This is a genomic window from Caballeronia sp. HLA56 (assembly GCF_054655155.1).
Genome location: NZ_BAAHOB010000006.1, coordinates 115,344 through 230,686 on the forward strand (window position 1 = coordinate 115,344; position 115,343 = coordinate 230,686).

Consider the following 115,343-nt stretch of genomic DNA (forward strand, 5'->3'; position numbering starts at 1 on the left):
GCTTAAGCATCCTCGTTACCTTTGCAACGCCCTGTGCACGACCGTGGACGGCTTTGTCGCGGACAGAGCGAGATCGCGAATTGACTACAGTATCAGTAGGATTGCTTATGTTGCCAGTGAGTAAAACTGCTGGGCATGAGAGCATCCGACGCCCCGTGCTTGCATTTGACCTTTGGCGATCATGTGCATGAGCTCAGTGCCGCTCAGCAGTATCCAGGCACAACGGAACTTCTTGAAGCCAGGCATAGGCCGCGTGCGTCGCTTGACTGCCCGATGATCTTGCTCGATAACATTGTTCAGATACTTCTTCTGGCGAATCTTGACGGTCTCGTACCAAGGCCGGATTCCGAGCCGTCATCAAGCGTCCAATCGTTCGTAGTGCTGGGGTCACATGATAGCCGACGTGACGCTTATTGCGACAAGCCGTTTCTCGGCCACCACGTACGCGACAACCTGAAGGTCGCGCCGACACGCTGGATAAGTTTAGTTTGAGTCAGACGTCAAAAGATGTTACAGGTGAAAGGCAGTTTGTTCGATCTCAAGCCACACCGAAAACATGTCCGCCTCCATTGGCCGACCAGTAAAGTACCCTTGAACTTCGTCGCATCCCCACTCTCGGACCTTTCCAAGTATTTCGGCGGTTTCTACCCCTTCGGCGACAGCCGTGAAGCCTAACTCATGAACGAGACGGATCACCGTGCGAACAATGGTCGCGTCACGTGGGCTATCGGAGACCGCTCTGACAAGCGCCTGGTCTATCTTCACGGTAGCCACGTCGAGATGGCTGAGTTGCGCAAGGTTGCTGAATCCGGACCCGAAATCGTCGATCGCAAGCGTCACGCCGAGCTCTCGAAGCTGACTTACCGCCAAGGCGCTGCGATCGGAATGTCGCATGAGCGAGCCTTCCGTTACTTCGATCTCCAATAGATGAGGGTTCACCCGAAAGCTTTTAAGCGTGGATTCGACCAACGGAACGAATCCGTCACGCGTCAGGTCCGATCCCACAGCATTGAGCGATAATCGAATTGTTGGATGGCTCGATTGCCACATCGCAAGCTGTCTTACGGCAGTTGCGAGCACCCAATCAGTCAGTGTGTTGACGAGCGCTGTGTTCTCGACGAGTGGAATAAATTCGCCCGGAGAAATGTCGCCAAGTTGGGGATGCCGCCAACGAACCAATGCTTCTGCGCCCAGGCAGACTCCATCGCTCAACCGCATGCGGGGCTGATAGACGAGGCGCAGCTGATTTTTCGAAAGCGCATCCTTAAACGAGTTAATCAGGAGAAACGCACGGTTGCGATGACGGCCCATTTCCGAGTCGTAGTACACCGCTTGCTTTTGCTCATCACGCGCACGCTCTACAGCGAAAATCAACGCAGCGATCAAGTCGGAGGGGTTAGCGGCTTCAACAAGTCGAACGACCCCAATCGAAGGCGTGACATCGATGGGCAGATCCGCAGCAACGGTCAAAGGTCGTTCGAACGCGCGGGTGACGCGGTCAAGAAGTTTTTCAATCTCTTTGCAGGACGCCTTCGTAACGAGACCATATCGCGCATAGCCGATTCGATAGAGCGTCATGCCTGGGCCGAGCGCGGCCGTGAGCCTTTTTGTGGTATCGACCGCCACGGCATTAATGGACTCCAGCCCGATAGCAATGACCATGCGGTTGATATAGTCCAGCGTGCATACATCAATGAGCACTGCCCGCGTAGTTGTCTCTACATCGGCTTCGCACTGCTCATCGAAAAGTGCTAGATCATCTAAGAATCGTGTCAGATTTGGAAGTCCGGTCACCTTGTCTCGGCAAGCCGTCGAGCGCAATGCGTCTATGCGCTGCGCGATTAAGTTGGCCAACGCTGAAAGGTGGGACCTCTCCCGAACACTGAAAGACGCCCGGGGCCGTGTACCAATGATGCACAACGTTCCAACAGCGTGGCCGTTGTTTGTTGTGAGCGGCGCACCCGCGTAGAACCGAATGAACGGCGCGCCGGCTACTAGCGGATTGTCATGAAAACGATCGTCATGATGGGTGTCGAGCACCACCATCGGTTCCCGGGACAAGATCGCATGGGCACAAAATGATGTCTCCCTTGATGTCTCGGCCACTGGCATGCCGACACGCGATTTGAACCACTGGCGGTCCGCGTCCACCAAAGTCACCAGCGAGATCGGCACGTCGAAAATGTCGGAGGCAAGGCGAGTTATGTCGTCAAAAAACGAATCGGGCGGTGTATCTAGCACACACGCGGAATGTAGTGTTCTTAGTCGAGCATCTTCATCGAGAGGGTAGGGCGGTGCGATCATTGCTTATTCACGCCAACGGAGTATCGCCCTCTCGCCCGACATCGGAATTGCCTTACTTTCGATCGGTGATAGCGCCGGTGCTCCCTCGGATGCTCCTTAGTTTGGTTAGATGGCCCGGACGTGTTGTCATGGCCGAAAATTGAACATCCTTAAAAGATGACGGCAGGCCGGGATGGAACTTGAGGGTTAAACCGTGCGTCAGCCTGTCTTCTTCGGACGAGTGGCAAAAGCCAACCGAAGAGGTCTACGTGCAAGTCGGCGCGCCGAAACCGTTTAGGCCTCGCTGATGGAAAAGAAAGCAACCGCGCCGGTAAGGTGTATCCCTTGATCATGAAGCGCCTGAGCGGCCGCCGCCGCCTCCTCAACCAGAGCGGCGTTTTGCTGGGTGACCTGATCCATTTGCGCGATGGCCTGATTCACTTGTTCGATGCCGCGACTTTGTTCGCCTGACGCCGCAGCAATTTCCTGCATGATGTCAGTCACTTTGGTCACAGCAGCGGTCACCTCAGCCATCGTCCGCCCCGCATCGCTTGCAAGGAGCGCTCCGTCCTGAACTTTTTGGACCGAGTTCTCGATCAAGGTCTTGATGTCCTTGGCGGCGCTTGACGAGCGTTGAGCGAGTGTTCGAACCTCGCTGGCGACGACCGCAAAGCCGCGCCCTTGTTCGCCGGCACGCGCCGCTTCTACTGCCGCATTCAACGCCAGGATATTCGTCTGGAATGCGATGCCCTCAATGATTGCGGTGATGTTGGCGATCTCGGTCGAGCTGTCGCTGATGCCGTTCATCGTTTCAACCACGCGGCCAACCACTGCGTTTCCTCGTCGAGCGATGTCGAAAGCGTTGCCCGCGAGCGATGCCGCATGTGAGGCGCTTTCGGAGTTGCTTTTAACGGCCGAATTAAGTTGTTCCATGCTGGCAGCGGTTTCTTCCAGCGATGCAGCCTGCTCCTCGGTGCGTTGGCTGAGGTCAGTGTTGCCGGTGGCAATCTCCCTTGCAGCGCATTCGACAGCGGTGCTGCTTTCTCGTACTTGGCCGATTGTTGCGGTCAATCGATCATTCATCTGTTGGAGCGCCCGCAACAGCGACGCCGTCTCGTCGCGACCTGAAACATGCAAGGTCGTTCGTAAGTCGCCTTGCGCGACCGCGTTGGCCGTCTGAACCGCGCGCTTAAGAGGCTCGACAATCGAGCGGGTGATGGCCGCTGCTGCACCGATCGCCAGCAGAATGGCGGCGAGACAAACGCCGAGCTGGATATTGCGGGTCAGGACGTACTGCTGATCATAATCGGCTGCGATATCAGCTTCTTTTTGTCGCGTGAGCGCCGCATACTCGTCTGTGGCATGGGTCAGCTTGGCAAGCAAGGGGCGGCACTCTGCGTTCATTTTCGCAATCGCCGCGTCCCGACGACCTGCATTCTCAAGCTCCAAGATCGCAGTAGCGACAAGGGCATAAGCCTGCTCAATCTCATCAATACGGCCAACGAGTGCGCGGGCCTGATCCGATGCATCGGGTCTCGCAACCAGCCGCTTGAGTTCCGTCAGATGTGCCTGAACGTCGGAATGGGCCGCGACGACATCCGTCTTCTCCAGTGCAAGATCAGACGCGGTGGTGACTAACACAATATTGCGCGCGGCGATGGCGCGTCGGTCGACCGCCGCGCGTAGTTGTGCGGCAACGTTTGCGCGCGCATTAACACCTTCCAAATAAGACTCGAATGCTTGTCGTGACTGATTGAGCGCGTAAATGGAGTTGATCGAAATACAGACCACCATGACAGCCAGAACCGAGAACGCGTATGCCAGCTTACTTTTGACGCTTAGATTGTGGAGCATCTTTTCTCTCAGGGAAAATACTTAATCTAGGTGGTTATTTGCCACTTTCTCGCAATACGGCCCGCGGCTGTACCCGAATATGCTTAACGACCGATACTTTCTGAAGCTGATACTGAAAACGCGAAGTTTGCGTTAGTTGAGTGTTTTCTTGGCAGTATTTCTTTCCGACAGCATGTCCCATTTCCAATAATAAAAAGACGCCGTCACAGGATGGCGACGCCTCTCTCAAGAAACTTCGTTTATCGCCGTTAAGCCAGCAGATAGTGCAGGGTGCTTTTGTGCCGAATGACCCTTGTTCTCCACTCATGCATTTTGGAAAAAAATGAAAAAAGAAACTTGGACGGTCAAGGCAAAGCTGGCCGCGTCATTCGGAACTCTGAGTCTGATCGTTCTTGTGATCGCTGGTATGGCCCTAAGCTCGCTTAACGATGCGAACGCGCGATTCGAGGGATTTATCAACGGCATCAATGCTCGTGCGGAAATGGCCACGGCCATCCGCGCCGCAGTCGATGACCGCGCAGAGGCAGTACGCAATCTAGCGCTTGTCACGACACCTGCGGACATTGAGCTTGAGCACCAGGCTGTCCTGAAGGCAGAGCAGACAATCGAGGTTCGTCTCGCCGAATTCAATCGGATGGTTGCTGGCGCTACAGACATGCCTGCGCAAGCTCATGAGCTCGCCACTGAAATTCCTCGCATCGAGGGGCTCTACCGGCCCGTCGCTCTTGAGATTGTCCGACTTGCCATGGACGGTCAACGTGAGGCCGCCATTGCTGCCATCAACAACAAATGTCGTCCGCTCTTGGCAGATTTGAAACGCGCTACCAACGCCTACACCGACGCAACCCATGCGCGCGCGGTAGAGATGGTCAACGAGGCGCAGATTCGATTCGAGCATCAGCGTAATCTGCTGGTAGTACTCTCCATTGCGACTTTGTCGATCGCAATATTTGCGGGTGCGATCATCACCCTCAGTATTCTGCGCGCGCTGGGCGCCGAGCCTGGCGTGCTTGCTACTATCGCGCAACGGGTTGCGAAGGGCAACTTACACGCGATCGACGGCGCTCATAAAACAGTCGATGGCAGCGTGCTGTCTTCCATGCATACCATGCAGGGTAGCCTCGTCAAAATGATTGGTGAGGTCAGGTCAGCGGCGGACAACATCGCCTCCGGTTCGAGTGAAATCGCCACGGGTAACATCGACTTGTCCTCCCGCACTGAACAGCAAGCATCGGCGCTTCAGCAAACCGCGTCCAGCATGGATGAACTGACCACGACGGTGAAGCAAAACGCTGAAAATGCGCAGCAGGCCAGTTCGCTTGCCGCACACGCATCAGACATAGCGCATAAGGGCAATCAAGCCGTTGACCAAGTGGTTCAAACGATGAGTGCCATCAGCTCGAGCTCGTCGCAAATCTCTGCTATCACTAGCATCATCGAGGGCATTGCGTTTCAAACCAACATTTTGGCCCTCAACGCGGCCGTCGAAGCGGCTCGCGCAGGTGAGCAAGGCCGCGGCTTTGCAGTCGTAGCAGGTGAGGTAAGAACGCTCGCACAGCGTTCTTCGACCGCCGCGAAAGAGATCAAGGATCTCATTACGACGTCTGTCGCACAAATCGCTGATGGCGCAGACCATGCGAACGACGCCGGCGTGACCATGACCGAACTCACGCACGCCGTGAGACGCGTCACCGACATCATGGGGGAGATCGCCAGTGCTTCGTCCGAACAGAGTAAAGGTATCGAGCAAGTCAATCTTGCCATTACGCAGATGGATTTCGTGACGCAACAGAATGCAGCCCTCGTCGAAGAAGCCGCCGCTGCTGCGCAGTCGTTGGATGGGCAGGGTCGAAAACTTACGGATGCCGTATCGTTCTTTCACTAAGGAACGTCATACCAGAAAACATGCGCTGCCGGCCAAGGGCGATATCTATGCTGTTACGAAGGGCGTCGCTGACTGCGAAGTTGCGCCTACATCGCGAATACACGTGTTGAAGTGCTTTATTCTGCTACTGGGTGCACTAATTCTGCTAGTACACGGAGGTCGCGCGATTTGGAGGTTCTTCCCGATTCGCTCACCAGGATAAGCAACCGATCCATGTCTCGTGATAGTCGCGCGATTGCTGCTGAAAACTGCTCGAGTGTTGTTCGGTGTACCTCGCAAGGGGCGACATGTCGGCCTCAAGGTGTACCAGTACGCTGCCGGGCGAGCGTGTTCCGTCCCGCAGCAACTAGCCCATCCGCTTTGGTTAGGAAGGTAGGTTGTGAACACCTCGTCGATGATCTCAGCACGGATACCCAAGCGGTCATTTCTTGCCTTGGAACTCCGCTCGCGCGGCTGGACCGCGCTGGCGACAGGATCTCTTTGCGGCTGGTTCTCACCGCTCTTGGGCAAGATAAACCGAATTGCTCTTTAGCTTACGTTAGTAAGATTAATGGACCACTAAAGGGTATTAGCTGAATTAGCGAGCATTAATGTTACGCGGGTCGTATTGAGGTTGGTTCACCCGATGAGTCCGAGTTTGGCAGTCCAATCAGCGGTTTTGTCAAATCCACCCGTTAGCAGAATAGCGCACCTTGTTAGAAAAATTAATGAAGTTCAACAGTCGTCGTACACGGCGGCAAGGTTTGCAACAATCGCGTGCATTATGGCGCCAATTCTGTGGAACTCCCAAACTTGAGCCCAAAACACGCGCGTCCGCGGACAACCGGAATCCGTGGCATTCCGGATCACCCGCACTGACCGATTCATGTGCTGTAATTGTAACGTTCATGTCGTAGGCGCCTTTTGATATATTCGGCATTGACCGGGCCCGCCATCCAATTCAACTTATCGATTCAGATATAAATTTAATTAACTTCTAGCAAGAACTTTTGCAGCTAGCGCCTTTAAAGTCGACTGCATGATGTTAGCCGGACGCGTCATGGAGAATGGCGGACCGCTTCTGGGAGAAGTATCATGTGCTTACTTTAGACGTAACGACATCGCGGAAATCCTCGTTGAAACTCGAAAGTGAAAAATGGGAGGCACTTTCCTTGCTAAGAGTGGATGCCCGCATGTTGCCGGCGAAAAGGAGCGATGCCATGAATGAAGACCAAGTCAAGGGAGTGGGGGAGAAGGTGAAGGGCAAAATCAATGAGGGCATTGGAAAAATGACGAATGATCCAGCCCAGGAAGCGAAAGGCGACGCACAGCAAGCAGCAGGCGAAGTGCGCAAAGATGTAGGCGACGCCAAAGAAGATCTTAAGGACGCGGCCAACGATAGGTCGACGCCGTAATGGATGTCTGACGTAGGACGGATGTACGCCCGCCTCCATCTCGCGGGCGTCATTCATCGCGGCGCTCAACAATCACTGAGTGCGTGAGTAGCAATCTCCACGTGGATTGTTCGTCCTTGTCTAGAAAAAATCTTTACGATAGCTTAAGTTCCTTCGCGAAGCTTTTTTCAGTTCATAGCATAGCCGTCGCATCACATGTAGAGCTGCCGGCCGAACAGTTGCGTAGGCATCGCGATTGCGCTCTCGTCTGGAAAGTCAGCCTGTGCTGTTGCATTATTGGAGAAGTAATGACGAGCGAACGCGAAGACAGCGCATTGAAGTTTTACATCGCTGAGTTTCAACGGCTCGCCGCAAAAGGCGAGAATGGCGAAGATGTCTCCGAGCTAATCGCCATTCTTGCTGAAAACGCTATAAAGCACTTAGACCCGTGGAAAAGTGGAGGCCAAACCTACAACCGTCCAAAGCTAGTCGCGCAGCTTAAGATGAGGGCTAATTACGTTGCTCACTCGTCGCCTAGAGCCGCAAAGGTACTGGAGGAGGCGGCAAAAATATTAGCAAAATAGCGGGTTCTCTTCTGCTCCGACAGCATGTCTTGTCAGTCGGCTAAACTACCCTCGCCTGGATGTTCTACCATAACATTTCGGCTTATTAGCGTGGTCCACCGCCCTATAGTTGGCGCTGTGCATTGTCGAGCGCATGAAGCTCTGCTCGATTTTGACACATCAGTCCGCGAGTATGCGAGCGCATTGACTTCGGCGGTAGCGCAAACCGCTGCCGGTGCCCACGGGACCGAACCAGAGCTGGTCAATGGACATTGTCAGCGACGGGTTGGCCAATCGTCGGCGCTTTCGCTGTCTGAACGTGGCGTCTCGTTCAGGTTGAAGCCGATCCGTTGAAACTGTAAAACGAGCTGCTCAAGTTTGTAATGTTGGTGCCGTTGATAGGAGGATGCAGCGCCTCGGCTGCCGTCTCTCAGTGGTTTCGCCCGCCCTCGGTGGCGGGCTCTTTTTGGCACCGCTTTCGGCGTTTTGACTGCACGAGGGATTGCTACCTCGAACCGTCCATGTTCGGCAAAAATGAATGCCGTCTAAGAACGAATGCCTCTTACGCTTTCAAAATGTATAACTTAAAGAACACCGTCGGCAATGATCCTGCCTCGTTTCCACGTAAAGCAAATCATGCAGCGATCAACCTAGCCTCGTACTCGACTGGAGTGCAAAATCGATAGAGGTGTGCAGGCGTTCTCGATTGTAGTAGTCCTCGATCCAATTGTTGTAACCGCTAATACGAGCACACCTTTCTTCGAGGGGCGTTAAGAGCGACGATTGCGTCCGCAACCCACATTGCGGACGCAGACCATGAGCGACGATGAATTTGACTTTCCGCCACTCCGAGTCATCCGAGAATGCTCCAATGGCAAACGAAGGTACGACCCTGACGGCGAACACGACCATTGGCTTGTCGCATGTCGTGATGTGGACAGGCAAGAAGTGGTCCGAACTGCGCAATGGTCCGGAAGGCTGGCGTTACGATCCGGCGCATATCGGCGAGCCGGGTTCGCGCCTTGGCGGCGACCTCGCGTATATCCCGAAGAACGACGATGTGCAGGCCGCGCTGACCAGCCTCGATCCTTACATGAATATCGACAGCCACATGCGGGACCGGCTTATCGCCCGTTCTTCGGCTGGTATCGGTCGAGCGTGTCGAATGTGCGGCGGATCATCGGTGCGGAAGCGGCGCGGGTGAATCCGGAACTGGCTGATCTCGTCATCAGGCAGCGTCCGCCGGAGGCCACTAAGGCTACGTCGAAGGTGATGGGGCAGATCGTGCTGGGGTCGGACCATGCCCTGGCGAATGGCGGGTATCGGTTGAGGTGTACACAGGTGCCGAAGGGCGGGTTGCCGACGTGTGAGCGGGTGGGGGTGGCGGAGTGAGGGGGTAGGTCCCCTCGACCCCTCACCGCAAATGCCGCCCAATCGCCACAGCCACCGGCGCGGGCGGCGTATCGTTCTGATTGACCGCGATAAAAATCGCCGCGTCCTTGAACGGGTTCACGACGATCACTGAACTGAACCCGGCCGTCCCGCCGTTTTTCCAAATCTCCGGATGCAATCCCGGCGATCCGTTGCCATTGTTCGTCACCCACGCCATGCCTTGCTGCGCCACGCCATTGGGCAAGGTATATCGCGGCTTCTGTGCATCGCGCATGGCGGCGATCAACTCGGCGGAGACGGGATGCCCGTCGATCTCGCTATGCCCGAGATTCGCTTCACCGAAGCGCAGCATGTCGGCGGCGGTGGAGCGCATCGCGCCCGCCGCGTACCACGCGTAGAGCGGCCATTGCAGCGCGCGCTGGCCGTTGCGCAAATGGCCCTCGGCCGTGCGTCCCGGTACATCGACCGGGCCCACGAACGAACTCGTCATCCCGAGCGGCTGCAGAATGTCCGCCGATAGCTGTTCGTTCCACGCACGCCCCGTCGCATTCGCAAGCATCGCACCGAGCACGCCGATGCCCGCATTCGAGTATTCATAAGGGCGTGGCAGCGGTCCGTCCGGTGACCACGACGACACCCAGCGAAAGAAATCCGCCGACGTGTAATGGTCGATGCCGCGATAACGCAGATCACGCGGCGCGTCGGGCGGATTGTCGGGCATGCCCGAGCTGAAGTCGGCGAGTTGCAGCGGCGTGACGTTCTGCGCGGCGAGTTGCAGGGTGACGCCGTTGGGCATGTAGCGCTGCATCGGCGCATCCGGCTCGATCTGATGCCGAGCGGCGGCGAGCGCGAACAAGGTCGTCGTGAAGACCTTCGTGCACGAGCCTATCTCGACGATGGTATCGGCAGTAAACGGCGAGCCGTCGTCATTGGCCGTGCCGTATGCGTAGTAGTAGCGCTTGCCGCGCAGCGACACGCCGACTATCGCGCCCGCCGCCTGATGCGAAGTAAGCAGCGGCTGCAGGTAGGTATCGACGACTTGACGGATCGCGGCGCTATCGTCGGCGGGTTGTTGCGCGGTTGCGGGAAGCGTGGCGCAGGCGGTGAGAAGCAAGGCGAAAGTGCGTTTGAACATGATCTTGTTATGGTTGGCTAAAACAATGCCGATGCGGTCGATAAAAGAGAACGATAAGAAGCCGACGCCCTCTCAACTCATAATCATCACGACGGTCTGACTCGGCGCAAGCACGGCCCCCATCGCGTTGTTCTGGTTCTGCGAGGTGGGCGTGGTGAGGCGCACGGCAGGACTGCCGGCCATCATCACTTTCTCGCTTCCCTGGGTGAACTTCGCCGGTCCCATAATCATTCCGGAACTGACGCCGCCCGCCACGCCGCCCTGATCGCCATTGGTCATCGGGATCTCGGCGCTCAAGTTGAGCGCGGGCGAGCCGCCTATCAATACGGTCTCGGCAGGCGGGGTGCCCATCGTGGGCATCGCTATATTTGGGTATGGCGTGGGCACCGGGCCAGCCGGTGTCGGCGTCTGACAGACATCGGGTTCGGCCATCAACTGCCCGCCGCCTATGGTCACTGCAAACATGATGTTTTCTCCGCGTGATCCAGTGTTCGGTTCAGCCCAGCTCGATCTTCGAGCCGTCGATGCGCGTCATCTCGTCGGACTGCATCGTCGTATGGCGCGTGTGGAAGTGGGCGTGGCCTTCTACGCGCCAGCGCGCACTGCCCGTGCGCAGTTCATCGGTGCCTTCGACCCAGCGCGTGCTTTCCTGGGTGCGCTGCAAGAGCCTTCCAATCGTCGATACCAGCGACTTCGCCGCCATCGTCATGCGGCCGATGCCCGCATCCAGCACGCCGATGCGTGTCGTGGCCTGCTGCGTGACGAGTTCGGTTGTGACGCTTTCGAAGCTGAGTGCGCGCGTCCGTGCGCTCACGCATTCGCTACCATCCAGCGCGATTCGCGCCGCATGCACGCGCAGTTCGCCATCGGCGGTATTCAAGCGTGCGCCGCCGGGCAAGGTCAGCGTGGCCGTGGCCGTGGCCGATGGCGCGCGCGTCAGCACGGCAAGCACATACGGCACGCACATGGATGCGGCCTTGCCCGCCGCATCCGGCAGCGCAGCGAGTGCGGGAAGCGCGGGGCAGACGAGCACGAGATCGCCGGTTTCGGGTTCGAGCAGGCAGCTCTCGGCACGTAACGCGCGTTCGATAAAGCCATCGAGAAACAGCCACTTGTCAGCGCGGCCAGTGACGATGGCGGTGCAGAGGCCCGCGTTCGCTTGCACAGTGTTCGATGAAAGGGATGCGTGGTCCATGATGTTCGTCCGTGTATCGATCGAATGAGTATTCAGCCTTGCCATGTTTCGGCGCGCAGGCGTAGCAAGTCGGTCGGCCGCGTGCGTTCGCGCGCCGCGTTGCCCCAGTGAGTGCGCTCGTCGATCAGTGCGTGGAAATCGGCATTGCCGAAGTCGGCGCGTGCGCAATCGGCTTCGCTGAGATCGACGTGCGAGCAATCGCAATCGATGAATAGCGCGCCCGTCAACGTCGCGCGTTGCAGGCTCGCGCCGCTCAGGTTGGCCTGCACGAAGCGCGTGCCGTCGCAACGTGCGCCGGTCATGCGCGCCGCACTGAAATCGGCGATCACGAATTGCGCGCCCGTGAGGTCCGCGCCATCCATCTGTGCGCCGGAAAAGCGCACTTGTTCGCCGTGCGCGCCCGCGAAGCTCGCGCCGCCGAGCACGGCTTTGTCGAAGCGCGTCTGCGTGAGACGGCTACGCCCGAAGTCGGCCTTGACGAGTTGCGCGCCGGCAAACTGGCAAAGCGTGAGATCGCAGCCAGGAAAGCGTTGCCCGGTGAGATCGGCGTTGGTGAAAAACGCCTGCCGCAAGCTGGTGTCGGCGAAGACGGCCTGCGCGAGCTTGCCCGCAAGCGCGGTGAAGCGCGTGAGATCGGCGCGGCTGAAGTCGCATGCATCGAAGACGCAGCCGGTGGCATCGCAACGAAAAAGGCGCGCGCTCGCGAAGCTTGCCGCAGAGAGATCGCAGCGGTCGAACACGCTTTGTTCGAACTGCGCGCCTTGCAGGTTGGCGCCAGTCAGCACCGTCTGCATGAAGGTCGCGGTATGGCCGCGCGCCTCTGCGATGCTCCCGCCGGCAAGCGTGCTGCCGGACCACTGCGAGCCATCGAGGATGACGCCGTCGAGTTTCGCCATCGACAGATCGCAGCCGCGTACTGTGGCGCGCGCGAGATTCGCACCCGACAGATCGACGCCGCGCAGATCGATACGCTCGAAGATGACGTCTTGCAGATCGCGGCCGCGCAGATCACTACCCGCGAGGTCCAGATCGGCGAGGCGCGCGCCAGGCGTGAGGCTGGCGGCGTCGAGAGCGGATTGATCGGAGCCATCCGGGTTAACCGAGCGGCCGTACGGATCAAAGTTAAAGGAATCCGACATGATCGTCTCTCAATGCTCCGCTTCCGCGCGGCCCGGAATCGCGAGCAGCGTGCGGTCGATGTTCGCGCCTTCCAGATTCGCCCGGCCGATGTTCGAGCCATAGCACTGCGCGCCGTAGAGATTGCTGCGCACGCACTGAGCGCCTTCGAGTTGCGCGCGCCGCAGCGTCGCGTTCATAAGGTTCGCGCGGCTCAAATCGGCATGCGTGAGATCGGCCTTGGCGAATTGCGCCGACTTCGCCTGCACGCCGACAAAGCGCGCGCCCGCTGCCTTCGCGCCGCTGAAGTTGGCGCGCTCCATGAAACTGCCGTCGAAGATCGCGCGGCTCATGTCGATGCCGATCCACGATGCCGCCGCCAGATTCGCTCGCGCCAGACTTGCGCCGCTCAGATCGGCGGCGAGGCCGGAGCGCGAGCCAGCGAGATTCGCCTGGTCGAAGCGCGCGCCCGCCGCGCGGACAGCATAGAGACGCAATCCTTCGCCGTCGATATTGACGAACGATGCGCCGTCGAGCGCCGCGCCATCGAGGCTTGCGTGGGCGAGGCTGGCATCGGTGAAATCGGCACCGGACAGCGTGCAGCCTTCGAACGTCGCTTTGGGCGCGCCGCAGGCCACGGCGCGCAAGCCCGTCATGTTGGCCGCGTTGAATTGGGCATGGCCGCAGTTCGAACCTGCAAGCGATGCCGCGCTGAAATCGGCTGCCGAGAAATCGCCGGCTTCGAGTGAGGCGTCATCGAGACGCGCCGCCTTGAAGAGCGCGCCGCGCGCACTCGCACCGGCGAGCGATGCGCCACGCAAATCGGCATCGCTGAAATCGGCTTCGGCGAGCGTTGCTTTGCTAAAGTCCGCGCCCGCCAGACGGCTGCCGTAGAGACGCGCGCCGTCGAGCAGCGCGCCGCGAAAATCGGCGCGTTCGAGTGGCGCGTTCGAGAGATCGAGCTCGCTCAGATCGAGCCCTGCCAGCGATTCACCGGCGGCCACACGCGCGAGCACGTCCTCACGCGTGAGACGCGCTGCGATGGCGGGCGCGTCCGGCGGCGTCTGTGGCATTTGAGGCGCTTGCGGCGTCGTCGTGGCGGCTGAGGGCAAAACGGCCGTGAGCGCATCGAGGCTGGTGACGAAGGCATCGATGTCGAGGCTCGCCGCATCGCGGATGGCGGCGGCGGTTTGCGCGTCGTTCGACTGCGCCGCAAGCTGCTCGAAGCTCTTGCCGCTTTGCGCCAGCTTCGCCTGCATTTGCGCATACGCTGCACGTACTTCGTCGCCGAGTGCGCGGATATCGGTGGTCACGCTCGGCTCCGGAGTCTTGCGCGCGGCGGCGACGGCTTGCTCCACTTCTTGCGCCGTCAGTCCGTGCTGCTTCATGACATCGCTCGTCATGGTTTCGACTTCCTTCATGAGACTGTCAAAACCTCCCGTCGATGACTTCGCTTGCGCCGCGACCGGTTCGGGCGGCAAGTACGGTTCGATATCCTTCGCGCTCAAACCATGCTGTTTCATCAGCGCCTGAGACTGTGCTTCGAGTTCCGCACCGAGCTTTTCAAGTTCGGCGAGGCCGGGGATCTCGGCAGGCACGGCGGCCGGCGCGGCAACCAGCCCGCTCGCAGGCGTTTCTGCGGGCGCGGGCGACGGCGCTTGCTGCGCGGTATCGGCTTGTGGCGCGGCAACGTCCTGTGGCGCGCTTTCCGCCAGCATCCACGCGTGGTAGGTGGCGAGCGGCGCGGGCGCATCGCTCATCGCTTCCCATGCGGCCACTACGTGCGTGACATCGTCGGCGTCTTCATCGGCGATGGCGGCCACCGCGCGATACAGAATCACGCCCCGCTGACTCTCCGGAAAGAGCCACACGGTTTCCGCACGCGCCGCGCATTCCTCGAAATGCGCGCCGTCCGCCGAAAGCCGGTTGACGAAGCAGCGCGCGCGCAGCCCCGGCAACTGACCCTCCAGAAGCGCTTCGGAAGGATGCATGTTGCGCACGGCGATGCGCTCGTCGCCGATCCAGAAGCCGTCGATACGCTGGTCGGCGGGCGCGGTGCAGAAGTAGTCGGTCTGCGTGCCTGCCGGAAGATGCGGAAACGTGGCGGCGAGCCATTGATCGTCGAATGCGCCGAGAAACGCCGCCCGCCGTGGCGCGCTTGCGGTTTTCGCCCAGTATCCGGCGGGATCGCGGACATCGCCGGACTGCGCGATCAGCCGGCCCGGTGCTTCCACGTTTGGCAAGGGCTGGCGCGTCGCACCCGAGGGCAACGTCACTGGCGCCGCGCCGCGTCCCAGCGGATTGGCCGCAAAGGCGGGACCGCCGTAAGCGCGCGATGCGTCCATCGGCATGCGCAGAAATGGCTCGGGCTTCGAGATGCCCAATGCTTCGAAGTAGCGGTCACCCGAGACATACAACTCCTTTTGCGCGCCGCCAATCTGCACCGTAGTCGCCAGAAGCGTCGCGGGCTGTGGGCCGGGCGCGAAAGCCGCACCATATGCGAGCCATTCGCCGCGCGGCTTGGGAAAGCCTGCATCGAGCAAGGCGTCGTTGCCCAGTGCGAGGGCGCTCGACTGCCACAACGCGCTTTCGCTATCGAGATGAGCGACGCCGCGCCGATCCAGCGGGAACATCGCAAGCAGTCCAATCGCAAGCAGATCGCGCCGCTCGAAACGCAGGGTTCGATGCAACACCGCGAGGTTGTCCGGTTTGACGATTTTCATGGCGGGTTCCGGTTCAGCCGAGCTTGATGAGCGGGCCGGCAATGGCGATGCCGGTTTCGCTGGCGGAGAACTGCGTCGTCGCGGGACCGGTGATGTAGACGCCGCGATCGTCCGCGACGAGACCTTGCGTGCCCGCTGGCCCCTGGTACGACAAACCCGTGCCGGTGGCGGCGAGCGACAGCGAACTCTTGCCCGGGGCCGCGCCTACGCTGACGAGGAACGAGGCCTCCGACAGCTTGAAGCTATCGGTGGGACTGGACGTGCCGAGCGATCCGACGATGCTCGCCTGCGCGCCGTTGGAGATGACGAACGATGGCCCGCTCGTATCGAGGGTCGGCGCGCTGCCGTCCTGAATGACCGCGGGAATGCCGGTGGTCCCGAGCGTGACGCTGTTCTTGTCCACCTTCACCGTGGCGGACGAACTCGCCGTCAGCATGCCCGGACTCGCCACGCCGGACTGAAACGTCAGCGCGGTCGAACTATCCTGCAGATACACGGCGGAGAGTCCTGCGCTGAGTGCCGAACCCTTGGTGCGGCCGAGGCTCGCATAGCCCGTCGGCATGGAGAGCGAGGCCTTGTTGATGGCGGGCAAAGGCAGGTCCGAGAACGAACTGGACAGATTGCAGCCGTTGGCGTCGAGCTTGAGCGTGCTGATCTGCTTGACCTTGTCGAGCGCATCGGCCACGCGCTTCATCAACACGCCGATGAGCACGCCGAAGCCGACGTTCGCGCCGAACGCGATGGTCGACGTGGCCAGCGCGGAGTCCAGCATCATCTTGTTGTTGTCAAAGTCCTGCGGCGTGGTTGCGGCCGCCCCGCCCGTCGGGGCGGCAAGGCCCGCCGAGGTCGCGCCGATCGCCACGTTGGTGGCGAGTAGTCCGCCGAGCGCGAGCTTGACGTTGGTGAGCGCGGCTTCGGCTGCGCCCCATGCGAGCGTGGCGGCGGGGTCGCAGCCTCCGGTGAGCTGCACCGAGTCCTTCGCCTGCGTGGTGCTCGATTCGGTGAGCGAGATGGTCTTGCCGCCCGACATGCTGAGCGCGCCGGAATAGTTCCAGCTCACGTTGCCGCTTACCGATGCGGACACCGTGCCGCCCGCGAAAAGGCTCGTGGTGGTGCCGACCGAAACGGAATTGGTCGCGCCGATCGTGACGCTGTTCGACAGACCAGCGGTTACCTTGGAGGCGCTGCCGAAGGTGAGATTGTTATTGTTGCCGAGCGTGTAGGTCAGGATGCTCATGTTCTTCTACCTGTCAGTCTCAGATACTGCCGATAATCATGTGCGTGCTGCCGTCGGGGGAATACATCCACATCGACTGGCTGCCCTGTGTGTCGTTCATCAGCAGTTGATTGCCGCCGCTGGTGGCGATACGGTTCTGCGCCGGGTTGATCTGATTCACCACATTCGAATTCATCGAATTCGGCACCGTCCCGACGATCACCGGCTGGTCCGGATCGCCGTCGATGAACGCGAGCAGCACTTCCGCGCCCTTCAACAACGGGAAGTGCATGCCGTGGCCATCGCCGGAATAGGGCGTCGCCATGCGCACGCGCGCCGAGCCTTTCGCCGCCGCCTTGTCGGTGCGATCGAAGGGCAACTGCACGGTGTACTGGCCGTATGCGTCGAGTTCGGCGTAGTCGCCGCTGCCTTCGGCATCGACGGTGCCGGTCAGCGTGCCCGCGATATGCGGCCGCACCGTCGTGCGCGGGGCGCGATACTGCACATCGGCGCTGATCGCTGAAAACGAATTGCGATAGATGATCTCTTCGCGCGCTTCACTGCTCGCGCTGAAGGGCGTCTTGATGCCCGCGAGCAGCGCGCCCGCCTGCGATCCTTCATGCGTGATCTCGGTCACGAGATAGCGGCCGTTGAAGTCGTCGCGATAATGATGCGACATCTGCATGAAATAGCCGCTGCGCATTCCCACAGCCGTGCCCTGGCCATGAAAGCGCACGCCGCCGCACAGAATTTCCTCTGCGCGCAGATGGGCGTAGCGCGCGCCTTCGTCGGCGTCGCGGAAGTTGTCGCCGTAGAACATCGCTTCGCCGAAGCCTTGCGCGGATACGGCCGCCTCGACCACCAACGGCAACGATGCCTTGCGGTAGTTGTAGTCCTGCAGCACCACCTTCGCGGGCAGCGGCTTCGTGCGGCACATGAAGCTCTGCACCGAATCCGGCGCGACACCGGTATCGAGTTCGTCGGCGGGGCGATAGTTTACGGGCAGCGCATCGGCGGCGTGCATGGCGCGGTCATCGACGATCGTGAGCGTGTCCGCCTCGCCGCTCTGCGCGAAGTAGTAGTACATGCCTTCCTTCTCCAGCCAGCGCGACATGAATTCGAAGTGGCTCTCTTGGAACTGACAGACATAGCTGCGCGGACGGTAATCGCCTGTGAGTTTGAGATCGACGGCGCTGCCCGTAAGCTGCGCGTCGCGCAGCACGCCGCCCAGAATCTGCGGGATGGTCTGCTCGTTCAGATAAACCTCGCAAGTGCGCGTGAGCGTGAGCCGCCATGCACGCGGCACCAGCACCGCGCGATAAAACGTATAGCCGCCCGCGTGATGCAACTGATCGAACTCGGCGAGCATGCCGGAGTAAGGCGTCGTGCGCGAAGGATCGTCGGGCGGGCCTATCTCGAAGGTCGCGTTGTTCTGCAACATCTTCGTGAGGTCGATGGCGGCATCGTCCGAAACGAGCGTCATTTCGAAGCGGAACAACTGCGAGATGGCTTCACGTCCGTGCATGCGCACCACCGAGAACGTGTCGGCAGCGTAAGCGTCGGAAACGAAGCTGAAGCGCTGATTGTTGGCGAGTCGTGCGGAAAGCGAAGTCATGGCGGCAGTTGGCGGGATGGTTCACGAACGCGCGACGTGGGACATCCACGACGCGCAAGCTTCAAGGTCAGGCCTTCGGAGCAAGCCAGGAATCTTCGGCTTCGATGCCGTCCGGCTCGTACGTCCACGTGATCTTCTCGTAGGTGAACGCGAGGTCTTCCATGTGGCCCATCTGACGGTTGTTCGGGTCGAGGCAGTTCGGCGTCCACGACTGCATGTGCGTGAGGATCGCGTTTTCGAGCTTGGCGCTGTAGTACTTTTCTTCGGTGCCCTTCGGCGAGATGCGGTAGAACTCCAGCGTTACCGACTTCAGTTGCTCACCGGACGTCAGCGCCTGATACAGCTTCGGGCTGGACTTGTCGATTTCCTTCGTCACCGTCATTGCGCCATGCACGCGCTTGCCGGTGGGCAGACCCGTTTGCGGGCTCTTCGGAATTTCGATGGTGTGATCGACGGCCTGCACGAGGATCTTGCCTTCGTGACCTTGAACTTTGGTCGAGCCTTCGATCTTTCCTTGGTTCTGACCTTCGAGGGTCAGGTAGCATGGCATCGGCATGGTGGCCTCCAGTTGCCGTTATGGTTCGTTCGGGTGGTGTACTTCGACGCGATGCGCTCGTTGTTCTTGTCGAGCGCATGACTACAGTGTGAGCGCGGGCGGTTACCGCCTCGTTGCAAGTGACCGCCCGCGTGTTACGGATGAAACCTGGCCGAAGCGCCGCTTATGTTCGCGGCTGCCTCGAACCCGATGCGCGCATCAGGCAGTTTCCAGCTTGCCGACGAGCGACAGCGTGAACGACGCGCCCATGTACTTGAAATGCGGGCGCACCTTCATGTCGACCTTGTACCAGCCCGGTTCGCCTTCCACGTCGAGCACGTTGATTTCGGCCTGACGCAACGGGCGGCGGCTGCGCACGCCCGGACTCGGGTTGTCCATGTCGGCGACGTACTGGCGAATCCAGTTGTTGAGCTCCTTCTCCAGATCGCCGCGCTCCTTCCACGTGCCGATGTTCTCGCGCTGCATCACCTTGATGTAGTGCGCCATGCGGCTCATGACGAACATGTACGGCAATTGCGTGCTGAGCTTGTAATTGAGCTCGGCTTCCTTGCCTTCTTTCGACTGGCCGAAGAACTTCGGTTTCTGCGCCGAGTTGGCGGAGAAGAACGCGGCGTTGTCGCTGTCCTTGCGCATGGTGAGCGCCATGAAACCTTGCTCGGCCAGCTCGAACTCGCGTCGTTCGGAAATCAGGATTTCGGTCGGAATCTTGTTCTGGATCTCGCCCATGGATTCGAACGAATACACCGGCAAGTCCTGCACCGTGCCGCCGCCTTGCGGGCCGATCACGTTGGCGCACCAGCGGTAGTCCGCGAAGCTTTCGGTGAGACGCGTGGCAAACGCGAAGGCCGCGTTGCCCCACAGGAACTGGTCGTTACCGCTCGAGACGTCTTCCTTGTAATTGAATTTCTTCGAAGGCGCCGTTTCCGGGCCGTACGGCACGCGCAGGAGGAAATGCGGCGCGGTCAGGCCGACGTAGCGCGCATCTTCGCTTTCGCGGAAGGCGTTCCACTTGACGTACTTCGGACCTTCGAAGATGGACGACAGATCTTTCAGGTTCGGCAACTGATCGAACGAGTCGATGCCGAAGAAATCCGCGCCGGCGGCGGCGACGAAAGGCGTGTGACCCATCGCGGCGACGCTTGCCGAATATTGCAGCAGCTTGACATCGGGCGCGCTTGCATTGAACTCGTAGTTAGCGATGATCGCGCCGAACGGCTGGCCGCCGAACTGGCCGTATTCGGCCGTATAGACGTTCTTGTACAGCCCTGACTTGGTGATCTCGGGCGCGTCCTGGAAGTCGTCGAGCAGCTTCTGCTTGCTCACGCTCATCAACTGAATCTTGATGTTCTCGCGGAAGTTGGTGCGGTCCACCAGAAACTTGAGCGAGCGCCACGACGATTCCAGCTTCTGGAAGTCATCGTGATGCAGGATGGCATCGACCTGCGCGCACAGCTTGCGGTCGAGGCTCGCGATCATGTCGTCGACGGTCGCGGCGGTGACACGCTCCACCGAACGCTGCGGTTCGAGCAGTTGCGCGACGAACGCCTGAATACCCTGGCGCGTGATCGAGTACGCTTCGTCGCCCGGCTTGATGCGGGCCGACTCCATCAGTTGATCGAGCAGCGAGACTTCGCCCGCCGCGGCCTCTGCCGGCGCCGCTGCGCCGGATTGCTGTTGTTCGTCGCTCAATTCAATCTCCTTCATCTACGAAGTGCTGGTTCCGCGTTACTTGTCTTGTGCGCCGAGTTCGCCGAGCAGCCGCGCGCGCACGCCTTCGTCCTGGATCAGCTCTTGCAGACGCTTGCGGAAGTCGGGCAGATTGCCGATCGGGCTTTTCAGCGCCTTCAGCGCATCGCGCAGTTCGAGCATCTGACGCAGTTCGGGAATGCGTTCCGCGAGCGCATCGGGCGTGAAGTCGTTGATCGAGTCGAACTTCAGGTCGAGCGAGAGCACGTCGTCGGGACCGGCTTTCTCGTCGAGCTTGTTCGGCACCGAGAGTTGCAGGCCGAGCTTTTGGCCTTTGAGCACTTCGTTGAAGTTGTCCTTGTCGACGTTGATCGGCTTCATGTCTTCGATCGGTACGTCGTCCTGACGCAACGTGAAGTCGCCGAGCACGAGCAACTTGAGCGGCAGTTCCACTTCCGCCTGCGCATCGCCCGTGGCCGGACGATAGACGATATTGACGCGTTCCTTCGGAGCTACCGAACCATCATTTGCCATTTCCATCTCCAGATTCACGGCGCCGCGCTGGCAGTGCGGACATCGATGAAAACGCGTGTCAGGGATCGCACCGACTTGACGCGGGCCGCTGCCATTGCATGCTCGGGCCGGCAGCCATCGCCTGAGCGCGGGATAACTAAAGAAATTACGTGTCGCTGATTGCGGATAACGGCGCGGGCCGGATTTGCTTGAGCCAGACCGTCGGATGCTTCGCTCGCGATTGAGCGCAAGGATCGGCCAGTCCAGGTGGGAAACTTTTCCCGAAGCTCGCAAGCCTTGCCCGGATTTGAGTGCGGCTCATTATAAACAGACGTATCTCAAAAACCCAACGCATTTTTATCAGTTCATATGCACTAAAGAATGACCGGGCAAAGCCGTATCCCCCAATCGTCGAAATCTCTCGTTCGATGCCTCGAAACCCTTTCACGACAAGGGCTTCGAAGCTTTGTCCAGCGCTTTACGCCTTGGGCGCGAGTCACGAATCTTCGGCTTCGATGCCGTCCGGCTCGTAGGCCCAGGTAATCTTTTCATAGGTGAAAGCGAGGTCTTCCATGTGGCCGATCTGCCGGTTGTTCGGGTCGAGGCAGTTCGGTGTCCATGACTTCATGCTGGTCAGGATGGCGTTCTTAAGCTTCGCGGTGTAGTACTTCTCTTCCGTGCCCTTGGGCAAGATACGGTAGAACTCAAGCAGCACAGACTTGAGCTGCTCGCCGGAAGTCAGCGCCTGAAAAAGCTTCAGGCTGGATTTGTCGATTTCATTGGCAACGGTCATCGCGCCGTGAACACGCTTGCCGGTTGGCAACCCCGTTTGCGGGCTCTTGGGAATTTCGATCACATGATCCACGGCCTGCACTAGGATCATGCCTTCGTGGCCCTGAACTTTCGTTGCGCCTTCGATCTTTTCTTGATTTTGACCTTCGACGGTCAGATAGCACGGCATCGGCATGATTCACCTCTTCTTCGGTTGTGTGGTTGAAGCGCCTTTTTCTCCAGGTCCGGCGCATGGTTGTAGTGTCGGCGCGCGCGGTTGCGATAGGCGGCCGCGATCTCTTCGAGGTGTGGCGCACCATCATGGGCGGCAACGGTCTCGCGATGCTCGTGCTGGTGCCGAGCCTGCTCGCCTGGTGTTGAGGGGCTTTAATTCTGCTAATACACCGTAGGTCAGGCGATTTGGAGCTTCTGCCGGTACTTGCTTACCAGAATAAGCAGCCGATCCATGTTTCGTGCTCGCCGCGCAATTGCTGCTGGAAACTGCTCGAGTGTTATGCCGTGCACCTCGCAGGCGGCGACGTTGGTGTCGAGCCATATCCGCTTCCAACGGGGCGCGGCTATATCAACGGGATTGAGCACAAGACATCGAAAGCAGTAGAGCAGGTGCGGACGGTCTGACATCCACTTGGACGGGGTTTGGATCCGCGCAAGTCGGTGAGGGTCCAGACGGGCGAAACTTGATAGCGTGAGGAGCGCAACTTCCGATATCCTTTCGAGCTCCCTTAAGGTACGTCCCACTGTTGCTTGCGGGCCGCAAGGCGCCAACACTGCGGCGGATGCGACGGCGTGTCGCCCCCGTCGTGTCCAGCGCGCAGAGACGTCCAGTCATTCGGCGCCTCTTTCGACAACAAGCTGGACTCAATCGTCTGGCGCCGGTTCTTGTTGCACAACATCATCAACCATCGGATTCCCGCCCGCAACGCGTCCGACTCGGTGATCGTCCCGTGCGGTAGAGATCTTGCCCATCAGCGTCGTGGATATGCCACGTGCCGCGATCGCATCGTGGAGTTGAAACGGACGCGACCTCGGAATTGGGTTGCCGTGGTCGAGTGCGCCCACAAGTACAATCGGAAGACCCTGTCGAATGGCTGCTGTCAGTCGCGGATCGGTCGTCCAAGTGTCCGCATGACCGCATGGGTGAATGGCAACAACTGGCCGGTTGGGTAAGGTCGCCAACGTCCGCTTTATGGTGCTCCAGCTCGGAAGATGCCGGTTCGACTGAGTGACCGGTTTGGAGAGGGCCGTCCGACCGGATTGGGTCGGTTTGACTCGATCGCTTTTGGGGAGGCCGACGCACAATGCGCCGCATCGCGAACGAAGGCGAAGTGACGAAATGCAGCCGCACAGTGGATGAGCGGCGAGCGTCGGCAGCAGTCGAAGGGCGGAGGTTGGCCATCCGACAGGGCTTTAAGTTAGTCGATACGGTCCCTGGACATACGTCTACTCGGGCAATCTTGACGTTCTCAAAGGCCGACTAAAGAGATGTCGGCTGCAAAGCTTTCATGCGTGTGAGATGTTGCATCAGGTCTGCATATTTCCGATAGGAAGCTAGCAAAACAGCTCTTTTCTCGATGCGCAGATGTTCAATGCGCAACGACTAGGTATCGGTTTGCCGTCCTGACAAGCACGCCGTTAGATGGTTGCATGATTTTTCTAATGCGAGGTTATCGGGCATGAAGAACTAGCCGCCGAAGCGCGAACAGACCGGTGAGCGTCATCCCCGTTCCAAGCCCTCGCTCGATCTGTTCAAAGGCGCGCACAACTACGTCAAGACGCGTCTCTCTAAGCTGGCGGTCATGCTCGTTGACCACCGCTGTCGCAACTTCCATCTCATCCCTGCCCAATCTCCAGCCGCTCAAGTTTCCCGACGCGAGGACGCCAGTAAGCGCAGCCTCGGCTGAGGCAAGGCTGCACTCGTCGATCTCGCCGTGCCCGGCCGCTGCGATTAATCCCGTTAAGGCCACGGCTTGCGATAGGCAACGCAAAGTCGCTGCGTCGCCTTGCCCTGCACGAGCGACTTCAAGCGCCATGCGGACCTGGATGGAAATTTGTGCGACCGAATCCGGATCGAGCGGAAGATAAAGCACCTTCTTATGCCTTGCCGCTTTTGCGACGCTACGGATCGGTTTTCGCGACTTTGATTTAGACATCATTGGGCATTCGAGACAGGTTCGATGAGTTCGAATTTTTCAGGCGAATCAGCGGTTATCGCAATTCTATTAGCAGAATTTGTGCACCACATTAGCGGAATTAGTGGGCCTCAACAACAATTGCGTGCATCATGGCGTCACAAACCTGTGAGACTCGAAAACTCGAGCGCAATAACGCGCGCGGTGCGCAGCGTGAAGTGCGGGACGTTCGAAAAGATCGGGATAAGATTTCGGCGGTACTCGATGCGGGGACCAGCGAACGGCCAATCAAGCTAGAAATAGTGTTGGAGGGTCGTATTCCTCTTAGCGGTCAACGAATCATCGCCATGTACGCGCGCGGCATGAGTGTGCGCGAGATCCAGGCGTTTCTGGCCGAAGCCTATGGCACCGAGGTTTCGCCCGATTTCATCAGCTCGGTCACCGACGAAGTCATGGCTGAGGCGCTCGCCTGGCAAAGCCGTCCGCTTGAGCCGATGTACCCGGTGGTGTTCTTCGACGCGCTGCGTGTGAAGATCCGTGGCGACGGCGTGGTGAGCAACAAGGCGGTGTATCTGGCGCTGGGCATTCAGGCCGACGGCCAGCGCGATGTGCTCGGCCTGTGGATCGAACAGACCGAAGGTGCGAAGTTCTGGCTGAAAGTGTTCAACGAACTGAAGACCCGGGGCTGCCAGGACATCCTGATCGCGGTGGTCGACGGCCTGAAGGGACTGGCTGAGGCGATTGGCACGGCGTACACCACAAACGCCATTGAGAGTCTGAACATGCAACTACGCAAGATCATCAAGACACGCGGCCACTTCCCCAATGACGAGGCCGCCATCAAGCTGCTGTGGCTGGCATTGCGCAACGTGCTGGCAAAGTCAGTACGCGCGGCGTTCGACTGGTCGTCCGCGATGAACCAGTTTGCCATCCTGTTTGGAGAGCGTTTTACCAACGCACGCGGGTGACTCCGCTAACCGCCTCGCACACAAAAGTGCGGACAGGTTCCATTGCGGCTGCCAAATAAAAGCTTTCTCACTCGTCGACAAACCCATCCACAATGGCACATCACCTAAACCTCAAATTCCTCGATATGATTGCTGGCGCATTCCGGGAAGTACTAGCTTGGATGACGCCCACGCTGAGCTAAATCGCCCTGCCGTACTTCAATGCTGCTGCGCTTGAGCGCGGACGCATCAAATTCGGCCGCTGAGGCAGACTTTTTCAATAAAAACAAAGAGAGATAGATGAGCGATAACAATGACGCTGCAGTTGGTCCTGTGTTGGACCCCTTCGAGCAATGGTTATCCGAACGCCATAAGTGGCTTCAAACTGCCGCAGCTAGGTTGATTCGAACTCGTGCTTTTCCCGACGCGGACGCTATTTGTGAACTAGCAGACTTGTGTGTCATTGAAGCTTCAAAACAAGGTGTAGAAAAGTTTGAGGCTGTCGCGCCAGGAGTTCTCGCTCAGGCACAAGGCCAATCGCCTATTCGCCTTCGTCGAATCAGTGAAGTAACGGGTGTGAACGCAATAAAGAACGGCGCATCCATCGAGTTTGGGACGAGCAGCATTTCCCTCGTCTATGGTTCGAACGGTTCAGGAAAGAGCGGCTTCGCGCGACTCATTAAGCAACTCTGTGGCTCTCGTGCAAAAGAAGACCTTCTTGGAAACGTCTTCAGCAACGAACAGCAGGAGCCATCTGCGCGCGTGCTTCTCTCCGTTGGCGAGAAGGAGAAGGAAGGTATCTGGACGTTGGCCGATGGCGCTGTCCCGCAGCTACGACATCTCCATGTGTTCGATTCGACCGTGGCCGCCCTGTATTTTGGTCAAAAGAATGAGGCGACCTATGAGCCGTCACGCATGCGTTTCGTCTCCTCGCTCATTAGGGTGTGTGACCAAGTGTCCGACGAGCTTGATGCTCGAAAGCAAAAGCTCCAGACAAAGCTGCCGATTATGCCGGCCGAACTGGCAGCAACTAAGTCGGGAAGATTTGTCTCCAAGCTCAAAGCAGGCACCACTGAAGCTGCAATCGCTTCAGCGTGTGTCTAAACGGACGAGATGAACAATGAGCGTATTGCGGGAGAAGCGTCGCTTGCAGAGAAGGATGTTCCGGGCAGACTCAAAGTTATCGGTCGCGAGATTGCGGCGCTCGACATCGTAAAAGCGTTGGTTCAATCTTGGAAGACGGCCTTGAGCGACGAAAAGCTGACCGAGCTGGCTGGCGCGCGAGCAGCCGCGCTGCAAAAACGGAAAGCTGCTGGCGAAGACGCAGCCAAGGTATTCGCCGGTTCGCCGGTCGATGGGATTGGCCAGGAGTCTTGGCACGACCTGTGGGAGAAGGCGCGAGAATTCTCCGTTTCGTATGCTTACAAAGAGTCCGAATTCCCGAACACGGAACCAGGCGCGAGATGTGTCCTCTGTCAGCAAGAGCTAGGAGACGACGCCAAGGACCGCCTCTCCCATTTCGAGCGCTTTGTTAAGGGCGAGCTCGAAAGGACGCGCAGGAAGCAGAGCGTGCGTTGAAAAAGCTTGAGCAGTCTTTGCCAAACTTGCCCGAGGCGAAGACCTGGGTAGTTACCACGGCACCCATCAAGTTGGAGCACCAAGCAGCGACCGACTGGCTCACCCAACTATCAAAACGGCGAAGCGCGGCAGACATCGCATTGACAATTGACGCGGTCACTGCTGTGGATTGGTCGGTCGTCGAATTGCCAATGATAGTGGTGACCGATGCACTGCTCGCCGAGCAGAAGACACTGCAAGCGCTTCTGCAGGACGGAAATCGAAAGGAGCTCGCGGCCCGTGTGAGTGAACTCGTTGCCTGTCAATGGTTGAATAGGGAGCAGGAGGCCGTTAGAGTTGAGGTCAAGCGCTTGGACACGCTCGCGATACTCCAAAAGAGCATCTCGCTGACATCGACGACCGCGTTGACTAAGAAGAACACCGAGCTAGCGGAACAGGAGCTGCGAGGTGGGTACCAAGAACGCTTCGAGCGAGAGTTGAAGGCTCTCAACGGTTCACGAATTCCCATCGAACCAAGAAGTAAGCAGCAGGGCAAAGGCAAGGTGACGTTCTCGCTCACGCTAAAAGATACGGGCGACGGCGTTAGGGCGGAGTCGGTCTTGAGTGAGGGTGAACGACGAATCATCGCGATGGCGGCATTCTTAGCCGATATTTCCGGGTCGGGTCAACCTACACCATTCGTTTTCGACGACCCGATTTCTTCGCTCGACCAGGACTTCGAAGAGCATGTGGTTAAACGGCTTGTCGACCTATCCCATGAGCGTCAGGTCATTATGTTCACTCACCGATTGTCGTTGGTCGCTCAGGTCGAGTCGTTGGTGAAAAAAATTCAGGACAAGGCCTTCCTTGCAAAGCAGCCGACACCGATTGAACTAAATTCGCTATCGCTTCGCCGCTTAGGGAAGACAGTCGGACTGATTGCCGACATCAATATCAGGGATGCCAAACCAGACAAAGCACTGAACCGCATTCGCAACGAGTCATTGAAGCAACTTCGGAAGCTGCACGATGAAGCGGATGTTGCTGGGTATGATGAGAAGGTAAAGGGCATATGCAGCGACGTCCGAATCCTCGTCGAGAAGTGCGTTGAGACGATACTCCTCAACGATGTGTTGATTCGGTTTCGACGTAGTATCACAACGCAAAACAAAATCGGTAAGCTGGCGAAGATTAAAGCCGATGACTGCGCCTTGATTGACGACCTAATGACACGCTATTCGGTCTTCGAGCATTCGCAATCCACCGAGCTTCCCGCCGAATGTCCGGATGTTGATGTGTTAGAGAAGGATGTTGACGTGATGATTGCTTGGATTAAGGAGTTCACGGAACGGCCGGTCCAGTAAAGCTCAAATAGAAAAACTAGCGCGTTTTGCTGCCGTTGGCTCAAGCCGGCCACGAAGAGTCATTCGCTCGCTTCTTTGCTGGGACATCCAGGCGTCGGCTCTGTCCAGAGATCAGTCGTATATGAACCGATCAAAGAGGTGTCTGGTGGCGACGATGCGCGGCCCTGCAAGGCAGCTCCTGTCGGAAAATGCATTATCTGCCTACAACGGCCAAGGTAGCTTCCCTGGCGGCGGCTGACATTCGCCGGTTGCGCGGGCGGTCTCGAGATATTCCGTCAGTGATCGACTCCGCTCGCATCAGCGCGACGAGATCATTCGAATGATTCAGCGCCTCGCCCTGCACGCCGCCCGTCAACGTCGATGTGCGGACTACAACCCGCCCAGGCAAATACGCCGGAACGAAGCGGTCATGCCATGGGCGTCGGGCGCTTTGCCGGGCCGAAGACCGTCGAAGTTCGACTCAACGCCGCGGCACGAGCATGCTCGCGGGCAAACAGTTGGTGGTGAACGTCGGCACGCATGCCGCGATTCCGGCCGTGCCGGGTTTGCGGGCCTCCCAGCCGATGACGCACATCGGCGCGCTGGATCTCGACCGCGCGCCGGAGCATCTGATCGTGCTCGGCGGCGGCTATATCGGCGTGGAGATGGCGCGGGCGTACCGGCGTTTCGGGAGCCGCGTGACTACCGTCGAGCGCGGTGCGCGATTGATGGCGCGCGAGGACGCGGACGTCGGCGACGAGATGCTGCGCATCCTTCGGGCGGTAGATATCGACGTCGTACTCGACGCGCAGACGATCCGCGTCGAAGGTCGCTTGGGAACGCAGATGCGCGTCGTCGTGCGGACACCTTCGGGCGAGCAGATCGTTGCGGGCAGCGACATTCCGGTTGCCGCGGGACGTTCTCCAACACGGCCGATATCCGTTTTGAACGGGACGGCGTGCAACTTGACGAGCGCGGTATTATCCCGTGAACGATCGCTTGCCGACATCGGCGGACAATGTCTGGGCAATCGGCGAGGTCGCAGGGAGCCCGCAGTACACGCATGTCTCCGTCGACGATTTCCGCATCGTGCGCAACAACATGGCGGGCGGACATCGCAGCACGGGTGATCGGCTGATTGCGTACACGTTGTTCACCGATCCGCCACTCGCGCGCGTCGGCCTCAACGAAACGGATGCACTGCGCGCGGGGATCGCCGTGCGTGTTGCAATGCCACCGATGCGCAACGTCTTGCGCACGGAAGCGACCGACGAAACGCAGGATTTCATGAAGGTGCTCGTCGGCGCGGATGATGACCGCCTACTCGGCTTCACGATGATCGGCTCGGAAGCGGGCGAAGTACTGGCGGCGATGCAAACGGCGATGGTCGCAGGCATCCCGTATCCGCAACTTCGGGATCCCGTGTTTCCCATCTGACCGTGGCGGAGGGTCTGGGGCCGCTGCTGGAGAAGCTTCCCGAGCGTGCGGTGAAGTGAGGCTTGTGGCCGCGTAGGCGGACTCTGAGCGGTGAGCCACTGCTCGTGCCGCAGCGCTTGCCGATGGACTGCGAGCATGGCAGCGACAAGCGCGGCATTTCGTGCGGGCAGTACGAGGCCGCCATTCATGTTCGGCGTTAGTTCTCGATGTTCGATCGTTTTCGACTATTACAATGCTCTAACACCAAAGAAACGGCGAGCAAGATGACTGCGCATACGGCACGACAGAGTATTGGACCGCTGACCTTGGCGTATCGTCGGATAAGGAACGCTTTTCGCCCTCAGGTTCACTTATACGCGATACCCAGCGGTATTCACGCGGATTGGGATGTTCCGGTAAAGGTTCGTGACGGAACGACGCTGCGCGTCAATGTGTTTCGCCCGTCGAGCGGCGATCCTGCGCCGGTGATCATGTCGGCTCATCCGTACGGCAAGGACATGATTGCCGCGCATAGTCGAAGCGGCCGGGCCGTCGACCTGCAATATCGACTCTTTCCGCAGCCCCATTCTATTGCGATCTCCGAGTGGACGAGCTGGGAAGCGCCAGATCCCGGCTTCTGGGTGCCGCAAGGATACGCGGTGGTGAACGTCGACCTGCGCGGCGGAGGCACCGCCGAAGGTATCGGCGAACTGTTCTCCGATCAGGAAGCCCGCGACTATTACGACGTGATTGAGTGGGCCGGCACGCAAGCGTGGTGTTCCGGGCGCGTGGCGCTCAACGGCGTGTCTTACCTTGCGATCAGCGAATACAAAGTGGCAGCGCTGCGCCCGCCGCATCTTGCGGCCATTTGTCCGTGGGAGGGGTTTAGCGATCTGTATCGCGACTTTGCACGTCCCGGCGGCATTCGCGAGGACGGCTTCACGATCGTCTGGGACAAGGGGCTCAAACGAGGCGGAGTCGCGACTAGCACCCGATTTCGGGAAGAGATCGTCAATCGTCCAGAACGGGACGAATGGTACGAATCCACGGTTCCTGACCTTGAGCGCATCGAGGTTCCGATCCTGGTATGCGGCAGCTTCTCGGACCACTCGCTGCACACGCAAGGCTCGTTCGAGGTTTTCCGGCGCGGCGGCTCGGCTCTCAAATCGCTCTACACGCATCGTGACGGCAAGTGGTGCGCTTTCTATGGCAAGGAGGCTTCCGCGGCGCGGCTGCGTTTCTTCGATCACACGCTCAAGGGCATCGACAACGGGTGGGACAGCGAGCCCGCAGTTCGTCTGGCGATCCACGATAACGGGCCGGAACCGGTCGCCGTTGTCGGTGAGCATAACTGGCCGCCCGGCGATCTCCAGTGGCGTACGCTTTCACTCGATCCCGGCTGCGGAACGCTGATCGAAGAAGCGCCGCGGGCTCAGGCGACATCCGTATCGTTCGACACGCGACGAGGGGCAGCGCAGTTCGTCTGGACAGTGCCGGACGATATCGACGTGATCGGACCTATGGCGCTGCGTTTGCATCTTGAAGTGCTGGGCGCCGACGACGTTTTCGTTTTTGCGGGCGTGCGCAAGTTTCGCGATGGCGTGCAGATGCAGTTCGAAGGCTCATTCGGCTTTTCAGGCGACATGGTCTCCAAGGGATGGCAACGCGCCGCGCATCGTGAACTCGATGAACGGCTTTCCACCTCTGTACAGCCGGTTCATACGCATTGTTTCGCCGAGCCGCTGCGTGCAGGCGAGATCATTCCAGTCGAGGTCGCGTTGCAGCCGCATGCAACGCGCTTTCTGAAAGGCGATGTGCTTCGCCTCGACATACGAGGCAAATGGCATTTTCCGCGCGATCCGCTTCGTGGCCAGTTTCCTTCTTTCTACGAACCCAGCCCGAAGGCGGTATGCGTCCTTCAAGCGGGCGGGGCATTCGACGCTCGACTGCTGATCGGAATGAGGCTCGTCAGCGCGACGACGGCGAAGTGCGATGCCGCTCGTTTGCGCGGTTGAATCTCCTGGATAACGATCAGTCCGTCCGTTCGCCGCGCATGTTGCTGCCGCAACCCAAGGGCCGTTGAGCGTCGTGAGCGGACCGTCATACTATTTCTGACGTTGGAAGCGACGCCAGAAATTTTAAACCTTGAGCGAGCTGAAACAAGGAAGTCTAGCGCTAAGTTAACCCTCGGATTAAGTTAAATATTTCAGTATATTTGCGGTCCACGCTTCGTCTGTGCGGCGGTTCAGACTTGGCCGAATCCGACAAATTCAAGTGAATATTGGCGGTCCTGACGGCCGGACAGTAGCCGCAAGGGGAACGCGCTTCCCGGCAATCCCGTCAATCAACGCCGGTTTTAGCCTCGCCCCATCGTGGGAGAGCTTTGGTTCGTATGGTCCACGCTTCAGCGGGGCCCAGAAAGGTGACGGATTGTGGCCCGCGCTACATCTTAAGATTCCATCGAATTGTGACCTTATGTGGCCTGACGTCAAGGGTGCTGTTTAGCTTTCACCCAAACATCGCTCATTTCAGCAAGTCCCAAGCGGTCAAGCCGGTCGCGCTATCCGCGCCAAGGATTCGAGGTGCACGACTCCGTACCGATGAGACAGGGTCGACATTTGTGTCACGCATACGATCGTGCGTGTGGACACCGCAAAAAGCGTAATGCCGCTTCACTGAGTCGACCCCGAAACGGGCCAGATCGTGAAGAGGCCTGTCATGCAAGCGGCACTTCTCGAATATTTCGCCTACGAGACTGACGCGCTGCGCGAAGGCTGGTTAGTGCGGCAGCTCGATCGGCAGATTAATACCCAACTCTAAGAGCGGCTTGCCCTGTCGCGCAAAGTTCCGCTCCTGATCAAACCCAACGCCATAGAACCAAGCGAAACGCTCACGCCAGGAGAAGCGATCCGCGACCAGTTCGTGCTGGAGCTCCTTGATCTGAAGGACGAATGTTATGAGTCGGATCAGAAGGCGGCGCTGATCCAACGACTTATTAACTTTCTACTCGAGCTCAGCGACGATTTCGCCCCCGTGGGAAGGCAGCGGCGACTCCAAATCGACGACACTTGGTTTCGCGTCGACCTCGTCTTCTTTTACCGGCGCCTGATGCCTTGTCGTCATCGACCCTGAAGTTGGCCGCTTCAATTACACCGATGCGGAACAGATGCATCTTTATCTGGTTTCCGCGCGGGAACATTGGGTCAAGCCGGGCTAAAACCCCTGTGGGCTTGATCTTGCGATACGTTTCGACCAAGGCATGTCGGGTCTGCTCGATTGAACCTTTATTGCGATGGGACGCGGTACTCGACCGGTGAAAGCGTCGTTATTAGCGTTGCTCCTTCCGTTGCTCAATTGCTTCGAGAACGGCATCTGGGTTGGTCGCCGCCTGCAGAGTTTCCGCATGTTGGTCATGCCGGTCAGGTACGTGGGGAAGATCGCGTCGAAGCTCCTCAAGCAACATGATGATTTTGGTGGTTTTCTGCTCGGCCAGCAGGTTAATCTGGAGTTCGAGATGGGCGCGATCTTCCTCGACACGCGCTAAGCGATTTTGCCGAATGAGCACCGCCATCGTGATTAGGACGCCTATGAAAGTAATAACGCCTTGCAATAGAGAAAACGGCGGTTCGTCGAAGTAGCGATAGCCCAGGTGATGCAAAAAGATGTCGGTTATAATCCATGCCACGCTTGCACATAGAAAAGTCAGTAAAAATCGTGGTTCACCAAAGAACAAGCTAACTCGCTCAATCATTCTTTGTAGCACGGTGCGCTTCGCATCCTCGCGCTGAGCAAACTGTGACACCTTCTCCAGATTTTCGTGGATCGCTTCAGAAATGCTCGTGACGGTGCTGTCGTCGGCCCGGGGATCGGTTGTCATGAAAGCTACATTCTCCATGGATGTGGCCATGTCGAAGGAAAACTTTTACCTTCACACATGACGCGAAGGACGGGACACCGCCTCCCTGGCATCGACACTGAAGAACGCCCATGAGCTACATGCGGCCGTTCATCGGCGATGCGAGATCGCGATTGCTCTCGCGAAGGCAGGTCGAAAGCTTCGGTTGCTCTTGGCTGCCTCTGTTACTTGGTCTACCGCATTCCGAATGCCCGCCGTTCTAAAGTACGGCAGGACGCTTGCGATCCTCCTAGGCTTAGACAAGTTGCAACATCAGGAGGCAATCACGAAAATGCGTACAACAGGCGATGCACTACCATGCTTGTCGTGGGGCGCCGTCATCGCGGGCGTCAACGCAATGAACCTTCGAACTTCGCCTGACTGCATGCGCGGCTACCCCGCAACGAAATCTGTTCAACCTTTGCAAGACGAGTTGTCGACGACGCGGTTGTTTATCGGCGTCTCGTTCAGGTTGAAGCCGACCCGTTGAGACTTGTGAAAACGAGCCGCTCAAGTTTGCAATGTTGGTGCCGTTGATGGGAGGATGCAGCGCCTCGGCTGCTGTCTCTCAGTAGTTTGGCTCGCCCTCGGTGGCGGGCCCTTTTTTTCGGCACCCCTTCCCGCGTTTTGACTGCACGAGGGATCGCAACCTCGCACCGTCCATGTTCGACAAGAAGAAAGCATGCCGTCGGAGAATGAATGCCTCTTACGCTTTCAAAAAGTACAACATAAAAAACACCGTCGGCAAGCCCATTGCGGCCGTCACAAGCCCGATGACGATCAGAACGTCGTAGACATGCATCCGTTCCTCAAACTCCTGCTGCCGTTTCAGGACCGGATCGGCGGCCAAACGGTCATAGTTCAGCGAAATGTTCTCAACTCGCCTCTTGGGGCTCGGCCAAGAATTGGATGTGAAGGGTGTCATCATCGTTGTCCAGTTGCAATCCAGTCAAGCCGACCACGGGCGAAGTCGCCTCTTGCATGAAGCTTACTGGGATCGTTGCGGCGCAATTCGAGGAGCACGGCAGAGATCGGCCCTCTAATTAGGGCATAGGCCTTGCATAACCCTGATTAATGGCGGCAATTAGAGACAGACATATGCTCGAGCGCGCGTTGCTTTCTGCAGCGCGTCGAACCTCGATGAAAATTTTAATGACTCGACGGACGGCGCGAAAGCGATCGGATATGCTCGACTAACGTTTCAACTGAAAGGGGTTTTTCTAAAACAACGTTGGCTAAGCCTTCGGCTTGAATGCCCCTTGCGGCTGAGCAAAGAATCATCGGCAGGCCATGGGTTCGTTCGTCGGACCGCAACGCACGGCATACTGCTAGTCCGTCCATGCCAGGCATCATGTAGTCGCAGACAATGACGTCGGCTCCTCCTTGCAGGGCTTTCGCTAACCCATCACTACCGTTTTGAGCAGTGATGACTACCATCCCTTCAAACGAAAGCACGAGTGCCCAGATTTGCACGATGTCTGGATCGTCGTCAATAAGTAATACCGTGACCGGCCGGGTACGTGAGGATGTGAGTTGTGACATAGCAAGGCCGACTTCGTGGTTAGACTCGATAGGGGTTCGAGCAAGCCCTGTACCGAATGGCCCAGAAATGTGACGATCTGCTTCGACAGCTAGGTGGCGTTATACGGCTGATTACGAAGAAGCATTGCAAGTCGTCGTGCCGTGAGCAAGTAGGGCGATCCAGGCGCCGCCTTTGGAGTTTTTCATTTCATGCCGTACATTAAATAATCGCGTCGCTCGAGACACGGTTGATCAGCCTTGTGTTCTGTGGGTTCTGCGCGATCCTACCGTTGTCGTGACTTTCAGTGAGCCGAATAGATTATAACGATCGAATTATCAAGCTTGATAATTGTATATTATCGGGATAGCGTTTCAGAGGTAAAATTGCCCCTATTCAAAATGCGTGAGAGGGCCCAGCCCCGTGGCACAAGACTTTGCGGGTGATTTCGGTGATCCGGGCGATTTCAGCGAAGGCGGATGGCCGCGACGGTCGGGCGATCCGCGCGATCAAAATGATCTTTGGCCCGATGAAGCCCCCACGCCCGAGGTCGCGCGTGTCGTGCTGAAGATCGACGCGTCGATCACGCTGAAGCGAACCGCGGCCGCGGCGTGGCTCACGGCGCATGGCGACGCCGTGCCGTCACTGCCGATCAACCCCACGCGCATGGAACTGGCGGTGGTTATCACGCTCGCCGAGACCTACGGGACAGCTCTATATAGAGACGCCCGCTTTGTTCCGGTAATCGACTTCATCGCCGACTATGGCGCCGTTAAGTTCGTGCAGCGCGTGATGTATGGCGCACGCCCGGTCACTGACTTCGATGTCACCGCCTACGCGGCAGAAAACGCGCGACTCGCAGAAGCGGTGCGCGACGCGCGCGTAGCGTTCGAGTTTCTCTGTGCGACCTGGCCCGAGGTGTTTCTCGCCCAGACACATGCGGTGCTCGCTGGGCTCGGCGTACGCGTGCGGCCGCCGGAGGCGGATCTTGTGCCGCCGGTGAGCGATGTCGAGGACCAGGGTCGCGGCGCCGACGAGCATCACCGCAAGAAAGGTGGCCACAACGACGGTGACGACGACGAAGGTAACAACTCAGCAAGCGAGGAGGGCGGTCGTGGCTGAACGCAAGTCGACGTCGAAAATGTCCGGCTCGCCGGTCGCCCCGGTCGGCTCTGTTGCCATCGAGCGAGGCTTCACGACCAAGGATTTCACTGCGCTGCGCGCGTTCGTGCAGCGCATTGCGCCGGCGATCATTGCGCGTACCTACTACGACCCGGATGAAGACGCGCATGCGACGACCCCGGCGGCGATGGAGCGGCACCTGAACGCGATGCTCGATTCGCTGGTCCAGCTCGCGCTCGCGCACGCCTCGTCGGCGCTCGCCACGCACCTGCGCGCGTCGATCAAACAGCATGGTCGCCCGTTGCTCACCGCCGTGACCTTCCGCATGGTGACCGAAGCCGCGCAACTCGCAGCGGCCGCCCCGCACGCGGATCACCCGATCGGTGCGTGGCTGCGTCCGCGCATCGCGCGCCGACTGAAAGGGGAGGGCATCGCCACACTCGGCGAACTGGTCGCGTTCTGCAACTGGCGGGGACCGATCTGGTGGCGCTCGATTCCGCGCATCGGGCGCGGGCGCGCGCGTGCGATCGTGAGCTGGTTACGCAAACACCAGGCGAAGCTTCAGCTGACCGTCGAGATCGACGTCGATTCGGAAGAGCGCGATGGTGTGCCATTGGTGGCGGACGAACTTGTTGAAGTGGTCCCCGAGTATTACGCCGATCGCGGACCGCTCGGATCGTTACCGCGTCTGAGGCTCGCGCCGCTCGAACGCCTGTCGGTGCCGCATGCATTGTCCGGCGCTGACGGCGAAAACCGCTCGAGCGCGTTATGCTACATCCAGGCGAATCATGACCTCGATGCGGTGCGTGCGTATCTGAATCGCTACCGCGATCAGCCGAAAACCCTACGTGCGTACACCAAGGAACTTGAGCGTTTCCTGTTGTGGGCGGTGGTGTAGCGCGGCAAGGCGCTGAGCGATCTGAAGGTCGACGATTGCGAGGCCTACAAGGATTTTCTGAAAAATCCCGATCTGCGTTTTGTGGGGGAGCGGTTCGTGCGGCACTCACCACGGTGGCGGCCGTTCGCCGCCGGCGCCGATGGATCGGCGTCGTTGTCTGCCGAGTCTCAACGGTATGCGGTGCGTGCATTGCGTGCGGCGTTCACCTGATGGGTCGATGTCCGCTATCTCGCCGGTAACCCGTGGAAGGCGGTCAATGATCTGGTGGTAGTCAAACGGGTGAGTGCGATGAAGATCGAGCGCGCGTTGCCGGCGGCGTTGTGGCGAAAGCTGCGCAACGAGCTCGATGTGCGCTCGGCGGAGGCCAGCGCGATGCAATGGCGCGCGGCCCGCGCCGCGATTCTGATGATGGGCGACTCGGGTCTGCGTCGCGAGGAAGTCGCCATCGCCCTTCGTCAAAACTTGCGATCGTCGTTATATAGAACCGTCGATCGTCCGGTTTGGGAATTGACGATTGTCGGCAAGCGGCAACAAGAACGAACCGTGCCGGTCAGCACGGCGACACTTGATGTCCTTCGTGCGCATTGGGCGGACCGAGGGAAACTGTTCGACGGCCGCGACTCAAATGGTGCCCCAACCGGCCCCTTGATTGCGCCGGTCATCATTCCGTGGACTGAAGCTTCCAAGCTACGACATCGGTCCGGGAAAGGAATCGGACCGACGCAGTTGAATGAGGCTGGATATACAGCGGACGGTCTGAACCGGCTGATCGGTCGCATGTTAAACCAACTGGTCGAGACGATGGTGTCACTCGATCTCGATGACCGGATGCGGCTCGGGCAGGCCAACGCGCATGCGTTCAGGCACACGTTCGGCACACAATCCGTCGCAGATGAGGTGCCCGTCGATGTCGTGCAGAAAGTGCTAGGTCATGCTTCGCTGCAGACCACGACCATCTACGTCCAAGCCGAAAAGCAGCGCGTCCTCGAGGAAGTGGCGCGCTATTACGCGAGCGTCGCCGCGCGCAAGGCCGCGACCTGAGCGTGATTCGTTTTGGGGCTCATCGACTTCAGCTTCTGCACCCATTTGGCGCGGTGTTTTGATACAGTGCGCAGCGATTGTCGGCGCTCGTCTGCGCTGGCGTACAGGAAAAGAACAGTGACTGATAAAGAGTTAAATCTGCGCGCGGGCCTGGCCGCATTCTCCGATGTGGATCGCGTGGTTGCCGTGAACCTCGATCAATTCCGTTGAACTCGAGAGAAGATTTGATCAAGCTGCTGGTTGAAACGGGCATCTCCTACACACTTCCCCGTGAAGGGGATCTGGCTGCCGAGGATAGCAATAGCAGCGTCGAAGTAACGATCAAGGACGGCGACGTGGTCTCCGCGGCGGCACGCGCGGCGTGCGAGCTCGCCGCAAGCTGGATCGAAGACGACGACGTTAAGGCGTGGAAGATCGCGACGGGGCGGTTTTCTCGTTAACTACTTCATCGGCCCTGCCGCTTCACAACGGTAGTATTCGACTGCATGCATGGTTTCGATTTCAGTGTTTAAACCGCTTTCGGCATTCGCTGAAAGACGTGAAAACAGTGAAATTGCTTGGTGAATTTCACAAAATCTGCTACTTTCATCAAATGTTGAAAAGGGCAAATTTAATGAAAGAAATCGAGAGTCAGGCCAGCGCGGCCCTGAGGACTGTGCTTGAAAAAATCCCCATCCTCCGGGTAAAGAATATCCAGGGCGATCAACCATCCTCCGACTGGACGCCGGATTTGGTTGCTTGGGTTGTCGTCGGCGGCCACGAGCATCTACTCATTTGCGAAGTGAAGTCCAATGGACAACCGCGGTATGCGCGCTCCGCAGTGGCTGAACTTCGGAATTACATCGCGCACCGTGCAACCGAGGCAACGCCGATCTTCATCGCGCCGTACGTCTCACCTGCCGTGCGAGAAATGTGTGAAGCGAACGAGGTCAGCTATCTTGATCTCGAGGGGAACGCACGCATTGCCTTCGATGGCGTGTTCATCGAACGTATGATGAATGAGAAGCCGGTCACCGAGCAACGCGAGCTCAAGTCACTGTTCAAACCGAAATCTGCACAAGTGCTTCGGGCTATGCTACGCGAGCCTGACCGCGCATGGAAAGTAACCGAATTATCCGAAGCATCTGGAGTAAGTCTTGGACACGTCAGTAACGTCCGAAACGGATTGATTAATCGAGAATGGGCCAGTGCTTCGGACGATGGCCTCATTCTTACGAAGCAAGACGCTCTCTTGGATGCGTGGCGGAACAGTTACACAGCACCTCAGGGTGAGAGACTTCCGTTTTACACCCCGTTGCATGGAGGTGCATTCGAAAACGCTGCTCGCAATGTTCTGCGAGCGAACGATGGTCCTGGGCTGGCGGCGTTCGCCTCCTTCTCCGCTGCACATTGGATCGCACCATACGGCCGCACCGGTACTCAGTACTTCATCGCGGACAAAGATGGGCTAAACAAGCTTCGAGACGCCTTGAAGCTTACCTCTGCCGCCAAAGGTGAGAATGTCTCAGTTCTCGTACCGAAGGATGAGGGGTTGCTGATCGACACGATAGAACCCGCGCCCGGCGCGATCTGCACAAGCCCGATTCAAACCTATCTCGACCTCTCCGTTGCGGGCGAACGCGGTGTGGAGGCGGCCGAGCATCTTCGCCAAGAAAGGCTGAAATGGCCAAAATAACGCCAGCCCGCGAACCACAGTCGGCCGCCGAATATGACGACCGCACGACGGCAGCAGTAAAGTCAGTGCTAATCGAGATGGGCCAGATTCTGGGCAGTTTCAAGGGCAAGTTCGCCATTATTGGTGGCGCGGTCCCCTGGCTGCTCCTTGCGAACGAAGACATGCCTCACGTCGGTACGCTTGATGTAGATGTTGGGCTAGACGCGGAAGCACTCGGCGACGGCGAGTATGCAACCTTAGTGGGTGCCTTGCAAAGCCATGGATATGCCCAACGTGAGGGACTTCGACGTTTCCAACTGCTTCGTCAGGTTCCCACTCAGGATGACGGGGATGCGATCGATGTCGTAGTCGACTTCCTGATGCCTCGCGATGTAGAGATTGTAAAGAACGATCCTCCCCTGATCAGCGACTTCGCTGTGCAACGGGCAGATGGTGCAGATCTGGCGATACGGTTTTATCAGCTTGTTGCAGTGACGGGATCGATGCCGAACGGCGGCACAAACCGGGTGGAGATAGCGGTCTGCTCTATCCCGGCCCTATTGGCAATGAAGGGTCATGCGTTGGCGGGTCGATACAAACAGAAGGATGCCTACGACATCTACTATTGCGTGAGAAATTACCCCGATGGCATCGACGCGCTTGCAGAGGAATGCCGCCCACTACTGGAACACGCCAGCGGCAAGCGCGGCTTCCAATACATCGCGGAGAAGTTTGACTCGTTCGAGGGGCATGGCCCCACTTGCGTGAAACGTTTTGTCGAAGACACGCGTGCGTTGCGTGATCGCACGCCCGAACAGTGGCAACAAGATGCGTTTGGGCAGATTGACGCTCTGTTGCGAGCAATGGCGCTGCGAGTCTGATCGCGCCCGATGGACTACATACAACTTCGCAGTTTGTTGGAGCCTCTTGTCACGGCGTTGAAGGACACGGGAACCCATCCCATGCTGCCGGCGCTTTGCGAGGAGATCGGGCTGCCTGCTCCGCCTGCAGACGGATCAAAACGCGAGCGCATTACATCCAGCTTTGACAACGTAACAGACGCCGACCTGCCCACGATTGCTCGCAAGCTGATCGCGCGTCATCCGCCCAATGCAACGACTCGCAACCAGATTCAAGACATTCTCTGGAGCGATGGTGCGTACCCGTCGATCCCGAAGCGCTATCGCCGAGACGTAGCTCGCATGCTTAATTGTGAGGGTCTCTACATAGACGCTCGCAAGTTTGACGAGCTATTGGAGTAAGCGTCCGACGCTGACCGTGTAGACGCCTAATGAAGGCGAAGCCATGCTTCCCAGGGGCACATATGTCACTGTGCCCATAAAGGAAATCATGGACACAGTGACCGAATTCACCGAAGTCAAAGGCGCCCGCAAGTATCGGCGGCGTACAGCGGACGAGAAGCGCCAGATTGTCGAGGAGACTCTATCCAGTGGACGTTCGGTGGCAGAGATTGCGCGCAGTCACGAAGTAAACGCGAATCAGGTGTTCGACTGGCGTAAGCAGTATCTCGAAGGACGGCTCGGCGCCGTCGAGCGCGGATGTGCCTTGCTGCCGGTCACCGTGAATGAACCCAGCGACAGCGGCGTGGTGGAACCGGCAGCATCTAAGTCTTCGGCACCGGCGCTCGGCACGATCCGAATCCAGTTGCCACGAGGCGACGTACACGTTGAAGGCAGTGTCGATCCCGACACGCTGCGCGTGGTGATACAGTGCCTGAGCCGATGATTGGTCCGCATGCAAACACCCGCATCTGGGTTGCCGCCGGATTTACGGATATGCGCTGCGGCTTCGATGGATTGGCCGCGAAGGTGCAGACCGTGCTGGCGAAGGATCCGTTCTGCGGACACATCTTCGTGTTCAGAGGCAAACGAGGCGACCTCATCAAATGCCTGTACTGGCGTGACGGTGGCCTATGCCTGTTCGCCAAACGACTGGAGCGCGGGCGCTTTGCCTGGCCTCGTGCTGACGGCGGTGTCGTTTCGCTGACCAGTGCTCAACTCGGCCTTCTGCTCGAAGGTTTTGACTGGCGACAGCCCGTCGATGCAGCCCGCCCGTGCAGCGCTTTGTAAACGGTTGTGACAACGCGCGCGTAGCGCAATGCACGCGCGTAAACTGCCTGCATGGCATCCAGCAATGCTTCCCTCCCGGACGACATCGAGGCCTTGAAGGCGCTCTTGATCGCGCGTGAGGCAGCGTTACGTGAGCACGAAGGTGAGCTCACGGATCTGCGCGACACTGTAACGACGCTCCGGAAGACACTCTCCGATCGGGCGCTCGAGATCGAGCACCTGAAGCTGTGGATCGCGAAACTCCAGCGCATGCAGTTTGGGCGCAAGTCGGAAAAGATTGATCGCCAGATCGAGCAACTCGAATTGCGTCTCGAAGATCTGCAGGCCGACGATGGCGCGGCGACGGTCGAGGCACCGACAAGGCCCCGCTCAGAAACCGGCATGCCGACGGGACGCAAACCACTTCCGGAACATCTGCCGCGCGAAGACGTTGTTCATCAGCCCGACGACGCGTGCTGTCCGCAATGCGGCGGTGCGCTTGGCGACCTCGGCGAGGACGTCTCCGAGCAACTCGACTATGTGCCGGGGCATTGGCGAGTGATGCGTCACCGCCGACTCAAGAAGGCCTGTACTTGTTGCGACTGCATCGTGCAGGCGGCTGCACCCAGCCGGCCAATCGATCGCGGCATGCCGGGTCCGGGGTTGCTCGCGCATGTCCTGGTCGCCAAATTCTGTGACCATCTCCCCCTGTATCGACAGTCAGTGATTTACGCGCGCGACGGCGTGCAGCTCAGCCGTTCGACACTCACGGACTGGGTCGGCCAGTGCAGTGCGTTGCTCCGGCCACTGGTAGAGGTCGTTCACCGGTACGTGATGGCCGCCTCGAAGATCCATGCGGATGACACGCCCGTACCTGTGCTTGAGCCCGGGAACGGCAAGACCCGTACCGCACGTCTCTGGACATACGTTCGGGATGACCGGCCAGCCGGCTCGAAAGAGGCGCCGGCGGTCTGGTTCGCATACAGTCCCACAAGGGCTGGTGAATATCCACAGGGCCATCTGAAGGACTTCAGGGGGACGTTGCAGGCCGACGCGTTCGCGGGGTACAACGCGGTCTATGAAAGTGGTGATTTGCGCGAGGCTGCATGCATGGCGCACGCGCGCCGTAAATTCCACGATCTGTTCGTCGCACGCAGGAACGAGGTCAACACTGAAGCGTTGCGCCGGATCGGCGAACTGTACGCAATCGAAGCCGCGATTCGCGGCAAGCCACCAGACGAACGAAGACGTGTTAGGCAGGAACAGGCGCGTCCGCTACTTGATGCGTTCGAGATCTGGCTGCGCTCGACATTGGGTTCGGTTTCGCAGGAAGGCGATACCGCCAAAGCCATCAACTACGCGCTCAATCAATGGGCTGCGCTCACGCTGTACGTCGATGACGGTGCCGTAGAAATCGACAACAACGCAGCCGAACGCGCTTTACGTGCCGTCGCTCTCGGCAGGAAAAACTTCCTGCACTTCGGTTCCGACAGCGGCGGCGAACGCGGGGCCGCAATCTACACCCTGGTCGGTACCGCCAAACTGAATGGCCTTGATCCCGAGGCCTACATGCGCCACGTCATCGCTCGCATCGCCGAGCATCCCGTCAACCGCGTTGACGAGTTGTTGCCATGGGTCGTCGCTCATCAGTTGGGCGCGAGCAGCGTTTGAAGTTCGCATTGACCTGTCCAGATCATCGAGGCGAACAAACTAAGTCACAAGTCGTCCGCCGCTACTTCATCGGAGCAAGGGTAGTAGTTAATAGAAAGCGACAGCCGCAGGTCGTCGAGAATATCCAGAAGCGTCCGAGAAAGCGTGACAGGCACGAACGCATAATCCTTAGTCTGAAAGAAGGCCCCTACACGCAGTGTCGCCCCCAGTTCCTGAACCGACAGCCGGCAGGGAGTAAATTGGCGCAAAAAGGCGCTCAAAGCGATCTCGAGCTTCGAATTCTTCTGTTCCGAATCATCCGTCCTCAGATAGACAGAGGCAACCTGGTTTCTTGTGACCAATGTTGCTGTGCGAGCCGCCTGAGCCAGCGCTTGCGCTGCCGGCTTGTTCTGTTCAGATACCTCGAGTTCGACATCAAAATCCATGGCTTGCCCCATATGTGAGAAGCCAGTATAGCGACGTCAACCACGGCATCAGTCGGACGCTTACGATGCAGCTGCGGCCATCGAGAAACTCATCCCTTTGGCCGCTACAAAAAAGCTACTGCTTATCCGGTTCGCCTTCAGGCTGGCCTATATCAGGAACATCCGACGGCGCGTTGGGCGATGGTGCATCGGGCGTGGTCGGTTGGGTATCCGGCGTGGTGGGATCAGACATGAAGGTCTCCAGTGAGTCACTATGTTTGACAGCGGTTTATCGATCAACTCGGCATGACATTTTTCGTCTGATTCGGCCCCTTGGGTAATCCGGCCGCGATACGCCATTCTTCCAACACTTGCTCCAGCAGTTCGAACGTGACTGGCTTGTGGATGTATGCATCGAACGCCGGGAAATCGTCGTCGTGCAGATCGGTTCTTCCGGTCATCGCGACCATGAACGCATCGCTTGACGAGCCACTCATGCGCAGGCCTTCGCACGCCTCGCGTCCGTCGCCATCGGGCAATTCGACGTCGGCAAGAATTACATCAAACTGATTTGCTTCTACGCGCGACCGTGCAGACGCGCAGTCGTACGTGACGGATACTTCGTGGCCCGTTTGATTCATGAGCGTTGCTAACCCGTCGGCAAATTCCTGATCATCGTCCAAGACAAGTATTTGCATGACGGACACTCCAGGAGAAAGGGATGGAATAAGCTTCCACTATGCAAGGATGATGCCAGTGAGCGATCGAGTGTGCCGTAAGGGCCAAGCTATGCTTGCGTGCGAAGCATTGAAGTTTTCGCGTGTACGGGCGCGCAATAAAGGATGTTGCGCGTCGTGGAGAGACCTTGAGTTGAAGGCGGCTGAGCGCGTCGGATTAAGCGATTGCTGAGAAAATAACCGACAGATTTCTAAAGACGATATGCACTTTTCGCGTCTGTTTAATGCAAACACGGAGCAAGCGCTCCGTGTTTGCGAAACAACTGCAGACTATTGCGACACATCCGGCGGCGTCCCCACGCGATAACACGAAGGAATCGACTTCGCAGTCGGTCGCTGATAAACGAGCTTGTAACCGCTAGCGCCCTTCGTCCACGCAGCGTCCGAACTGAAGGTCAGCACCGGACCGGTCGCGCTGCTCGTCGTGTCCTGACGCTTGATGACCAACGGCGCGAGCACCGGGTCGTTCTGCACCTTGTCCGCATCGATAATACGGCGCACATGCGAAAGACTTGCCGCATACCAGTCCGCATTCATCGACTCGTTCTTGATGACAAACGGACGATACGCCGGCCCCGCGAAGTGGCTGTCGATGATCATCCACGGATTCTTCGCATCCGTCTCGCCGAGTTCGCTGACCGGCATCGTGGTGCCATCCGAACGCTTGAGATACGACGCGATATCCGCGCCCAGGCGCGACCCGAGTTTGCCAAGCGTGCTGAGATCGAAGTGCGCCGGATCGCTCGTCTTGAGCTCGTTGAAGTGTTTGCCCGTCCACGTGATGACGTGCGAGACATCGTAGCCGTTCGCTGTCGTGACCGTGCCCACATTGGCCGTGACCGTCGCTTTCTGCGTGATGTACAGCAGATCGCCCGGCTTCAGATGATCGACGAGACTTGCAACGTTGCCCTGATTGATGTCGAGCAATACGCCGGGCTCTTCTTGTCCCGATGTCACGAGCGGATCTGGGCCCGTCGAGCATGCTTGCGAACCGATGCCCGTTTCGAGATTGGTTGTAGCTTGCGTCAGTCCCGCGAAGTTGTAGACCCACGAAGTAAAGTCCGAACAGTCGACGCCTTGCCATTGGATATCGTCGCTGCTAGTCAATGCGCTCTTGCTCTGCGATCCATCTGCGCGGCGGTTCGCCGTGCACGTCATGCCCGAGGTCCCGCCGCCCGACGTGCTGCCGGTCGAGAAGTTGCGGAACTTCGCCGGCGATGTCGGCGGCAACCAGCCCGGAATGTGGTGATGGCAATAGTTGATGCCCTGATCGACCCAATAATTTTCGACGGCCATCAACAGTTCACGCTGGAATGCGCCTGTATCGCCACCGCACGATGTCGTCGAGATCGCGCCATAGCTTGCTGCAAACGGTCCCCACGTGCCGCCGTGCGCATAGCTCTTCCAGTTCGCCACGGTCACGCCGTTGCCGAGTTGCGCCTGCACTTCGTTCTTTCGATTGGTCAAGAGCGTGCCCAGTTCGTTCAGCAACTTTTCGCGATCCGCGCATGCCGCGCTGCTCACCGACACATTGGCGGCGTGACCGGGAAGCGCCTGCTTCAACTTCGAGAGCGTCTTGATGCCCGACTTGTTGCGCTTGCCGCTGACATAATCCGCCGCGCCCGAGGTAATCGCGCAATTACCGCTGACGGGTGCATCGAGCGTGCCGTCCGTGTTGACGTTGCCCGCGCCCGCATTGCATTGCGCGAGATTGTCGCCATTCGCGGCCTGCGCGACGATATTCAGCGTGCTGTCTGCCACCGATACCGCCAGCGCCGTGCGGCTTTGCGATTCCGCGCCGAGCGCGAGCGCCATCTTCGCGCCGTCGGTGGTATCGGTCGAATTTCCCGCTGCGACGAAAGTCGGCGTGGTCTGCTGCACGTCGATATCGCCAGCGAAGGCGTTCACGCGCGACATTGCCGCGGCGATGTTATCGGCGGTCAGCCCGCCTGCCGCACGCGCATCGGCGACGATTGCGTTCGAATAAGCCGACACCACCATCTGAGATGGCGCGTTGACATAGACAGCGTCGAGTTCGCCGCTCATCGTCATGGTCGTGCCGGTCGCTTCTTCTTCGTACGATCCGCCCGTCACGCGCACCAGCACCGGATATTGCAGCGCGCGCTTGAGCGTGAAGGAACCATCGGCGGCCGTGGTCGCGGTCGCGACGGGCGTATCGGAAACCGTACCGTCCGCCGCTAGTTGATGCACTTCGACGCTCGCGTTGCCGAGCGGTCCCATGTAGACACTTCCGGAAGCCGTCGGTCCCGATGAACCACCGCAAGCAGCGAGGCTAAGGGAGAAGGCGGCGAGAGCGGCGATATTGATCAGCGTTGGCTTCACGATTTTCAGAGCGTTCGAACTGAGTTGAGTTGATGGCGGCGCGCCAGGCGCGCGCCGAGAAGGTCGAATTCAGCGCTGATGAGGCGATCGCATCGCGATGCGCGTTTCCAGTTTCAGAACCGTCTTCTTACGTTGTCGGTGCGGGAACGTTTTACTTGAGAGTGACGCGGAAGATTTGCAAGTCGGGCATCGGTAAATTTTTCGGATGCGTTGATCCGATCTTCGCTAGTTTTTCGCCGGTAACATCACAAATAGTCCACTAAATAACTTGGGATTGCGCCCCGACGCTGCGAATCGCTTCGCATATCAGCCTAAATTAAATCAATTCGGCATACGTATCAATGTAGAGAAAAGCGCTTAATTACGTCCGCGCGGCGATCAGCTGTCGGCATCCCTTGGCTTGTCGATTGGGAACACAAATCCCACTGAGCCGAACACCATTTCCTTTCTCGCAGTAGGCTGTCCTATAACGTCCGTCTCCGTCCTCTCCGATTCAGGTCGGCTCTCGCAACTGAAATCACTCAACATTCTTGGGAAGCCAGCTGAAGCGCACTTCGTTTCGATAGTTGAATTTGCGTCGGCTTTGCGGGTTCCAGCTGCCTTCATCAACTTTGTGGATGACGTGCAGACGTAATGTCACTCTGCATGGGGAGGAGTGCAGCCATCGTCCCAATGAACACCGCCTCTGCCCTGCGGCCATAGAGGCAGGTGATGCTCTTATCATTTCTGACACGCTTCGCGATCCAACCTTCGCAAAGCACCTTATTGTTACCGTCGAACGCCAAGTGCGTTTTTATGCAGGGTGGTGCTGAAGTTACCCGGCGGGTTGCCGCTCGGAACGCTATGTGTCACCGACAAGCAGGTGCGCATGGTCGATGATAGCGATATTCAGATCCTTCGTAAGTTCGCTCAGCAAATTATCAAACACCTCGAAGGTATCCAGGCTCAGCGAGATATCCGATCCTTACGCGATCGTCTCGACCACGCCCAGCTCAATAGCGACCAGTTTCTTGCCATGCTCGCGCACGAGCTGCGCGCGCCGCTCGCGCCAATATTGACCGCCGTGCAACTCCTCCAACAGGTTGAGGCCACACTTGAACAGCGGGTTTGGCCCAAATCATTGATCGACCGGCACGTGCGCTACATGAGCGAGATCGTTGACCATCTACTATCTGCCTCATTGGTGTCGTTCGGCGCAGTCGAACTTGAGCTTGAGCCTGCATCGGCCAAAACGATTGTGAATCAAGCTATCGAGATGAGTCGGGGATTTATTTGGGACGGCCAACATGTTTTTTTCGTGCACGATCGTGGACGACCCTTGGGTGTACGCGGACCGTACTCAGTGCCCACTGCTCGTTTCCAACTTATTGACCAACGCTGCGAAGTACACGCCAGAAGGTGGCAACATCGACCTCACCGTGCAGGCAATTGACGGCGGTGTTGCGATTCGTGTGTTGGATTCTGGCATCGGCATCGATCCCAAGGACGTCGGCGAAATTTTCGAAGTGTTTGGGCAAAGCAAACAGCCCCTTGATCGAGCCAAGGGTGGCATGGGGCTGGGACTGGCGCTCGCGCGGCGCTTAGCCGAATGGCACGGTGGCTCGCTAAGGGTCAAAAGCGCAGGGCGGGGGCATGGCAGTGAATTTATTCTGACGCTCAAAGCCGCCCAAAAATCCGTTAATACATCCGTTGAAGATAAGGCTGATTTCAGCTCCGCTCTTGATATCGTGATCGTTGAAGACAATGTCGATACCGCTGATGCTTTGGCGCTCTACTACCGCATATCCGGGCATTCGGTTCGGGTCGCCTATCGAGCGCAGGATGCATTGGCGATGATGATCGCGCGGCAGCCGGACGTGGTGATTAGCGATATCGGGCTGCCCAATACGGACGGCTACGTGCTCGTGAAAGAGCTTGCCAAAATAAATTCGATGTCGCGCACGGCATTCATTGCGGTCACGGGCTATGCGAGTGAGATGGACCGAGAACGAGCGTTTAGGGCAGGTTTTGATGCTCACTTCTCTAAGCCAGTCGATCTGAAAGCGCTCGATACCGTATTTGCGCGATTGACGCGGGCGAAACAGGGCCACTCCCGATGAAATTTCGGGCGAAGCCAACTAAATAAAACAGACAAATCGCTCAGTATTCAGCAGAATTGGTGTTGTCCAACCATCCCTCACGCATTTGGCCCGCGCGCACATCATGATCAGACCGTCTCAAGCAGAACATCCAAATATTAGCGATTCCACCCAGTCAATCGACGATCACCACAACGACATCTTTTTCGCCGCAGTGTCCAAGACACGTATGCCGATGATTGTGACGGATCCACAACAGCCTGATAATCCGATCATCTTTGCAAATCATGCATTTCAGGCGATGACCGGTTATGATCAGGACGAGCTTATCGGGCATAATTGCCGATTTCTGCAAGGCAAGGATACGGATAAAGAAACAATTCGGGAAGTGCGCGAAGCGATAGCGGCGAAGCGGGATATCTCCACAGAGATCTTAAACTACCGAAAAGATGGCTCTACGTTCTGGAATGCTCTCTTCATTTCACCGGTGCACAACGAAGCCGGCGACGTTGTCTATTTCTTTGCCTCACAGCTTGATGTGAGCCGCCGGCGTGACGCTGAAGACGCTTTGCATCAGTCGCAGAAAATGGAAGCGCTGGGCCAGCTGACGGGTGGAATTGCCCATGACTTCAACAATTTGCTGCAAGTGATGACTGGCTATCTCGACATCCTCGATTTGGGCGTTGATCGCGGTACGCCAGCGCCCACTTTACATGGTGGAATCGATAAAATTCGAGGCGCCGTTGCTAAGGCGAGCACGCTGACGCAGCAACTGCTGGCGTTTGCCCGAAAACAACGGCTGAGTGGCCGAGTCGTAAATCTCAACGCACTTGTACACGGGATGGTTGAACTTGCGAGTCGCACCTTAGGCGGACATGCCACGCTTCATACCAACCTTCAACCGAACTTGCGCAACTGCCGGGTGGACACGACGCAACTTGAAGTTTCATTGCTGAACGTGTTGCTCAATGCCCGCGATGCGATGGGCGAGCAGTCGGATGCTCGCGTCACGGTGCAAACCAGCGACGTGGAACTAGAAAAGCGCCAGGTTGTAGGTTTTGCAGACTTACCTGCTGGCCACTACGTCTCGATCGCCGTCTCAGACAATGGCCCGGGCATTGCGCCGGAGATCATTGATCGAGTCATGGATCCGTTTTTCACAACCAAGGAAGAAGGCAGAGGCACCGGCTTGGGGCTATCGATGGTGTACGGTTTCGCCAAGCAATCGGGGGGCGCCGTCAATATCTATTCTGAAGTGGGTATTGGTACCACGCTGCGGTTTTATTTCCCCGCAGTTGCGGACGAAGAATTGGGCCACGCGCCACCGGTCAAATTGGTCGAACAGGGTGGGACGGAATCGATCTTGATCGTCGATGATCGGCCTGAAGTTGCGGAGGTCGCGCAGGCGATGCTTGAGCAGCTCGGATATGCAACGCATGTCGCTTTCAGCGGAAAGGAAGGACTGCAACTTCTTGATGAGCATCCAGAGATCAATATGGTGTTCACCGATTTGATCATGCCAGGCAATATGAACGGTGTGATGCTTGCGCGCGAAGCCCGACGAAAAAATCCCGCTGTCAAAATTCTGTTGACGACTGGATACGCGGACGCGTCGCTCGAGCATACGGATGCGCGCGGTTCTGAGTTTGACGTGATTCACAAGCCGTATGGCCGTGCTGAGCTTGCGCGCAAAGTTCGTATCGTCCTGAACGGTCATACAGGTGTCGCGTAGGACATTGAGTAGCGGATCGGTTGCCGTGTCCAAAGTAGGGGACCGAAACTTTTCGTAAATTGTGCGGTTGCGAGCAGCCCTGCCTCCGTGTGGTGAATGGCTGGCGACAGGTCACCAAGGTTTGCGAGCTCTGCCTGCCGGGATGTATCGACCGCATTGGCGTTCAGTGCGTTCATCGTTGGATTGGTAAGCTTTCCTTGCCGTGCGATCGCACGGTGCGAAAGGTACCTTCCTTTTTACCCCGCTCGCTCAATACCAGAAATTCTCGGTCCTGACAGGTAAGCGGGACAGTCGCCCGCAATCCAGTCGTAGAACATCTGGAACTCCATGGCGCTCAATACGCCGAACATGCACGCTTCGTCGCCGGTGAGAAGTGTCTAAGCGCGACGACATAAGATACGTGTAGCGTTTGATCCAACCGCTTGCTTATGTGAACTCTTGTCGTTAAGGAGCCAAACCGTCTCCGGCATAAAGCCGCCAGGGACTTTTCAACGTTTTGGGGCCACAAGTTTTTCGGCATATAGGCGCCAGTAGATTTTCGCCGTAATGGCGCCACCGGCGTCTGGGTCGGGCGCTTGAACTTTGTCAACCGATACGCTCCCGACACTGGGGCCGCGCGGAAGCAGTGGCTAATTTTTTATCTGCAGTCGGCCGCTTTTTATTTTTGGATATGAACTCGATTTTCAAATCGACAGCCACGCGGCTGACTCGCGCGCGTTAGTCGAGCCGTTAATCAACAGACATGATTCGCATAACTAACGAAGATGTGCTAATTAAGTTTATGTCAAATTACCTAGGCCTGGCCAGTCGCATATGCCCGATGAGCGCGAACGCGGGCATGCGCGCGCCACGCGGCACGCCTCCACCGATCTGCTGTCGAAAGCAAGCCGCTCGTAAGCTCAATCGCACCGGCTCGCCCGCCCTCTGTTGCCGTCACGGCGTCACGATGCTATAAAGCGCTGTCGGAAAAGGCAGACTTGGTTTGGTAAGCCCAAGTCCTTTCGGTAACGAAAGCTCTGGTCTTTGGCCTCGCGCACAAGATCCCCACGAAGAACATCGACGCTGTATAGGCGTCTTGAGGTTCGTCCGTGTGGTTCTCAACTGAGGAACGCTCCGGTCGAACATCCACATCGACACAGGAGCGGTTCATGCGCGCACATCATTCGAATATCTTCGACGTTGTAATTGTTGGGGCAGGTCCTGTCGGCCTATTTCTCGCCTGCGAGTTACGCCTGTTCGACCTCTCCGTCCTCGTGATAGAACAGGCCGAAGATTCGCACTCCGCATTAAAGCGTCTTCCATTTGGAATTCGCGGCCTTTCGGCGTCGACGCTCGACGCGCTGTATCGCCGCGATTTGCTGGAAGAAGTGGTCGCGGCGCAACGTGAGCGCGCTGCCGAAGGAATGGCGGCGAGCACCCCGCACTGGGCGGGACAGGTGCGTCAGCCCGCTGGCCATTTCGCCGGCATCCAGTTCTATCACGACGATATCGACACATCGAAGTGGCCGTATCGCCTCCCAAGTCCGGCCGGCACGAGCATGGCGGTCGAATTGGAACTGCTCGAATCCGTCCTGGCCCGTCGAGCCCATGCGATGGGCGCCGAAATCCGGCGCGGCTTCAGGGTCGACGCGATCAATGCCTTGAAAGACGAAGTGAGCGTTCACGCGGGCAGCGAGACTTTTCACGGACGCTGGCTTGTCGGTTGCGACGGCGGCCGCAGCGCGGTACGCAAAGCGGGTTCCTTCCAGTTCGTCGGCACTGATCCCGAGTTCACCGGATATTCCGTCGAAGTCGAAATGGCCGATCCCGAAGCACTCCGCGCAGGCAGACACTACACGCCGGTCGGTATGTACACCTACGCGCGGCCCGGCACCATCGCGATGGTCGAATTCGACGGCGGCGCCTTTCACCGAGTCCACCCGATCACGCTGGAACACGTCGAGGCGGTGTTGCGTCGCGTGTCAGGCGCGGATGTCACCTTGACCGAGCTTCGAATCGCGACCACATGGACGGACCGATCTTTTCAGGCGACGACCTATCGCGAGGGACGTGTACTGCTCGCGGGCGATGCCGCGCACATCCATTCTCCCTTGGGCGGTCAGGGGCTCAACCTGGGCATCGGAGACGCGATGAACCTGGGTTGGAAGCTGGCTGCCACGATCCGTGGCGACGCGCCGGCCGATGTGCTCGACAGCTATCAGCGGGAACGACATCCCGTGGGGGCAGCCGTTCTCGACTGGTCGCGCGCGCAAGTGGCACTCATGCGCCCTACCCCGAGTACGCGCGCACTCGGGGCCATCATGCGCGACCTCATCGAGACCCGCGACGGCGCGACGTATTTCGCCGAGCGCGTGTGGGGCGTTTCGCTTCGCTACGAGCTTGGCCGCGAACACCCGCTGTTAGGCCATAGCGTTCCTGATTTCGAACTCGTCGACGGAACGAAGGTGGGTTGCCTTTTGCGCGAAGGAAAAGGAATCTTTCTCGACTTCGACGGACACCAATCGCGCAGGCTTCTGACAAGCGGCTGGCGCGGCCGCGTCACGTATGTTGCAGGCGACGTTCGGAATCGCCTGGGTCTTCGTGCCGTACTCGCACGACCTGATGGAATCGTCGCCTGGGCAACCGAAACAACGTCAGGAGACGAAGAAATTGCTCAGGCGTTATCGCGATGGTTTGGCGAACCTGAGTGTGCTGATGGCCGCGTCTGACTTCGAATCAGAGAGTATGACTTGAAATGCATTGATGCCGCATGCACCATGAACGCCGCCTCCGGGATAGGTTGAACTGCCGCATAAATAAAGCCCGCGTGCTGGTCCTCGATATTGCGCATCGCCTTCCCGCAATACCAATTTCCGGCTGTTCGCGCGGGAAAGATGCAGTTTTTGCGCTTCGATAAGTTCCTCGATGTTCGGCGCGTAAGTTGCCCAAGTGGTTGCAAAAGCCTGCGGATACGCGCGCTCGATTTCGGCACAATACGTCTCGCCGAGCCGGCCGGGAAACGCGCAGTCCGCGCCAGCCACGTGCTTGCCCTGCGGAGCTTGACTCGAGTCCCATAACGAATTCACGCGAATTGCGCCACTTGGAGCGGGCAGGCGTCCCGCGCTTAATTCGAATTCCCGCTCGATTACTTCAGCAGTACTATCCAAACCAACGAACGTCTGCGCACACTCGTCGATATCCCTGTTGAACGCGCCACTCTTATAGCGCGGAACTCCTCGCAAGCACGCTGCGAAGCTGCCAACGAGGCGCGCCTCTGCGCGCTCATAGTTGGCAAGGGCTGACCGATCCTCCGCATTCTTACTCCATTGCTCATCGAGCATCCCAAGCATTGCATCGTAGGGCACTGCAGACGCGACAATCGGCGCAGCGATCAACGTGTCGTCATCGAGGAGAACGCCTTGCACGCTGCCCTCCTCTACAACGATTTTACGAACACTACGCTTTAAGATGATCTCCGCACCGCAAGCCTCTGCTGCCGTGGCCAACGCACGAGAGACCGTGCCCATGCCAGCACGAGGAAGCCTGCGCCTGCCCAGCAACCAAAGCGCGTACCCAAGAAATCCGCCTGCCCCGCCGGCTTCGTCCAAATCGATCGAGAACTCGATCGTCGTGAGATACAGCAGCGTTCGAATTTCATCTGACTCGAATAGCCTATCGATAATTGCTCGAGCCGACAGCTTGTCGAACTCGTTTTTGTCGACCGCAAAGCGGAATTTGCTTGCAAGCTCAGCGAGGTATATTGACCAGCGCGCGGCGTCCGGTACGCGAAAATACAATTGCGATAACGTTTCGGTGAGCTTATCTGCCGTTCTCTTGCAACGCTCGAATGTCCGCGCGTCACTCGTGGAATAACATGCGAAGGACTTGAAGGTCCTGGCCGTATGATCCGTTCGATAAATGATGACCGGCGGCCGACCGTCGCGGAAACACAGGCCGTGCTGCGCGACCGGTTTGATCGCTGGAACGAGCATGGCCCCTCGCGACGCGAAAGACTGGGACCGAAGAATGTCCGTATAGGAAAGGTAGTTGGCGTGCGGATGAATCAAGAACCCGGGTAAAAGGGATTCTTCCGAAATGGCCTGCCCTCCGACTGTCGAACCACGATCGACGACCACCACACGGTAGCCTTCCTTCGCCATGTTGACGGCCAGCGACAGGCCGTTCGGTCCCGCGCCGATCACGACGAGATCGTACGACCCTTGAGAATGCATTTGATCTCCTTCCGGTGCGTAGATGCGAAGGTGCGTAAGCGCGAAGGTGCGTAGATAAGTAGTGCGCCGATCGTCGCCGCCTAGCAACGCTGGGTGAAACCGTGGCGCGCAATACGCTACCTCGCACAGCCCGAACGGGATGACAACGCTCGTCAGGAACGAGCGAGGCGTAGACGTGTGAGTTGTTAGCCCCTTACGGCTTCCGGACCAATATAACTTCTCATGATGCGGTTGATTTCAGGAAGCGTCGCCTTCGCGTAGGCAGTATTTGGATAAAGATAAATAAAGCCATGTCCCTGCTGCGCGCCTTCGATGAGTTGAACGTTGACGCCCGCATCGCGCATGCGACTCACATAGGCCATCGTCTCGCCGTGCAAAATTTCCCACTCTCCGACCCACACGAGTGCGGGCGATGCGCCCTTGAGAGAAGGAGCAAGGACGGGCGATGATCGCCAGTCGTAGCAATCCTCCCGTGAATGCAGGTAGTTTTCGGTTACGAAATCAGCATCGTCGAGCCGAAGGCCGTAACCATTGGCAAACTCCAGATGCGATAGATAGTTGTTGCGTGTATCACATACGGGCGACCACAGGAATTGAATCGCGGGTTTCACTCCACCTGCGTCGCGAGCCATCAGCGAAATGACGGTCGCGATATTTCCCCCAGCGCAGCCGCCTCCGACGCCAATGCGAGTGTTGTCGAACCCAAGTTGTTGGCTATTGTCGCCAATGTATTTGAGTACCGCATAGCAGTCGTCGATAGGTGCGGGAAACTTGTTTTCCGGAGCGATTCGATAGTCGGGGCGCACCACGGCACAACCCCAATCGAGGACGTGCTGGCTTTCCTCGGCGTCGTGATAATCGATACCGTTGCCAAAATTCCACCCGCCGCCGTGCGTAATCAAATAAACACCGACGGGAGCGGTAGCGCCTGCCGGCATCCAGATGCGTGTCGGTATCGGGCCCGCCGGCCCGGGGATCTGGATGTTGCGGGCGGTGACGCCAGCCGGTACGACGGCAGCCTGGGGATTTTGATAGGACGCGCGGATCGCGGCGATTCCAACTTGGCGCAAGGGCGGAGCCGCTGCCGCGGCGTTATAGATGGCCAGCATTTCTCCGCTTACCTCCGTCATCCGCTTGGCTCGCAGGGCATTGTAGTCAGTCGACACGGGCAGCCCTGGAAGACACTGAAGGTTCTGCGTGGCGGCATCGCTCGTCGACGGCGAGCCGCCCGAAGTCTGCGCCACCGCGTCGCTGCCGCCGCCACATCCGGACATCCCGACGAGCAGGCCAGCAGCACCGACGCTCATTCCAAGAAAATTCCGTCGATTGATGATGTTCTCGGTCGAATCGCTCATAGTCATCTCCAAAATGTAAAGTGCGCGATTAGGCGCCCACATGTGCCATCAAAAACGCTGAAATAGAATTCGTTGATCGACGCGTCGTTTCACATCAGAACGAATGTCGGATTCCTGCCATCACCCCCAACTGACTTACGCCGGCGTTTGGCGTAGTGCCGGGGCCGCCCTGACTCAAGGTGTAGCGCGCCTTGGCGCTGTTGAATACATAGCCGCTCTGCAGATACACCGCCGTGCGCTTGGAGAGCAGATATGTGCCGCGCAGAGCGGTGAGCGTCGCGCGCGTGTCCTGATCCGTGTCGATCGTGCGATATACGCCCGCATCGACCACGACGGCCGGCGTTATGAAGTACGTGCCCGTGAGATAGAAGATGTCGGTGCGCACATCGGCAAGCGTCGGCGACACGGTTTCCACGCGCCGTCCGAGCCAGCCGCCGCCCACTTTCAGTTGGCCGACCTTGAAATAACCGTTGATTTGCGTGCGTGCGTCCTTGTCGCCGCCGTTGGTCAGGGGAATCGGCGTCGTGCCGTTGAAGATGTTGGCGGCCGCGCCCGGACCGCCGCGCTGCTCGTCGTACGATGCCGCGATGCCGAACGCGCTCGCGTCATAACGTAGGAGTACCGACCACTGCCGGCATGCGTTGAAGTTGCCGGGAATCGCGCCCGCGCATGTGCCCTGTCCGGGCGAGTTGCCCGTGCCCGCGGAATCGCGCCCGAACGCATACGCGCCGCCGATCGTGACGCCGCTGAAGGTTCCCTTGTACGCGACCGTGTTGTCGCTGCGCGCATTGGGAATGTACGAATCGATCGAGCCGACGCCGCCGTAGATGTCCGGCCCGAGCTGATCGGCATCGACGATGGCCCAGTAGCTCATCGTGTACTGACGCCCGAAGCTCAACGTGCCGAAGCGGCTCGACACGCCCAACCACGCCTGACGGCCGAAGAGCCGCCCGCCTTGATTGATGTCGCCGGAGCGCACGTTGAAGCCGTTCTCCAGCGTGAAGATCGCCGCGTAGCCGCCACCCAGATCCTCGGTGCCGCGCAGTCCCCAGCGCGACGGCACCGTACCGGTGATGCCCGGCATGCGCACGACCTTGTCGTCGGCAGGCCCGGCATGCGTGACAAGCTCGATGCCGGTGTCGACGATCCCGTAGAGCGTGACGCTGCTTTGCGCATGCACGCCGCAGCTGAGCGCGAGCGCGCCCGCTGCCGCCATCATCTTTTGCTTCATGTCTCCGTCCTGTTCTCGTTTTGTCGTGATGCGAGAGGCGTCACGCCTCGGTGTTGCGTATGAAGTTGTCGGGCACGCTCGGCCCCCACAGGTACAGCGAATCCTCCGGTGCGAAATCGCCGGCGGGCCACGTCTGTCCCGCCGAGATGAAGTCGATGTCCGCCGAGTATTCGCAGAACGAGCCCCACGGATCTTCGACGTAGTGAAAATAGTTCGAGCCGAGCACATGCCGTCCCGTGCCCCAGCCTTTCGCGAAGCCCGCGGCGGCCATCTGCGCGGCCCCTTCGCCGACGCGGTTCACGTCGTCGACGTCCCACGCCGCGTGATGCCAGCCGCGCGCGCTGCTCTTCGCGAACGCGACGAGGTGATGATCGCTGCCGTGCGGCGCATGCGTGAACGCGATGATGTCGAGCGACCTGTCGGAAAGACGCAGGCCCAGCGCCGCGCCATAAAAGTCGAGCGCGCGCGGCACGTCGGGCGAGAACAGCAGGACGTGCGAGAGCCGGTTCGGCCGGACCTGCTTCACTGCGGACCGCGTGCAGTTGCCGCGCCGGTCCGCGGGCGTGCCTTCGACCGCGTGCGGCGTCTTCGACGAAGGGCTCGTCTTCGGTCCCGGTTTCACCTGGATCAGATTGCCGTCGGGATCGTGGAACCAGAAGCCGATGCCATTTCCCGCGACGAACCCGGCCCCGGCTGTCCGCGTCTGTGCGCGCAGCGCGTCGAGATCGTCGTCGAAACAGTTGAAGCTCAGGTACGCGAGCGACTTTTCCGCCGCCGGGAGGATGCGCGCCCAGCGCCTGCCATCCGAGGCGCGCAGTTGCAGCTCGCCCGGATCCGCGCCAAGCCTCGCGACATCGAGCCCGAAGGCGGTGTAGAAACGCTCGGCGTCGGCGATCGCGGGCACGTTGAGCGCAAAGTGATCGATCGAATGCACGCTCGCACGCGGCGATGACGGTATCGGTTCTGCCATGTCGGCCTCCATGCTTCAGCGCCGCGGCTCGTCCGCGATCACATTGCGCAGCGTGCCCATGCGCTCGACGCTCACTTCGCACACGTCGCCCGCCTTCATCAGGCGCTTCGGCGTGCGCGCCCAGCCGATGCCCGACGGCGTGCCCGACACGATCACGTCGCCCGGCTCGAGCGTGATCGCCTCGCTGATGATGCTGATGAGCGAAGCCACGTCGAAGACCATCTCGTCGGTGTTCGCGGACTGCATCACCTCGCCGTTCACGCGCGTCTCAAGCTGCAATCCCTTGATGCCGGCAGGAAGCTCGTCGGGCGTGACGAGATCGGGACCGAACGCGCCGGTCGCATCGAAGTTCTTGCCGACGGTCCATTGCGGCGTCTTGAACTGATACTCGCGCACCGAGCCGTCGTTGAAGAGCGCGTAGCCCGCGACGCAATCGAGCGCATCGTCCTTCGCGATATGACGGCCTCCCTTGCTGAGCACGACCGCGATCTCGCCTTCGAAGTCGAGTCCTTCGGAGTCGGCGACGGACGGCCGGATCATCGGCTGATCGTGCGCGACGAGGCTCGTGTTCACGCGCAGGAAGAGCGTCGGATACGCCGGCTGCTCGTAGTTGCTTTCCTTTGTGTGATCGGCGAAGTTGAGGCCCACGCAAAGGATCTTCGGCGGACGCATGAGCGGCGGCAGCAGTTGCAGGCCTGACATCGGCAGCTTCTCTTCGGTGACGTTCGCACGCGCCCATTCGGCAAGATCGACGCCGCGCGCCAGCACGGACTCAAGCGGCTCGCTGCCAAGCACGCGCACGTCGTCGCCATCGCGCACGCCGAGCATCGCGCGTCCATCCTTCATGAAATTCACCAGCCGCATGTCTTGATCCTTTTTGCAGAGAGATTGGGTTGTGCGGTCACGCCTGCGAGGCGTTCCTCGCGCGATACATCCAGCCGTTCACGAGCATCGCCAGCCCGGCGATGACGGCGGGCGCGGCGAACACTGCGAACGCCATCGTCAGCGAGTGAAGCGCGACGAGCAGCACGCCGCCCGTCATCGAGCCGATGATCGAGCCGATGCGTCCCACGCCGAGCGCCCAGCTCACGCCGGTCGCGCGCGCCGAGGTCGTATAGAAGCCGGCGACCAGCACGTTCGCGCCGGTCTGCGCGCCCGAGAGCCCGAAGCCCGCCATGAACACGGTGAGATAGACGAGCAGCGGATCGCCGATCGCGAAACCGATCAGCGCGATGGCGACCGCGGCGATCGCATACGAGCCGGTCAGCACGAAGAACGGATTCATGCGGTCCATGAGCCGTGCATTGACGAGCGAGCCGATCGTGCCGCCGAGCGGCAGCATCGCGCCGACCCGCGCCGCGTGGGATGCGTCGATGCCCGCGCTCGTAATGACGGTCGGCAGCCAGCTACTGACCTGGTAGTAGACCCAGAGCGTGCAGAAGAACGCGAGCCACAGCAGCAGTGTGCCCGCGCGATACCGGGCTGAGAACAGCACGCCGACCGCGCTTTCGTGGCGCTCGCCGCGCTTCGCGTCTTCGGGCGCGACGGCTTCGAAGGGCGTGTCGGCGTCGCCGGTGAGGCGCTCCATCACGCGTCGCGCTTCCTTCGCGTAGCGCGGCTTGCCCGCCATGAAACGGATCGACTCGGGCAGCCACAGCCAGATGACCGGCGCGAGGAGCAGCGGGAACACGCCGCCGAACACGAACACGCCCTGCCATCCGAAACCTGGCAGCAAGAGCGACGCAACCGCGCCGCCGCCGGCGAGACCGAGCGTGAAGCCGCAGAACATCAGCGTGACGAGCATCGCGCGGCCGCGCGGTGGGCTGAACTCGGACGAGAGCGTGATCGAGTTTGGCATCGCGCCGCCGAGTCCCGCGCCGGTCAGGAAGCGCAATGCGACGAGCCATCCCGCCGAGGGCGCATAGGCGCACGCGAGGCTGCCGATGCCGAACAGGATCAGCGAGATCGTGATGACGCGCTTGCGCCCGATGCGATCGGCGAGCGGACCGAAGACGAAGCTGCCGACCGTGAGACCGAACAGGCCCGCGCCGAAGATCGGCCCGAGCTGCGCTGGCGTGAGCGACCATTCGGACTTCAGCAGCGGCGCGACATAGCCGACGGACGCGACATCGAAGCCATCCGCCGCGACGACGAGAAAGCAGAGTAAGAGCGTGAGCACCTGTAGCGGCGCCGTCTTCGACTCGTCGGCGCTACTTCGGGGTGCAACGGATTGCGCGTGCATGTTGTCGTCTCCAATGAGTTTTTATGGTGTATGCGTCGCTGCGGCTAATGCGCGGCGAGCGCCGCTTCCGTCTCTGGCTGCGCGTGTCCGGCCGTGCGCCGGGCCGCCGCCTCGAATTCGCGATCGAGCGCGTTGCCGCGCCACGCGACGTGCTGGTCCGGCCGGATCAGCACATACGGGGCGTCGTAGGCCCGCGCGACCTCGGGTTCGTCGATGCGCACGACGGCGAGCTGCACAAGCGCGCGAGCGGCGCGCTGCACGGCTTCGTGATCGAAGGGCGCGCCGCCCGCGTTCGTGCAGAGCAGCGTGAAGCCCTGTCCGAAGCGGTCGTAGAGCGAGCGGCCATCGGCGAGCCAGACGTGCGGCGCGCGGTGTCCGGCGCGCGCGACCGGCAGATAGAGGTTCGCGGAGTCGGGCGGCGGCGCGCCCTCTTCCGTCTTGACGAGCGGCGACGCTTCATAGCGCGTGCCGAGATGAACGCCCGGAATGACGAACTCGCCCGTCGCATGAAACGCGAGGTAATCGCCGATGGCCGCGCGCGCCGCATCGCCTGCCGCGCCCGCTTCGTAAGCGGCGGCCGGAAGCCGCACGTGCCCTATGCCGTCGGCGAATCCGCGCGCGAACGCCGTGTTGCGCAAGGCTGCCGGCCGGCGCTCCGCTTCGTAGCTCGCGCCGAGCGCCGCGCCCGCGATGCCCTTCACCATCGCTTCGAGCTTCCACGCGAGATTCGCCACGTCGTCGATGCCGGTGTTGTAACCGAGGCCGCCCGTCGGCGTGAACAGATGCGCGGCGTCGCCGGCGAGAAACACGCGCCTGTCCGCGAAACGCTCCGCGACCAGGGCGAAGCCCGCCGTCCACGTCGAACTGCTCTTCACGACGAACGGAATGTCCGCACCGATCGCGTCGGCGATACGACGGCTGACGGTGTCCTCGTCGGCCACTTCGCCGTCGCGCAACTGCACGTTCATGATGAAATGACCCGCTCCATCGACCGCGATGATGAGCGCGCGCTGCCGCGGACTGAAGGTCCAGTACTGCCACGCGGGCGCATGCGCGCTCCGGCGATAGATTTCCGGCGCGTAGAAGTAGACCGCGTCCATCTGGCCGCCCATGAACTCGCGCTTCTCGCCAGCCATGCCTTCCAGACGAATGCCGAGCGACTTGCGCACGAAGCTGCGCGGGCCGTCGCAACCGATCAGATAACGCGCGGTCACGGTGCGCGTCGCGGCGGGACGCAAGTCGGTCGCATCGACTTCAACCGTCGCGGTGACCGAATCATCGTCTTGCGAGAAATCCACGACGCGCGACGCGAAATGCACGCCGCATCCGGCATTGAGCGCCGCATCGAGCAGCACGGGCTCCACATAAAGCTGCGAGCATCGATGCGGCGGCTCCGGCGTCGGCCACGTGAAGGCGTGCCCCTTCGCCCATTCGACGGCATCGCCCGAGGCCGGCTGACGCAGCCGCGCCAGTTCGTGGCCCGCGATCGACGTGAAGTACGCGACGTCCGGCGCATAGTCCGCGGGCAGACCGAGCGAGCGCACCTTCGAGGCGATGCCGATTCGCCGGAAGTGCTCCATCGTCCGCGCGCTGTTTGCGTTGGCGGCGGGATGGCGGCTGGTGCCGCGCTTCGCATCGAACAGTTCGACGCTCACGCCGCGCTGCCCGAGCTCGGCGGCGAGAAACAGCCCGACCGGGCCTCCGCCCACGATGATGACTTCGCAATCCAGCACTTCCGTCTCCTTTTTCTAACCTGGCTGCGAAGTTAAACTCGTTGTCGCTATAAATCCATACAATGAATTTCATACTCGCCATGAATGGGACTCATAGTGAATACGCCCGACCTTAATTTTCTGTACGTATTGCAGGCGCTGGCGGAAGAACGGAGCGTGTCTCGCGCCGCGGAGCGCCTTGGCTTGACTCAACCTGCTGTAAGTCACGCACTAGGGAAACTCCGGACACTGTTTCAAGACGACTTGTTCGTGCGTGCCGGGTCGGTGATGGCGCCGACGCCCGTCGGCGAAAGGCTCCTCGAGGGCGTTGCGCATGCGCTGGCTGTCGTGCAGGAGGAGATTTGGAGCGCGAAGTCGTTCGATGCCGCGACCACCACGCGCACGTTTTCCGTGTGTCTCAGTGACATGGGCGTGATCGTACTGTTGCCTCGTCTGCTTGCCGCACTGCGCAAGCGCGCGCCACATGCCATGCTTAAGCCGATTCAGCTCCCGTCGCTCGAGTTGGCAAGTGCGCTACAGGATGGAGCGCTGGAACTCGCCATCGGATATCTAGGCAAAATGGGAGAAAATCTACATCAACAGCCGCTGTTTCGGCGGTCGTTGGTGGGCATCGTCAAAGGTAGCGGGACTCGCACCAAGCGACACATGAAGCTGGAGGAATTCGTCAACCGCAAGCATGTCGTCGCGACGACGCTCGCCCTGACAAACCAGCTGTTGGAAAAAGAGTTGCGTCGGCACGGCGCGCGGCTCAAAGTTGGCATCGACGTGCCTTACCTTCTAGCAGTACCGAGCCTCGTTGCAACCTCCGATTTCATTGCAGCCGTTCCGGATGAACTGGCGGCGTTGTTCGCGCAACTCGCGCAAGTGGATGTCTTCCAGTTACCCATCACCTTGCCCGATCTGACGGTGCAGCAATTCTGGCACGCACGCCATCACAATGACGCGGGACATCGGTGGTTTAGAGCCCTCGTAGTGCAAACCTTAGGACAGCAAATAAACTAGACACGAAACCGATCCTTGCGACTATCGTTGAAGATCCGGCTTCGAGCAGCATGGCGACCGCATGGCGAAGCGCCTGTAGTGCATCGAATCTCGACCCGCAGCCGAGAAACAAATGGAAAGGCCGAGACGGTATGTGGGCCGACGTTGTGTCATGGCTGCGTAAGCGCCCTCAGTTCGTCGAACACGGGTGCGCGCAGCGCGACCGGCACGCCCCAGTAATCGAAAATTCCCCCGTCCGCGTTGTTCTGGCCACACGTCACAAAAACACCCGTCCCAAACTTTCGCTTCAAGTGGCTCGCCAGCCAGCCGACAAAGCCGCTGTTGTCTGCATGCACCGGAAAGTGAAAACGAAAAACAGCAAACATGTCATCGGTTTCTTCTCGACAAGGAACGAGCTGACTCCACACCGCCTCATCGCGAATCAGCGCAAGCGCTCCGGCTTGCACCGCTGTCCCGAATTCACCAAGCGAGAACTCTTCGAAAACATAGTCTTCCAGGTATAGCTTCAAACGAGCTTCCTTGATCACTCTACGAAGACGGATTTCGATTTCAGAATCTGACTCGCGCGAAACACTAACCATAGATACATCCTGAAGAATCTTATGAAATGATCGAGCGCTTAGCGTACGTTGCGCCGCCGGCTTGCGACTAGTGTCGGTGCTGCCAAGATGCTTGACTACGGCTATTAATCAAAAAACAGTTTCAAAGAAAAGCGAAGACTGTAGCGATTCCGGCGATCTTGGAGCGGCGCGTTAAAGTTCGCGATCCTAATTGAAAAAATTGCCTTGATCCATGGTCGATCTACGCCCAATTAGCGCGGCTTGCTGGTCAACAAGCGAAGCCGTAACGGGCCGCAAAACGCCGCCTTCATAATATTTGATAATATATCTTCGATTCTGTTCCGCCAGCTTGGCTAAAGGCGAACAGCTCGCACGCATTAGTTCTCTCCTCATTTGATCATCTTCACATTGCTGGAGCGTCTATGCCTCTCAATTCCGATGAAGCTTATCGGGAGATCAAGTCCTGGATTCAAACGGGCAGGGTCGCACCTGGCGGCCTGATAGATGAAGCTGAGGCTTTGAAAGAGCTTGGCATGAGCCGCACGCCAGTGCGCGAGGCGCTGCTGCGCCTCCAGTCGGAAGGTTATCTGGAGATGAGGCGTCACAAAGGTATCCGCGTGCTGCCGCTTTCGGCGTCGGATATGCGCGAGATCTATCAGGTCATTTCTGCCCTCGAAGCCGCGGCCGTCGCGCTCATCGCGCGCCGCGAGCCGCGCGCAGCAGAGTTCGAGGCTATCCAGAGCGCCATCGAACAAATGAAGGAGTCGCAGGCTTCGAAGCAAATCGAGCCGTGGGGCGATGCCGACGAGTTGTTTCACCGCGAACTGATGCGCCTGTCAGGCAACAAGAAACTGTATGCGACCGGTTGCCAGATGCGCGATTTCGCCAAGCGCGCGCATTCGGTCGCGTTGCGCATGCAGACGGACGCTTATCGTGCGCAGTCCACTCGCGCGCACGCGGCTCTGGTCAAAGCGCTGATGAGCCGCGATCCGCAGCAAGCCGTGACGATGCATCAGGAGCAGCGCCTGCGTGGTGAGGACGCACTGATTGGCATCGTCGAAAAGTTTCAGCTTAGTTCGCTCTGAAGCGAATCCGCCAATCCCAGTCCATAGATTCGATCGGCCGTCCCGAGAAAGAAATGACGCCGCTCGTCGGCCGGCAATCGCGCGCTCAGTTTCTTTAGCGCGTTCAAAAAGACCGTGTACGAGTAGCCGATGCGGTCGACCGGAAAGTTGCTTTCGACCATGCAGCGCTCGGCACCGAAAAGCTCGATGCAGCAATCGAAATACGGCCGAAGAACTTGCGCCAGCGTGTCGGACGACACCGGCGCGCTCGCCTGTGCGAACCCGAAACCGAACACCGGCATGCCGAACCCGCCGATCTTCACCGCGACGTTTTCGCAAGCAGAGAGTCTTTGCATCGCGGTTCGCCATGCCTGAAAGGCGGCCTGATCGCGCGGGCCGGATCGCAACGGGCCGCCCGCGTGGTTGACGACGATGCGCGTCTGCGGGAATGCGCGCGCCAGATCGCGGACATCGTCGAGTTGAGTGTGAAGCACGTATGTGTCGAAGGTCAGATCGTAGCGCGGCAGTTCACGAAAACCCTCGCGAAACGCCGGGCTGTAAAGCAGCTTTTCGGGCGGTCGCGCAATCGACGACGGCTCGATTGCAGAATCGGCATGCCACGCGGCGATGTTCCGGATGCCCACGAAGCGATTCCCGGCGATCTCGCGATGCGCGTCGATTACTCGGGCGACGCCCGCGCCGAGCGTCAGATCGGCATAGCCTATGATGCCGGCCGCGATGTTCTTCAGGTTCGAGCGCGCCGCCCGAGCCGACTCGGCCAAGGCGAATGCCGTTTCGCCGAGCGGCGCGAGTTCAGGCGATGCACTCGCCTCATAGTGCGTCCTGCACTCGACGAACACACTGCCTACGACCCGATGCGCGGCGGTATCGGCGGCATATTCGGGAAACAAATAGTCCGGCCGCGGCGCCGCCCAAAGATGGTGATGCGCGTCGATCACAGGAAGATTGGCTTCGATCGCGGCTTCAGTTTGCGGCGGCATGCGCGCGCTGGCTTCATTCGGCATGGCGTCCTCTGTTTGCACCTCAGCCGGCGGCCGTGAATCCCGTCGAAAACCACGGCACCGACGCAATGATCAGTATGCCGGCGAACAAGGCAAGCATGTAGCCGGCGATCGGGCGGATACCCTCATCGGGATTGATCTTGCTTACCGCGCACGCGCCGTAGTACCCGACCCCGAACGGTGGCGAGAACAGGCCGAGCCCCATCGAGAGGATGACGACCATCGCGTATTGCACCTCGGGGATGCCGAGTTCTCGCGCGATCGGAAACATCAGCGGGCCGAACAGCACGATCGCGGGAATACCTTCCAGCACGCTGCCGAGCACGATGAACAGCAGAATGGACATGCCCATGAACCCAATCGCGTGTCCCGGCAGATTGGACATGAAGAGCGCAAGACTATGCGAAAAGCCCGACTGCGTGAGCGACCACGCCATGGCCGTTGCGGTGCCGATGATAAGCAGGATCGCGCCCGACAACGCAGCGGAATCCACCAGCATCGGGCCGATGCGCCGCCAGTCGAATCTGCGGTAAAGCAGGCATCCGACGAGCACGGAATAGACGATGCCAATGGTCGATACTTCCGTGGCCGTCGCGACGCCTTCGGTCACGGCGAAGCGAATCAACACGGGCAGCGCCATCGCGGGCAGCGCCAGCATGAAAGCGCGCGCGACCTGACGGCGCGGCACGCGCGATGTGAGCACCGAATTCTTTCTCGATCGCCACCACACGACCGAGCATAAAGTGAAGGCGAGGACGAGGCCAGGCATCAGGCCCCCGGTGAACAGCGCCGAAATCGAAACGCCGGTGACGGAGCCGATCGTCAGCAAGACGATGCTCGGCGGCACGGTTTCCGTCTGGGCGCCCGTCGCGGCAAGCAGCGCGACGAGTTCACCTTTCTTTTCACCGCGACGCGCCATTTCCGGGAACAGCACCGGGGCGACCGCGGCCATGTCGGCAGCTTTCGAACCCGAAATGCCCGACACCAGATACATTGCCCCGACGAGCACATACGAAAGGCCGCCGCGCCGATGCCCGAGCAGTGAACCCAGAAAGTCGATCATGGTCTTCGCCATGCCTGTCATTTCGATCAGCAAGCCGAGAAAGACGAACATCGGCACCGCGAGCAGCAACATCTGCGACATGCCTTCGTCCATTCTGCCGACCACGATTTCCATCGGCACGGGCGTGGAGAGCGCGAGATACGAGAAGGTCGCGAGCCCGAACGAAAAGGCGATCGGCATCCCGCTCAACACCGTGAAGCCGAGGATGCCGACGAAGAACAGCATCAGGTTCGCATTGCCGAACGGTTCGAGGACCGGGCCGCTGAACGTCAATATGGCGACGAGCACCGCGACGAGACCGAGACCGAGCGTCGCCCGCCTGCGACCGAGCGCGAGCATCCGGACGACGCACATCAGAAACATGCATGCCATGCCGTAAAGGATGCCGCCGGCGCGCCAAACGTCGTTGATCTCGAGCGCAGGCGTGACGAGTCCCCACTGCTGATCGACGTATTTCAGCGTGGGCACGAGCACGAGACTCAAGAACAGCATGCTCGCCATCAGTGCGACGGTGTCCCAGCGCTTCGACCAGCGTCCGCCGGAACGGCTCACGATGGCCGTCATCCGCATGTGGGCGCCACGATGCAGCGCCGTCGCGGCACCCGTCATCGCCAGCCAGACGAACAGGATCGATGCGAGTTCATCGCCCCATACGAGCGGCGCATGCAAGACATACCGCATGACGACGCTGGAAAACAGCAGCACGATCTCGGCAAGCAGCAACAGCGCCGCCGGGACCGATGCGCACAGTCCCAGCACGCGGTCGATGCGCCGGTAGCCGGGACGCGCCGCCAGCGACGCCGATGCGGCGCGCTCCATGATGGCGTCGCTTCCCTCGTGCGTGAACTCTTCCAGCGAGGTCGGCTTCATGCGAGTCTCCCCGTGACCTTTTCGAGCAGCGCCCACTGCTCGTCGCCGAAGGTCTTGCGCATGTCGGCGTAAAAGCCGCGCGTGCGCAACATCTCGCGAAACGGCGCGACATCCGGCGCGTTGAAGATCATCCCTTTCGCTTCGAGACTTTTTTGCAGCGAGGCGTTGAGCGCCGCGACATCCTTGCGTTCGTTGAGCGCCTGTTCGTTCAGATGCTTCGACGCGATGTCGCGCAGAGTCGACGGCAACCGCTCCCACGTCTTGCGGTTCGACACGAGCCAAAAGCCATCCCACGCGTGACTCGTGAGCGAACAGTACTTCTGCACTTCGTAGAGCTTCGCGGAATCGATGATCGCGAGCGCGTTCTCCTGACCCTCGACCATCTTCGATTGCAGCGAAAGATAGACCTCGTTGAAGCTGATCGACGTGGGCGCCGCCGCCAGCGCCTGAAACAGCGAGATCCAGAGGCGTCCCGGCGGAACGCGGATCTTCATGCCCTTCAGATCGGCGGGCGATCCGATCGGTTTGCCGCTGCTCGTGATTTGCCTGAAGCCGTTGTCCCAGACCTTGTCCTGAACCGCGAGCCCCGCGTTGTTGATGAGGCCGCGCAAATGCGCGCCTAGCTCGCCGTCGAGCGCGCCATAGACCTGACCGTAGTCCTTGAACGCGAATCCGACGGTCCAGATGGCCGTCTTCGGCACGAGCGACGACAACGTATTCGCGCCGGACGAGGCGAAGATCTCCAGCGCGCCCGAGCGCATCTGCGCGAACATGTCGGGATCGCCACCGAGCTGGTTGTTGGGGAATAGACGAATCTCGAGACGGCCATCGGACTCCTTCTTGATGTCATCGGCGGCTTCCATCAAGCGCTTGTTCAGCGGATGGGAAGCCGGCAGGTCGTGCCCGAGCTTGTAGACGAATTCGGCGGCCTGAGCACGGCGAATCCACGGTGCCCCGACAATTCCCGATGCGGCTATCGCGGCGGTGCTCGCACTTCGGATCAGAAATTCCCTGCGTTTGCTAAGCATGTCCTTATCTCCTCAGATTTTTTGGCGTGAAGATCATTCTTCACTCGCACTGAAAAACCCGTTCTCCTCTGACGCTGTATGGCGTTCTGGTTATGCAGGCAATGCCCGTTTGCGCGCGCGATGCGCTCTACGGATGCGCCTCGACCCGTAGTGACTGCGAGCCGAGTCCGGTGATGCCGAGCGTGATCGTGTCGCCCGGCTTCAGGAATTGCGGCGGCTTCATGCCCATGCCTACGCCGGGCGGCGTGCCCGTGATGATGACGTCGCCGGGATGGAGCGTCATGAACTGGCTGCAATACGAGACGATGGTCTCGCAGTCGAAGATCATCGTTCGCGTATTGCCTTGCTGTCTCGGTTCGCCGTTGACGCGCAGCCAGATTTCGAGATTGTGCGGATCGCTGATCTCGTCGGCCGTGACGAGCCAGGGACCGAGCGGGCAAAAGGTGTCGCATCCTTTGCCTTTGTCCCACGTTCCGCCCCGCTCCATTTGATATGACCGCTCCGACACGTCGTTCGCGAGCACGTAGCCCGCGATGTGCCGCGATGCCTGTTCGCGCGTGACGTGGGAAGCCGTCGTGCCGATCACAATGCCGAGTTCCACTTCCCAGTCGCACTTGCGCGCGTGCGGCGGAATGCGCACGACGTCGGCGGGTCCCGTCAGCGAACTCGTCGCCTTCAGGAACACGATCGGTTCGCCGGGTATCGGCAGATTCGTTTCCGCCGCGTGGTCCGAATAGTTCAGACCGATCGCCACGATCTTGCCGATGCCTTCCAGCGGCACGCCGAGCCGTGCGGCATCCTCGACCAGCGGTAGCGACGCGGGATCGATCGCGCGCAACGCAGCGATGCTCTCCGGGCCGAGTTGCCGCGGGCCGAGCACATCGATTCGCGCGGACAGGTCGCGCAAGCGTCCGTCTTTATCGATCAAACCGGGGCGTTCACGGTTCGCGTTGCCGTGGCGAACAAGTTTCATGTCGTGGTCCTCGTGTGTCAGCCACGCCCGACGAGCGGCATCGCGGTCGCCATGATCGTGAGGTCGAGTACGTTGGCGTCGAGCGGCAGGCTGGCGATATAACGCACGGCCTCGGCTACATGCCTCGCATCGATGGTGGGCTCGGGGGCGATGCGGCCGTCCGCCTGCAGCACGCCCTCGCCCATGCGCGTCGTCATGTCCGTGCTGGCGTTGCCGATGTCGATCTGCGAACAGGCGATGTTCCATGGGCGGCCGTCCAGCGCGAGGCTGCGCGTGAGTCCGCGAATGCCGTGCTTGGCGACGGTGTACGCCACGGAACGCGGCCGCGGCACACGGCTCGATACCGAACCGTTGTTGATGATGCGGCCGCCGCGGGGCTCTTGCGCGCGCATCGTCGAGAACGCCGACCGTGCGCACAGAAAGGCGCCGTCGAGATTGACCGCCATCGAATCGCGCCACGCGTCCAAGGTCATTTCATCGATCGATTGCGCCGGAAGGCTGACCCCGGCATTGTTGAACAGCAGATCGAGACGTCCCCATCTGCCGACGACGTTCGCGAATAGCGCTTCGACCGCGGCCGCCGAGCGGATGTCGGTCGGGACGCAAAGGGTTGGCGCATCGCGCCGCGCCGCCATGCAGCGCGCTGCGGTTTCTTCGAGCGCACCCGCGCGGCGCCCGGCGAGCGCGACCGCGAAGCCCCCCTCAGCGAGCGCCACGGCCACTTCGCGGCCAATGCCGGATCCGGCGCCGGTGATGACTGCAACTTTATCGATGTTCATCGTATTGACGTTAGTGGTTGTCACGCGGTAGTCCTTGCTCGGCGATGCGCTGATATCCGACCGCTGGTTTCAGCACCATGCCTTCGTCGAGTTGCGATACGAGACTGCGCTGGATCTCCTGCCACGGCGTCTGGCTGGCGGGGCTGCGATACCCGCCCGCTTCGTCGAGCGCCCGCCGCCGCGCGTCGAGTTCGTCGTCGCCGATCATCACGTCGACGCGGCCACGGTTCAGATCGATTCGCAACCGGTCGCCGGTTCGCAGTAGCGCGAGACGGCCGCCCGCCGCCGCCTCGGGCGATGCGTTGAGAATGGACGGCGACCCGGACGTGCCGGACTGGCGCCCGTCGCCGAGACAAGGCAACGCGTCGACGCCGCGTTTGAGGAGCGCAGCGGGCGGTTGCATATTGACGACCTCCGCCGCGCCCGGATAACCGAGCGGTCCCGTGCCGCGCATCACCAGCAAACAGTCTTCGTCGATCGCGAGCGCGGGATCGTCGATACGCGCGTGATAGTCCTCCGGGCCATCGAACACGATCGCCCTGCCCTCGAACGCCATCGGGTCATCGGGATTGTCCAGATAGCGCGCGCGAAACGCGGGCGAGATCACGCTCGTCTTCATGATCGCTGCGTCGAAGAGATTGCCCGTCAGCACCAGAAAGCCTGCGTCCTTGAGCAATGGATCGGCGACGGTGCGTATCACCTCCGGATCGAGAATGCGCGCATCCTGGACGTTCTCGCGCACGCTGCGTCCATTGACCGTGAGCAGATCGCCGTGGATCAGTCCTGCATCGAGCAACGCGTTCATCACCGCCGGCAAACCGCCTGCGCGATAGTATTCCTCGCCGAGAAACTCGCCCGCCGGCTGCATGTTCACGAGCAGCGGAACGCGATAACCCACGCGCTGCCAGTCGGCGAGCGGCAATTCGATGCCTGCGTGACGCGCGATGGCGGTGAGATGAATCGGCGCATTCGTCGACCCGCCGATCGCCGAATTGACGACGATGGCGTTCTCGAATGCCTGGCGCGTCAGTATCTTCGACGGCCTGAGATCCTCCCGCACCATGTCGACGATGCGCGCACCGGTCGCGTAGGCGATCTGCGCGCGCTGCCGGTAAGCCGCCGGAATCGCGGCGCAGCCCGGCAAGCTCATGCCGAGCGCTTCCGCCAGCGCGTTCATCGTGGACGCCGTGCCCATGCTGTTGCAGTGTCCGATGGATGGCGCGGCGTCGGTCACGATGTCGATGAACTCGTCGTAGCCGATCTTGCCCGCCGCCTGCTGCTTTCTCGCTTCCCAGATCACCACGCCGGAGCCGGCCCGCGCGCGATTCCACCAGCCGTTGAGCATCGGTCCGCCGCTCAGCACGATCGACGGAATATCCACCGTCGCCGCGCCCATCAATAGCGCGGGCGTGGTCTTGTCGCAACCGGTCAGGAGCACCACACCGTCCAGCGGATAGCCGTACAACACTTCCACCAGCGACAGATATTGCAGATTGCGGTCGAGCGATGCCGTGGGCCGCTTCAACGTTTCCTGCACCGGATGCACCGGAAACTCGAACGGAACGCCACCCGCCGCGATGATGCCGTCGCGCACGCGCTTCGCGAGATCGAGATGATGCCGGTTGCACGGCGCGATATCCGAACCGGTCTGCGCGATGCCGATGATCGGTTTGCCCGATTGAAGCTCTTCGCGCGTCAGCCCGAAGTTCAACTGCCGTTCGAGATAGAGCGCCGTCATGCCCGGATTCTCCGGATTGTCGAACCACGCGCGCGAACGCAGCGGCCGGCCGTCCTTGTCTTGCATCGGTTACTCCTTTCGGTCGCGTCTGAAGAAACGTCTTGAATCGAACTAGCGAAGCAACGAGATCACACGATGCGTGATGTCGGTCGTGCTCGCCTCGCCGCCGAGATCGCGAGTCAGGCCGGACGCGTGGCGCAACGACTCGTCGACCGCTGTTTCCATCGCGCGCGCGCCGGCGCGCAGACGTTCGTCGCCGTGTCGCTTGCCGAGCCATTCGAGCATCGTGGCCGCCGACAAGATGCTGCCGTACGGATTCGCGATGTTCTGACCCGCGATGGTCGGCGCCGAACCGTGCGCCGCCTGGAAGAAGCCGTGATCGAGACCGACTTCGCCCGACGGCGACATGCCCATGCTGCCGACCGTGCACGCGGCCAGGTCCGAAATGATGTCGCCGAACATGTTCTCCGTGACGATCACGTCGAAATGCTCGGGACGCTCGACCATGTAGCACGTCATGGCGTCCGCGTAGGCGTAGTCGACCTCGATGTCCGGATAGTCCGCGGCGACCTGATCGAACACGCGCCGGAAAAACGCGTAGGACCGCAGCACATTGGCCTTGTCGCAACACGTCACGCGCTTCTTGCCGTCGCCCGGCGCGCCGTTGCGCGTGCGCGCCAGTTCGAACGCGAATCGGCAGACGCGCTCGATGCCCTTTCGCGTCATGACCAATGTATCGACGGCCGTTTCGTCCCGCAGAATCACGCCGGAACCGCGCGCCGCATAAAGGCCTTCCGTGTTCTCCCGGACGATCACGTAGTCGATATCGCCGGCCTTGCGGCCCGCGAGACGTGAACGCACGCCTTCGCGCAGGCGGATGGGCCGCACGTTCGCGAACAGATCGAGCGCGAAACGCAACTGCAGGCCGAATTCGATGCCCGTCTCCGTGCCGTCGGCGTAAGTGACGCCGGGGATGCCGGTCGCGCCGTGCAAGGTTGCGTGCGCGGCGCGACAGCCTTCGAGCGTGGTCGAGGGAAGCGCGCTGCCAGACTTGAGATATTCGTTGGCGCCACCGGGATATTCGGTGAAGTTCAACTCGCCGATGCCCGGAAGCGCCTTCAGCACCTCCACCGCTGCGGAACAGACTTCCGGGCCGATGCCATCACCGTGGACTACGGCAATCTCGTACTTGTTCATGTTTTAGACGCCAGGTTGGTTGGAAGACGACGCGATCGGTCGTAAGCCGACCGCATGCAAATCAAGTTACCAGCGTCCTTCCAATATATCAATAGATATATTAACCTAGCTTCGAGACGGCGTTACAGTGAGGGAGAACATGACAAGGGAGCGACGAATGGTGTGGGATGCGATGAGCGTGTTTCGGCTGGACGGGAAGGTAGTGTTGATTACAGGCGGCGCGCAGGGAATCGGGCTGGCGGCGGCCAGGCTGTGTTGCAAGGCGGGTGCGCGGGTGGTCATCGTCGATCAGGATGCGGCGGCGCTGGCGCGACTCGACTCGGATGACGAAGGCGATAACTGGGATCGATACATTCTCGACGTGACGGATGAAGATAAGGTGCGCTCGGTGCTCGATGAGATCGCGCGCACGCAGGGCGGCATCGACGTGCTGCTGAATAACGCCGGCATCGCGATTCGCGACGCGGCGGTGAACCTGAGTCGCGATGCGTGGGACAAGGTGATGTCCGTGAATATCACCGGCATGTTCCTGTGCGCGCGGGAAGCGGCGCGCCACATGATTGAGCGAAGCGAAGGCGGCGCGATCGTCAATACGGCGTCCATCATGGGCATGTCCGGCGGCGGCATCTATCCGAACATTTCGTATCAGACGAGCAAGGGCGCCGTGATCAACATGACGAGGGCGCTTGCTGTCGAATGGGCGCCGCACGGCATCCGCGTGAATGCGGTGGCGCCGACTTACGTCGATACGCAATTCATTGCCGCGCTGACCCGGGAGCCCGATCTGATAGCGCGCATCAAGGCGATGACGCCGCTCGGCCGACTGGCGAGCGCGCAGGAAGTCGCGGCGGCGATGGTGTTCCTCGCTTCACCGGCCGCGGCGATGGTCACGGGCCATGTGCTGGCCGTCGACGGAGGCTTTCTCGCGCAATAGCGTCGCGCGGACTGGCGGCGGCGTTAAGAGCTATGCGCCGCGTTACATGACGAACGGCGTGAGCACGTTGCAATACAACCTCTATAGCGATTCGGCGGGCACGAGCGTGGTCGGCTCGACCTTTGGTCCCTATGCTCCCGCCTTTTACGATTTACCGGTGAACGCGGGCGCGGTGAACACGACCGTGACTGTGTACGGGAAGATACTGCCGTCACAATCCAGCGTGCAGGCGGGCAGCTTCGGTGTAACGTTCGGCAGCACGGCGATCGTCGGCTATCAGACGCTGCCGACCACCGGCACGTTTCTCGACTGTCTCGCGCTTCCGGTTTTATCCGGGTCTTTCTCGTTTCCCGTGACGGCAAACGTCATCAACGACTGCACCATCTCGGCGTCGAATATCGACTTCGGCTCGAAGGGTCTGCTCTCCTCGACGTTGACGGCGGCGGGCAGCTTATCCGTGGCCTGCACCAATGCGGGTGCGTATGCCATCTCGCTTTCGGCGGGAAACGGCGTCAACGCGACACCCGCGACGCGCTACATGACGCTCGCCGGCGGCAGCGACAAGATCGGCTACGGGCTGTATCCGAGCGCATCGTATTCGTGCCTTGGGGCGATGGCAACTCGGGATCGACGACCGTAAGCGGCACCGGCAACGGCGCGACGCAAACCATCCCGGTGTATTCGCGCGTGCTGCCGCAACCGACACCGCCGCCAGGCAGTTATAGCGATACGGTGGTCGCGACGGTGATGTTCTGAGTCTGAGGTCCGGTGTTGATCTAAGCGCGCTCGTCTACCTAAGCTAATGTCGCATTAGCTTGCCTGTTCTTCGGTAGCTTGCGTCACTAAATCCTTCGTAACCGATCTAACTCTCTCATTGCAAACTAACCAACGGCTAACATGCACGCGGTCATATGGATGCCCCTGAAAAAAGTGTTGTCCAGGCCACGAGATCAATCGTTGCCTACTTGGTGAACCGATCGCTTGTATAGAAAGGATATTTAATTACTATCACAAATAGATTTATGTAAAACAAATCCCAGAATCACGAGGGACGACGACAATTACCTTTTTGCGTTCAACTTGCGCCAGAGCGTTGTCTTGCTGATGCCGAGCGCCTTGCATGCGGCATCGCGGTCGCCGCCGAATTCGGCAAGCGTCGCGCGCACCTGATCCGCCTCGGCGGTCCGGCTTAACTGACGCAGGCTCAAATTCGCATCGTCGTCTCGCGCCGGTTCGCAGACTTCGGGCGCGATCGCTGCGAAATCTTCCAGTGACAACCTCGACTCGCGTCCGTTTTTCTCGGGCAGATGCGCGATTTCCACCGCCACGCGCTCGATCACGTTCTGCAATTCCCGCACATTCCCCGGCCAGCGATATGCGCTCAACACTCCGTCGAGCGGCGCCAGCACTTTCTTCACGGCATCACGGTTCGGCAGGCGCAACGCAAGCGCCACCTCGCGGCTCGCAGCCTGCATAAGCAGTTCCGTCGCGAGCGGCAGGATATCGCCGGCGCGCGCCCGCAGCGGCGGCAACGCGATGCTTAATATGTTAATCCGATAGAACAGGTCGGCGCGGAACGAGCCGTCCTGCACACCTTGCGCGAGCGTCCGGTGCGTGGCGGCGATCACGCGGATATCCACGCGCGTCGGTTCGGTCGAGCCCAGCCGCACGACCTCACGCTCCTGCAACACGCGCAGCAGCCGGCTTTGCAGCGACGCCGGCATCTCGCCGATTTCATCGAGAAACAGCGTGCCGCGATGCGCCGCCTCAATCAGCCCTGCCTTGCCGCCCTTGCGCGCGCCCGTGAACGCGCCTTCCTCGTAGCCGAATAGTTCGCTCTCCAGCAACGCCTCTGGAAACGCGCCGCAATTGATCGCAACAAACGGAAAGTCCTGCCGCCGGCTCATCTGATGCATGCTCTGCGCGACCATTTCCTTGCCCGTCCCGCTTTCGCCGAGAATCAGCAGCGTCGCATCCGATGTCGCGTATTTGCACACCTGCGCCTTCACGCGCTGCATCGCATCCGATTCCCCGACGATCGCGTCGAGCCGATAACGCGCGACGAATTCCTGCGCGCCTTGTCGCGAGCGCAGCGTCCGGTCCAGCCGCTCCACCGCGCGGGATTCCTGAAACGTGTAGATCGTGCCACCGGAGGCGCCGTCGCCCGCCAGCGGACCACAATGGATTGCGTAGCTGACACCGCGCACGCTGCCAACTCGGTCTTCGCCGTCCGAAGGCAGGATACTGCCTAGTGCCGGCGCGATGTCAAGCAGCGGACGGCCCACGATGCGTGCAGCATCGGTGAGCCCGAGCGCAGACAGCAAACGCTGATTAATGGCCTCGATACAGCCATTTGCGTCGACCGCGACGACGCCATCGCGCAGATGCTGTAACAGGTTATCGAGCCGCGTGCGCCGCCCGATTTCGCGGCGCATCGCCTGCGCGACTTCCAGCGCGGTCTCGAACGCGGCTGCCACTGATGTCCGCGAATAGAGGAACACCGACTGCATGCCGGCACGAACGGCGAGGTCGGTCACGAGGCCCGGCCCAACCACGACATCGATACCCCGGTCGCGCAGGTCATGCACGAGATTTTCCGCATCCTCCGCCGAACGATACGATTCGCAGGCCACGTCGATGGCATAGGTCGACAAGAAGCGCCGAATCTCCTGCGGCGTCTCACCGTGCGTGACAAGCGCCATCCGCGCGCCGCCCTGACGCGCTTTCGTGAGCGCATGCATGACATCGAAGCCGGTCGGGCTGATGATCACCACCGGCACCGAGACGCGCGATTTCAGATACGCGCCGTTCGATCCGCCGCCGACCACCACGTCCGGCCGCTCGCCGGTCTCACTCTCGATGCGCGCCACGGCATCTTCATAACCCAGCGCGACCACGTCGAGGTTGGCACGGTCGGCGTACTCGCTGCTGACATCCAAGAACAGGTCCCGAAGCCGGCTGATGCCGACCGCCCAGATGCGCGGACGCGATGCGGATTCTGATTTCATGCTGCTCCTGCAATTACCTTCGAAATGACGGACAGGATATCGTGCGAATCCCCATTCCGAAATTGAAATTTCACTTATGAAAAGGCGTGCGCACGGTGCGAATTGGCATTTATATAAAAATCAGCGGGTTACGAGCGCGCTTTTGCATGGCAAAGAATTTGCAGTACAACCGCGCCTTCTACGGAGACATCAACGTGATTTCAAAATCCTTACTCGGACAGACCGCCGGCGCGCGGTTCCGCAACGCCGTCCGGGACCAATCGCCCTTGCAGGTTGTCGGTGCGATCACCGCCTATGCCGCGAAGATGGCTGAAGCCGTCGGCTTCAAGGCGCTGTATCTGTCGGGCGGCGGCGTCGCCGCAAACTCGCTCGGCATGCCGGACCTCGGTATCAGCACGATGGAAGACGTGCTGATCGACGCGCGCCGCATCACGGATGCGTCGTCGCTGCCGCTCCTGGTCGACATCGATACCGGGTGGGGCGGCGCGTTCAATATCGCGCGCATGGTCCGCTCGTTCATCAAGGCGGGCGTGGCGGCGATTCATATGGAAGATCAGGTGGGACAGAAGCGCTGCGGGCATCGTCCGGGTAAGGAAGTCGTCACCACGGGCGAGATGGTCGATCGCGTGAAGGCCGCCGTCGATGCACGCACCGACGAATCCTTCGTGATCATGGCCCGCACCGATGCGGCCGCCGCCGAAGGTATCGACGCCGCGATCGAGCGAGCGGTGGCCTATGTGGAAGCTGGCGCGGACATGATCTTCCCCGAAGCCATGAAGACACTCGACGACTATCGGCGCTTCAAGGCGGCGGTCGGCGTGCCGATTCTCGCGAATCTGACCGAGTTCGGCTCGACGCCGTTCTTCACGACCGACGAACTGAAGGACGCGAATGTCGATATCGCGCTCTATTGCTGCGGCGCGTATCGCGCAATGAATGCCGCCGCGCTCAACTTCTACGAGACCGTGCGGCGCGACGGCACACAAAAAGCCGCCGTCGACACGATGCAGACGCGCGCCGAACTGTATCGATATCTCGGCTATCACGCGTACGAAGACAAGCTGGATCAGTTGTTTTCGGCGCAGAAATAACCCCCAGCTTTAGGAGACTGAGTAATGAGCGAAGCAGACAACAGCACCGCAACGAGCGGTTTCAAGCCGAAGAAATCGGTCGCCCTCTCGGGCGTGACGGCAGGCAACACCGCACTATGCACAGTCGGCAAGACCGGCAACGACCTGCACTATCGCGGTTACGACATTCTCGATGTCGCGACCACCAGCGAGTTCGAGGAGATCGCGTATCTGCTCGTGCATGGCAAGCTGCCGAACGTCGCCGAGTTGAAGGCGTACAAGACAAAACTCAAGGCTTTGCGCGGCTTGCCCGCAAACCTCAAGGCCGCGCTCGAATGGATTCCGGCGTCCGCGCACCCCATGGACGTCATGCGCACCGGCGTATCCATGCTCGGCACCATCCTGCCCGAAAAGGACGATCACAACGTTCCCGGCGCGAAGGATATCGCCGACAAGCTGATGGCCTCGCTCGGTTCGATGCTGCTCTACTGGTATCACTACTCGCACAACGGCAAGCGCATCGAAGTCGAAACTGACGACGACTCCATCGGCGGACACTTTCTGCATTTGCTGCATGGCGTGGAGCCCTCGAAATCGTGGGTCGAAGCCATGCACGTATCGCTCAATCTTTACGCTGAACATGAGTTCAACGCATCCACGTTCACGACTCGCGTGATCGCGGGCACGGGCTCGGACATGTATTCGGCGATCGTGGGTGGCATTGGCGCATTGCGCGGCCCGAAACATGGCGGCGCCAATGAAGTCGCGTTCGAAATTCAATCGCGCTATCAAACGCCCGACGAAGCCGAGTCCGATATTCGCGCACGCGTCGAGAAGAAGGAAGTGGTGATCGGCTTCGGTCATCCGGTCTATACCATCTCCGATCCGCGTAACAAGGTCATCAAGGAAGTCGCGAAGAAGCTCTCGAAGGAAGCGGGCGACAACAAGCTCTTCAGCATCGCCGAACGGCTCGAATCCGTGATGGCCGACGCAAAGAAAATGTTCCCCAACCTCGACTGGTTCAGCGCGGTTTCGTATCACATGATGGGCGTGCCCACGGCCATGTTCACGCCGCTCTTCGTCATCTCGCGCACGGCGGGATGGAGCGCGCACATCATCGAGCAACGCATCGACAACAAAATTATTCGACCCAGCGCCAATTATATTGGCCCAGAAAACCTTGATTTCGTAGCGCTAGCCGACCGTAAGTGAGAGATTGCGTTCGTCCCTCTGCGTCCTGAGAGCGCACGGAGTTATGCTCTGTTGCCCCCCGGCAGCAGAGCCTTTTTACTACCGGTCGATATAGACCGATTCGACCTGCCCCCACCCTTACCTTCGAGCATGGCGTCTACAGTTAAAGACCATGCGATGAGCGAGACACGGCCATGAACACTGCAAACCGCAAGCCCCTGCCCGGCACCCAGTGCGATTTCTTCGATGCGCGCGCGGCCGTCGAAGCCATCTCGCCCGCTGCCTACGACACGCTGCCCTACACCTCACGCGTCCTTGCCGAGAACCTCGTGCGCCGCTGCGACCCGGATATTCTCGATGCGTCACTGCGCCAATTGATAGAACGCAAAACCGAGCGCGATTTTCCGTGGTTCCCGGCCCGTGTCGTCTGTCACGACATTCTCGGCCAGACGGCGCTCGTTGATCTCGCGGGCCTGCGCGACGCCATCGCCGATCAGGGCGGCGATCCCGCCAAGGTGAACCCTGTGGTGCCCGTTCAGCTGATCGTGGACCACTCGCTCGCCGTCGAATGCGGCGGCTTCGATCCGGAAGCGTTTCAAAAGAACCGCGCCATCGAAGACCGCAGAAACGAAGACCGTTTCCACTTCATCGACTGGACCAAGCAGGCATTCAAGAACGTCGAGGTCATTCCGCCGGGCAACGGCATCATGCATCAGATCAATCTCGAGCGGATGTCGCCGGTCATCCATTCGATCGACGGCGTCGCGTTTCCCGACACGCTCGTTGGCACCGACAGCCACACACCGCACGTCGATGCGCTCGGCGTCGTCGCCATCGGCGTGGGCGGTCTCGAAGCCGAGAACGTCATGCTGGGCCGCGCGTCGTGGATGCGCCTGCCGGATATCGTCGGCGTCGAACTGACGGGCAAGCGCCAGCCGGGCATTACCGCAACCGATATCGTGCTCGCGCTCACTGAATTCCTGCGCCGCGAAAAAGTCGTCGGCGCGTACCTAGAGTTCTACGGCGAAGGCGCGTCGAGCCTCACGCTCGGCGACCGCGCGACCATCTCGAACATGGCGCCGGAATACGGTGCGACCGCCGCGATGTATTACATCGACGAGCGGACCATCGCGTATCTTCGTCTGACGGGCCGCGACGAAGCGCAGATCCGCCTCGTCGAGACCTATGCCAAAACCGCGGGCCTGTGGGCCGACACACTCAACCACGCGCAATACGAGCGCATTCTGCGTTTCGACCTGTCGAGCGTCGAGCGCAACATGGCCGGTCCGTCGAATCCGCATAAGCGCCTGCCGACCGCGCAACTCGCCGAACGCGGCATTGCGCGCGAGTGGAAAGATACGCCCGGCAAGATGCCGGACGGCGCGGTCATCATCGCTGCCATCACCAGTTGCACGAACACCAGCAATCCGCGCAACGTGATCGCAGCGGCGCTCCTCGCGTGCAATGCGAACGCGCAAGGTCTCGCGCGCAAACCGTGGGGCATGTCGTCGCTCGCGCCGGGATCGAAGGCGGTCGAACTGTACTTGCAGGAAGCCGCGCTGCTTTCGGAACTGGAAAAGCTCGGCTTCGGCATCGTCGCGTTCGCGTGTACGACCTGCAACGGCATGTCGGGCGCGCTCGATCCGGTCATCCAGCAGGAAATCGTCGATCGCGAGCTTTACACTACCGCCGTGCTGTCCGGCAACCGCAACTTCGACGGCCGCATTCACCCGTATGCGAAGCAGGCGTTTCTCGCCTCGCCGCCGCTCGTGGTCGCGTATGCGATTGCAGGCACTATCCACTTCGATATCGAAAAAGACGTGCTCGGCACGGGCAAGGACGGCCAGCCGGTGTATCTGAAAGACATCTGGCCGGACGATGCCGAGATCGATGCAATCGTCGCGCAGAGCGTGAAGCCGGAGCACTTCCGGAAAGTGTACGAGCCGATGTTCGCGCTCACGCAAGCAAACGGCGACGCCATCAGTCCGCTCTACGACTGGCGCGGCCAGAGCACGTATATCCGCCGTCCGCCGTACTGGGAAGGCGCGCTGGCCGGCGAGCGCACGCTCAAGGGCATGCGCCCGCTCGCCGTGCTCGGCGACAACATCACTACCGATCACCTGTCGCCGTCGAACGCCATTCTCGCGAACAGCGCGGCGGGCGAATATCTCGCGAAAATGGGCCTGCCTGAAGAAGACTTCAACTCGTACGCGACGCATCGTGGCGATCACCTGACGGCGCAGCGCGCGACCTTCGCCAATCCGACACTCGTCAACGAGATGGCCGTGATCGACGGACAGGTGAAGAAGGGGTCGCTCGCGCGTATCGAACCGGAAGGCCGGGTCACGCGCATGTGGGAAGCCATCGAAACGTATATGGAGCGCAAGCAGCCGCTCATCATCGTCGCGGGTGCGGACTATGGACAAGGCTCGTCGCGCGACTGGGCGGCGAAGGGCGTGCGGCTCGCGGGCGTCGAGGCCATCGTCGCGGAAGGCTTCGAGCGCATCCATCGCACAAACCTCATCGGGATGGGCGTATTGCCGCTCGAATTCAAGGCAGGCGTCAATCGCGTGACGCTCGCGCTCGACGGCACGGAAACCTACGACGTGACCGGCGAGCGCAAGCCGCGCGCCGATCTTGTGCTCGTGGTGCATCGCAAGAACGGCGAACGTCTGCAGGTACCGGTCACCTGCCGGCTCGATACGGCCGAGGAGGTCTCGATCTACGAAGCGGGCGGCGTATTGCAGCGCTTCGCGCAGGACTTCCTAGAGTCGTCGAAGGCAGCGGCCTGACGCACGTGGCCCTCTCTTTATAAGGAATCGATAAACATGGCATACGCACCCCAAATCCGGATTCCCGCCACCTACATGCGCGGCGGCACCAGCAAGGGCGTCTTTTTCCGGCTGAATGATCTGCCCGAAGCGGCACGCGTTCCAGGCGCCGCGCGCGACGCCCTCTTCATGCGCGTGATCGGCAGCCCCGATCCGTACGGCAAGCAGATCGACGGCATGGGCGGCGCGACATCGAGCACGAGCAAGACGGTCATCGTGTCGAAGAGCGCGCGCCACGATCACGACGTCGATTACCTGTTCGGTCAGGTCTCCATCGACAAGCCGTTCGTGGACTGGAGCGGCAACTGCGGCAACCTGTCGGCAGCGGTCGGTCCGTTCGCCATTAGCGGCGGATTGGTCGATTCGGACCGCGTGCCGGATAACGGCGTCGCGATCGTGCGCATCTGGCAGGCGAACATCGGCAAGACCATCATCGCGCATGTGCCGATGACAAACGGTGCCGTGCAGGAAACGGGCGACTTCGAACTCGACGGCGTAACCTTCCCGGCCGCCGAAGTGCAACTGGAGTTCCTCGATCCGGCTGCGGAGGAGGAAGGCTCGGGCGGCTCGATGTTCCCCACCGGCAATGTGGTGGACGACCTCGACATCCCGGGCGTAGGGACGCTGAAGGCCACGATGATCAACGCGGGCATTCCGACCATTTTTCTGGATGCGGAGGCCATCGGCTACATGGGCACCGAGCTGCAGGACGCCATCAACGGCGACGAAGCCGCTCTCGAGCGCTTTGAAACGATCCGCGCACACGGCGCTCTGCGCATGGGTCTCATCAAGAGCCTTGATGAAATCGCGCAGCGCCAGCACACGCCGAAGGTGGCGTTTGTCGCGAAGCCGGTGGCGTACGTGTCATCGAGTGGAAAGGCGGTCGGGGTGGAGGACGTGGACGTGCTCGTGCGCGCGATGTCGATGGGCAAGCTGCATCACGCGATGATGGGCACCGCGGCGGTCGCCATCGGTACGGCGGCGGCGATTCCCGGCACGCTCGTCAATCTCGCGGCGGGCGGCGGCGCGCGTCAGTCGGTGCGGTTCGGGCATCCGTCGGGCACGTTGCGCGTCGGCGCCGAGGCGGTGAAAGCGGGCGGCGAATGGCAGGTCACGAAGGCGATGATGAGCCGCAGCGCGCGCGTGCTCATGGAAGGGCATGTGCGCGTTCCGTTCGATTAGAACGGCTAAGCGTCGATTGTCGGCGACTCGTCCTGTTCGTATCGGATGAGATTCTCCGGTAGAAAGACACCCCGTGCTTCCACGCGGCGTCGAGTAAAATCGCAGGTGTCGTGGCGAAAAAGCGCATACCGTAGACTGGGCACAATACCCGGCAGTTAGCCTTCCTTAGCCAATATCAGGCAGGTCCGCAATCGAGATGACCCGGGAGATGGAACGAAGCATGTCGATCGACGCTCGATGCTCCTCCGCTGATACCGCCGCGCAGGCATCTTCGATGACGAACACACGGAAGTCCCTGTCATGCGCATCGCGGACGAAACTCTGGACCGCCCATGTTGTGCTGACGCCCGCAACCGCGAGAGTATCGATTTCCTGCGCACGAAGCAGCGATTCCATCGGCGTTCCATAGAAGCCATTCACTCGCGGCTTTTCGATGACGACATCGGCCAGGTCCGCGTCGAGGTCGGGATGAAAGTCCGTGTCGGATCCACCCAACGCCAGCGCGCCAAACTCCTTCGCCTTGCCGAACATGGGCGACCACGTCGGCAACTCATGATAACCGGGACGAAACCCGACCTTGACCAAAACGTTAAGCCACCCACGTGCCTTGCCATGTGCGAGAACGGTGTTCGCATGTCGAATCACCTCGCGTTCCGCTGCCTGTTGCGCCGACCTCGCGGTTTTTCCTTCCGGGTGCATAATGTCCACGTTGTGGTCGAGGCCGATAATTGCCGTTTTGATCAGTCAACGCCGTGTCCAATCCGATTGGGATTTACAATGCAGTCGGCATCGTTCGTCAGGCGGGCGTGGAAGGGACCGGCACGTTTGGTGCAGGGTTGACGCGGGCGCTGCGCGACCACGAGATCGAGATTTGGGAAGTGAACCGGCCGGACCGCAGATCGCGGGTTTCGCGGCAAGTCCGATCTCACTGACGCCGAAAGCGCGGCACGCGCCGTCCTCTCGGGCAAAGCTGCTGCGATCCCAAAGAACAAATCGGGTGCCGCGGAGGCTATGCGCGCTGTCGCCGTCGCACGGCGAAGTGCTGTCAAGGCCAAAACCCAAGCCATCAATCAGCGGAGGGGCCTACTCGTGAGCGCACCTCAAGACATCCGCGAACGCCTTTCGAGCGCGAAGATGGCGCAATGCGTGACGAACTGCGCTCGGGTTCGGTCGCTAGGGAGCACGCCCATGTTGCAGGCTCTGGCCACCACTCTTCGCTTGCTGGCCAAACGGTGGATAGCCCTTGAGGAAGAATTAAAGACTCTTGACGCAATGCTGGAGAAGCTTACCAGTCAGTATGCCCCTCGGCTCAGAGAGCGCTTCGGTGTTGGTCCTCACACCGCCGCGATACTTGTTACGGTTGCCGGTGACAACCCCGAGCGCCTTAAAAATGAGGCTTCTCTCGCGGCGCTTTGTGGAACAAGTCCTCTACAAGCCTCATCTGGCAAAACAGTACGGCATCGATTGAATCGCGGCGGAAATCGTTCCGCAAATAACGCGTTATGGACAATAGCGATGGTCCGCATGCGTAGTGATCCGAGGACGAAAGCTTACGTGCAGCGCCGAAGCCAGGAGGGCATGTCGAACAAAGAGATTCATCGCTGCTTGAAGCGGTACATAGTGCGAGAACTTTACCCTCTCATACTCGCTGATCTAGCCGAATCCAAAGTCTCCTCTTGACATAGGAGCGTCAACGCGCCAATGGAAAGCTTCTGGGGATCGCTCAAAAACGAACTTGTGCATCACTACCGGTTTGCGACACGCGCCCAGGCTCGACAGGCCGTCACCGAGTATATCGAGATCTTCTACAACCGCCAGCGAAAGCAGGCCCGTCTTGTCTATCTTTCTCCCGCCGCTTTCACTCAACGCTTTTATAAAACGCAACTTGCAACCTAGACCATTGCTCTCCACGATTGACCACCGACCTCATGGACACCGGCGGGAGTTTAACCAGCTCTCACGAGAAATGCGGCAGCCCAGTCGCGGTCTTAATTCCATCTGGTACGCTTCGTCGCTCACATCTCCCGCGTCCGCCCGATCCTCGAGACCAGATCTCCAGAGCTTTTCACGCACCATTGCTGGCGCGCGACAACGTAGCTTCGCGAGATAGTTGACATGCGCCGACCGCTCGTAACGTGGAATTGCGCTCGTGGTCGAGCTGCCTATGAACCAATGACGACAGCAGCACCATGACACTTGACGACAAGCAACTCGAACGCGACGGAAACCCCTCCATCGAGATGTTGATTTTCGACATCGCTACCACGAGGCGCAGTTGCGATGCGTTAGGATTGCTTAATTATCGGCTGATGGGCAATGCCGTTAGGATCGGCGCGGGCGTATCTTACTACCAAAGAAGGCGAAGGAGCGTAGGAAGCGCTTCGCATCGCTGCCTCTAAGTTTGCGGCGAATTCGGCCTGTTCGATCGTTAGGGGTGTTTTGAATCATCCCTTTTTGGTTAAACAAAACTACGGAGATAGCAATGAACATTCGGCACTTCAAAGTCGTCACGTTTATTGGTACGGCATTCGTTGCAACGCCGGCATTTGCGCAGAGCGCCGTGACGCTGTACGGCATAATCGACGCCGGCCTTGACTTCACGAGTAACGCGCAGATTCGTCGTCCGGCTGGCGGCCCTCAAGGGGGCAATCAGTATTCGTTGCAGGACGGCGCCACAGGAGGAATTCGCGGAAGCCGGTGGGGTCTGAGGGGCGCGGAAGATCTCGGCGCCGGCTATAAGGCGATTTTCGTGCTCGAAAACGGATTCGGTATCGGCAACGGCACTCTCGCGCAAGGCGGAGCCGAGTTCGGACGCCAGGCATTCGTTGGGTTGCAGTCGCTATACGGCAACATCACGCTTGGCCGCCAATACGACTCCGTGACAGATTTCACGCAGCCGTTCCAGTCAGGAGCGCAATGGGCCGGATACATGGGCGGTCATGCGGGCGACGTCGACAATACGTTGAATACACGTCGCAGCAACAATTCAGTGAAATTCGCAAGCCCTGATTTCAACGGGCTCAAGTTTGGCGGCCTCTATAGCTTCGGTGGGGTTGCCGGATCGTTCGCCAGGAATCAGGTCTGGTCTGTCGGCGGTAGCTACAACCGGGGACCGCTGGGTTTGGGTATCGCCTATTTGAATGCACGCAGCCCGAATCTAGGCATCTATGCAACGGAATCCTAACGCCGGCACAACGGCTGCCAGCAATAACCTGGGTTCGTTCGGATCGGCAACGACCCCCGAGAACAATCCCATCTATGCGGGTTACGCTTCTGCGTCAACCTTGCAGATCATTAGCGCAGGCAGCAGTTATCAACTCGGAGCGTTGACGCTCGGAGCCGCGTATTCCAACGTACAGTTTCGAGGACTGGGTTCTTCATCGGGACCCAATCCGCTAGGCTATGCCGGGATCGCGAGATTCGATAATGCAGAAGCGAACGTAAAGTATCAGATCACCCCGGCATGGGTTGCCGGGTTGGCCTATGTCTACACACACGCGAGCGGCGCCGATAACCACGCCGGTGCGCTGTATCACCAAGTAGCAGTCGGCACGGACTATTTCCTCTCGAAGCGAACCGACGCCTACATCGTCGCCGTATATCAGCATGCAGGAGGGACCGATTCGCTGGGCCAACCGGCCGTTGCCTATCTCACGGGGCAGACGCCTTCAGCAAACGACCACCAAGTGGGCGTCCGCGTGGCACTCACGCATCGGTTCTGATACTAGTAGGTTCTTTCCAGTTCCGCCAAACCTGTTCACGCCATTGTTCTCACATATCGCGATGGCGTGCGCCATCGTCATAGTTTTACTGCCGTTGGAAATCCTCGCGCACGCAGCGAACGCGGCTCGCGGAAAAAAGACGCTCGTGCTCGGCGCGACGGCGAACGAAACCGTCGGACGTCGGCATTGACCGCATCTGCACTTGCGAGACGTCACCGCGACGATCCGCGCGCCGTGTCGTCGCTGGTAAAACATCGCTTCTCGGACAATGAATAGGGATTGAGGGAGCGTCAATGGCTATCGTGCGAACCGGACATCGCTACCGTGATGTGCAGACGGGCAAGACTATTGACGTCTGGTTCCCATCCTCAGGCATCGTCAAAACCCGCAGTTGTCTCGCGGAAAAGTTCGGCCTCATTTCGGGTAATATTGTTGACGTTTCCATTGACTTAATCGGGACGCCTCCGGTTTCCACGGAAGACGCCTATTTGCGTTTGCACGCCCTTTCCGAGCGAACGGTCAAGCCTAACGAGATTAATCTCAATGGCATTTTTGGTTTATTACCCAATGTCGCGTGGACCTCCGCAGGTCCCGTTTTTCCAGACCATGTGAACGAGCTGCAGGATCGGGCGGCGTCTGAATATCATCATGCGACGGTGTCGTCGATCGATAAATTTCCCCGCATGACAGATTACCTTGTGCCCAGGGGTGTACGAATCGCCGACGCGGACCGTGTAAGACTCGGTGCCCACTTGGCTGCCGGTACGACTGTGATGCACGAGGGATTTGTAAATTTCAACGCGGGAACACTTGGCGAGTCGATGGTCGAAGGCCGCGTGCCCCCCGGCGTGACTGTCGGAAAGAATTCAGATGTCGGTGCTGGCGCATCCATCATGGGAACGCTATCGGGCGGTGGCAAAGTCAAGAACGCTATTGGGGAACGTAGTCTGCTCGGTGCGAACGCGGGTATTGGCATTTCCCTTGGCGATGACTGTATTGTCGAGGCAGGACTCTACGTGACAGCAGGAACCAAAGTTAGAATGCCTGATGGGAACATCGTGACCGCCAAGCATTTGTCCGGCCAATCCGGTCTGCTGTTCCGTCGAAATAGTCAAACGGGTGCTGTGGAGGTCTTACCGACCACGGCCACACGCTGGGGCGGACTCAATACAAGCTTGCATAGCAACGACTGACATTTCATGTCGAGAACTTCGACCTATCAATGCTGGTCAGTATGTTCGAACAAGCGTGACATGGCCTAATCCCGCAACAGAATAAAGTGGGTACCGAAGCCCGGCACGTGCACATTAGCTATGTGCGGCAACGTCCATGTGCGAACGTCGCCTGTCCCCGGCAATTCCGAGCTGGTATGAAGATGTCGGATAGCATGAGAAGCCGTACATGGATCAAAGCGGAATCGTGCCCGCGCAAGCAGCGGCTGCAATCGGCGCGACTGCGAGTAGCGCTTCGCTGGCCTCCATCAATCTCGAATCGGGCAATCTGGCGGCCTGCGCAGCCAAACACAACGCAGCGACAGGAACACGAGCCTGACTAAATACGGGCACGCCAACCGAGTGGACCCCGCGTACCAGATCGCCAAGGCTGACGCCGAAGCCAAACACTTCAGAGCGTCGATACATACTCTCCAGCGATTCGAGGCTTGCTCCAACGCAGCGGCTCATTTCCTGCTCTCGATTATTGGCGCGCACGTCGGCAACTTCATGCGCGGGCATCGAAAGCAGAATGGATACGCCAGCAGCTGCTGTGATAAGCGGACGCCGCGTACCGACTCCAACCGACACCGCACGCAGATCCGCATGACCAGCGCGCAATGCACAAACATACTCGTAGCCGCTTCGCAGCATCAGGAAAGCAATACCGTCGAACCGTAGGGCAACGGCAGCGAGCCGCTCATGACACGAACCTTCCAGTTCGGGATGGAATGGCACTGACAGTCCAAGCTCCCAAGCAAGCGGCCCCAGAATGTAACGAAGATCTTTGGAGCGTTGTTGCGCCAGCCTTTCGCGGATCAGACAAGCTAGCAGCCGGTGCGTGGAACTCTTATCCAAGCCGCAGCAAGCGGCCAAATCAGAAAGCCTCCAGCCAGTGCGGTGGCGGGATGCGAGTACACGCAGTATTCGGATGGCGCGTTCAAGGCTCTGTGTTCCAGAGCGAGTGGCGCCGATCCCTCTTACGCGGTCCTCGAGTTGATCCGTGGAAAGCGCAGAAAGCTCGCCTTTAACCGAGAGATCGGGTGGAACGGAACGCGGGACCGCTGCCGTAGAGTTGTGGCCAGTGAATCTCATCGCTGAATTCCTGCAAATGAACAAGGCAGATGCGGAGCGCAGTTAAGCGAAAAAATTTTCAAGCCATCAAGCAATCGTGCTTGTCAGCTCCGGCACATGCACAAACAGGTCGCCGACGAGACCGTAATCGGCAACGCTGAAAATCGGCGCTTCGGGGTCTTTATTGATCGCGACGATCACCTTGCTGTCCTTCATGCCGGCCAGATGTTGAATCGCACCCGAAATGCCCACCGCCACGTACAGTTGCGGCGCGACGATCTTGCCGGTCTGGCCCACTTGATAATCGTTCGGCACATAGCCCGCATCGACCGCCGCGCGCGATGCGCCCAGCGCCGCGCCGAGTTTGTCGGCGAGCGGTTCGAGCACTTTCAGGTAGTTCTCGCCGTTGCCAAGGCCGCGACCGCCCGAGACGATCACCGAAGCTGAAGTCAGTTCCGGCCGATCAAGCTTCGTCACTTCGCGACTGACGAACTGCGAGATACCCGCGTCCGCCGCCGCTTCGATCTTGTCGATCGCTGCGCTGCCACCTTCCACCGCCACCGGATCGAAGCCGGTCGAACGCACGGTGATGACCTTGATCGGATCGCTTGATTGCACCGTCGCGATCGCGTTGCCCGCGTAGATCGGACGCTCGAACGTGTCCGCGCTGTCGACGGCGGTGATGTCGCTGATCTGCGCGACATCCAGATGCGCGGCGATACGCGGCGCGATGTTCTTGCCGTATGCGGTCGCCGGCGCGAGGATATGCGAATAGTCCTTCGCGATGTTCAGCACCGTAGCTTCGACGTTCTCCGCGAGGCCTGCGGCGAGTTGAGGCGCATCGGCGAGCAGCACTTTGGCCACGCCCGCGATTTTCGTGGCGGCTTCCGCCGCGCCCTGCGCGTTGGAACCCGCGACCAGCACGTGCACGTCGCCGCCGATTTTCGCGGCCGCTGCAACGGTATTCAGCGTCGATGCCTTGATCGACGCGTTGTCGTGTTCCGCAATAACGAGAATGGCCATCAGATCACCTTCGCTTCGTTCTTCAGTTTGCCAACCAGCGTTTGCACATCCGGCACGGTGATGCCGGCGCTGCGCTTCGGCGGCTCGACGACCTTCAGCGTCTTCAGGCGCGGCGCGACATCGACACCCAGATCTGCCGGCTTCACGGTAGTCAGCGTCTTCTTCTTCGCCTTCATGATGTTCGGCAGCGTCACATAGCGCGGCTCGTTCAGGCGCAGGTCTGTGGTGATGACGGCGGGCAGCGTCAGCGACAGCGTCTCGGCGCCGCCATCGATTTCACGAGATACGGTGGCCTTGCCGTCGGCAATCACGATCTTCGAGGCGAATGTCGCCTGCGGCAAACCCGCCAGCGCGGCCAGCATCTGACCGGTCTGGTTCGAATCGTCGTCAATGGCCTGCTTGCCGAGAATCACGAGCTCGGGCGTTTCCTGATCGACCAGCGCCTTCAGGATCTTCGCCACCGCCAGCGGCTGCAATTCATCGGCGGATCCGACGAGAATGGCGCGATCCGCGCCGATCGCCAGCGCCGTGCGCAAGGTTTCCTGACACTGCGTCACGCCGCACGACACGGCAATCACTTCGGTCGCGACACCCGCTTCCCTCAGACGCACCGCTTCTTCCACGGCGATCTCGTCGAACGGGTTCATCGACATTTTTACGTTGGCGATATCGACCCCCGTGTTGTCCGACTTCACCCGGACCTTCACGTTGTAATCGACCACGCGCTTGACTGGCACCAGAATCTTCATCCCTGCCTCACTGCGTTTCACTGGACTTCGATGCACGCGCTGCCCGCATCGTCCGAAATTTACACATCGATGCCCGAGCCGCGCTTCGGCACGAGCACCGTTCGCTCGAACTGCATGAAGCGCGTCCCATCGGCTTTCAGTCCGACCGTCCTGACGGTCACGATGCCTTGGGTCGGGCGCGATTTCGATTCGCGCTTGTTGAGCACTTCCGACTCGGCATAGATCGTATCGCCGACGAAAACCGGCGCGGTCAGCGATACCTTGTCCCAGCCCAGATTGCCGATGGCGTGCTGACTGACGTCGCGCACGCTCATCCCGACCACCATCGAAAGCGTTAGACAGCTATTGACCAGCGCGCGCCCGAACTCCGATTGCGACGCATATTCGTTGTCGAAGTGGAGCGGATGGGTATTCATGGTCAACAACGTAAACCAGATGTTGTCGGTCTCGGTAATCGTGCGGCCGGGCCGATGTTCGTAGATATGACCCAGCTCGAAATCTTCGTAGAAGCGGCCTGCGTTTTCCCGGATACGAACGGTTTCGTGCGTTATGTCGTTCATGGTGATACTCCGTCGATAAAATCAGTCAGCCTGGCGAGGCACGGCCGGCAGGCCGAGCTCGGCGTTGTGTTCGCCAAGTTTCGCGACATGTAGATCCGGTCGTGCGGGCTGATGCTTGAAATGGATAGGCGGACCGATGTACCGCCGCCCTTCTTGGTCCGTGTTCACCATGCCGCGTGCGATTGCGTGCTTGTCGTCGAGCGCCTCGGGCAATGTCTTCACGACGGCATGACAGATGTCCAGCGTGCCGAGGATCTCATCCCAGGCGGCGACGGATTTCGTCGCGAAGGTCGCAGAGAGAAAGTCCATCACAGGCTGCTGGTGCGGACCTGGCCCACGCAGACAGAGTTCGCACAGATCGCTTCGGCCTAAATAACCGAGCAGCGCCTCGACGAACTTCGGCTCCTGCCCGGCAAGGCTCAGATACCGTCCGTCGCCGGTTCGGTAGCTACGATAAAGCGCACCGCCGCCCGTCGTGCGTTGATGCTTGGCCACGGGCTGCACGCCGCTCAGTTGAGCCGGCCCAAGAATGTTGAGACATCCGGCGAGCATCGCGTCGTGCATGCTGATGTCGATGAATTCGCCCTCGCCCGTACGCTCGCGCGCGAGCAGCGCCATCAGCACGCCCGACAGCCCTTGCAGGCCCGCGAGCAGATCCGAAACCGGCACGCCCGGCATGGCCGGTCGATCGTCTTCGCCGAGCGTCATGCTGAGCACGCCGCTCAACGCCTCGGCCGCCAGATCGTGCGCCGGACGCAGCGCATAGGGACCGGTCTGTCCGAACGCGCTGAGCGAGCAATACACGATGCGCGGATTACGCGCGCGCACGCTTTCGTAGTCCACGCCGAGGCGCTTCATCACGCCCGGCCGGAACGACTCGACGAAGACATCGGCGGATTCGCACAGTGTCAGCAACGCGTCTCTGCCTTCGGCGCTTTTAAGATCCAGCACGGCGCTTTTCTTGCCGCGGTTGAGGTTGCGGAAAAAGACCGTCGTATCGCCGTCGGACGGGGCGATGTGTCTGCCCGGATCGCCGCCTTGCGGTGCTTCGATCTTGATCACTTCCGCACCATGATCGGCGAGCGCGAGCGTCAGGTACGGGCCCGGCAGAAACGAGGTGAGATCGAGTACCCGGATACCGGTCAGCTTCATGACGCGCTCGTCTCGCGGTCGTTCAGCTCGGCGAGGATGGCGTCGCTGTTCTCGCCCAGCGACGCGCAGACTCGCTGGCTAAGACGAGCGCCGTCGATCTTCAGCGGATTCGAGAGCATGCGGAAATCCGGCCGCGCCGGATGCGGGACCTGGCTGATCATGCCGCTTTCGACCACGAACGGATTCGCGAGCGCCTGTCCGACCGTAAGCACGGGACCGATCGGCAGTTTGCCTTGCAGCACGGACAGCCAATGGTTCGTGCCGTGCTCGCGAAAGACCCGGTCGAGTTCCGCGTTCAGTTCGTCGCGATGTGCGTTGCGCGCGTCGACATCGACGAAGCGCGGATCCGTGGCGAGCTGCCGGGCGTCGATGCCGGTCAGCAGCGCCTGCCAGAATTTGTCGGTCATGCACATGATGAAGATCCACCCGTCCGCGGTGGGAAACGTCTGGACCGGTGTCAGCGAAAAATGCGAACTCCGGGGTTGCCGCGTCACGGTGTGATTTTCGTTCAGACTCCAGATCGCCGAATAGCCGAGTTGATGCAGCGCGACGTCGAACAGGCACGTATCCACGTCGCAGCCCTTGCCCGAGGCGCGCGCGCCCAGCAGCGCGGCCAGCAAGCCGACCGCGCCGGTGATGCCGGTCATGTGATCGATGATCGACGGCGCGCCCAGACGCGACGGCGGCGCGGACGGTTCGCCGGTCAGATCCATCAGGCCGGACTCGGCCTGCATCAGGTAGTCATAGCCGGGCCACGACGCGCGTTCGTTATCCCGTCCGTATGCGGAGATATGCAGGCAGACGATCGCCGGATTGACCGCCGACAGCGTCGCGTAGTCGAGACCCATCTTGGCCGGCAGGTCGCCTCGCATGTTGTTGACGACGGCATCGGCGGTCTCGACGAGTTGTAGCAGCGCCTGCTTGCCTTCTGCCGATCGCAGGTCGAGCGTCACACTCTGCTTGTTTGAATTCCAGGTCTGAAAATACTGGCTGTCGGCTTTGCCGAGCGTGTGAGGACCGGTGTATCGCGCCGGATCGCCCCCGATCGCCACGTTCTCGATCTTGATGACCTGAGCGCCGAGATCGGCGAGAAACATCGACCCGTACGGCGCCGCGCCGAACTGTTCGACCGAGACGATGCGGATTCCATTGAGGGGTTTCATGCGATCGAATTCCTCTTGATCCATTGCTTCGCGATGATGATGCGCTGCATTTCGTTGGTCCCCTCGCCGATACACGTGAGCGGCGCGTCACGATAAAGACGCTCGATGTGGTACTCCTTCGAGTAGCCGTAAGCGCCGTGAATGCGCATCGACTCCGTGCTGTTCTCCAGCGCGGCCTCCGAAGCGAAGTACTTCGCCATGCCCGCCTGCAGGTCGCAGCGCTCGCCGCGATCGAACGCGGCGGCCGCGTCCATGACGAGCAGACGCGCGGCACGCGCGCGCGTGGCCATCTCTCCGAGCTTGAGCTGGATTGCCTGGTGTTCGCAGATCGGCTTGCCGAAGGTCTCGCGCACCTGCGCGTATTCGGTCGCCAGCGCGAGCGCGCCATCCGCAATACCCACGCCCCGTGCCGCCACGTTGATGCGGCCTAGTTCGAGTCCGCCGGTCGCCTGATAGAAACCCTGCCCCTCGTTACCGCCAATCAGGTGATCGGCGGGAATCCGATAGTTGTCGAAGACGAGTTCGGCCGAATCGATCGACTTATAGCCGAGCTTCTCGAGCTTGCGTCCAACCGTGAAGCCCGACTGCTTCGGCGCGATGAACAGGCTCATGCCCTTATGACGTGGATCGGCATCCGGATTCGTCTTCACCAGCAGCGCGAAGACCGACCCTTCGATGCCGTTCGAGATCCACGTCTTGGTGCCGTTGATCACGTAGTGATCCCCATCCTTGCGGGCGGTCATGCGAATGCCTTGCAGATCGGTTCCCGCGTCCGGCTCGGTAAGCGCCAGACCGCCGCGAATCTCGCCGCTCGCAAGTTTGGGCAGCCACGTGTCCTTCTGCGCCTCGGTACCGAATTTCTCGATCGCCAACGCCAGCATGAGATGCGAATTGATGATGCCGGTGATCGCCATCCAGGTCGCCGAAATGCGCATGATGATCTGCGCATACGTCGATGCAGGCAGCCCGAGGCCGCCGTAATCCTGACTGATCGTCGCGCCGAACAGCCCAAGCTCTTTCATCTGTTCGACCAGCTTTGCAGGCCATATGTCCTCGTGGTCGTGCTGCAGCACGACCGGCTCGACCTCACGCTTCACCCAACGGTCGATAGCATCCAGCAACTGCGCTTCTTCCGCAGTGTCGATGACCGGGTTGTTCATTTCCGTCCTCCTTCATGAATTCGGCTTTGCCGGTTGATCCTGTGCAACTTGTACGTATAAGTGTAGAGGCATCTTTCCGGCGATGTCAACACGCAGTTCCGAGTGTAAGAGCCAAATCGATCGCTTCAGGCGACACTTAGGTATAAATCACTAGCCCGATTAAGTTGACATGTACGTACATGTAAATTTAATGTGCCGATACGCCGGCCCATGCCGTGGCCGACGCGGCCGTGACAGCCGCTGCACATCGCAACATTCCAAGGAGATGTCATGCCAAGCTCGATTCCGAATGCCGGCGCACGGCTCGACCGTCTGCCCATCGCGGGTTTTCACTGGCGCACCGTCGGGCTGGTCGCGGGCGGCATGTTTCTCGATGCGTTCGAGATCTATCTGGGCGCCGCGGTGCTCGGCGCGCTGATCAAGAGCGGCTGGTCGGATCTGGCGAAGAACGCGCAATTCGTGTCCTCCACGTTTGCCGGCATGGTGCTCGGCGCGTGGCTTGCCGGCATACTCGGCGACCGCTTTGGGCGGCGGTTCTCCTATCAGGCGAACCTGCTGATCTTCGGCATCGCGTCGCTTGCGGGCGCCTGTGCCCCGAGCATGTCGTGGCTCATCGTCGCGCGGTTCTTCATGGGCATCGGGCTGGGCGCGGAGATCGTCGTCGGTTATGTGACCGTCAGCGAATTTATCCCGCCGACGCACCGCGGACGCTGGGGCTCGGCGCTGTCGGCGCTGACCAATATCGCGCTGTTCATGTCGGCGTTGCTCAGCTATCTGATCATCCCGAACTACGGCTGGCGCTGGATGTTCGTGATCGTCGGCGCGGGCGCGATGGTCGTCTGGTATTTGCGCAAGAAGATGCCCGAGTCTCCTCGCTGGCTCGAATCGAAGGGCCGCTATGCCGAGGCTGAACGCGTACTGAGCGATATCGAGAGCGAGATCTCGCGCACGCATACGCTGGCGCCGGTCTTGTCGGCGCCCCCGCCGCTTCCCATCGCGCGCTCGTTCACGGCGCTGTTCTCGAAGGAACTGATCCGCCGCACGATCGTGGGCAGCGTGATCCTGATCGTGTTGAACACAGTGATCTATGGGTTCATCGCGTGGATTCCATCCTTCATGGCGAAAAGCGGCATGAGCATCGTCACATCGCTCGGCTTCGCGACGCTGATGTCGTTCGGCGGCCCGGTCGGCGGACTGATCGGCATGCTGGCCGGCGACCGTCTGGGCCGCAAGCGCGGCATCATCGCGTTTTCGTGCGTGGCCGTGGTGCTCGGCGCAATCTATCCGAACGTGACCTCGCCCGCCGCGATCGCGCTGGTCGGCTTCGGCCTCGTGACGACCATCTATGTGATGGTCGCGTTCGCGTGGGCGCTGTACGTGCCGGAGCTGTTCCCGACCGATATCCGGATGCGGGGATCGGGCTTTTGCAACACCCTGGGCCGCCTCATGACGGTGATCACGCCATACATGGTCGTCGCGCTGCACGGCCGCTATCAGGTGAGCGGCGTCGTGATTGCCATGCTGTCGATGCTGGTCCTGCAAATCGTCGTCGTGGCCGCGCTCGGTATCGAGACCAAAGGGCGCTCGCTCGAAGCGCTCACGCCTGTCGAGGACGATGTCCCGGACGCGACGCTCGAAGCGTCCCGTCCCATGAGATAAACGGCACGGCGAACCGCTGCCCTTCATCCGCCATGCCGCGACTGCCGTCGCGGCATTCCACTTTCTCCGATCACTCACACCGCCCCAATGGAAACCCGTATCCGCTCTGAAGCAAGGTCGTATCTGTTCGTCCCCGGCAACCGTCCGGAGCGCTTTGCAAAAGCGTTGCTCGCGGGCGCCGATGCCGTGATCGTGGACCTCGAAGACGCCGTCGCGCCGCACGACAAGGACCGCGCCCGCGAAGCCGTACTGCGGGCGCTGCCTGAGCTGGACAGCGTATACGTGCGCATCAATGCCGCCGACACGTGCTGGTTCGACGAGGACGTCGGCGCCTTCGCCGCCCATCCTGCCGTGCAAGGGCTCGTCGTGCCGAAAGCGGCGAACGCCGAGGCGCTGGCGCATATCGACTCGCGAAGTCATGCGCGCCTCGCCCTTCTGCCGCTGATCGAATCCGCGGCGGCATTCACGGCGCTCGATGCGATCTGCCATGCTCCGCGCGTGGAACGCCTGCTGTTCGGCACGGTCGATTTCCAGCTCGACACCGGGTTTGGAGGCGACGGCGAGGAGTTGTCGTATTTCCGCTCGCAGATGACACTCGCGTCCCGGCTCGCGAATATCGGCAGTCCGGTTGACGGCGTGACGATGGCGCTCGACGACGCCGGCGAGATCTTCGATGCAGCCCGGCGCGCCCAGCGCTTCGGATTCGGCGGCAAACTGTGCATCCATCCGAAGCAGATCGCGCCGACTCACGACGCGTTCACGCCCACCGATGCGGACCGCGCCTGGGCCACGCGCGTTCTGCAGGCGGCCGAGGCGAGCGCGGGGTCCGCCACCGTCGTCGACGGCAAGCTGATCGACGTCCCGGTTATCGAGCGAGCCCGAACGATCCTCGCAAGAGCAAGATGAACGGGACCCGCGCGCCGCACGCCGCATGCTCAGAACCGATGCGACATGCCGAGCCGGACGGCGATCTGGTGGTTGTTCGACGACGGCGACTGTCCGGTAATGTAGGCGACGGCGGGCTGACCCAGCGAATCGGTCCCGTTGGCGTGCTGATACACGACGATGGCGTAGACATCGGTGCGCTTGGACAGGAAGTAATCGGTGCCGGCCTGTGCCTGATGGTAGGTCGCTCCGCTGCGATCGCTCGCGCCCGACGCGTGGGTATAGACGTAGGCGACGCCGGCGAGCCACGACGGCGTCAGCTGATAGCGGAAATTCGCCTCGGCGTTGTCGAATCTCGCGATGCCCGTGTAGCCCAGCGGGTCCGGTCCCGAGTTCGATCCGAGGCCGCGAAACTGCACGTTCGAATACGTGAGCCCGACCGTGGCGCTGCCGAATTTGTAGGAGCCTGCCGCACTGATGATCTGCGTCGTCGATGCGGACGCGTAGCCCGCGTAGATCGGGTTGGACTGCGGCGTGGTCGCCGAGCCGGCGCTTCCGAGGTTGTTGGCGGCCGCAGTGGGGCCGGCGTTCGGATTGGTGCCGTAGAACGAGAAATTGGGATTGCGCGCATTCAAATAAGCCGCGCCCAACGCCACCGGGCCATTCTGATAACCCGCGCCGACCGACCAGACCTGATTGGCCGAGATGCTGCCGGGCACGCCCCCGAGGCCATACACGCCACCGAAGCGGAAGCCCGAATAGTCGATGCTGGCGAACTTGACCGCGTTGTTGACGCGACGCGTGTTCAGCGTGTTGTCGATGTCGCCCGCATGTGCGCCGAGATAGCCTGCCCAGATGGCGCCGGACGTGAAAAGCTGCGTGTAGTCGACGACCGAGTCGTACTGGCGACCGAACGTGACCGTGCCGAAGCTGCTGCTCTGCAATCCGACGAACGCCTGGCGCCCCAGTCCGGCGCCCCCTTGTGCGAGCGTCCCGTTGGTGATGCTGAAGCCGTTCTCAAGCACAAAGAGCGCTTTCAATCCGCCGCCGAGGTCCTCCGTTCCGCGCAAGCCCCAGCGACTGCCGCGAACCCCGCCGGTGGCGCCGTCCTGCATCGTATATTGACGGGCGCCCTGCAGACCCGTTGCGCTGCGTCCCGTCTGCACGTTGTTATTGAAATTGAGACCTACGTCGATGATGCCGTACAACGTGACACTGCTCTGCGCCCAGACCGGCGATGCACCGACGACCGTGCCCAGCACCGCCGCCGTGGCGGCCAGCTTTGTTTTCATTCTATTTCCATGATAGGTAGCGGTTGAAATACAGCGGACTTCATTCAGACCTGCGCAAACGACACCGGATGAACCGACGTCGGACGCGCGCACGCGTGGCGCGCGCGCGGCCGATTCGCGTCACAGACGCAGAACGAACGGATCCTGAACTTCGTCTCCGAGTTCGCACCAGATGCTTTTGGTTTGCAGATACTGCTCGATGGCTTCTGCACCGTTGACGCGGCCGATACCGCTCGCCTTATAGCCACCGAACGGCGAGTTGAACGCGAGCGCGCGGTACATGTTGATCCACACGGTGCCCGCTTCGAGCCGCTTGGCGAACGAGTGCGCGCGTTGCAGATTGCAGGTCCACATGCCGGCCGCGAGCCCGAAGCGCGTGCCGTTTGCAAGCGCGAGTACTTCCTCGTCGTCATCGAAAGGCGTCACGCACAGCACCGGACCGAAGACCTCTTCGTTCATGATGCGGTCGTCCGGCCTGGTGTGATGAACGATGGTCGGCTCGAAAAAAAGCCCGGATGCGAAGCCCGGCACTGACGCGCGCTGGCCGCCGCACAACAGCTCGGCACCCTCGTCGCGTGCTTGCGCCACCATGGAAAGATCCTTCTCCAGCTGTGCACGGGTCGCAACCGGCCCCATCTGCGTGGCGGCCTCGAGCGGATCGCCGAGCCTGATCTGCCTCGCACGCACCGCGAGCCGTTCTACGAAGCGGTCGTAGATCTTCCGATGCACATAGGCGCGCGATCCCGCAATGCAGGTCTGGCCCGCCGCCGCGAAGATACCGGCGAGCACGCCCGCTTCGGCCTGCTCGAGACGTGCATCGTCGAACACGATGTTGGCGCTCTTGCCGCCCAGTTCGAGCGTGCACGCCGCCAGCCGGCTGCCCGCCTTCGCCGCGATGCTGCGGCCCGCCTGTTCGCTGCCGGTGAAGACGATCTTCGCGACGCCCGCGTGACCTACTAGCGCGTCGCCGGTTTCGCGCGCGCCGGTGACGACGTTGATCACGCCCGCCGGTATGCCGGCCGCCTCCGCGAGCCGCGCGAGTTCGAACGCGGACGCCGACGTGATCTCCGAAGGCTTGAGCACGATCGCATTTCCCGCAGCGAGTGCGGGCGCCATGCTCATGATCGAGATCAGCGTGGGCGAATTCCACGGCACGATCACGCCGATCACGCCGAGCGGCTCGCGCAGCGTGTAGTTCAGCACGCTCGAACGCTCGAGCGGGATGACCCTGCCTTCGATCTTGTCGGCGAGACCGCCGAAGTAAAAGAGCCAGTCCTTGACGATCTTCGCCTGCGCCTGCATTTCGGCGAGCAGCTTGCCGTTCTGCTCCGACTCCATCGTGCCGATGCGTCGAGCGTTCTCGGCGATCTTCTCGCCCCATGCCATCAGCAAGCGGCCCTTTGCGCTCGGCGAGAGCTTGCCCCATGGACCCTTCAGCGCGGCATGGGCGGCCGCGACGGCCGCATCGACATCGCTCGCCGACGACAGCGCGAAGGCGCCCCATTCGCGGCCGGTGGTCGGGTTGATCGACGTGAAGGTTTCCCCGCCCGAGGTGGGCACTTCCTTGCCGCCGATGTAATTGCCATAGCGAGGCCGTTCGGTCGGCGCATCTGTCGTCGTCATGCGAGCTCCAGTAAGGTGGGTTTCAAGCTTCGTCACGCAGCGAATCGCCGCTTCCGCTCAGTCCGGTGAAGCTCGCGGCACCGCGCATCCAGGCCGGCACACTGAGCGCGCCGGCCACGATCATGTTGAGCAGCAGCGCCCACATCGCGGCATAGAGCGGGATGGCGTAACCGTCGAAATGCAGCGTGTAGACGGATGTTTTGAAGTGTTGTTGCGCGACCATCCACGTGCCGCACGCAAGGCCGCTGAACAGACCCGTCAGCAGCGCGCGCGGGTCGAATGTGCGGCCGAACAGCCCAAACACGACAGTCGGCAAGGTCTGGATGATCCAGATACCGCCGAGCAATTGCAGATCGGTCGCGTACGACACGGGCAGGCCGAAAATGATCGCGACGGCGCCGATCTTCACGAACACGGCGACGAGTTTCGACAAGCGCGTCTCGTCGAGTGCTGTCATGCGCGGATTGACGATCGCCAGATGAACGTTGCGCGTGTACAGGTTCGCCGCGGCGATCGACATGATCGCTGCCGGCACCAGCGCGCCAATTCCGATCGCCGCGAACGCAAGCCCCGCGAGCCACGAAGGAAAGAAGTGCAGAAACAGGGCCGGCACCGCGAAGTTGTTGCCGTACGCAGCGAAGTACTTCGCAAACTCGGGCATGCCGCGCACGTTCGCGGCGACCGCCATGTAGCCCAGCAACGTAATGAAGCCGAGCAGCAAGGTATAGATCGGCAGCAAGACCATGTTGCGTCGCACGGTATTGCCCGACTTCGACGACAGCAGCGCCGTCGCCGCATGCGGATAGAGCACGGTCGCGACAGCGGAGCCGAGCGCGATCGATACATACGCGCCGTAATCGCCCAGACCCGACGCGGTCGGCGGGCGCAGCAGGCGCTTGGGCGCGGGAATCGCCGCGAAGATGTGTTCGAAGCCGCCAAGCTGCGCCGGAATGATGATCGCGGCGGCGATGACCGTCACGTAGATCAGGATGTCCTTGACGATCGCGATCATTGCCGGCGCGCGTAGGCCTGACTTATACGTGTAGGCCGCGAGAATCGCGAAGGCCACCGCGAGCGGCACGTCGCCGGTCAGGCCCGAAGTGTCGAAGCCGAGCGCGCCGATGGCGACTTCGAGGCCCACCAGTTGCAGCGCGATATACGGCATCAGCGCGAGAATTCCCGTTACCGCGATGGCCAGTGCAAGTGTCTTGCTTCGATAGCGCGCATGCACGAAATCCGCCACGGTCACGTAGCCGCGTTGCTTGGCGACGCGCCACAAACGCGGGAAGACGATGAAGATGAACGGGAACGTGATGATGCAGAACGGAATCGCGAACATGCCCACTGCGCCGGCGCCAAACGCGAGCGCCGGAATCGCGACGACCGTGAAGGCGGTGAAGAGATCGCCGCCGAGCAGGAACCACGTGACGATGGTGCCGAATTGCCGGCCGCCGAGCCCCCATTCGGCCAGTTCGTCGAGATTGCCGCGACGCCATCCCGCCGCCACGAATCCGAGCACGGTCACGAGCAGGAACAGCAAGCTGAAGACCACAGTCGCGCCGACGTTCATTGCGCCTCCCGATCGTCGTTGAACGTTTCGCGGTCCGGCGTCAGTCGATAGATCGCGCCCGTGACCAGCGCGCCGATCACCACGAACAGAAGCTGCGACCAGTAGAAAAAAGGCAGGCCCCACAACGTGGGCTCGTCCCGGTTGTAGAACGGCACGCCCAACACCAGCGCGAGCGGTATCAGAAAGCCCCAATACCATTGTCCCTGGCGAGTCCTCCTGTCGGACAGACGCTTCATGATGTCTCCACAAATAGATCTTATGTATCGGCTCGAATACCGCGCCATTGCGCGCGCGTCGCTGTACCGCCGTCGCCCTGCTCCTGCACCACCCCTTGCCCTGTCAGCCGCGTAACGCTTTCGACTGCGCGAGATAACCGGTCGGATCAACATGAACATCGATCAGACACGGACCGTCTGTCGCGAACGCCTGCGCCAGCGCGGACTGATAATCCATCGGCGTCGCCGCTGAAAAAGTGGTCAAGCCGAAACCACGCGCGATCGCCGCGAAATCGATGCGCGGCCAGGTAACGCCGTCTTTCTCGAGCCCCCGGCTTTGCTGCTTGATCTGAATCAGCGAGAGCGTCGAATCGTTGAACACGATCACGCAAAGCTTCACGTTTTCGCGCGCGGCCGTCGCCAGTTCGCCGATGCACATCAGCAGTCCACCGTCGCCCGTGAAAGCGATCACCTGGCGTGCCGGATGGGACAGACTCATGGCAACCCCCGCGGGCAGCGCGTATGCCATCGACGCAAGGCCGTTCGAGATCAGCACGTCACCGGCACGTCTCGCCGGCCAGAACGCCATCGCCGAAAACATGTGAGCGCCGGCGTCGACCGTCATGCGCGGATCGAGCGCAGCGGATGCGGTGGCCGCGAGGCGCACCACCTGCTCGGGCGTCAGTCCCACACCATTGCCGCTGTAGGCGAGGCGCGTCTGCATGCCTGTCCTGAGACGGGCGAACGCTTGCGGCGCCCAGCCTTCGCGCGGCTTCACGCCCGATAGCGCATCGAGCGCCTGCGCGAGCGGCAGCCGCAGCTTCACCGTGGGTTCGACGTAGTGCGGTCTATGCTCGACCGCACTCAGATCCAGAACCGGCGCGTCGTAGCCCCAAGGCCGTCCGATCAACTCGACGGGATCCAGCCCGCACAGCACGATCAGTCCAGCCGACGACACGCATTCGCGTTCGAGCGCGCCGCCGGTGAAAAGACCGATCACGTGATCGTCATCTTCGGCAACGACGCCTTTTGCCTTGTAGGTGGTCAGCAGCGGACAGTCGAGCTGGCGCGCGAAAGCGGCGATTTTCGCGGCGACTTCGGCTGATCTCGCTTCCAGACCGACGACGATCACCGGTCTCCGGGAACCTTCGATGAGCGCACGCGCCGCGTCGATGTGCGCGACCACGGCACGCGTCGCGGCGGCCTCGTGGCACTGAAGATCGGGCGTGAAGCCGGCGTCCTGCGCGGCCACTTGTCTCCGTGCGTTTTCGCCGGTCAGTTCCAGGTATACCGGCCCCCACGGGAGCGTTTCCGCAAGCGCGAGCAGCGCTTCGAGTTCATCCGCAGCCTGTTCGCCCTCCAGCCTAGTATGGGCCTTTACGACCGGCGCCAGCATCGCGCGCTGATCGAAAACCTGATGCGAATCGACCTTGCGCTGCCGCTCCGTCCAGCCATCCGTGATGACGAGCACCGGCACGCGATCGAGGCACGCGTGAGCAATCGCGTTGACTACACTCGCCGCGCCCGGGCCCTGCGTCGTCACCACCACGGCGAGACCGCGATTCGCTTCGGCATCGGCGGCGGCCATCATGCCGGCCGCCGCTTCGGTATGGGCCAGCACGAAACGGATGCCGCGCGACGCGCACGCTTCGATGACATCGAGACTGCTGCCCCCGCCCGGCAACCCGTAGATCCTTTGCACGCCGTGGTGGCCGAGGGTCTCGGCAATGACCTGAGCAACCGTGCGCGCCTGGCCGGCATCCTGAGCCGGCGGCTCGTCATGTGAGAGAGAGTCGAGCATCGCGATGTCCTAGTGTCCCGCCGTGGCATCCGCCGGCGCGTGCGAATACATCGGCATGCCGGCTACCGGCATATCGGCCACCAGCACCGACGAGCCCTGCGTGATGAACAACTGGCGGTTGTCCACGCCGCCGAACGCGCAGTTGGTCGTCATGCGTCCGTTCGGCGAGTTGATGCGCAGAAGCGGCTCCCCGGTCGGCCCGAACAGCCAGACTGCACCGAGGCCGACATGACATACCGCGATCGATCCGTCGCTCGCGAGCGCGACGCCGTCAGGACCGCCGCCGCCCGACATCTGCACATAGGTACCGACCTTTGTCACCAACGCGTCGCGCACGAGCGGTACTCGCCAGATTGCGTTCGCCCGAGTTACCGCAAGCATCACGACATGACTCGCTTCGTTGAGTACCAGCCCATTCGGACTCGGCACGTTGTTCAACAGGCAATCGAGCCGGCCATCGTGACCGAGGCGATAGAGCCGGCCGGTCGGGTCCTGGTGACCCGTCTGTCCCTGGTCGGTGAAATAGATATCGCCGTTCGACGCGAATACGAGATCGTTGAGGCCTTTGAAGCGTTGCAACAGCGAGCGCTCGAGAAACGGCTCGATCCGGCCGGACTTCGGATCGAACACCATCAGTCCATTCTTGCAGTCCGCAATGAACGCGCGGCCGTCGCGGTGGAACTTCAGGCCATTCGGCTCGCCGTCGTATTCGAGTTCGCACGACACCCGCGCGTCAGGCGTGATCTTGAAGACGCGTCCCCACGGAATATCGACGACCCATAGATTGCCCTCGCGATCGAATGACGGACCTTCCAGAAAAGCAGGCGCTTCGGCGCCGTGCAGTTGCACATTGACCCAGACCGAAGGGCGGCCCTTCACATGAAATTCAGACGGGATTGCAACGAATTCACGTGCTTCGACGGCGGGTGGCGGCGCGTACATACGGTCTCCTGATGCGATTGTCACGGGTTAAGTTATACGTACATGTTAAGTTCGTGAATGCGTTCGTGAGAATAGGGTAAATACCATTTTATGCATCACAATTCGCAGATAAGTTTCACAGTGCAAAACTTTTTTTGCCACGTGATCTATCTACGTGTACGTACATGTTTTCTAATATGGAACGCATCCGTATCCGGGGCGATGACGCGACTATTCAGGAGACTTGCATGAGGCCGGACAAAGCATTGAGCATCGACGATCTGCGCAAGATCGCGAGAAGGCGTTTGCCACGCGTGATCTACGATTACCTGGAAGGCGGTGCCGAGGACGAGGCGTGTCTGGCGGCCAACCGACGGGCGTTCGAAAAGCACCGGCTGCTGCCGCGTTACCTTGTCGACATCACGCAGCGCGATCAGTCGACGACAGTGCTTGGACAGCGCTTCGCGTCGCCGTTCGGGATTGCGCCGACCGGCATGATCGCGATGGTGCGGCCGCGTGCCGATGTCCTGCTGGCCGAAGCGGCCGCGCGCGCGGACGTGCCGTTCGTCATCTCCGGCGCGAGCACGGCGTCCATCGAGGAGATCGCGCGGATCGCGCCGAAGTCCTGGTATCAACACTATCCATGCCGGGACGCCGGCATGACACTCGACCTGCTTCGCCGCGTGGCCGACGCGGGTCTGCAGACGCTGGTAGTCACTGTCGATGTGCCTTTGCATTCGAAGCGCGAGCGCAACATCCGCAGCGGCTGGGTGCGTCCTTACAAGCCGACACTCGCGGTCATGCTGGAGGCGTCGAGACATCCGGCATGGGTCGTCGACTATCTGCGCACCGGGCTGCCGTTCATGGAGAACTACCGCAAGTACGCGCCGCCTGACACCAGCGCGCGAGACCTCACCAGCTTCTACGCGGGCCAGGTGCCGGCCGCGCACTCGTGGTCGGCGATCGAGAAAATCCGGCGGGAATGGAGCGGCTCGCTGGTGCTCAAAGGCATCCTGCACCCCGACGATGCAAGCCAGGCGCTGCGGTGCGGCGTGGACGGCGTCATCGTTTCGAATCACGGCGGGCGGCAGCTCGACCGCGCCACGGCGCCAATCGACGCGCTCCCGCGTATCGTCGATGCGGTCGGAGATCGCATGACCGTGATGCTCGACAGCGGGATCCGGCGCGGCGCCGATATCGCCACCGCGCTGTGTCTGGGCGCGCGTTTCGTGTTCGTCGGGCGCGCGCCCGCTTATGGCGTCGCCGCGGGCGGGGTCGACGGCGCGATGAAAGCGCTGAGCATCCTGCGCAACGAACTCGATCTCGTGTGCGGCCAGATCGGTTGTCCTTCCGCGACCGCGCTCGGTCCCGCTTTTATCGACGGTTACGACGGTCAACGCGTTGCTCGCGGGACGCGTGAGTGCATCGCGCACGCGCACCCCATCGAAACGCTGTGAGCGTAGGCGAACGAGTGGGCGTGAGAACGGCGGCGCGCCTTTCATTTGCTCCTTCCGGCACATGGTAAAGTTTTGACCTGTTACCGATATGGCAGGGAGATCATCGTTGGTTCAGCGCAAAGCAACGCCGGACAAGGCGCTCAAGGGTCAAACCGGGACCCGCCGCCCGCGCGGGAGCCGGACGGTGTCCGCTTCACGCGATGAACCGCTTTACGTGCAGGTCGTCTCCACCCTGAAGTCCGAGATTCTCAAAGGCACCTTTCCGGTCGACACGCAACTGCCGTCGGAAGATCTGCTCGCACAACGTTTCTCCGTGAGCCGCCACACCGTCCGCGAAGCGCTGCGGCGTCTGCGCGAGGATGGTCTGATCTCGTCGAGACAAGGCGCGGCGACCACGGTGGTTCGGCCCGGTGCGGGCGGCTCGTATGTCCACGAGATCGCCTCCATCAACGATCTCTTCTCGTTTGTTTCAGCGTTGCGCTTTCGCATCGACTCCGTGCGCATGGTGACGGCGGACGCGCCGCTCGCCGAACAGCTCGGCGCGTCGCCAGGAGACAAATGGCTGCGCATCGAAGGCTTTCGTTATCAGGCTGAGAGCGATGAGCCGGCGTGCTGGATGGAAGTTTTCGTGCACGGGGATTACGCCGGTGTGGCGCGACTGCTCGACCGCAACAGCCGGCCAATTTTCGAACTCATCGAAACGCTCTATGGCGAGCGCATTGTCGAAGTCGAACAGGCACTGCGCACGGCGCCGATGCCCGCCGACATCGCACCGGCGTTGCGCAGCGAACCCGGCGAAGTCGCGATCGAAGTGATCCGCACCTTCCGCATCGCGTCGGGCACGATCGCCGAGGTGTCGATCGCGCACTATCCATCCGATAACTTCGCCTTCTCGATGAAACTGCGTCGAAGCCGCTAGGTCGCCCGGCGCGTTACGCGAACCAGGCGTCGCTCAGCACCAGCGGCACTTCCTTGTTGGCTTCGGAGAATCCATCCAGCGGCAGCTCGTCGATTCCGACGCGGGCGAGCGGATCGCTCGTGTCGTCGATCGTCGCGCCGACCCGAAGCATCACCAGTGCTTCGCCCTCATCCGCCACGAACGAATAGAACGAGCCGCGCGGCAGCACGATGCCTTCATTTTTCGAAACGATGCGGATCTCGCCGTTCGGTCCGCGAAAGGTCGCGCTGCCTTGCAGGATGAAGAACATGTGATCTTCGTTGGTATGCGCATGCAGTTCGTTCTCGCCGCCGCTCGCATACGTCTTCAGCACGACACTCAACGTATGCGTCGCGCCGAGCACGATATTGGTCCGGCCTTGATCGGGTAACTGCGCGCGCGCATGAAAGAAGGTCGGCCTCGTGCGCTTCTCGAACTGCGTGATCGCCTCGAGCCACTCCGTGGTATTGCGCACAATGGTGGACGACTGGGGAATGGTTTCGAACGTGCTCATATCGAATCTCCTTTAAAAAAGGGGGCGCACGCAACGGCGTCGGCGCGTCATTCGCCGGTGGGGAACCCGTATAACGAGGCCGGATTGTCGGCAAGAATGCGCCTGCGCACGGCCGTGTCCGGTGCCCATTTCGCGAGCAGGTTCAGCACACCCGCATCGTCCACCTGCTCCGGCGGACTGACCCGGTCGGCGGTGAAGGCGTGCGCCGGATTCGGATGCGGCCAATTGCTGGCCCATAACATTCGCGCCGGATTGGCCTCGATCAATGCCTTCGCGATATTGGCGAGATCGTCGTAGCGCGGCGCATCGTTCGAACAGAGATACGGCGCCGACAGCTTCACATACGCATTGCCGGCCCGCACCAGTTCGAGGATCACGTCGAAGCCCGGTTGCCGCACGCCGTCCGCCGCGTTCGCGCGCGCGAAATGATCGAGCACGACGGGCACATCGAGTTCACCGAGCACGTCGGCGAGCGAAGCAATCAGTCCAAGCCGGCTATATAACTGAATGTGCCATCCGCGCGCGGAGAGCTTACTGGCCGTGTGCCTGATGAGTGTCGTGCAGCGCGCCGGATCATGCTCGGCGAGCATCTCCAGATTGAGCCGCACGCCGCGCGCGCCCGCTTCATGTAACGCATCGAGGTGGGCGTCGGTCGCATGGTCGTCGATCACGACGACCGCGCGTGCGTGCTGCTGACCGATTTCAGCGACCGCATCGAGCGTAGCCGCGTTATCGCTGCCGTAGACGCTCGGCTGCACGATCACCACGCGCGGAATCTGCAAGCCGTGGAGCGTCGCGCGCAACTGCGCCACACTCGCGAACGGAGGCGTGTATTTTCGCGCGGACGAATAAGGGTAGTTCGGGGAATCGGGGAACACGTGCGTATGGCAGTCGCACGCATGCGGAGGCAACTCGAAGGCCAGTGTCGTCATGACGGATTGCGCTTTGATTGCATGATTGGGTAGCCAGCCGACGACTCGCTATTGCAGCGGCCGGCCTTTGGTTTCGGGCAGAAGCATCGCCATGATCACGGAGGCGCCGTACGCGCAGCCGGCAAAGATCGCGATTGCGCTGCCCAGCGACGAGGTCTCGCTCAGATAGCCCACCAGCGCAGGAAAGAGCGCGCCGATGCCGCGGCCGAAGTTGTAGCAGAAGCTCTGACCCGTGGCCCGCACACCCGACGGATACAACTCCGTCAGATACGCGCCGATCCCCGCGAAAACGCCGCACGACGCGAGTCCGAGCGGGAAACCGAGCACCATCATTTCGCCATCGGTCAGCGGCAGCTTCAGATAGAGGTACAAACACACGGCCGCGGCGAACGAGAACACCACGAAACTGCGGCGGCGGCCCCAGAAGTCGGTGAGATAGGCGCCGAGGATATAGCCGCAGAATGAGCCGGCGATCAGCACCAGAAGATAACCGCTCGTGTTGATTACGGACAGATGGCGCTCTACCTTGAGGAAGGTCGGCAGCCAGGTCGACATCGCGTAATAGCCGCCCGTCAACGCCGTGCATAGCGCCGACGCCTTGATGGTGGTGCCGAGCAGAGGCGGCGTGAAGATCGACAGCAGGCTGGTGCGGATGGCACTCGCACGGGCCTCCGCTTGCGCCTTGACGAAGATTTCCGGTTCGGTCACGTTGCGTCGCACGAACAGCACCATCAGCGCGGGAATCACGCCGATCCAGAACAGCGCACGCCATGCGTATTGCTCCGGCAGATAGGAAAACGACAGGCTGTAGATCAGCGCCGCGGCGGCCCAGCCGATCGACCATCCACTCTGCACGAAACCGACAGCCTTGCCGCGATCCTCTGCACGCACCGTCTCGCCTATCAGCACCGCGCCAATCGCCCATTCGCCGCCGAAGCCGAGACCTTGCAGAATCCTCAGCCCGAGCAGTTGCTCGAAGTTCTGCGCGAACCCGATGAGAATGGTGCAGGTCGAGAACCATAGGATGGTCGCCTGCAGCAACCTGACGCGACCGAAGCGGTCTGCAAGCATCCCCGCGCCCCACCCGCCGAATGCCGAGGCCAGCAACGTCGCCGTGCCGATCAGGCCGATTGCTCCCCGTTGCACGCTGAGCGTGTGCGTGAGCGCCGTGATGACGAAGCTGAAGATCATGAAGTCGAATGCGTCGATGGCCCAGCCGCCGAACGCAGCCACGAAGGTCTTCCTGCCGCCGGGATCGAGCCGGGCAATCCATGCCGGCATCCAGAACGGGGTTGCTCTCTCGTTTTCTCGCGTGGTGGCGACTTTCATTTGGGCTCCGTGGACAGCCGAGGCAAAGCGGACGCCGACGCCCGGCAAAGGCGCGACGGCGATCGTTTAGTGAAAAGTGTCGATCAGCAAATCGAGCGGGCGATTCAGCGGCATGGATCAATTGTTCACGTACATGTACAAATCGTCTCTCGGGGTGAACCCTGAGAGACTGACATTCGATGAGAACTGAGGCGTGGCGGCTTCGACGAACACGGGGCGAATTCTTTGAAGGAGGTCGTGGAACGGCCGACGGATTGCGGCTGAGGTCGCTTGTTAAACTGTGAAGTCGGCAACCGCGCAATCCACCTCCCACGATGAACACAAAGGTCAGACAAGCCGCCCAAGTTTTGGAACTGCTGGAGTTTTTTGCTCGGATCAAGCGGCCTGCGGCGCTTGCGGAGATTTCGGAGTCCTTGAACTGGCCACGATCCAGTACCTTCAATCTCTTGAACACGCTGAAGTCGCTCGGTTATCTCTATGAGCCGAGACCGAAAGGCGGTGTGTATCCGTCGCCGCGATGGCGGGAATTGGTGGAAACCATTAGCAGCGGCGAGACGCCGCCGATCGAAATGGAAAAGTTGCTTGAGCATCTCGCCAGGGTGACCGGCGAGACCACGGCGCTGGCTGTGCCCAACGCCACTCAGGCCATGTTCGTTGGTGTGCACGAGTCGGCGTTTCCGATCCGCTATACGACGCAGATCGGCAACTGCGTGCCGATGCATGCGACCGCTGCGGGACGCGCGCTGCTATCGCAACTTTCTTCGGCCGATCGACTCGCTTTGCTCCGGCGTGCGGACTATGTCCGGTACACACCGAATACGCTTATGGATCCAGACGCGATCGAAGCAGAAATTAAGCAGTCGATCAATGAGGGATACTTCGTTGGCAAAGAAGAGTATTCGCCGGGCCTAATGGGCGTCGCGCTGGCATTGCCCATGCCGGCGCGCCACTACGCGCTATTGATTTCGGGTCCGGTTGATCGGCTCAAGGATCGGGTCGATGAAATCGCTAGAGAAATGATTGCTGCCGTGCGCGAAATTCTTGCTATTGATCTTGGCCGTCGTGAACCTTGACCGTTCATACGCGAGCCTTGGTTCAGCTCATCGAGAATCACCAGATTGACCGCCCCGGATTTGGAGGAGGCACCAATTCGCGAGAGAATCCTCCGCGTCAGAGCCCGAAGAAGTTGGTCTAGGCAGGGTGTGTCAGCGCCGAATACGCATGGCGCACGTCGCATTTAAGATGGGCCCGCAAAAATTTCCGGGCTGCCAATTCAGGCTATGCTCATAGCATTTTTCTTCGCCTACAGGGTATGTACGAAAATGTACCGAAGAACGTAACGGGAAGCACGGTCGAAACGTCCACGCGGCGGCTTCTTCGGCCAGCTAGCTGGGCGCATGGCTCGGTCAGATGCCACCTCCATCCCCTTCGTGTAATCATCGGTGGGCTATAACACCTATCGCATCTTTCCGGGTGGTGGATCGCGGAGAGTGTGGTCAGCGCAACGTCATGCTAGCGATGGGGCTCAAGCCAGCGGAAACGTGATTTTTACATCAAGGCCGCCCTCGGCACGATTACGCAAAACGATTCGACCACTATGGGCGAGTATCACGGCACGAGTCGACGTCAGGCCAAGCCCCATGCCGCCTGTCGATCGGTTACGTGACTGTTCCAGCCGATAAAAGGGTTCAAATACTTTCTCGAACGCATGCGGCGGAATCCCCGGCCCACTGTCAGCGCACCCAACTTCAATCTGTGTCGATGAGTATGTCAGGGTAAGTTCCGCGAGATTGCCATACTTCAGCGCATTGTCGACAAGATTCATGCAAGCGCGCCGTAGCGCGAGAGGCCGGCCGCTGAATGGGAAACGCTCCGGTCCGGTATAGCAAACGGGTCTATCCTGATCCGCATAATCGTCTGCTATCGTACGAAGCAGGACTCCAAAGTCAAACAGCGTCGCATCTTCATCCTTGAAGTCATCCCGGAAAAAGGCCAAGGCGGAATCCGCCATGGCCTGCAGATCATCGACGTCGCGGAACAGTCGTGCTCGCTGCTCGTCGTCCTCGATAAACTCTCCCCGAAGCCGGATCTTCGTGAGTGGCGTGCGAAGGTCGTGCGACATTGCCGCGAGCATCGTTGTTCGTTCCTCCACGAACTGCCGCAGCCGGGCCTGCAAGACGTTGAATGCCGAAATGGCTGAGCGCAGTTCTTTGGGTCCCACCTCTGGAATCGCGCTGGCTCGTGGGTCGCTCCCGAGCCTCCGCAATTCGTTTGCAAACCATCGGATCGGCTTCGACAAAAAATACGTGGCAAGCACGGATGCTGCAAGAATGGAAATGCCGACGACGCCAAGCGCGATGGCAATTTGCGCGGGCTGAGGAAGCGCCCATTGACGACCTTCGTCTGTAAAAACAAGCCAGCTGTCATCGCTCAGCTGGACGGCAAAAAAATCGACCTTCTGCTGCGCGATACGTTGATATGGCAGATGGCCGGATAATCCGTCAGCCGAGTTGAACCGAACAATTGCGCGCGGGTGACCGTCGGTACCAACTATCTTATCGTCTAGGTCAATCTTCCGCGTTGTCGCAGCGACCGCGAGGTCGCGCGCAATAACCGTTTTCGCCGGATACCAGTTTGCGCTTACCTTGGGTACGCGCAATGATGCTGCCAATGTGTCCCGGTAAGACGAAGGTGCTGCGTCTATCAGGCGAACGATGTCATCAACCCTGCCTAGCAGGGCGTTTTCGAGTGCTGCCGGCGACGCCCAGAACCCGCCAAGTTCGTTAGCAGCAATGCTCAATGTCAATACGCCTATGATGGCTGAACCAACGGTCAGCGCGATTCTCCAGGCGATTGTGTCTGGCGGCCTAAAGCTCATCTTATCCCCGCCGTACGTCCGGAGTGAACATGTAACCACCGCCACGGACAGTGTGGATAAGCGAAGGCTTCGCGTCGTCGGTATCAAGTTTGCGCCTTAACCGGGCGACCTGAACATCGATACTTCGATCAAAGACAGCGTGCGTCGCCCCGCGTGCCAGATCAAGAAGCTGGTCACGGGTCAATACACGTTGAGGATTTTCTACGAACGCAAGCAGAAGATCAAACTCAGCGTTCGAAAGCATCACCATCGTATTGTCAGGCGAGCGCAGCTCCCGGCGTGCAATATCCAGCCGCCAATCCGCGAATGTCAGGACAGGCCGTAAGGCAGTTCCAGACATCACGGTGTCCGACTGGGCCGTTCTGCGCAAAACTGCCTTCACACGGGCAAGCAGTTCCCTCGCATCAAACGGTTTGACCAGATAGTCGTCCGCGCCGATCTCGAGGCCAACAACCCGATCAACGTGATCGGCAACCGCCGTCAACATGATCACCGGAATCCTTGAGGTGGCGCGGATGCGCCGGCACAGGCTGAAGCCATCCTCGCCGGGAAGCATGACATCCAGGATGACGAGGTCGACAGGCTGGCTGTCCAGGATCGAAAAGGCGCCCTCTCCATCCATGGCAGCACTCACTTGGTGTCCATGTTTCTGGAAAAAGCTGGTCAACAGGGACCTGATGTCCTCTTCGTCGTCAACCACTAGTACGTGCGGCATTTTGGTCATCCCTGATTTTAACGCGAGCTGCACCCGGGATTGATGTCGTTTCGTTGGACCGAATGTTTCAACCTGGAAACATTATATCGGAGGGGCAATTTAAGGGACATCACGATGTAGCCGGTCGAGCGTAGTCTTGCGGTCGGCTGCTGATGATCTCGCCATGGCCAAGGCGCAGTCAGCATGCAGACCAACGAGGGCGATGTTTCATTGCTGGCGGGATGAGTCGAACGGTTCGTCTGGGCACACCGAATGTCCCCTGCCATACATGGCAACCATCGTCCGGGCAAGCCACCGGCCCGTCTTTACCAGGCCACCAGTTAGCGACACACTATCGGATGTACGGGATGCACCCAACCACGTTAACCGCATGTCACGAATGCGATCTACTTCAATGGAAAGTAGTACTACCCGAACGTCGCACTGCGCGGTGCGGGCGATGTGCTGCAGTCTTGTATCGGATCCCGTCCCCAGGCTTCGAGCGCCCCCTCGCTTTTGCTGTTGCGGCGGCAGTTCTGTTTGTACTCGCATGCTCCTTCCCGATCGTCGGCCTTTGGATTGGGGGTGAGCTCGTCGAGACAACCCTGATTGGTGCGGCGTTCTCGATGTACGCGCAAGGGGAGTGGCCAGTCGCAGGAATTGTTCTGGTGACGACGATCGTGATTCCTTTGCTGAGCATCGCCGGAATCCTGTACCTGCTATTCTCCATGCAGACTGGCCATCGACCACGCGGACTGAAGATCGTACTCCGTTTTCTCAGTCGTGTTTCTTCTTGGGCAATGATTGAGGTGCTCATGCCTGGGATGCTGGTCGTTCTCGTCAAACTTCGACATTTCGCCACCGTCGCCCCGGGAACGGCCCTATGGGCATTTGGAGCAGTCATGCTGCTGCTCGCAGCAGTGGGTCAGGTGTTCGATCTCTCCGACGTATGGGCACACATGCCTGTGGACGCAAGGCCCGAGACACGGGGGCGGCGTTCCACAGCGACTGCCTCAGGTACGGGAATTCTCACCTCTGCACGCGCAGGGTTGTGCCTGTGTCACGACTGTGGGTTGCTGTCGAAACTGGATGTTTCCGTTGAACATCTGACCTGCC

At 60.3% G+C, this 115,343-nt stretch carries 98 protein-coding genes and 5 pseudogenes (1 of these 103 only partly in view); 47 read left to right on the forward strand and 56 right to left on the reverse strand.

The window, feature by feature from the left end; genetic code table 11:
- Positions 1 to 105: 105 nt before the first annotated feature.
- The 3 genes and pseudogenes from ACYQ47_RS34960 to ACYQ47_RS34970 all read right to left on the reverse strand — a co-directional run.
- Positions 106 to 324: pseudogene (locus ACYQ47_RS34960) on the reverse strand (DDE-type integrase/transposase/recombinase); the annotation flags it as partial.
- 186 nt (positions 325 to 510) lie between these two features.
- Positions 511 to 2,304: a putative bifunctional diguanylate cyclase/phosphodiesterase gene (locus ACYQ47_RS34965; RefSeq protein ID WP_459909610.1), complete on the reverse strand. Its 1,794-nt coding sequence runs from the start codon at positions 2,302 to 2,304 to the stop codon at positions 511 to 513.
- Between the two features lie 273 nt (positions 2,305 to 2,577).
- On the reverse strand, positions 2,578 to 4,137 hold the full coding sequence (locus ACYQ47_RS34970; protein WP_284504012.1) for a methyl-accepting chemotaxis protein: 1,560 nt from the start codon (positions 4,135 to 4,137) through the stop codon (positions 2,578 to 2,580).
- A gap of 322 nt (positions 4,138 to 4,459) precedes the next feature.
- Between ACYQ47_RS34970 and ACYQ47_RS34975 the strand changes: the two genes are divergently transcribed.
- From ACYQ47_RS34975 to ACYQ47_RS34990, 4 genes are all read left to right on the forward strand, one after another.
- Complete coding sequence (locus tag ACYQ47_RS34975; RefSeq protein WP_459909612.1) at positions 4,460 to 6,022, forward strand: methyl-accepting chemotaxis protein; 1,563 nt, start codon at positions 4,460 to 4,462, stop codon at positions 6,020 to 6,022.
- 1,199 nt (positions 6,023 to 7,221) lie between these two features.
- A complete protein-coding gene (locus tag ACYQ47_RS34980) occupies positions 7,222 to 7,416 on the forward strand; it encodes a CsbD family protein (protein WP_250528322.1) in 195 nt (64 codons plus the stop codon).
- A gap of 287 nt (positions 7,417 to 7,703) precedes the next feature.
- On the forward strand, positions 7,704 to 7,979 hold the full coding sequence (locus ACYQ47_RS34985) for a hypothetical protein (protein ID WP_310390703.1): 276 nt from the start codon (positions 7,704 to 7,706) through the stop codon (positions 7,977 to 7,979).
- An 850-nt stretch (positions 7,980 to 8,829) separates the two neighbouring features.
- Positions 8,830 to 9,162, forward strand: a complete 333-nt coding sequence (locus ACYQ47_RS34990; RefSeq protein ID WP_459909614.1) for a hypothetical protein — start codon at positions 8,830 to 8,832, stop codon at positions 9,160 to 9,162.
- Positions 9,163 to 9,372: 210 nt separating this feature from the next.
- Here ACYQ47_RS34990 and ACYQ47_RS34995 read toward each other — a convergent pair whose 3' ends face one another.
- The 11 genes from ACYQ47_RS34995 to ACYQ47_RS35045 form a co-directional block, all read right to left on the reverse strand.
- Positions 9,373 to 10,485 carry a serine hydrolase domain-containing protein gene (locus ACYQ47_RS34995; protein WP_459909616.1) on the reverse strand — a complete coding sequence of 371 codons (1,113 nt, stop codon included), beginning with the start codon at positions 10,483 to 10,485 and terminating at the stop codon, positions 9,373 to 9,375.
- A 72-nt stretch (positions 10,486 to 10,557) separates the two neighbouring features.
- Positions 10,558 to 10,950 (reverse strand): DUF4150 domain-containing protein, encoded by a 393-nt coding sequence (locus ACYQ47_RS35000; protein ID WP_459909618.1) that lies wholly within the window; start codon positions 10,948 to 10,950, stop codon positions 10,558 to 10,560.
- 31 nt (positions 10,951 to 10,981) lie between these two features.
- Positions 10,982 to 11,680 (reverse strand): DUF3540 domain-containing protein, encoded by a 699-nt coding sequence (locus ACYQ47_RS35005; RefSeq protein ID WP_310390705.1) that lies wholly within the window; start codon positions 11,678 to 11,680, stop codon positions 10,982 to 10,984.
- A 32-nt stretch (positions 11,681 to 11,712) separates the two neighbouring features.
- Positions 11,713 to 12,819: a pentapeptide repeat-containing protein gene (locus ACYQ47_RS35010; RefSeq protein WP_310390706.1), complete on the reverse strand. Its 1,107-nt coding sequence runs from the start codon at positions 12,817 to 12,819 to the stop codon at positions 11,713 to 11,715.
- Positions 12,820 to 12,828: 9 nt separating this feature from the next.
- Positions 12,829 to 15,519, reverse strand: coding sequence for a DUF2169 family type VI secretion system accessory protein (locus ACYQ47_RS35015; protein WP_459909620.1), 2,691 nt, complete (start codon positions 15,517 to 15,519; stop codon positions 12,829 to 12,831).
- A gap of 13 nt (positions 15,520 to 15,532) precedes the next feature.
- Positions 15,533 to 16,756 (reverse strand): hypothetical protein, encoded by a 1,224-nt coding sequence (locus tag ACYQ47_RS35020; RefSeq protein WP_310390708.1) that lies wholly within the window; start codon positions 16,754 to 16,756, stop codon positions 15,533 to 15,535.
- 19 nt (positions 16,757 to 16,775) lie between these two features.
- Positions 16,776 to 18,350, reverse strand: coding sequence for a type VI secretion system Vgr family protein (locus tag ACYQ47_RS35025; protein ID WP_459909622.1), 1,575 nt, complete (start codon positions 18,348 to 18,350; stop codon positions 16,776 to 16,778).
- A gap of 67 nt (positions 18,351 to 18,417) precedes the next feature.
- A complete protein-coding gene (locus ACYQ47_RS35030) occupies positions 18,418 to 18,906 on the reverse strand; it encodes an Hcp family type VI secretion system effector (protein ID WP_459909624.1) in 489 nt (162 codons plus the stop codon).
- A 198-nt stretch (positions 18,907 to 19,104) separates the two neighbouring features.
- Positions 19,105 to 20,529, reverse strand: a complete 1,425-nt coding sequence (gene tssC, locus ACYQ47_RS35035) for a type VI secretion system contractile sheath large subunit (protein WP_459909929.1) — start codon at positions 20,527 to 20,529, stop codon at positions 19,105 to 19,107.
- Positions 20,530 to 20,631: 102 nt separating this feature from the next.
- The gene (tssB, locus tag ACYQ47_RS35040; RefSeq protein ID WP_244831862.1) at positions 20,632 to 21,126 is read right to left on the reverse strand and encodes a type VI secretion system contractile sheath small subunit; all 495 of its coding nucleotides are present in this window, start codon (positions 21,124 to 21,126) and stop codon (positions 20,632 to 20,634) included.
- A 475-nt stretch (positions 21,127 to 21,601) separates the two neighbouring features.
- Positions 21,602 to 22,072, reverse strand: coding sequence for an Hcp family type VI secretion system effector (locus ACYQ47_RS35045; RefSeq protein ID WP_459909626.1), 471 nt, complete (start codon positions 22,070 to 22,072; stop codon positions 21,602 to 21,604).
- Between the two features lie 56 nt (positions 22,073 to 22,128).
- On the opposite strand from ACYQ47_RS35045, the gene ACYQ47_RS35050 reads away from it, so the two are divergent.
- On the forward strand, positions 22,129 to 22,257 hold the full coding sequence (locus ACYQ47_RS35050) for a hypothetical protein (RefSeq protein WP_284504005.1): 129 nt from the start codon (positions 22,129 to 22,131) through the stop codon (positions 22,255 to 22,257).
- A gap of 1,304 nt (positions 22,258 to 23,561) precedes the next feature.
- On the opposite strand, the gene ACYQ47_RS35055 is transcribed toward ACYQ47_RS35050, so the two are convergent.
- Positions 23,562 to 24,050: a hypothetical protein gene (locus tag ACYQ47_RS35055; protein ID WP_310390585.1), complete on the reverse strand. Its 489-nt coding sequence runs from the start codon at positions 24,048 to 24,050 to the stop codon at positions 23,562 to 23,564.
- A 311-nt stretch (positions 24,051 to 24,361) separates the two neighbouring features.
- Between ACYQ47_RS35055 and ACYQ47_RS35060 the strand changes: the two are divergent.
- The 8 genes and pseudogenes from ACYQ47_RS35060 to ACYQ47_RS35095 form a co-directional block, all read left to right on the forward strand.
- A pseudogene (locus ACYQ47_RS35060) lies at positions 24,362 to 24,994 on the forward strand (IS256 family transposase); the annotation flags it as partial.
- A 279-nt stretch (positions 24,995 to 25,273) separates the two neighbouring features.
- On the forward strand, positions 25,274 to 26,077 hold the full coding sequence (locus ACYQ47_RS35065; protein WP_459909629.1) for a hypothetical protein: 804 nt from the start codon (positions 25,274 to 25,276) through the stop codon (positions 26,075 to 26,077).
- Positions 26,078 to 26,086: 9 nt separating this feature from the next.
- The gene (locus ACYQ47_RS35070) at positions 26,087 to 26,551 is read left to right on the forward strand and encodes a hypothetical protein (protein WP_459909631.1); all 465 of its coding nucleotides are present in this window, start codon (positions 26,087 to 26,089) and stop codon (positions 26,549 to 26,551) included.
- Positions 26,548 to 27,894, forward strand: coding sequence for an AAA family ATPase (locus ACYQ47_RS35075; protein WP_459909633.1), 1,347 nt, complete (start codon positions 26,548 to 26,550; stop codon positions 27,892 to 27,894). Before ACYQ47_RS35070 ends, ACYQ47_RS35075 begins: the two co-directional genes overlap by 4 nt.
- A gap of 479 nt (positions 27,895 to 28,373) precedes the next feature.
- Positions 28,374 to 29,003 (forward strand): FAD-dependent oxidoreductase, encoded by a 630-nt coding sequence (locus tag ACYQ47_RS35080; protein WP_459909635.1) that lies wholly within the window; start codon positions 28,374 to 28,376, stop codon positions 29,001 to 29,003.
- Positions 28,963 to 29,310: a hypothetical protein gene (locus tag ACYQ47_RS35085; RefSeq protein WP_310390588.1), complete on the forward strand. Its 348-nt coding sequence runs from the start codon at positions 28,963 to 28,965 to the stop codon at positions 29,308 to 29,310. The genes ACYQ47_RS35080 and ACYQ47_RS35085 overlap by 41 nt, the downstream gene beginning before the upstream one ends.
- A gap of 263 nt (positions 29,311 to 29,573) precedes the next feature.
- Positions 29,574 to 31,304, forward strand: a complete 1,731-nt coding sequence (locus ACYQ47_RS35090) for a CocE/NonD family hydrolase (RefSeq protein WP_459909637.1) — start codon at positions 29,574 to 29,576, stop codon at positions 31,302 to 31,304.
- Between the two features lie 649 nt (positions 31,305 to 31,953).
- Positions 31,954 to 32,606: pseudogene (locus ACYQ47_RS35095) on the forward strand (PDDEXK nuclease domain-containing protein).
- A gap of 11 nt (positions 32,607 to 32,617) precedes the next feature.
- On the opposite strand, the gene ACYQ47_RS35100 reads toward ACYQ47_RS35095, so the two are convergent.
- From ACYQ47_RS35100 to ACYQ47_RS35110, 3 genes are all read right to left on the reverse strand, one after another.
- Positions 32,618 to 33,166 (reverse strand): DUF1003 domain-containing protein, encoded by a 549-nt coding sequence (locus ACYQ47_RS35100; protein WP_459909639.1) that lies wholly within the window; start codon positions 33,164 to 33,166, stop codon positions 32,618 to 32,620.
- Between the two features lie 724 nt (positions 33,167 to 33,890).
- Entirely contained in the window at positions 33,891 to 34,112 is a 222-nt protein-coding gene (locus ACYQ47_RS35105) for a hypothetical protein (RefSeq protein ID WP_459906398.1), read from the reverse strand.
- Between the two features lie 221 nt (positions 34,113 to 34,333).
- Positions 34,334 to 34,726, reverse strand: a complete 393-nt coding sequence (locus ACYQ47_RS35110; RefSeq protein ID WP_459909641.1) for a response regulator transcription factor — start codon at positions 34,724 to 34,726, stop codon at positions 34,334 to 34,336.
- A 400-nt stretch (positions 34,727 to 35,126) separates the two neighbouring features.
- Here ACYQ47_RS35110 and ACYQ47_RS35115 point away from each other — a divergent pair, with 400 nt between their 5' ends.
- The 10 genes from ACYQ47_RS35115 (at position 35,127) to tnpC (ending at position 43,158) form a co-directional block, all read left to right on the forward strand.
- Positions 35,127 to 35,825 carry a hypothetical protein gene (locus ACYQ47_RS35115; RefSeq protein ID WP_459909643.1) on the forward strand — a complete coding sequence of 233 codons (699 nt, stop codon included), beginning with the start codon at positions 35,127 to 35,129 and terminating at the stop codon, positions 35,823 to 35,825.
- Positions 35,818 to 36,723: a phage integrase family protein gene (locus tag ACYQ47_RS35120; RefSeq protein ID WP_459909645.1), complete on the forward strand. Its 906-nt coding sequence runs from the start codon at positions 35,818 to 35,820 to the stop codon at positions 36,721 to 36,723. Before ACYQ47_RS35115 ends, ACYQ47_RS35120 begins: the two co-directional genes overlap by 8 nt.
- A 288-nt stretch (positions 36,724 to 37,011) precedes the next feature.
- Entirely contained in the window at positions 37,012 to 37,764 is a 753-nt protein-coding gene (locus ACYQ47_RS35125; protein WP_459909647.1) for a tyrosine-type recombinase/integrase, read from the forward strand.
- A 224-nt stretch (positions 37,765 to 37,988) separates the two neighbouring features.
- A complete protein-coding gene (locus tag ACYQ47_RS35130; RefSeq protein WP_310390595.1) occupies positions 37,989 to 38,204 on the forward strand; it encodes a hypothetical protein in 216 nt (71 codons plus the stop codon).
- Positions 38,205 to 38,356: 152 nt separating this feature from the next.
- Entirely contained in the window at positions 38,357 to 39,439 is a 1,083-nt protein-coding gene (locus ACYQ47_RS35135; protein WP_310390711.1) for a type IV toxin-antitoxin system AbiEi family antitoxin, read from the forward strand.
- Entirely contained in the window at positions 39,427 to 40,299 is an 873-nt protein-coding gene (locus ACYQ47_RS35140; RefSeq protein ID WP_310390596.1) for a nucleotidyl transferase AbiEii/AbiGii toxin family protein, read from the forward strand. The genes ACYQ47_RS35135 and ACYQ47_RS35140 overlap by 13 nt, the downstream gene beginning before the upstream one ends.
- Before the next feature lie 9 nt (positions 40,300 to 40,308).
- The gene (locus ACYQ47_RS35145; protein WP_459909649.1) at positions 40,309 to 40,680 is read left to right on the forward strand and encodes a hypothetical protein; all 372 of its coding nucleotides are present in this window, start codon (positions 40,309 to 40,311) and stop codon (positions 40,678 to 40,680) included.
- 88 nt (positions 40,681 to 40,768) lie between these two features.
- Complete coding sequence (tnpA, locus tag ACYQ47_RS35150; RefSeq protein WP_459909651.1) at positions 40,769 to 41,164, forward strand: IS66-like element accessory protein TnpA; 396 nt, start codon at positions 40,769 to 40,771, stop codon at positions 41,162 to 41,164.
- Positions 41,161 to 41,508, forward strand: a complete 348-nt coding sequence (gene tnpB / locus ACYQ47_RS35155; protein WP_459909653.1) for an IS66 family insertion sequence element accessory protein TnpB — start codon at positions 41,161 to 41,163, stop codon at positions 41,506 to 41,508. The genes tnpA and tnpB overlap by 4 nt, the downstream gene beginning before the upstream one ends.
- Positions 41,509 to 41,559: 51 nt before the next feature.
- Positions 41,560 to 43,158 (forward strand): IS66 family transposase, encoded by a 1,599-nt coding sequence (gene tnpC / locus ACYQ47_RS35160; RefSeq protein ID WP_459909655.1) that lies wholly within the window; start codon positions 41,560 to 41,562, stop codon positions 43,156 to 43,158.
- 44 nt (positions 43,159 to 43,202) lie between these two features.
- Here the strand turns inward: tnpC and ACYQ47_RS35165 are convergent, their stop codons facing one another.
- From ACYQ47_RS35165 to ACYQ47_RS35175, 3 genes are all read right to left on the reverse strand, one after another.
- Positions 43,203 to 43,583 carry a hypothetical protein gene (locus ACYQ47_RS35165; RefSeq protein WP_459909657.1) on the reverse strand — a complete coding sequence of 127 codons (381 nt, stop codon included), beginning with the start codon at positions 43,581 to 43,583 and terminating at the stop codon, positions 43,203 to 43,205.
- Between the two features lie 275 nt (positions 43,584 to 43,858).
- On the reverse strand, positions 43,859 to 44,245 hold the full coding sequence (locus ACYQ47_RS35170) for a response regulator (RefSeq protein WP_459909659.1): 387 nt from the start codon (positions 44,243 to 44,245) through the stop codon (positions 43,859 to 43,861).
- Positions 44,246 to 44,569: 324 nt separating this feature from the next.
- Positions 44,570 to 46,540: a hypothetical protein gene (locus ACYQ47_RS35175; protein WP_459909660.1), complete on the reverse strand. Its 1,971-nt coding sequence runs from the start codon at positions 46,538 to 46,540 to the stop codon at positions 44,570 to 44,572.
- A 970-nt stretch (positions 46,541 to 47,510) separates the two neighbouring features.
- Between ACYQ47_RS35175 and ACYQ47_RS35180 the strand changes: the two genes are divergently transcribed.
- The 4 genes from ACYQ47_RS35180 to ACYQ47_RS35195 all read left to right on the forward strand — a co-directional run bounded on the left by ACYQ47_RS35180 (position 47,511) and on the right by ACYQ47_RS35195 (position 53,160).
- Positions 47,511 to 48,074, forward strand: coding sequence for a histidine kinase dimerization/phospho-acceptor domain-containing protein (locus ACYQ47_RS35180; protein WP_459909662.1), 564 nt, complete (start codon positions 47,511 to 47,513; stop codon positions 48,072 to 48,074).
- The gene (locus ACYQ47_RS35185) at positions 47,965 to 48,741 is read left to right on the forward strand and encodes a hybrid sensor histidine kinase/response regulator (RefSeq protein WP_459909664.1); all 777 of its coding nucleotides are present in this window, start codon (positions 47,965 to 47,967) and stop codon (positions 48,739 to 48,741) included. Before ACYQ47_RS35180 ends, ACYQ47_RS35185 begins: the two co-directional genes overlap by 110 nt.
- A 103-nt stretch (positions 48,742 to 48,844) precedes the next feature.
- Positions 48,845 to 50,452, forward strand: a complete 1,608-nt coding sequence (locus ACYQ47_RS35190) for a histidine kinase famiy protein (RefSeq protein ID WP_459909666.1) — start codon at positions 48,845 to 48,847, stop codon at positions 50,450 to 50,452.
- A gap of 1,148 nt (positions 50,453 to 51,600) precedes the next feature.
- Positions 51,601 to 53,160: an FAD-dependent monooxygenase gene (locus tag ACYQ47_RS35195; protein WP_459909668.1), complete on the forward strand. Its 1,560-nt coding sequence runs from the start codon at positions 51,601 to 51,603 to the stop codon at positions 53,158 to 53,160.
- On the opposite strand, the gene ACYQ47_RS35200 is transcribed toward ACYQ47_RS35195, so the two are convergent.
- The 7 genes from ACYQ47_RS35200 to ACYQ47_RS35230 form a co-directional block, all read right to left on the reverse strand.
- The gene (locus ACYQ47_RS35200; RefSeq protein ID WP_459909670.1) at positions 53,113 to 54,663 is read right to left on the reverse strand and encodes a phytoene desaturase family protein; all 1,551 of its coding nucleotides are present in this window, start codon (positions 54,661 to 54,663) and stop codon (positions 53,113 to 53,115) included. The two genes, ACYQ47_RS35195 and ACYQ47_RS35200, sit on opposite strands and share 48 nt — an antisense overlap.
- A 185-nt stretch (positions 54,664 to 54,848) precedes the next feature.
- Positions 54,849 to 56,018, reverse strand: coding sequence for an alpha/beta hydrolase (locus ACYQ47_RS35205; protein ID WP_459909672.1), 1,170 nt, complete (start codon positions 56,016 to 56,018; stop codon positions 54,849 to 54,851).
- A 94-nt stretch (positions 56,019 to 56,112) separates the two neighbouring features.
- On the reverse strand, positions 56,113 to 57,249 hold the full coding sequence (locus ACYQ47_RS35210; RefSeq protein ID WP_459909674.1) for a porin: 1,137 nt from the start codon (positions 57,247 to 57,249) through the stop codon (positions 56,113 to 56,115).
- A 40-nt stretch (positions 57,250 to 57,289) separates the two neighbouring features.
- Entirely contained in the window at positions 57,290 to 58,219 is a 930-nt protein-coding gene (locus ACYQ47_RS35215) for a VOC family protein (protein ID WP_459909676.1), read from the reverse strand.
- A gap of 15 nt (positions 58,220 to 58,234) precedes the next feature.
- The gene (locus ACYQ47_RS35220) at positions 58,235 to 59,083 is read right to left on the reverse strand and encodes a fumarylacetoacetate hydrolase family protein (RefSeq protein WP_459909678.1); all 849 of its coding nucleotides are present in this window, start codon (positions 59,081 to 59,083) and stop codon (positions 58,235 to 58,237) included.
- A 37-nt stretch (positions 59,084 to 59,120) separates the two neighbouring features.
- The gene (locus ACYQ47_RS35225; protein ID WP_459909680.1) at positions 59,121 to 60,461 is read right to left on the reverse strand and encodes an MFS transporter; all 1,341 of its coding nucleotides are present in this window, start codon (positions 60,459 to 60,461) and stop codon (positions 59,121 to 59,123) included.
- A 44-nt stretch (positions 60,462 to 60,505) separates the two neighbouring features.
- A complete protein-coding gene (locus ACYQ47_RS35230) occupies positions 60,506 to 62,194 on the reverse strand; it encodes an FAD-dependent monooxygenase (RefSeq protein WP_459909682.1) in 1,689 nt (562 codons plus the stop codon).
- Between the two features lie 96 nt (positions 62,195 to 62,290).
- Between ACYQ47_RS35230 and ACYQ47_RS35235 the strand changes: the two genes are divergently transcribed.
- Positions 62,291 to 63,196: a LysR family transcriptional regulator gene (locus ACYQ47_RS35235; protein WP_459909684.1), complete on the forward strand. Its 906-nt coding sequence runs from the start codon at positions 62,291 to 62,293 to the stop codon at positions 63,194 to 63,196.
- A gap of 149 nt (positions 63,197 to 63,345) precedes the next feature.
- Here the strand turns inward: ACYQ47_RS35235 and ACYQ47_RS35240 are convergent, their stop codons facing one another.
- Positions 63,346 to 63,777, reverse strand: coding sequence for a DUF6196 family protein (locus ACYQ47_RS35240; protein ID WP_459909686.1), 432 nt, complete (start codon positions 63,775 to 63,777; stop codon positions 63,346 to 63,348).
- Between the two features lie 401 nt (positions 63,778 to 64,178).
- Here ACYQ47_RS35240 and ACYQ47_RS35245 point away from each other — a divergent pair, with 401 nt between their 5' ends.
- The gene (locus ACYQ47_RS35245) at positions 64,179 to 64,841 is read left to right on the forward strand and encodes a GntR family transcriptional regulator (protein WP_459909688.1); all 663 of its coding nucleotides are present in this window, start codon (positions 64,179 to 64,181) and stop codon (positions 64,839 to 64,841) included.
- Here the strand turns inward: ACYQ47_RS35245 and ACYQ47_RS35250 are convergent.
- From ACYQ47_RS35250 to ACYQ47_RS35280, 7 genes are all read right to left on the reverse strand, one after another.
- On the reverse strand, positions 64,823 to 65,845 hold the full coding sequence (locus tag ACYQ47_RS35250; RefSeq protein ID WP_459909690.1) for an amidohydrolase family protein: 1,023 nt from the start codon (positions 65,843 to 65,845) through the stop codon (positions 64,823 to 64,825). The genes ACYQ47_RS35245 and ACYQ47_RS35250 overlap by 19 nt on opposite strands.
- Before the next feature lie 19 nt (positions 65,846 to 65,864).
- Positions 65,865 to 67,724, reverse strand: coding sequence for a TRAP transporter large permease (locus ACYQ47_RS35255; protein ID WP_459909931.1), 1,860 nt, complete (start codon positions 67,722 to 67,724; stop codon positions 65,865 to 65,867).
- A gap of 47 nt (positions 67,725 to 67,771) precedes the next feature.
- Positions 67,772 to 68,803 (reverse strand): TRAP transporter substrate-binding protein, encoded by a 1,032-nt coding sequence (locus ACYQ47_RS35260; RefSeq protein WP_459909692.1) that lies wholly within the window; start codon positions 68,801 to 68,803, stop codon positions 67,772 to 67,774.
- A gap of 127 nt (positions 68,804 to 68,930) precedes the next feature.
- Positions 68,931 to 69,776, reverse strand: a complete 846-nt coding sequence (locus ACYQ47_RS35265) for a fumarylacetoacetate hydrolase family protein (protein WP_459909694.1) — start codon at positions 69,774 to 69,776, stop codon at positions 68,931 to 68,933.
- Positions 69,777 to 69,793: 17 nt separating this feature from the next.
- The gene (locus tag ACYQ47_RS35270; protein ID WP_459909933.1) at positions 69,794 to 70,555 is read right to left on the reverse strand and encodes an SDR family oxidoreductase; all 762 of its coding nucleotides are present in this window, start codon (positions 70,553 to 70,555) and stop codon (positions 69,794 to 69,796) included.
- Positions 70,556 to 70,565: 10 nt separating this feature from the next.
- Positions 70,566 to 72,359, reverse strand: a complete 1,794-nt coding sequence (locus tag ACYQ47_RS35275; RefSeq protein ID WP_459909696.1) for an IlvD/Edd family dehydratase — start codon at positions 72,357 to 72,359, stop codon at positions 70,566 to 70,568.
- A 45-nt stretch (positions 72,360 to 72,404) separates the two neighbouring features.
- The gene (locus ACYQ47_RS35280) at positions 72,405 to 73,490 is read right to left on the reverse strand and encodes an isocitrate/isopropylmalate dehydrogenase family protein (protein WP_459909698.1); all 1,086 of its coding nucleotides are present in this window, start codon (positions 73,488 to 73,490) and stop codon (positions 72,405 to 72,407) included.
- A gap of 157 nt (positions 73,491 to 73,647) precedes the next feature.
- Here ACYQ47_RS35280 and ACYQ47_RS35285 point away from each other — a divergent pair, with 157 nt between their 5' ends.
- Genes ACYQ47_RS35285 through ACYQ47_RS35295 form a run of 3 tightly spaced genes read left to right on the forward strand, consistent with a single transcriptional unit; the run spans position 73,648 to position 75,180 of the window.
- Entirely contained in the window at positions 73,648 to 74,424 is a 777-nt protein-coding gene (locus ACYQ47_RS35285; RefSeq protein ID WP_459909700.1) for an SDR family NAD(P)-dependent oxidoreductase, read from the forward strand.
- A complete protein-coding gene (locus ACYQ47_RS35290) occupies positions 74,387 to 75,064 on the forward strand; it encodes a spore coat protein U domain-containing protein (protein WP_459909702.1) in 678 nt (225 codons plus the stop codon). Before ACYQ47_RS35285 ends, ACYQ47_RS35290 begins: the two co-directional genes overlap by 38 nt.
- Positions 75,025 to 75,180, forward strand: coding sequence for a spore coat protein U domain-containing protein (locus ACYQ47_RS35295; RefSeq protein WP_459909704.1), 156 nt, complete (start codon positions 75,025 to 75,027; stop codon positions 75,178 to 75,180). Before ACYQ47_RS35290 ends, ACYQ47_RS35295 begins: the two co-directional genes overlap by 40 nt.
- A 305-nt stretch (positions 75,181 to 75,485) precedes the next feature.
- On the opposite strand, the gene prpR is transcribed toward ACYQ47_RS35295, so the two are convergent.
- On the reverse strand, positions 75,486 to 77,432 hold the full coding sequence (gene prpR / locus ACYQ47_RS35300; protein WP_459909706.1) for a propionate catabolism operon regulatory protein PrpR: 1,947 nt from the start codon (positions 77,430 to 77,432) through the stop codon (positions 75,486 to 75,488).
- A 146-nt stretch (positions 77,433 to 77,578) separates the two neighbouring features.
- Between prpR and prpB the strand changes: the two genes are divergently transcribed.
- From prpB to prpF, 4 genes are all read left to right on the forward strand, one after another.
- A complete protein-coding gene (gene prpB / locus ACYQ47_RS35305) occupies positions 77,579 to 78,523 on the forward strand; it encodes a methylisocitrate lyase (protein ID WP_459909708.1) in 945 nt (314 codons plus the stop codon).
- 24 nt (positions 78,524 to 78,547) lie between these two features.
- Positions 78,548 to 79,714 (forward strand): bifunctional 2-methylcitrate synthase/citrate synthase, encoded by a 1,167-nt coding sequence (gene prpC, locus ACYQ47_RS35310; protein ID WP_459909710.1) that lies wholly within the window; start codon positions 78,548 to 78,550, stop codon positions 79,712 to 79,714.
- A 173-nt stretch (positions 79,715 to 79,887) separates the two neighbouring features.
- Positions 79,888 to 82,485, forward strand: coding sequence for a Fe/S-dependent 2-methylisocitrate dehydratase AcnD (gene acnD / locus ACYQ47_RS35315; protein ID WP_459909712.1), 2,598 nt, complete (start codon positions 79,888 to 79,890; stop codon positions 82,483 to 82,485).
- A gap of 36 nt (positions 82,486 to 82,521) precedes the next feature.
- Positions 82,522 to 83,706 carry a 2-methylaconitate cis-trans isomerase PrpF gene (gene prpF, locus ACYQ47_RS35320; RefSeq protein ID WP_459909714.1) on the forward strand — a complete coding sequence of 395 codons (1,185 nt, stop codon included), beginning with the start codon at positions 82,522 to 82,524 and terminating at the stop codon, positions 83,704 to 83,706.
- Positions 83,707 to 83,871: 165 nt separating this feature from the next.
- Here prpF and ACYQ47_RS35325 read toward each other — a convergent pair whose 3' ends face one another.
- Positions 83,872 to 84,447: a cysteine hydrolase family protein gene (locus ACYQ47_RS35325; RefSeq protein ID WP_459909935.1), complete on the reverse strand. Its 576-nt coding sequence runs from the start codon at positions 84,445 to 84,447 to the stop codon at positions 83,872 to 83,874.
- 50 nt (positions 84,448 to 84,497) lie between these two features.
- On the opposite strand from ACYQ47_RS35325, the pseudogene ACYQ47_RS35330 reads away from it, so the two are divergent.
- The 5 genes and pseudogenes from ACYQ47_RS35330 to ACYQ47_RS35350 all read left to right on the forward strand — a co-directional run.
- Positions 84,498 to 85,386, forward strand: a pseudogene (locus ACYQ47_RS35330) (IS110 family RNA-guided transposase); the annotation flags it as partial.
- A 12-nt stretch (positions 85,387 to 85,398) separates the two neighbouring features.
- Positions 85,399 to 85,602, forward strand: a pseudogene (locus ACYQ47_RS35335) (IS3 family transposase); the annotation flags it as partial.
- 586 nt (positions 85,603 to 86,188) lie between these two features.
- Positions 86,189 to 86,890 carry a porin gene (locus ACYQ47_RS35340; protein WP_459909716.1) on the forward strand — a complete coding sequence of 234 codons (702 nt, stop codon included), beginning with the start codon at positions 86,189 to 86,191 and terminating at the stop codon, positions 86,888 to 86,890.
- Positions 86,874 to 87,428 (forward strand): porin, encoded by a 555-nt coding sequence (locus ACYQ47_RS35345; RefSeq protein ID WP_459909718.1) that lies wholly within the window; start codon positions 86,874 to 86,876, stop codon positions 87,426 to 87,428. Before ACYQ47_RS35340 ends, ACYQ47_RS35345 begins: the two co-directional genes overlap by 17 nt.
- 293 nt (positions 87,429 to 87,721) lie before the next feature.
- Complete coding sequence (locus tag ACYQ47_RS35350) at positions 87,722 to 88,621, forward strand: DapH/DapD/GlmU-related protein (protein ID WP_459909720.1); 900 nt, start codon at positions 87,722 to 87,724, stop codon at positions 88,619 to 88,621.
- A gap of 213 nt (positions 88,622 to 88,834) precedes the next feature.
- Here the strand turns inward: ACYQ47_RS35350 and ACYQ47_RS35355 are convergent, their stop codons facing one another.
- The 7 genes from ACYQ47_RS35355 to ACYQ47_RS35385 all read right to left on the reverse strand — a co-directional run bounded on the left by ACYQ47_RS35355 (position 88,835) and on the right by ACYQ47_RS35385 (position 95,520).
- Positions 88,835 to 89,734, reverse strand: coding sequence for an IclR family transcriptional regulator (locus tag ACYQ47_RS35355; protein WP_459909722.1), 900 nt, complete (start codon positions 89,732 to 89,734; stop codon positions 88,835 to 88,837).
- Between the two features lie 66 nt (positions 89,735 to 89,800).
- Positions 89,801 to 90,736, reverse strand: coding sequence for an electron transfer flavoprotein subunit alpha/FixB family protein (locus ACYQ47_RS35360; protein ID WP_459909724.1), 936 nt, complete (start codon positions 90,734 to 90,736; stop codon positions 89,801 to 89,803).
- Complete coding sequence (locus ACYQ47_RS35365) at positions 90,736 to 91,485, reverse strand: electron transfer flavoprotein subunit beta/FixA family protein (RefSeq protein ID WP_459909726.1); 750 nt, start codon at positions 91,483 to 91,485, stop codon at positions 90,736 to 90,738. Before ACYQ47_RS35365 ends, ACYQ47_RS35360 begins: the two co-directional genes overlap by 1 nt.
- A gap of 59 nt (positions 91,486 to 91,544) precedes the next feature.
- The gene (locus ACYQ47_RS35370) at positions 91,545 to 92,045 is read right to left on the reverse strand and encodes a MaoC family dehydratase (RefSeq protein ID WP_459909728.1); all 501 of its coding nucleotides are present in this window, start codon (positions 92,043 to 92,045) and stop codon (positions 91,545 to 91,547) included.
- A 21-nt stretch (positions 92,046 to 92,066) separates the two neighbouring features.
- Positions 92,067 to 93,197 carry a CaiB/BaiF CoA transferase family protein gene (locus ACYQ47_RS35375; RefSeq protein WP_459909730.1) on the reverse strand — a complete coding sequence of 377 codons (1,131 nt, stop codon included), beginning with the start codon at positions 93,195 to 93,197 and terminating at the stop codon, positions 92,067 to 92,069.
- Positions 93,194 to 94,360, reverse strand: a complete 1,167-nt coding sequence (locus tag ACYQ47_RS35380) for a CaiB/BaiF CoA transferase family protein (protein ID WP_459909732.1) — start codon at positions 94,358 to 94,360, stop codon at positions 93,194 to 93,196. Before ACYQ47_RS35380 ends, ACYQ47_RS35375 begins: the two co-directional genes overlap by 4 nt.
- Entirely contained in the window at positions 94,357 to 95,520 is a 1,164-nt protein-coding gene (locus ACYQ47_RS35385; protein ID WP_459909734.1) for an acyl-CoA dehydrogenase family protein, read from the reverse strand. The genes ACYQ47_RS35380 and ACYQ47_RS35385 overlap by 4 nt, the downstream gene beginning before the upstream one ends.
- A gap of 270 nt (positions 95,521 to 95,790) precedes the next feature.
- Between ACYQ47_RS35385 and ACYQ47_RS35390 the strand changes: the two genes are divergently transcribed.
- Together ACYQ47_RS35390 and ACYQ47_RS35395 are read left to right on the forward strand one after the other, a co-directional pair.
- Positions 95,791 to 97,179 (forward strand): MFS transporter, encoded by a 1,389-nt coding sequence (locus ACYQ47_RS35390; RefSeq protein WP_459909736.1) that lies wholly within the window; start codon positions 95,791 to 95,793, stop codon positions 97,177 to 97,179.
- An 87-nt stretch (positions 97,180 to 97,266) separates the two neighbouring features.
- Positions 97,267 to 98,085, forward strand: coding sequence for an HpcH/HpaI aldolase/citrate lyase family protein (locus ACYQ47_RS35395; protein ID WP_459909738.1), 819 nt, complete (start codon positions 97,267 to 97,269; stop codon positions 98,083 to 98,085).
- Positions 98,086 to 98,114: 29 nt separating this feature from the next.
- Here ACYQ47_RS35395 and ACYQ47_RS35400 read toward each other — a convergent pair whose 3' ends face one another.
- From ACYQ47_RS35400 to ACYQ47_RS35425, 6 genes are all read right to left on the reverse strand, one after another.
- Positions 98,115 to 99,356: a porin gene (locus ACYQ47_RS35400; RefSeq protein WP_459909740.1), complete on the reverse strand. Its 1,242-nt coding sequence runs from the start codon at positions 99,354 to 99,356 to the stop codon at positions 98,115 to 98,117.
- Positions 99,357 to 99,476: 120 nt separating this feature from the next.
- Positions 99,477 to 100,979 carry an aldehyde dehydrogenase gene (locus ACYQ47_RS35405; protein WP_459909742.1) on the reverse strand — a complete coding sequence of 501 codons (1,503 nt, stop codon included), beginning with the start codon at positions 100,977 to 100,979 and terminating at the stop codon, positions 99,477 to 99,479.
- A 22-nt stretch (positions 100,980 to 101,001) separates the two neighbouring features.
- Positions 101,002 to 102,549, reverse strand: a complete 1,548-nt coding sequence (gene mctP / locus ACYQ47_RS35410; RefSeq protein WP_459909744.1) for a monocarboxylate uptake permease MctP — start codon at positions 102,547 to 102,549, stop codon at positions 101,002 to 101,004.
- On the reverse strand, positions 102,546 to 102,785 hold the full coding sequence (locus tag ACYQ47_RS35415; protein ID WP_459909746.1) for a DUF3311 domain-containing protein: 240 nt from the start codon (positions 102,783 to 102,785) through the stop codon (positions 102,546 to 102,548). The genes mctP and ACYQ47_RS35415 overlap by 4 nt, the downstream gene beginning before the upstream one ends.
- A 103-nt stretch (positions 102,786 to 102,888) precedes the next feature.
- Entirely contained in the window at positions 102,889 to 104,565 is a 1,677-nt protein-coding gene (locus ACYQ47_RS35420; protein ID WP_459909748.1) for a thiamine pyrophosphate-binding protein, read from the reverse strand.
- 9 nt (positions 104,566 to 104,574) lie between these two features.
- A complete protein-coding gene (locus ACYQ47_RS35425) occupies positions 104,575 to 105,507 on the reverse strand; it encodes an SMP-30/gluconolactonase/LRE family protein (protein WP_459909750.1) in 933 nt (310 codons plus the stop codon).
- 227 nt (positions 105,508 to 105,734) lie between these two features.
- On the opposite strand from ACYQ47_RS35425, the gene ACYQ47_RS35430 reads away from it, so the two are divergent.
- Both ACYQ47_RS35430 and ACYQ47_RS35435 read left to right on the forward strand, forming a co-directional pair.
- A complete protein-coding gene (locus ACYQ47_RS35430) occupies positions 105,735 to 106,943 on the forward strand; it encodes an alpha-hydroxy acid oxidase (protein ID WP_459909752.1) in 1,209 nt (402 codons plus the stop codon).
- A gap of 184 nt (positions 106,944 to 107,127) precedes the next feature.
- Complete coding sequence (locus ACYQ47_RS35435) at positions 107,128 to 107,862, forward strand: GntR family transcriptional regulator (protein WP_459909754.1); 735 nt, start codon at positions 107,128 to 107,130, stop codon at positions 107,860 to 107,862.
- Between the two features lie 13 nt (positions 107,863 to 107,875).
- Here the strand turns inward: ACYQ47_RS35435 and ACYQ47_RS35440 are convergent, their stop codons facing one another.
- Genes ACYQ47_RS35440 through ACYQ47_RS35450 form a run of 3 tightly spaced genes read right to left on the reverse strand, consistent with a single transcriptional unit; the run spans position 107,876 to position 110,655 of the window.
- Positions 107,876 to 108,394, reverse strand: a complete 519-nt coding sequence (locus tag ACYQ47_RS35440) for a cupin domain-containing protein (RefSeq protein ID WP_459909756.1) — start codon at positions 108,392 to 108,394, stop codon at positions 107,876 to 107,878.
- Between the two features lie 47 nt (positions 108,395 to 108,441).
- Complete coding sequence (locus ACYQ47_RS35445; protein ID WP_459909758.1) at positions 108,442 to 109,326, reverse strand: amidohydrolase family protein; 885 nt, start codon at positions 109,324 to 109,326, stop codon at positions 108,442 to 108,444.
- A 48-nt stretch (positions 109,327 to 109,374) separates the two neighbouring features.
- Complete coding sequence (locus tag ACYQ47_RS35450; RefSeq protein ID WP_459909760.1) at positions 109,375 to 110,655, reverse strand: MFS transporter; 1,281 nt, start codon at positions 110,653 to 110,655, stop codon at positions 109,375 to 109,377.
- Positions 110,656 to 110,969: 314 nt separating this feature from the next.
- On the opposite strand from ACYQ47_RS35450, the gene ACYQ47_RS35455 reads away from it, so the two are divergent.
- On the forward strand, positions 110,970 to 111,728 hold the full coding sequence (locus ACYQ47_RS35455; protein WP_459909762.1) for an IclR family transcriptional regulator: 759 nt from the start codon (positions 110,970 to 110,972) through the stop codon (positions 111,726 to 111,728).
- Positions 111,729 to 112,180: 452 nt separating this feature from the next.
- Here the strand turns inward: ACYQ47_RS35455 and ACYQ47_RS35460 are convergent, their stop codons facing one another.
- The gene (locus ACYQ47_RS35460) at positions 112,181 to 113,533 is read right to left on the reverse strand and encodes an ATP-binding protein (RefSeq protein ID WP_459909764.1); all 1,353 of its coding nucleotides are present in this window, start codon (positions 113,531 to 113,533) and stop codon (positions 112,181 to 112,183) included.
- A 1-nt stretch (position 113,534) separates the two neighbouring features.
- Entirely contained in the window at positions 113,535 to 114,248 is a 714-nt protein-coding gene (locus tag ACYQ47_RS35465) for a response regulator (protein WP_459909766.1), read from the reverse strand.
- A gap of 347 nt (positions 114,249 to 114,595) precedes the next feature.
- On the opposite strand from ACYQ47_RS35465, the gene ACYQ47_RS35470 reads away from it, so the two are divergent.
- Positions 114,596 to 115,343: the 5' portion of a paraquat-inducible protein A gene (locus tag ACYQ47_RS35470; protein WP_459909768.1), read on the forward strand. 530 nt of this gene lie beyond the right edge of the window; the window shows 748 of its 1,278 coding nt (coding positions 1-748); its start codon is at positions 114,596 to 114,598; the stop codon falls past the right edge of the window.

What these genes read in the sequence shown, in the direction of transcription:
- ACYQ47_RS35080 (WP_459909635.1), top strand. Translation starts at nt 28,374, where the DNA reads ATGCTCGCGGGCAAACAGTTGGTGGTGAACGTCGGCACGCATGCCGCG.
- ACYQ47_RS35360 (WP_459909724.1), bottom strand. Translation starts at nt 90,736, where the DNA reads ATGGCCATTCTCGTTATTGCGGAACACGACAACGCGTCGATCAAGGCA.
- ACYQ47_RS35285 (WP_459909700.1), top strand. Translation starts at nt 73,648, where the DNA reads ATGGTGTGGGATGCGATGAGCGTGTTTCGGCTGGACGGGAAGGTAGTG.
- ACYQ47_RS35135 (WP_310390711.1), top strand. Translation starts at nt 38,357, where the DNA reads ATGTTGAAAAGGGCAAATTTAATGAAAGAAATCGAGAGTCAGGCCAGC.
- ACYQ47_RS35425 (WP_459909750.1), bottom strand. Translation starts at nt 105,507, where the DNA reads ATGTACGCGCCGCCACCCGCCGTCGAAGCACGTGAATTCGTTGCAATC.
- ACYQ47_RS35420 (WP_459909748.1), bottom strand. Translation starts at nt 104,565, where the DNA reads ATGCTCGACTCTCTCTCACATGACGAGCCGCCGGCTCAGGATGCCGGC.
- ACYQ47_RS35375 (WP_459909730.1), bottom strand. Translation starts at nt 93,197, where the DNA reads ATGAAGCTGACCGGTATCCGGGTACTCGATCTCACCTCGTTTCTGCCG.
- ACYQ47_RS35220 (WP_459909678.1), bottom strand. Translation starts at nt 59,083, where the DNA reads ATGCGGCTGGTGAATTTCATGAAGGATGGACGCGCGATGCTCGGCGTG.
- ACYQ47_RS35280 (WP_459909698.1), bottom strand. Translation starts at nt 73,490, where the DNA reads ATGAACAAGTACGAGATTGCCGTAGTCCACGGTGATGGCATCGGCCCG.
- prpF (WP_459909714.1), top strand. Translation starts at nt 82,522, where the DNA reads ATGGCATACGCACCCCAAATCCGGATTCCCGCCACCTACATGCGCGGC.
- ACYQ47_RS35190 (WP_459909666.1), top strand. Translation starts at nt 48,845, where the DNA reads ATGATCAGACCGTCTCAAGCAGAACATCCAAATATTAGCGATTCCACC.
- ACYQ47_RS35100 (WP_459909639.1), bottom strand. Translation starts at nt 33,166, where the DNA reads ATGACAACCGATCCCCGGGCCGACGACAGCACCGTCACGAGCATTTCT.
- ACYQ47_RS35125 (WP_459909647.1), top strand. Translation starts at nt 37,012, where the DNA reads ATGAAGATCGAGCGCGCGTTGCCGGCGGCGTTGTGGCGAAAGCTGCGC.
- ACYQ47_RS35450 (WP_459909760.1), bottom strand. Translation starts at nt 110,655, where the DNA reads ATGAAAGTCGCCACCACGCGAGAAAACGAGAGAGCAACCCCGTTCTGG.
- ACYQ47_RS35345 (WP_459909718.1), top strand. Translation starts at nt 86,874, where the DNA reads ATGCAACGGAATCCTAACGCCGGCACAACGGCTGCCAGCAATAACCTG.
- tnpA (WP_459909651.1), top strand. Translation starts at nt 40,769, where the DNA reads ATGGACACAGTGACCGAATTCACCGAAGTCAAAGGCGCCCGCAAGTAT.
- ACYQ47_RS35250 (WP_459909690.1), bottom strand. Translation starts at nt 65,845, where the DNA reads ATGCCGAATGAAGCCAGCGCGCGCATGCCGCCGCAAACTGAAGCCGCG.
- ACYQ47_RS34980 (WP_250528322.1), top strand. Translation starts at nt 7,222, where the DNA reads ATGAATGAAGACCAAGTCAAGGGAGTGGGGGAGAAGGTGAAGGGCAAA.
- prpB (WP_459909708.1), top strand. Translation starts at nt 77,579, where the DNA reads ATGGCAAAGAATTTGCAGTACAACCGCGCCTTCTACGGAGACATCAAC.
- ACYQ47_RS35010 (WP_310390706.1), bottom strand. Translation starts at nt 12,819, where the DNA reads ATGTCGGATTCCTTTAACTTTGATCCGTACGGCCGCTCGGTTAACCCG.
- ACYQ47_RS35340 (WP_459909716.1), top strand. Translation starts at nt 86,189, where the DNA reads ATGAACATTCGGCACTTCAAAGTCGTCACGTTTATTGGTACGGCATTC.
- ACYQ47_RS35030 (WP_459909624.1), bottom strand. Translation starts at nt 18,906, where the DNA reads ATGCCGATGCCATGCTACCTGACCCTCGAAGGTCAGAACCAAGGAAAG.
- ACYQ47_RS35015 (WP_459909620.1), bottom strand. Translation starts at nt 15,519, where the DNA reads ATGAAAATCGTCAAACCGGACAACCTCGCGGTGTTGCATCGAACCCTG.
- ACYQ47_RS34965 (WP_459909610.1), bottom strand. Translation starts at nt 2,304, where the DNA reads ATGATCGCACCGCCCTACCCTCTCGATGAAGATGCTCGACTAAGAACA.
- ACYQ47_RS35195 (WP_459909668.1), top strand. Translation starts at nt 51,601, where the DNA reads ATGCGCGCACATCATTCGAATATCTTCGACGTTGTAATTGTTGGGGCA.
- prpC (WP_459909710.1), top strand. Translation starts at nt 78,548, where the DNA reads ATGAGCGAAGCAGACAACAGCACCGCAACGAGCGGTTTCAAGCCGAAG.
- ACYQ47_RS35405 (WP_459909742.1), bottom strand. Translation starts at nt 100,979, where the DNA reads ATGACGACGACAGATGCGCCGACCGAACGGCCTCGCTATGGCAATTAC.
- ACYQ47_RS35180 (WP_459909662.1), top strand. Translation starts at nt 47,511, where the DNA reads ATGGTCGATGATAGCGATATTCAGATCCTTCGTAAGTTCGCTCAGCAA.
- ACYQ47_RS35395 (WP_459909738.1), top strand. Translation starts at nt 97,267, where the DNA reads ATGGAAACCCGTATCCGCTCTGAAGCAAGGTCGTATCTGTTCGTCCCC.
- ACYQ47_RS35175 (WP_459909660.1), bottom strand. Translation starts at nt 46,540, where the DNA reads ATGGGACCGCTCGGCAACGCGAGCGTCGAAGTGCATCAACTAGCGGCG.
- ACYQ47_RS35380 (WP_459909732.1), bottom strand. Translation starts at nt 94,360, where the DNA reads ATGAAACCCCTCAATGGAATCCGCATCGTCTCGGTCGAACAGTTCGGC.
- ACYQ47_RS35465 (WP_459909766.1), bottom strand. Translation starts at nt 114,248, where the DNA reads ATGCCGCACGTACTAGTGGTTGACGACGAAGAGGACATCAGGTCCCTG.
- prpR (WP_459909706.1), bottom strand. Translation starts at nt 77,432, where the DNA reads ATGAAATCAGAATCCGCATCGCGTCCGCGCATCTGGGCGGTCGGCATC.
- ACYQ47_RS35210 (WP_459909674.1), bottom strand. Translation starts at nt 57,249, where the DNA reads ATGAAGCAAAAGATGATGGCGGCAGCGGGCGCGCTCGCGCTCAGCTGC.
- ACYQ47_RS35005 (WP_310390705.1), bottom strand. Translation starts at nt 11,680, where the DNA reads ATGGACCACGCATCCCTTTCATCGAACACTGTGCAAGCGAACGCGGGC.
- ACYQ47_RS35270 (WP_459909933.1), bottom strand. Translation starts at nt 70,555, where the DNA reads ATGAACATCGATAAAGTTGCAGTCATCACCGGCGCCGGATCCGGCATT.
- tssB (WP_244831862.1), bottom strand. Translation starts at nt 21,126, where the DNA reads ATGGCAAATGATGGTTCGGTAGCTCCGAAGGAACGCGTCAATATCGTC.
- ACYQ47_RS35245 (WP_459909688.1), top strand. Translation starts at nt 64,179, where the DNA reads ATGCCTCTCAATTCCGATGAAGCTTATCGGGAGATCAAGTCCTGGATT.
- ACYQ47_RS35055 (WP_310390585.1), bottom strand. Translation starts at nt 24,050, where the DNA reads ATGATGTCTAAATCAAAGTCGCGAAAACCGATCCGTAGCGTCGCAAAA.
- ACYQ47_RS35020 (WP_310390708.1), bottom strand. Translation starts at nt 16,756, where the DNA reads ATGAGCATCCTGACCTACACGCTCGGCAACAATAACAATCTCACCTTC.
- ACYQ47_RS35145 (WP_459909649.1), top strand. Translation starts at nt 40,309, where the DNA reads ATGGACTACATACAACTTCGCAGTTTGTTGGAGCCTCTTGTCACGGCG.
- ACYQ47_RS34995 (WP_459909616.1), bottom strand. Translation starts at nt 10,485, where the DNA reads ATGTTCAAACGCACTTTCGCCTTGCTTCTCACCGCCTGCGCCACGCTT.
- tnpC (WP_459909655.1), top strand. Translation starts at nt 41,560, where the DNA reads ATGGCATCCAGCAATGCTTCCCTCCCGGACGACATCGAGGCCTTGAAG.
- ACYQ47_RS35390 (WP_459909736.1), top strand. Translation starts at nt 95,791, where the DNA reads ATGCCAAGCTCGATTCCGAATGCCGGCGCACGGCTCGACCGTCTGCCC.
- ACYQ47_RS34970 (WP_284504012.1), bottom strand. Translation starts at nt 4,137, where the DNA reads ATGCTCCACAATCTAAGCGTCAAAAGTAAGCTGGCATACGCGTTCTCG.
- ACYQ47_RS35025 (WP_459909622.1), bottom strand. Translation starts at nt 18,350, where the DNA reads ATGACTTCGCTTTCCGCACGACTCGCCAACAATCAGCGCTTCAGCTTC.
- acnD (WP_459909712.1), top strand. Translation starts at nt 79,888, where the DNA reads ATGAACACTGCAAACCGCAAGCCCCTGCCCGGCACCCAGTGCGATTTC.
- ACYQ47_RS35430 (WP_459909752.1), top strand. Translation starts at nt 105,735, where the DNA reads ATGAGGCCGGACAAAGCATTGAGCATCGACGATCTGCGCAAGATCGCG.
- ACYQ47_RS35415 (WP_459909746.1), bottom strand. Translation starts at nt 102,785, where the DNA reads ATGAAGCGTCTGTCCGACAGGAGGACTCGCCAGGGACAATGGTATTGG.
- ACYQ47_RS35165 (WP_459909657.1), bottom strand. Translation starts at nt 43,583, where the DNA reads ATGGATTTTGATGTCGAACTCGAGGTATCTGAACAGAACAAGCCGGCA.
- ACYQ47_RS35350 (WP_459909720.1), top strand. Translation starts at nt 87,722, where the DNA reads ATGGCTATCGTGCGAACCGGACATCGCTACCGTGATGTGCAGACGGGC.
- ACYQ47_RS35265 (WP_459909694.1), bottom strand. Translation starts at nt 69,776, where the DNA reads ATGAAACTTGTTCGCCACGGCAACGCGAACCGTGAACGCCCCGGTTTG.
- ACYQ47_RS34985 (WP_310390703.1), top strand. Translation starts at nt 7,704, where the DNA reads ATGACGAGCGAACGCGAAGACAGCGCATTGAAGTTTTACATCGCTGAG.
- tnpB (WP_459909653.1), top strand. Translation starts at nt 41,161, where the DNA reads ATGATTGGTCCGCATGCAAACACCCGCATCTGGGTTGCCGCCGGATTT.
- ACYQ47_RS35260 (WP_459909692.1), bottom strand. Translation starts at nt 68,803, where the DNA reads ATGCTTAGCAAACGCAGGGAATTTCTGATCCGAAGTGCGAGCACCGCC.
- ACYQ47_RS35200 (WP_459909670.1), bottom strand. Translation starts at nt 54,663, where the DNA reads ATGCATTCTCAAGGGTCGTACGATCTCGTCGTGATCGGCGCGGGACCG.
- ACYQ47_RS35215 (WP_459909676.1), bottom strand. Translation starts at nt 58,219, where the DNA reads ATGGCAGAACCGATACCGTCATCGCCGCGTGCGAGCGTGCATTCGATC.
- ACYQ47_RS35385 (WP_459909734.1), bottom strand. Translation starts at nt 95,520, where the DNA reads ATGAACAACCCGGTCATCGACACTGCGGAAGAAGCGCAGTTGCTGGAT.
- ACYQ47_RS35105 (WP_459906398.1), bottom strand. Translation starts at nt 34,112, where the DNA reads ATGATGACACCCTTCACATCCAATTCTTGGCCGAGCCCCAAGAGGCGA.
- ACYQ47_RS35225 (WP_459909680.1), bottom strand. Translation starts at nt 60,461, where the DNA reads ATGCACGCGCAATCCGTTGCACCCCGAAGTAGCGCCGACGAGTCGAAG.
- ACYQ47_RS35110 (WP_459909641.1), bottom strand. Translation starts at nt 34,726, where the DNA reads ATGTCACAACTCACATCCTCACGTACCCGGCCGGTCACGGTATTACTT.
- ACYQ47_RS35045 (WP_459909626.1), bottom strand. Translation starts at nt 22,072, where the DNA reads ATGCCGATGCCGTGCTATCTGACCGTCGAAGGTCAAAATCAAGAAAAG.
- ACYQ47_RS35065 (WP_459909629.1), top strand. Translation starts at nt 25,274, where the DNA reads ATGAGCGATAACAATGACGCTGCAGTTGGTCCTGTGTTGGACCCCTTC.
- ACYQ47_RS35400 (WP_459909740.1), bottom strand. Translation starts at nt 99,356, where the DNA reads ATGAAAACAAAGCTGGCCGCCACGGCGGCGGTGCTGGGCACGGTCGTC.
- mctP (WP_459909744.1), bottom strand. Translation starts at nt 102,549, where the DNA reads ATGAACGTCGGCGCGACTGTGGTCTTCAGCTTGCTGTTCCTGCTCGTG.
- ACYQ47_RS35240 (WP_459909686.1), bottom strand. Translation starts at nt 63,777, where the DNA reads ATGGTTAGTGTTTCGCGCGAGTCAGATTCTGAAATCGAAATCCGTCTT.
- ACYQ47_RS35290 (WP_459909702.1), top strand. Translation starts at nt 74,387, where the DNA reads ATGTGCTGGCCGTCGACGGAGGCTTTCTCGCGCAATAGCGTCGCGCGG.
- ACYQ47_RS35370 (WP_459909728.1), bottom strand. Translation starts at nt 92,045, where the DNA reads ATGAACGACATAACGCACGAAACCGTTCGTATCCGGGAAAACGCAGGC.
- ACYQ47_RS35460 (WP_459909764.1), bottom strand. Translation starts at nt 113,533, where the DNA reads ATGAGCTTTAGGCCGCCAGACACAATCGCCTGGAGAATCGCGCTGACC.
- ACYQ47_RS35140 (WP_310390596.1), top strand. Translation starts at nt 39,427, where the DNA reads ATGGCCAAAATAACGCCAGCCCGCGAACCACAGTCGGCCGCCGAATAT.
- ACYQ47_RS35355 (WP_459909722.1), bottom strand. Translation starts at nt 89,734, where the DNA reads ATGAGATTCACTGGCCACAACTCTACGGCAGCGGTCCCGCGTTCCGTT.
- ACYQ47_RS35445 (WP_459909758.1), bottom strand. Translation starts at nt 109,326, where the DNA reads ATGACGACACTGGCCTTCGAGTTGCCTCCGCATGCGTGCGACTGCCAT.
- ACYQ47_RS35000 (WP_459909618.1), bottom strand. Translation starts at nt 10,950, where the DNA reads ATGTTTGCAGTGACCATAGGCGGCGGGCAGTTGATGGCCGAACCCGAT.
- ACYQ47_RS35455 (WP_459909762.1), top strand. Translation starts at nt 110,970, where the DNA reads ATGAACACAAAGGTCAGACAAGCCGCCCAAGTTTTGGAACTGCTGGAG.
- ACYQ47_RS35440 (WP_459909756.1), bottom strand. Translation starts at nt 108,394, where the DNA reads ATGAGCACGTTCGAAACCATTCCCCAGTCGTCCACCATTGTGCGCAAT.
- ACYQ47_RS35090 (WP_459909637.1), top strand. Translation starts at nt 29,574, where the DNA reads ATGACTGCGCATACGGCACGACAGAGTATTGGACCGCTGACCTTGGCG.
- ACYQ47_RS35275 (WP_459909696.1), bottom strand. Translation starts at nt 72,359, where the DNA reads ATGCAAGACAAGGACGGCCGGCCGCTGCGTTCGCGCGCGTGGTTCGAC.
- ACYQ47_RS34975 (WP_459909612.1), top strand. Translation starts at nt 4,460, where the DNA reads ATGAAAAAAGAAACTTGGACGGTCAAGGCAAAGCTGGCCGCGTCATTC.
- ACYQ47_RS35205 (WP_459909672.1), bottom strand. Translation starts at nt 56,018, where the DNA reads ATGAGCGATTCGACCGAGAACATCATCAATCGACGGAATTTTCTTGGA.
- ACYQ47_RS34990 (WP_459909614.1), top strand. Translation starts at nt 8,830, where the DNA reads ATGGCAAACGAAGGTACGACCCTGACGGCGAACACGACCATTGGCTTG.
- ACYQ47_RS35050 (WP_284504005.1), top strand. Translation starts at nt 22,129, where the DNA reads ATGGTTGTAGTGTCGGCGCGCGCGGTTGCGATAGGCGGCCGCGATCTC.
- ACYQ47_RS35365 (WP_459909726.1), bottom strand. Translation starts at nt 91,485, where the DNA reads ATGAAGATTCTGGTGCCAGTCAAGCGCGTGGTCGATTACAACGTGAAG.
- ACYQ47_RS35255 (WP_459909931.1), bottom strand. Translation starts at nt 67,724, where the DNA reads ATGGAGCGCGCCGCATCGGCGTCGCTGGCGGCGCGTCCCGGCTACCGG.
- ACYQ47_RS35070 (WP_459909631.1), top strand. Translation starts at nt 26,087, where the DNA reads ATGAACAATGAGCGTATTGCGGGAGAAGCGTCGCTTGCAGAGAAGGAT.